Below are 82,712 nucleotides of genomic sequence, written 5' to 3' on the forward strand. Positions count from 1 at the left end.
CAATGGATAGCCAGCCGCTCAGGCGACGCGCTTTTTGGTTACTTTTTGTCGCTCGGACAAAAAGTGACCCGCCCAGGAGGGCGGAACCAAGCGGTTCAACAGCAACAACATGTCACCAACAACGCGAGCCCTCAATCAGAGACAACAAGAGCCCTCGGGGTCAGACGCTCGCGCCTGTTCGTACGTTACGGTTGGTTGCTCGGCTCCTCTTTTAGCCAGGCGCAGCCATGCTCCGGTCGAAGTGCTGCCGTTTTGCGCTAACCAGCTTTCCCATTCGATCTGGCTGATAAACGTTAGAGGGAATTCAGTCATGTCACTATGCCGAACGGTTGAGTTCAAAGCGGGGGGCTTCGTCCGGAGTCTAGCAGCGTTTGCTTTGGCGTCGGCTTGTCCCGACGTTCGGGAAGCTGAGCAGACGGCGCTGTCTTGAGGGCCGCCTGCGGTAGCTCCCGGCGGCGTGGCCGGGAGCGCTTATGAAGCGCTGACCGTACTGGATTCCGCCACGCCGAGGGCAATGTGCCTCAGATCGTCATCGGTAATCGCGGCCTTCGTATCCGCCAGTCGCTTGAAGCGGGCGAAGGCAGCGGACAGCCCTTCGTCGTCTTGAAAATGCATCCCGAGTTCCTGAAGCCGGTGCTTGAAGGCATTCCGGCCGGAAAGCTTGCCGAGCACGAGCGCGCCCTGGTCCCATCCAACATCTTCCGGCCGCATGATTTCATAGGTCTCACGGGCTTTCAGGATGCCATCCTGGTGGATGCCTGACGCATGTGCGAAGGCATTGGCACCGACCACCGCCTTGTTCGCCGGAACGCTGAACCCCGTGGCCTCGGCAACGGCCCTGGAGGCAGCGACCAGATGCATGGTGTTCACGCCAACGTCAAGTCCGAACAGGTCACGCCTGGTCTTTACCGCCATGACGACCTCTTCCAGGGACGCGTTGCCTGCGCGTTCGCCAAGCCCGTTGATAGTGCACTCGATCTGCCGGGCGCCTCCGTACCTGACGGCCGCCAGCGAATTGGCAACCGCCAGGCCGAGGTCATTGTGGCAATGCACCGACCATATGGCCTTGTCGGAGTTGGGAATGCGCTCGCGAAGCATCCGCAGTCCCTCGGCAAATTCGACGGGCATGGCATAGCCAACGGTATCGGGGACGTTGATCGTGGTCGCCCCTTCCTTGATGACCCCTTCGATCACGCGACAGAGGAAATCGGGGTCCGATCGACTCCCATCCTCGGGGCTGAATTCCACGTCGTCCGTAAACTGGCGCGCGAAGCGGACGGCAGTGCACGCCCGCAGATACACCTCCTCCGGGGTCATGCGCAGCTTCTTCTCCATGTGCAACGCCGACGTGGCGATAAAGGTGTGGATGCGGGATCTTCTCGCGCTCCTCAACGCATTGGCGGCTCGCTCGATATCGCGCTCATTGGCACGGGCGAGCGAGCAAATCACGCTGCCCTTCACTTGCCGGGAAATCTCCCGGATGGCGTCATGGTCCCCTTCCGAGCTGGCTGCAAAGCCAGCTTCGATGACATCGACGTTCAGGACATCGAGATGTTCCGCGACCGCGATCTTCTGCCTGACGGTCATTGCCGCGCCAGGCGACTGTTCGCCATCGCGCAGGGTGGTATCAAGGATGACGAGCTTGTCGCTGGCGCTGGTCGAACTGCGGGGCTTCGGGAATTCGTTCATCGGCTTCCTCCTGGTCGACGTGACGCTCAGTTCAGCCCGATGCCACGCGACAACACCTCGTGCGCCCAGGTCACCGCCGCGCGCGCCGGCGCCTGGCCGGTCGACTCCACGCGTTGCGCCAGCCTGAGCACCCGTTCGCGGATGCCTGCCACTTCGTCGCGCAGGGCCGAGTCGTCGACACCGCCGAGGTATTCCCGGGCGCAACTCACGATGCCGCCGGCATTGATGAGGAAGTCGGGCGCATAGAAGATCCCGCGCTGGTACAGAGTGTCGCCTTCGGCGAGCGAAGCGAGTTGATTGTTTGCCCCGCCGGCGATGACCCGGAAGCGGCAGCTTTCGGCCACGGCCGGGGTGATGACGGCACCCAGCGCGCAAGGCGCGAATACATCGGCGTCGACGGCCGTGATGGCTTCCGGCGATACGACGCGGGCGCCAAACTGCTGTTGCGCCTGCGTCGTGCGGCCGGCGTCGATATCGGCCACGGTCAGGGTGGCGCCCGCTTCATGGAGACGGCGGCAAAGCTCCCAGCCCACCGAACCCAGTCCCTGGACGGCCACGGACAAGCCGGCGAGCGACTTGCGGTCCAGGCGATACAGCGCCGCCGCCTCGATACCGACGAACACGCCGTATGCCGTCCACGGCGAGGGATTGCCGCCGAAGCCGCCGTCGCGCGGCATGCCGCTGACGTAGCGGGTCTCGGCCTGGACGGCACGCATGTCGTCCACCGTCGTGCCGACGTCCTCGGCCGTGATATAGCTGCCTTGCAGCGACTCGACCATGCGGCCGAAGGCGCGGAAGAGTTGCTGGCGGTCGGTCTGCGCCGGGGAACGCAGGATCACCGCCTTGCCGCCACCGAACGGCAGCCCGGCGAGGGCGTTCTTGTAGGCCATGCCCTGTGACAGGCGCAGCGCATCGGACAGCGCGTCGGCTTCGGCGGGATAGGCCCAGTACCGGCAGCCGCCGAAGGCGGGGCCCAGTCTGGTGTTGTAGATGGCGATGATGGCCTGCAGGCCGGATTCCGGATCGGTGGCGAGCGTAACGCGCTCGTGGGACAGGCCTTCGCCGGTGCCGAAAAGGCGGACAGCGGCCGCCGCGTGGGTACGGTCGTTCAACTTCTTCTCCATGACGTGGGGAATGCAAAGCTGTAGCTCTGCCTTCCTTGACACACCGCCTGGGTTGCAGTGCGGTGCGGCGTTGATGGGGCGTGGAGCCCCAATCCCGTTCGGCGGCGGGCGATCTTGTCGCGCCGGCGCCGGGTTGGCATCTTACCCAGTTTCTCGGTGCAGGCGGGGCTGGGGTTTTCGCTTACTCCAAGGTCGGCTTGCTCTTACGGCTGGCACCGCGTGCTACCTGGTGCCACCGTGCAGCACCGCGTTGCGGCGCGCGTACAGGAAGTAGATCGACAGGCCGATCCCCAGCCAAATGAGGAAGGCGATCCAGGTCAGCGCTTGAAGGTGCGCCATCAGGAACAGGCAGAAGCCCACCGATAGCAGCGGAACCACCGGCACGCCGGGACAGCGGAAAGCTCTCGGCAGCTCGGGACGGGTCCGGCGCAGCACCAGCACCGCGATCGAGATCAGCGTGAAGGCGGAGAGCGTGCCGATATTGATCAACTCGGCCAGCACATTGAGCGGCACCAATGCGGCGATCATCGCGAATACGATGCCGACGCTCCAGGTAGCAAAATACGGCGTGGCATGCACCGGGTGCACGGAAGACAGCCGCTCGGGCAGCAGGCCGTCGCGCGACATCGCAAAGATCACGCGGGTCTGGCCATAGGTCATCACCAGGATCACCGTGGTCATGCCCAGGATCGCGCCCAGGTCGACAAAGCCCGCCACCCAGTTCTGGCCCGCGAACTGCAGCGCCAGCGAGACCGGGTGGTCCACGCCGGCAAACTTCGCGAACGGCACGATGCCGGTCATGATGGCGGCCACCACCACATACAGCACCGTGCACACCGCCAGCGAACCGATAATGCCGATCGGCAGGTCGCGGCGCGGGTTGCGCACCTCTTCCGCGGCCGAGGTCACCGCGTCGAAACCGATAAAGGCAAAGAACACCAGCGCCGCCGCATTGAAGATGCCGGCAAAGCCGAATGGCGCGAACGGCTGCCAGTTGGCCGGCTGCACATGCCACACGCCCACCGCGATAAACAGCAGCACCACGCCGATCTTGACCGCCACCATCAGGTTGTTGATGCGCGTGGATTCGCGCACGCCGTATGACACCACCCAGGTGATGGCCAGCATGATCAGGCACGCCGGCAGGTTCAGCATGGTCTTCACCCCCGGCACGGACCCTGGCGCCGCGCTCAGCGCCGCCGGCAGCTTCAGCCCGAAGCCGGCCATCAGCGACTGGAAGTAGCCCGACCATCCCACCGACACGGCGGACGTGGCCAGCCCGTATTCGAGCAGCAGGTCCCAGCCGATCATCCACGCGACGATCTCGCCCAGAGTCGCGTAGCTATAGGTATAGATCGATCCGGACACCGGGATGGCGGAGGCGAACTCGGCATAGCACAGCGCGGCGAAGCCGCAGGCCAGCGCCGCGATGACGAAAGACACGGTCAGCGCCGGGCCGGCGGTCAAAGCGCCGGTGCCGGTCAGCACGAAGATGCCGGTGCCGATGATGGCGCCGATGCCCATCATCACCAGGTCCACCGGACCCAGCACCTTCTTCAGGCTGCCAACGTGTCTGTCCACCAGCATGGCGTCAATGTCTTTGGTTCGGAACAAGCTCATATAGGTGTCTCCTGCATGTGCTGCCGAGCGATCGCACGGGTCCGCGCCGGGGATGGCGACGAGTCATGCGGGCGCGAAGGCATCCGGGCAGCGTGCTGCCGGGGTCGACGGCACGGCTTGCCGGCACGCAGGTCGCGCCCCGGTCCCGGTATTTGTTGGAATTACCCGGACCGCCCAGGCCACGGGGACAGACGTCAAACCGAATCAACGCGGCGCGCACGGCCCTCCGATTCCTTGCACGCCGCTAATGTCAAACACGCCGGTCTCAATCGACGTGATGAACCCATCCGAACGGGTCGGCGATCTTGCCGCGCTGGATGCCGGTCAACAACGAACGGAGGCGTTGCGTAACTTCGCCTTCCCCACCATTGCCGATCGTGAACTCCCCACCAGCGTGACGTACCTGCCCGATGGCGGTGACGACCGCGGCCGTGCCACAGGCAAAGGTTTCCTTAACCCAGCCACTGGCTGCATCTGTGCGCCACGTCTCGAAGTCGTATGGTGCTTCATTGACCGGAATACCCTCGTGCCTGGCCAGTTCGATGATCGAAGCGCGCGTAATGCCCGGCAGGATTGTCCCTGTTAATGGAGGCGTGCGCAGAGAGCCGTCATCCATCACGAAAAAAACATTCATGCCCCCGAGCTCCTCGATCCAGCGGTGCTCCGCAGCGTCAAGGAACACCACCTGGTCGCAGCCATTGGCCGAGCCCTCGGTCTGCGCGATCAGGCTGGCTGCGTAGTTGCCGCCGCACTTGGCCGCCCCGGTGCCGCCTGGGGCCGCTCGGGTGTAGCGATCCGAAACCCATACGGTCACCGCCGACTTGCCGGCCTTGAAATACGGGCCGACCGGGCAAGCAATCACGCAAAATACAAATTCGGCCGACGCGCGCACGCCGAGAAAATTCTCCGAGGCGAACATGAATGGACGCAGGTAGAGGCTTCCATCGCCACCTGGAATCCAGGCGCGGTCAATATCGACGAGCGCTTCCACGGCTCGCAGAAATGTGGCCTCGGGCAGGTCGGCCATCGACATGCGGGCAGCAGAGGCGCGAAAACGCCTTGCGTTCTCCTGTGGTCGGAACAGCGAGATCTTGCCGTCCTCGCCACGGTATGCCTTCATGCCCTCGAAGATCTCCTGCGCGTAGTGCAGTACTGCGCAGGCGGGATCGATTTGGAAAGGACGGCGTGCCTCGACCTTGGCGTCATGCCAGCCGCGACCGTCGGTCCAACGGATCGTGACCATGTGATCGGTGAAAATGCGACCGAACGTCGGATTTGCCAACTTGGCAGCGATCTCATCGGCGGGGGTGGGCCCGGGGTGAGGCTCTAGAACGAACTGCAGTTGATTTTCCGTACTCATTTTTCAGTGTTCCGAGGATGTTGGGCCATATGGCTCTGGCCGCCGCGGTAGTGTCGTCGGGGCGGGTGCCTTACAAGGGTGGAGTGCTACTTGCCAAAGAGCGGCGCGCCTTCGCAAACCCCACCACCGCCAAGCCGGACGCGCTCGATCCTGGCACAGGAAACTGTTCTGCTGCGGCCGGAGTCAGGCAGCAGCACTCAGCGCGCCTCTGCGAAATGAGGCCAGCCACGCCGGCCGTCTTCTGCATATTGACCTCCTTCACATGGCCGAAACTGCGAGTATCGTCTGGTAGTGAAGCCAGTGCGACAGCAGTGTCAAGTTTGCCGTCGCTCAGGGACTGCGCAAGCTCCTCCACCGTGGCGAGATACTCGGCAATCAGTTGCCGCTCTGCACGCCGTTCGGTAGGCCTGCCTAATATATCGAAGGCGGTGTGGCGCAAGCCCTTCAGCCGCGCCAGCAGACGGCCGTCATGGAGCCCGCCCAGCGGCGAGCTCCGCTACCCGGAATAAAGCCGGCGGTATTCGATCCCGCGGCCCGGTCGCGGGCCTATTGCCGCAGTGGCAGTCGCACCAGCGCCTGGGTGCCGCTCATGTAGACGCGGCCTGTTTTGAGGGTGTCCTTGTCGTCCAGGCTGGCCGCGGCCAGGGATCGCGCAGGTTAGTCGATAGTGGGGTATTCACGATGTCTGTCTCCGCATGCTTCTTTTGTCCGGAGAAGTGTAGGAAGCGCCCACGCTATCGTAAAATCAAAAATTCCAATACCTGATATCCACAAAACAAATAGCGGAGGGATGGGGGCATATGGGCGCGGTCGAACGTTAGCTCAACCCATCGGCCACTATTGCTGCGTGAGCATCAGGTTCAGGTTCTGCACCGCAGCACCGGATGCGCCTTTGCCAAGATTATCGAAAACCGCGGACAGCAGGACGTGCCCGTGTTCCATGTTAGGAAATACGCTTAAGCGCATGTCGTTCGTACCGTTCAGTACCTGCGGATCCAGGTGCTTTAAGACGCTCGATTCGTGCAGCGGCATGACACATACGTGGGCCGCCTCGGCATAGTGGCGTGCGAGGCATGCGTGTAACGTGGCGCCATCCACGTCGGGTGCCAGCAGCCGCAACTCCAAGGGAACCGTCAGCACGATGCCCTGGCGGAACGCCCCAATCGCGGGGACAAAGATGGGACGCTGCGCGAGCCCGGCGTGCTGCTGGATCTCCGGGGTGTGCTTGTGCGCGAGTTCCAGACCATATACCTGGTATGAAGGCGCGTTGATGGCACCCCGCCCCTCATGTTCCTCCACGCCGGCACGCCCGCGTCCGGAGTAGCCGGACACCGCATGAATGCTGATAGGGTAGTTGCCTGGTATGAGCCCAGCCTGCAACAGGGGACGCAGCAAGCCAATTGCACCGGTCGGATAGCAACCGGGATTGGTGACCCGACGTGCGTTCGCAATGCGCTCAGCCTGTCCCAGCGTCATTTCCGGAAAGCCGTATGTCCAGTCCGGCTGTGTGCGGTGGGCGGAACTTGCGTCGATGACTCTGACGGCAGGATTAACAATGGCGTCCACTGCCTCGCGCGCGGCGGCATCAGGCAAGCAGAGGATGGCGATGTCGCAGGCGTTGATGGCTTCTGCGCGACGCCGCGGATCTTTGCGTTCCGCAGCGGCAAGCGTGAACAGTCTAAGGTCGGTCCGGTTGCGCAGCCGTTCGTGGATATGCAACCCGGTAGTGCCTTGGTCGCCGTCGATGAAAACAACGGGAGAGCTCATACGTGGAAGACTCCAGTGACTGTGGGCTGAAACAAGTAGAACGAGCCCATATGTTCCATGGATCGCTAGAATAGAGAAAGTTGAATTTCATAACGTTATTATTCAGCTTTTCTGAATCTGGACATCGACATGCGAGAGATCAGCCTGGACCGCTTGCGCACTCTGGTCGCCATTACCGACCGTGGCTCATTTGCCGATGCGGCGCGTGCATTGCACCTGGCGCCGCCAACGGTCAGCCTCCACATTGCTGAACTCGAAGACCGCATTGGGGCTCCACTCCTGTCACGGAAGCGCGGGCATGTAAGGCCGTCGGCGATAGGAGAGGTGCTGGTGGAGCGCGCGCGTCGACTGCTGGCCGATGCGGAGCAGGCGTTAGACGATATTCAACGCCAGGTGCAGGGGCTCGAAGGGCGCGCGCGGCTCGGTGCGTCGACTGGCGTGATCGCGCACCTCTTGCCGCAAGCGCTTGAGGTGCTGCGCCAGCACCATCCCGCTATCGACATTCAGATTGCAGTACTCACTTCGCATGAAACGCTGTCCCGCCTGGCGGATGGAACGCTGGATGTGGGGCTGGTCGCACTGCCTCAGCCCCCCGTGGCTGGACTCGTGATAAAGCCTTGGCGCCGCGACCCCGTGATGGCCTTTGTGCCGGCGCATTGGCGGTGTCCGGCCCGCGTCACGCCTGAATGGCTCGCCGCACAACCTCTCATTCTCAATGACGCGACCACGCGTCTCTCGCGTCTGACTGCGGAGTGGTTCGCGGCTGGGGGGCAGCATCCCGCGCCGCGCATTCAGCTCAACTACAACGACGCGATCAAGAGCCTGGTAGCGGCAGGTTACGGCGCAGCGCTGTTGCCCCATGAGGCCACTACGCCATTACTCGACGGGCGCATTGTCATGCGTCCGCTGCGCCCGGCGTTGTGGCGTCGGCTCGGCATTGCATATCGTGCGGGGTACGTTGAGCGTTCCACGCAACACGTACTTGATGTATTGTGGGATCTGCGATTGAGGTAGGAGTTGCCATTTGAGGAGAGCTCATGTTCGACCACGTCAAATTCGGAGTCAGCGACTATGCAGCGAGCAAAGCGTTCTTCCTCAAGGCACTCGAACCGCTCGGCGTAGCTGTTGTCTCGGAGGGGCCGCCGACGTATGGTGTCGAGCTTAGCCCGAAGGGTAAGGCTTCATTGTGCCTATTCCAAACCGAGGAGAAACCGGCGCATCTTCACTTGGCGTTCACGGCCGAGAATCGCCAGCAGGTCGAAGCTTTCTATCGCGCGGCTCTGGAGGCGGGTGGCAAAGACAATGGTGCGCCTGGTCTGCGCCCGCACTACCACGCGAATTACTATGCAGCTTTCGTCATTGGTCCGGACGGGCACAACATCGAAGTGGTTTGCCACGAGCCCTGAGCCTGACGTTATGTATCCCAGCAGAACCTGCGGGATAAGTTGGACTGCGATGGGGCAGAATCAACCCAATATTGGCAGCTTTCGCCGCGAGCCGCCGAAGCGACCGTCACTTTTTCAGCGCGGCGACGCCAGCCTTCGGTACTGTTGATAATGACGGATCGCCCGATGCGTGTCGCCAAGGGATTCATGGAGGCGCGCGGCATTATAGTGGGCGTCGGCAAAGTCCGGCGCCAGTCGGATACATGCGTGGTACTCAGACAGCGCCGCCTCTACATGGCGCTCGTCCTCAAGCGCCACCGCAAGGTTGAAATGCAGCAGCGGTGCCGCAGGCGAGTACTCGAGACCTTGCCGATATAGCGCTATGGCCTCCATGTAGCTGTCCCGGTCGCAAAGCATGCATCCCAGGTTAAGGTAGGCATCGACCAGCGTGGGATCCGCGGCAATGGCGCTGCGATATGCGCGTTCTGCTTCGCCGGGTTCGTCGCGCTCCAGGTCCTGCGCGATTTCAAACAGCTCGTAACCGCTCAGATTGCGGCTCGCTTTGGCAAGCGGGTCGAGCATGACGATCGCTCCACCGGGCTTGTCCGGATCAAAGTCCATGATCCGCTGGCCGCTTTCGATCTGCCACTGCCCGTGCGCATCGGCGACGGTCACTGCCCCGCCGACAGCCTTGATGCGCATGCCTGTTGCCGGTTTGTCGGCACCGAAGCGCTCCAGCCTTTTCAGCGAGCGAATGACCTCCCGGGTTGGCACATTGGCGGCACGCAGGGATTGAGCCGTGCGAAAAAGGACCAGATCCTGGAATGAAAAGAGATATTCGTTCCTGGCGCCGCGGCCAGGCACAATCAGGCCCGCCGCCAGCATGGCGTTAATCACGGATCGGGAAATGCCGACAACCGTCTGCACTTCCTGAAAGGTGTAGGCATGCATGTGCGGCTACTTTTTCGCTGCGCGCTTGGGTATTGCCGCCACGGTGGCGGTGCGCTTGGCGCTCTTGCGCGGCGTCGCCTCGACAGCCGCCGCTGTCTTGGCCGCGGCCGCGGGTTGGCGCTTGCCTGTGCCGAGGCTCTTCTTCAGCGCATCCATCAGATCGATCACCTGTCCGGTCGAGGTAACCTCGGTTGGCTCCGGCGAGACGATATGCTTGCCCGCGATCTTGGCATCGATCGCGGCCAGTACGCGCTGCTTTTCTTCGTCACGATACTGGCTGGCATCGTACTCCTCTTCAGACGCCTGTTCGATTAACTGGATGGCGAGCTTCAGCTCCGCGTCGGACACTGCCACGTCCTCGACATGCAACTCTTCGATCGAGCGCACTTCGTCGGCAAAGAGGAGTTGCTGGAAAACGAGACCACCCTCTGCCGGCCGGATCTGCACCATGTGGGATTTGCCCTTCGAGGCCCATTTCGCAATGGCGCATTTGCCGGTCTTCTCCATTGCAGCCCGCAACAGGCTGTAAGGCTTGCCGCCACGCTTGTCGGGCGCAATGTAATAGGCTTTGTCGTAGTAGATGGGATCCACGTGTTGCTCGGGCACGAAGGCAACGATCTCCACAATGTGGCTGGCGCCCTCTTCCAGCGCTTTGAGTTCGTCGGGCGTAAAGACAACAAAGCGGTCTTTCTCGAACTCGTAGCCTTTCACCATCTCCGAGCGGTCCACAACTTGCTGCGTTTGCTCGGATATGTACTGTTGCTTCACCCGCGAGCCGTCTTTCGTCAGCATGTTGAAGCGGACCGCGGAAGAGCTTTCGGTGGCGGTGTAGAGCTTCACCGGAATCGACACCAGGCCGAAGGAAAGGGATAGCGAGGCAAGTGATCGCGCAGCCATAATGCTCTCCACGTCGCTGGACGAAGGGTGTTTCAATGCGTCAGCTTAGACGCTCGATCGCTTCAGTCAAATCCTGGGGAGTCGACCAGAAGTCACTCCACGGATCCGTGGTCTGGAAACTGAGGTGTTCACGGGCGTTTCGCACATTCCACTGATCTGCGCTCTTGAGCTGCAGCAGTTGCTCCCATGATACCGGCATCGATACCCCCATGCCGGGCCGCGCCCGCGCGGAGAATGCGGCCGCCGTCGTATGGCCCATGCCATTGCGCAGATAGTCCACGAAAATCTTGCCGATACGATTGCCGGCCCCCGACTTGGCGACGAACCGTTGCGGAATGGCCCTGGCGAGATGACGAACGGCGGCCCGTGAGAAGTCCTTGACCGTGTCGTAGTCCAGTTCGGGTGCCAGGGGCACGACAACGTGCAGGCCCTTGCCCCCGCTGGTCTTGAGCCAGGCCCGCAATCCCAGTTCACTCAACAAGGTCTGCACCAGCAGCGCGGCCTCCTGGATGTGCTGCCACGGTACGCCCTCTCCGGGATCCAGATCGAACACCACCCGATCCGGATACTCCAGGCGATCCACCGTCGAATTCCACGTGTGAAACTCGACCACGTTCAGTTGCGCCGCGGCAATGATGGCTTCGGGGGTGTCCACACTGAGCAAGGCGCCATGGCCGGGCCGAAGCGATGCCGGATGCCTGGTGAGCCCCGGCAGCGCAGTCGCTTCGACATGCTTCTGGAAAAAGAGCTCGCCGGCAATGCCGTCCGGCGCGCGCAGCAGCGCAACCGGGCGCGCCGCCAGATGTGGCAGCATCCAGTCAGCCACGCTCTCGTAGTACCGCACAAGATCAACCTTCTTGATGCCGCTCGATGGATCGATCAATCGATCCGGATGGGTGACCTTGACACCGCCGTGCCGCCCCGAGGTATCGACCGGCGCAACGTCTTCCCTGCGAATCTCGCTTGCCGGCGTCTCACTGCGCAAGCCCTTGAACGAGGCCGCGCGGACCTGCCCATCGGGCGTCCACTCGGCAAACTCCACGTCCGCAACCAGCGTGGGCCTGACCCAGTGCGGAGCGGCGGGCTTGCCGCGTCCCCAGCGGCTACGCTTGAGTTGCGCTGCCGGGATGGCAGGGGCATCGGTCTGCAACTTCGCCAGCCTGGCCCGCAGCGCGGCGGCCGTCTTGCTGTCCCAGCCCGTGCCGACGTTGCCGACATGGCGCAGTTCGCCCTGGTCGTACACGGCCAGCAGCAGGCCGCCGACTTCTTCAGGTGCCCCCTCGCGATCCGAGTAGCCCCAGATCACGAATTCCTGTCGCAGCCTGCACTTCGCCTTGAGCCAGTTCGGGCTGCGCGTCGAGGTGTACGCGGAATCCGCCCGCTTCAGGATCAGGCCTTCCAGCCCGAGTTTGCATGCCGCCTCGAAAACCTGCGCCGCCGGGGCCTCGAAGCTTTCGCTGAAGCGCACCCGCTCTGACTTGCCTTCGATGAGTCGGCTCAGGTGGGCACGCCGCGCGCCAAGCGGCACACGGCGTAAATCGCGCCCCTCCCAGTAAGGAATGTCAAAGGCAAAGTAGACGACCGCGTCGCTGTTGCGGCCGTCCATCGCATTTTGCAAGGCGTTGAAGTCCGGCAAGCCATCACGCAACACCACGATCTCGCCGTCGAGCCAACCTTCCGAGATATCCAGCTTCTCGAGCTCCCGTGCAAGGCTCTGGAGCCTGCGGGTCCAGTCGTGACCGCCGCGCGTGATGAGATGCACTTTGGCGTCGACGATTTTGGCGAGCATCCGGTATCCGTCGAACTTCGTTTCGATGATCCAGCCCTCGCCAGTCGGCAGCGTCGAGGTTGGCGTCGCCAGTTGCGGCGAAAGGCGGGCCGGCGTTGGCGCTGGCACTGCGCCGCTCAAATCCGGCTCGCTGCCTGCCGATTGCCCCTTGACTGCGGCCGAGGGCTCCAGCGGCCCCAGCGGATGCGTCATGACGCTGTCCGGAAAGGCGGTGATGACATCGAACTCGGCCAGTGGCCGGGCCCATTCGTCACGCTTCTTGAACAGCATCCATTGGTCGCTGTCGTCGCCCGGCTTGGAAATGCGCACCAGCTCCCATCGGCCCGCCAGCTTCTGGCCATGCAAGCGAAATTCCAGCTTGCCGGCTGCCATGCCGTCATGGGGTTCGCCAATGGGCTCCCACGTCCCGTTGTCCCAGACGATGACCGAACCCGCGCCATATTGCTTTGGCGGGATCGTGCCCTCGAAGGTGGCATATTCGACGGGATGGTCCTCAACGTGGATAGCGATCCGCTTCTCTGCGGGGTCGAAGCTTGGGCCTTTTGGAACGGCCCAGCTCAACAGCACGCCATCGAGCTCAAGCCGGAAGTCATAGTGCAGGCGCCGGGCCCAGTGCTTTTGCACCACGAAGCGAAGCGGTTTTGCAGTCTTGCGGCGCGTCCGGCTGCGTGCGGACGGCTCCGTGGTGGTTTGGAAATCCCGCTTGCTGCGGTATCGGTCGAGGGCGTCTGATGCCATCTGTTCAGCATAGCGCTCTGAATCGGGCCTGCCCAAAGGCCTTGCCCATCTTTGCGGCCGGAAAGTCATTTCTGTAGAGATATCTACATCATTGAAATGGCAGCGATGGGCTTCTAACATGCGACCATGACTGCTTTCATTGACTCCTGGGCGCTGCTGATTGTCAGCCTGCCAACGTCTGGCGCCACCGCACGCATGCGAATCTGGCGCACAACCAAGACACTTGGCTGCGCCGCGCTGCGAGATGGCGCCTACATGTTGCCGGCGGGCGACGAACAGATAGCCGAACTGCGCGAGCTGGTGGATGTCACCCAGCAGCAGGACGGCGAGGCGTGGCTGCTGACCGTTTGCTCCCGGAACCAGGCCGAATCAGCCACCTTCCGTGCCCTGTTTGACCGCAGCGCCGACTACGCAGAACTTCAGACCACGTTGTCCGAGGCTCGTAAGACGCTGTCCGACCTGAATGGTGTCGACCTCAACCGCCTGCTGCGTCGACACGCGCGGACGTACGAAGCAATACGCAAGATCGACTTCTTTCCCAATGATGCATCGAGCCGCGCCGAAGCCCAGTGGACGGATTTCGTTCGCGCGATTGAAACCCTCCAGTCGCCAGACGAACCCCAGGCGCTCGCGCGAACGATCGCGCGTCGCGACCCGGCACGGTATCAGGGACGGCTCTGGGCCACGCGCCGCCATCTATGGGTGGACCGGCTGGCAAGCGCCTGGCTGATCCGGCGCTTCATTGATCCGCACGCCCGCTTTCTCTGGCTGAAGACTCCCGCCGATTGCCCGGACGAAGCACTGGGCTTTGATTTCGACGGCGCGACCTTCACGCATGTGGGCGACCGTGTTTCCTTTGAAGTGCTGATGGCAAGCTTCGGCCTCGAATCAAACCGCGGGCTTGGCCGCCTCGGCGCCATGGTCCATGCGCTGGATATCGGGGGCATTTCGGTACCGGAAGCCAGCGGCTTTGAAGCCATGCTGGCCGGCGCCAGAGCGCGCCTGGCAAATGATGACGCCCTGCTGGCAGAAATCGGCACGGTACTGGATTCGCTTTACACGTACTTCTCGGCAAACAAAGAGCCCTGACTCCAACTTTCTCTCAAAGAACTTTTATGCGTCGCATGCAACAAGCCGGCACGGCAGCGCCGGAAGTCTCTGACCGGCCAGCCTACACGCTCTGGCAACTCGTGCTCTATTTTCTCGGCCTGGGCACCTTCGGCTTTGGCGGGCCGGTCGCCCTGGCCGGCTACATGCATCGCGACCTGGTGGAACGCCGGGGTTGGATCAGCGATGGCGACTACAAGGAGGGCATTGCGCTGGCGCAGCTGGCGCCAGGGCCAATGGCCGCGCAACTGGCAATCTACCTTGGCTACGTCCACTATCGCGTCCTTGGTGCCACGCTGATCGGACTGGCTTTCGTGCTGCCGTCGTTCCTGATGGTGCTGGCGCTGGGCTGGGCCTATGTCCGTTTTGGCGGGCTGACGTGGATGCAGTCAGTGTTCTACGGCGTGGGCGCCGCCGTCATCGGCATCATTGCCATCAGCGCGTACAAGCTGACGACAAAGAGCGTAGGCAAGGACAAGCTGCTGTGGGCGATCTATCTGGTGCTGGCCGCCGTGACGATCATCACCGAATCGGAGATAGCCTTGCTGTTCCTGGCCGCCGGCGTGCTGGCCTGGTTCTGGCGCGCCCCGCCACAGTGGCTGCGCCAGGGCGGCGCCAACGCGCTGGCCGCCACGCAGTTGCCAGCCGCCAGCGGGCTGCTCGGTACGCTGGACTGGCCGCTGCTGGCGCAGATCGGCGTGTTCTTTGCCAAGGCGGGCGCCTTTGTGTTCGGCTCGGGGCTGGCCATCGTGCCCTTTCTCTACGGCGGCGTGGTGACGGATCACCAATGGCTCAACGACAAGCAGTTCGTCGATGCGGTAGCCGTGGCGATGATCACGCCGGGCCCCGTGGTGATCACGGTCGGCTTCATCGGCTACCTGGTGGCGGGGTTGCCCGGCGCCTGCGTGGCGGCGTTGGCCACGTTCCTGCCTTGCTACCTGCTCACGGTATTGCCGGCGCCGTACTTCAAGAAATATGGCAAGCTGCCCGCCATCCTCGCCTTTGTCGAAGGCGTCACGGCGGCAGCCGTGGGGGCCATCACCGGCGCGGTGATCGTGCTGGCGAAGCGATCGATCGTCGATGTTCCCACCATCCTGCTGGCCCTGGCCACGGTGGCGCTGCTGGTGAAATTCAAGAAGCTGCCTGAGCCGGTCATCATCGCCGGCGCGGCGCTGATCGGGCTTGCGGTGTATCCGATGCTGCGCCACTGAGGCGCACGGCAGGCCCCGATGCACGACCACCATGTCGGGACCGCCAGCAGCAGCTGGCTCGCCCGCGTCGCGTTGCCGGCCGGCGTGCATGCTGACGCCTTGCCGCTGCTGGCGGGCCGCGCGTTGCGTGGCTTTTGCGACGGCTTCATTGCGGTATTGCTGCCGGCTTACCTGCTTGCACTGGGCTTCGATGCGTTGGCAGTGGGCCTGATCAGCAGCGCCACCCTGGTCGGCTCGGCCATCGCGACGATCCTTGTCGGCGCCATCGGCCATCGCTACACGCCGCGCCGGTTGCTGATGCTGGCAGCCGCACTGATGGTCGCAACCGGGCTGGGCTTCGCCGGACTCTCCTCCCTGTGGCCGCTATTGCTCGTTGCCCTGGTCGGCACCCTCAACCCCAGTTCCGGGGATGTCAGCCTGTTTTTGCCGCTGGAGCATGCACGCCTGGCGGACCTCGCCACGCCAGCGGCCCGTACCGCCCTGTTCGCCCGCTACAGCCTCACCGGGGCGCTCGCCGCCGGCCTGGGCGCATTGGCGGCGGCATTGCCTGGCTGGCTGGTTGCGCATGCGGGCCTTTCATCTCTTGCCGCCATGCGCGCCATGTTTCTGCTGTATGCCCTGACCGGTGTCGCGCTCTGGTTGCTCTATATGCGCTTGCCGGCTCCGCCTCCGCATGTGTCGACAGTGACCACGCCGCTCGGTGCTTCGCGCCGTATCGTGCTCCGCCTTGCGCTGTTGTTCAGCGTCGATGCCTTCGCCGGCGGCCTGGTCGTGAATTCGCTGCTGTCATTGTGGCTGATACAGCGATTTGGGCTCTCGCCCGGCGCGGCCGGCGTGTTTTTCTTCTGGTCGGGTCTGCTGACCGCGGGTTCGCAGCTTGCCGCGGTACCGCTGGCCCGCAAGGTCGGATTGCTGAACACGATGGTGTTCACGCATATCCCAGCCAGCGTGTGCCTGATCGCAGCCGCCCTCTCTCCCGCCCTCGCCCCAGCACTGGCGTTGCTGCTGGTGCGCAGTGCACTGTCGCAGATGGACGTGCCGACGCGGACCGCCTACGTGATGGCCGTGGTCACGCCGGCGGAACGCCCCGCCGCAGCGAGCCTGACGGCGGTACCACGGAGCCTGGCCTCGGCAGCAGGCCCCACCATCGCCGGCGCGCTGCTGGCGGTCGGTTGGTCCGGCGCGCCGCTGCTCGCCTGCGGCTTGCTGAAAATCGCTTATGACCTGGCGCTGTACCGGGCGTTCCGCCGCGTGGAGCCGCTGGACTGAGCGCAGCGCCGGCATGTTCAGCGGGCGCGTCGCCACCGGGCACGGCACTGCTCACAAGCGGCCAGGACAGCAAAAACTTGCCTACCCTTAGTGGATGCCAATAAAGCTGTGGGAGAACCGGATATGGCTGCCACAAAGTCGCCGCGCCGGCGGGCAAAGCGCCGCGCCAACACCGGCGCCAGGAAGGTGCGGCGCTGGTCGCAGGATGTCGCAGAGCACAGCAACGCGCTCGACCTCGAACCGCATCTCTTCGCCTCGGACAACCCCGAGGAGATCGCCGCCTCGCTCAAGCGTTCGGCCACGAGCAGCCGGCGCCGGAAGGGCACGGCTTTCCAGTCGGCGATGTCGATGCTCAACTTCTACATCAATCGCGCTGGCCGTACGCTGCCCAGGGACCGTCGCGCCACGCTCGAGCGGGCCAAGGGCAAGCTGCGCCAAGCGTTCGGGCGGCCACCATAAATACGGGCCACCCGCTGCCGGCCGGCTTGCGCTATTGCAATGACGAGCCAATGCTTGTTCCTATGTCACCTTCGCGGAGCAACATCATGGATACAAGAAGCGAACTGCAAGCCACCGTGGACGCCCTGACGCAAGCGGGCAAAGGCCTGCTGGCCGCCGACGAGAGCGGACCGACGATCGCCAAGCGGTTCGAGCGCATCGGCGTGGAATCGAGCGAGGAAAACCGCCGGGCGTGGCGCAACCTGCTCTTGTCGACACCCGGTCTTGGTGAATTCATCAGCGGCGTGATCCTGTACGAGGAAACGCTGGGCCAGCGAGCCGACGATGGCACCCCGCTGCCGGAACTGGCTGCGCGCCAGGGCATCGTGCCCGGCATCAAGGTGGACAAGGGCAAGCTCGCGCTCGCCCTCGCTCCTGGCGACGAGGTCACCGAGGGCCTCGACGGGCTGGCCAAGCGGCTGGCCGGTTATCGCCAGCAGGGCGCGCGCTTTGCCAAGTGGCGCGCGGTGTACAACGTCTCGGACAAGCTGCCCGGCCGGGCTGCCATCCAGGCCAATGCGGAAGCGCTGGCACGCTATGCCGCAATCTGCCAGGAGACGGGCGTGGTGCCGATCGTGGAGCCCGAGGTGCTGATGGATGGCGCGCACTCCATGGCGCGTTGCGCCGAAGTCACCGAGGCCGTGCTGCACGCAGTCTTTCACGCCTTGCACCGGCACGCGGTGGTACTGGAACACATGCTGCTGAAACCCAGCATGGTGCTCCCCGGCAAGGAGGCCGGGCACGCGCCGCCGACCGAAGTTGCCATGCAAACGGTGCAGGTGCTCAGGCGCACGGTGCCGGCCGCGGTGCCGGGCATCTTCTTCCTGTCCGGCGGCCAGACGCCCACCGAGGCCACAGTCAATCTCGATGCCATGAACCGGCTCGGTCCGTTGCCCTGGCGGCTGAGCTTCTCCTACGGGCGCGCCTTGCAGGAGCCGCCCCTGCTGGCCTGGCGCGGCGACGCCGCGAACGCGGCGCAAGCGCAACGGTCGCTGCTGCAGCGCTCACGGCTGAATGGCATGGCGTGCCTGGGGCAGTATGAAGCGGCGTTGGAAAAGGCGGCGGATTAGGGTGTCGCTGAGCACTGAACAGCGGAGGAACGTGCGGACCGACTCCATCGCCTTGAGGACAGCTTTCAGCCCCGCCGTGCCGCCTCGATCGCGGCGATGTCGATCTTCTTCATCGTCATCATCGCGTCGAATGCGCGCTTGGCTGCCGCGCGATCGGGGTCGGCGATCGCCGCGGTGAGCGCGCGCGGGGTGATCTGCCAGGACAATCCCCACCGGTCCTTGCACCAGCCGCACTCGCTTTCCTGGCCGCCATTGCTGACGATGGCGTTCCACAAGCGGTCGGTTTCGGCCTGGTCGTCGGTCGCGATCTGAAAAGAGAAGGCCTCGTTGTGCTTGAAATGCGGGCCGCCGTTCAGGCCCAGGCAGGGAATGCCGACGACGGTGAACTCGACCGTCAGGATGTCGCCCTGCTTGCCGTCGGGATAGTCGCCCGGTGCGCGGAAGACGGTGCCGACAGCGCTGTCGGGGAATGTTTCGGCATAGAAGTTTGCGGCGTCAAGGGCGCCGCCGTCGTACCACAAGCAGATCGTGTTCTTGCTGGCCATTTTTTTGTCTCCTGAGGAGTTAGAGGGCCGAAAGCCGGCCCCCACGCAGCGACAAATGTAGATAGTCCGACGACGAAGCCCAAGCAAAATTGCGATTCCTTTGCTCGCCACGTCCGACAGAGTTGGGAAAACTGGAGCCGACCGGCGGTGCAATGCCTTGAATCGCTCAATGCATCAGCGCCCTCCCTCTCCCGCGCAGTGGGAGAGGGGTGGGGGTGAGGGCCGGAGCCTCAACGAAGTAACGCGCGTCGGTATGCCAGCGCCTGCCCTCACCCCCGCCCCTCTCCCGCAGGCGGGAGAGGGAAGAAACCGGCAGCATGCAGGCCTTGTCAGTAGAGCCCTGGCTTGCGTGCAAACCCTTCACATATCCCTGCTATGCCGATGCGCGCCGCCAAACAGCCTCGCACCCAGCACCACGCCGATACCAAGCGCCACGCCGAGTGCACGAATCGGATTGGCGTGGACCATCGTTTCAGCGCGCTCCCGCCCTGTTTCCCACTCGTTCTTGACGCGTCCGGTAACGCGCCTGGCGACGTCCGCCGATCTGGCTGCCAGCTCCGCGGCGGCATTGCTCGACTTTGCTGCCTGCTCCAGGAATTCGGCCTTGGCCTGCTCAAGGCTCTCGCCGGAAAGTGAAGGAAGACGATCCATCAGCCTGTCGAGTGCGCGCGCCAGGTCCTGCGAGGCCTCGGTCTTTGTCAGCGATGAAGCACGCTCTGACCGCGAATTGCTGGACATGTACTCCCGTTCGCCGAAGGTGGACTCCTGCTGCGGGCTCGTTCCCATGCCGCTCGGGTACGTGCTTCTCGTTTCCGTCTGTTCCATGGTGCTCCTCCGTAAGGAAAAACTCGCGCGAAAGGGCCGCCCTTGCGCGCTGAGCAACGCAAGGTGCAGCTTTCATGCCCGGCAGCGCCGGCTGGGCTGATGATCCTGCAAGCCGTCAGGGGCGAACGCCGGTAGCGAGCTCACGGCGATTTCAGTCCTTGCTGCTTTACAAAATCGGTAGATTTGCGCGCCGGGATTGCTTCCGTCCCCTGGCGCGCGGCATCCAGGAACAACGCGCTGGCCTGCCACGGAGGTAATTCAGCCGTCATACGGCCGACACCATCGCCGCGGCCGCCTTGCCGATATGCTCCGCCAGCCGGCTGGCCACCGGCTGCCGGCTATGACGCGCGCGCTCCACCAGCCCCACCTCGCGATAGAACGTATCGTCGCCAAGCGACAGTGCGGCAACGGTTGACGGCCGTTCGCCGCCGCCGGGCATGCGGGGCAGCAGCGCCACACCCAACCCGCGCGCCACCAGTTGCACGGCTCCCTCCAGTTCATCGAGCTCAATGGCTTCCCGTGGCGTAATCCGCTGCTTGCGCAGGAACTGGTCAACCTGCCGGCCGCCGAAAGACGCCCGGTCATAGCGGATAAACGGCGCCGTGGCGATCACCTCGCGCCAGTCCGCGCCGGCCAGCAAGGACGTTGTGGGGATCTACGAGGCGACTAAAAAGGTCAGGGGCCCTGGATAGCGACCGAGAGGAAACTTCGGAGTACGACCTCTACCAAGGTCTGGCCAATAACGCCTCTGGTAAGCGCGCCACCGCCATCGGGGAGCAGGCGGTGAAGGCGGCGGCGAAGGCCCCAAGAGGCGCCGGTGCCAGCAGTTCGAAGGGTTCACTCAACAGCGCTCGCCACTCCAGTTCGGCGGGCAGCGCATAGGGCGGGCGGATCATCACGGCGATATCGATCTCGCCGGCATCGACCTGGCCGAGCAGGCTTAGCGAGACGCCCGGCACATGCGCACGCGGCAGCCGGGCAGTTCGGCCCGGAACCCGGCAATGGCATCGGGCAGGAAGGTCGCTTGCGCGGAGGCAATAGCGCCGATGCGGACCATGCCCGAGCCCTGGATATCAAGGCCCTGGTGGCCGATCCGTTCGTACAGCACGATCAGCTCTTCGGCCAGCGCCAGCGTTTCGCGGCCGGCGCTGTTCAGGCGCGCCGAGCGGCCGGTACGGTCGAACAGCGCGAAACCCAGTTCCGATTCCAGCCGCTGGATCTGCGCACTGACCGCCGACTGGGTCAGGCCAATGCGCGCGCCGGCATTGGCAAAGGTGCCGTGGCGAGCGACGGCGATAAAGGTGCGCAGTTCTCGCAACATGGCGATTCATCAATTTCCGTGGAGGTAATGGCAAAAATATATCGCTTTTTATTGTGGTTCGTCATGCATAGACTGTGGCTCCGGGCCCGAGGCGGGCCTCCCCCACAACCTCCATTGCCAGAAAGTCTCCACACCATGAGCGCATCCACTGCCGTCCTGCCCCCGTTCCACCTGGCCTTCCCCGTGCACAGCATCGCCAGTGCGCGCGCGTTCTACGGCGACCTGCTGGGCTGTCCCGAAGGCCGCAGCACGGATGACTGGGTCGATTTCAACTTCTATGGCCACCAGATCGTCGCCCACCTGGCGCCGGAAGAATGCGGCCACAGCAAGACCAGTGCGGTAGACGGCGATGCCGTGCCGGTGCGCCACTTCGGCGTGGTGCTGCCGATGCCCGACTGGCAGGCGGCTGCCGACAAGCTGAAGGCCGCGGGCCTGCAGTTCATCATCGAACCGCATATCCGCTTCAAGGGCGAGGTGGGCGAGCAGGCCACCATGTTCTTCCTGGACCCGTCGGGCAATGCGTTGGAACTGAAGGCGTTCGCCAATATCGCGTTGCTGTTCGCCAAGTAAATCAGTCTGGCGGCCGCCCGCCGCCTTAGCTCGCCGCCTGATCGGCCAGCGCAATCGCTTCGATCTCGATCATCGCGTCCGGCGAGTACAGGGCCGACACCTCGACAATGGTGTCGGCCGGATACGGCGCCGCGAACCACTTGCGGCGCAGCTCGACAATCTTGCCGAAGTGCGCCATCGAGGTCAGGAAGATGGTCACCTTCACCACGCGGCCGAGTGACGAGCCGCCCGCCTGCAGCGCACGCTCGAGGTTGCTGAACGCCTGCTGCGCCTGCGCATCGAAATCCCCCCGCCCGACGATGGCGCCATCGTCGCCGACTGCCGCCTGGCCGGACACGAATAAGAAGCCGCCGGCCCGGATGGCTTGCGACAGCAAGTACGGCGCGTAGGGGTCGGGATGGGTGTGGACTTGTTCGAGTCGCATGGGCTGCTCCTGTGCATGGTTTAGTAGAATTCATCCGACGGCTGGCAATGCCATCGGCGTGAGCGCAGTATGTGAGCGCCTACAGCCGCGAACAAATGGTCATTTCTCAGTCGACGGATGAGTTGGTGTCATCTATGGAGCCCCCATGCGCAAACTTCCCCCGCTGAGCGCGCTGCGCGCCTTCGAGGCCGCCGCCCGGCGCGCCAGCTTCAAGCACGCCGCCGATGAACTCAGCGTGACGCCGACGGCGGTCAGCCACCAGATCCGCTTGCTGGAAGAACTACTGGGCGTGAAGCTGTTCGAGCGCCAGACCCGGAAGGTCCGGCTGACGGCAGCCGGGCACCTGCTGTTCCCGGCGATCCGTGACGGCCTCGATGGGATGGAACGCGCGGTGCTGTCGGTGCGGCGCGCCAGGCAGGCGAATGTCGCGACGCTGACCTCGACGGTCGCCTTCATGGCCAGGCGGCTTGCACCGCGAGCCGGGCAGTTCCGCGCAGCGCATCCCGACTGGACGCTGCGCCTGGATGCCTCGGATCAGATCGTCGACCTTGACAGCGACGCGGACGCTGCCATCCGCTACGGCACCGGCAACTATCCCGGGCTGGTGGTCGAGCCCTTGTTCCGCGACCGCTTCGCGCCGGTCTGCAGTCCCAGCCTGAAGCTGCGCTCGGCCGCGGACCTGAAGCGCGCCACGCTGATCCACTTCGAATGGGGACCCGGCGCGCGGGATGACGAGCGCGCGCTGGTGTGGCGGCAATGGCTGGCGCCTGCGGGCATCGAGGTGCCGGACCCTGAGGCGGGGCTGGCCTTTACTGAAGAGATTCACGCGGTGCAGGCCACCGTTGCCGGGCAAGGGGTGGGATTGCTTAGCCTGACGCTGGTGGCGGAAGAGCTTGCCTCGGGCGTGCTGGTCCAGCCCTTTCCGCTTGCACTCGAAAGCTTCCGGTATGACCTGGTCTATAGCCCGCGCGCCGCGGACCGGCCGGCGACACGGCTATTGAGCGAGTGGGTGAAGGCGACGTTTCCTGGATCGGATGGCCGGTAGCGCTCAACCGAGCGTTGGCCACGCCTTCTCATGCAATGCGATAGCGCTGAATGACCTGCTGATCCGGGTCGATGCCGAGGCCGGGCCCATTGGGGACTGCCACCATGCCGTCTTTCGGCGTCATGGCGTCGCCAAGGAGGCTGGCTTCCATATCGAAGTAGCGCCATTCGATCATGGTGGCCCCATCGCCCAGGGCAGCCGTGGCATGAATGCTGGCCAGCAGGCCAGGGCCGTCGTAAAACGTGTGCACCATCATCTGGGTGTTGTGCGCATCGGCCAGTGCAAATACCTTGCGCAGCGCGCTGATACCGCCCATCTTCGACGGGCTCGGTTGGAGGAAATCGACGGCGCCTGCTTCGAGCAGGTGGTGGAAATCTGTCAGCGTGGAGGCGTTCTCTCCGGCGGCGATCGGTATGCCGCACCGTTGACGCAGCGCCGCCAGTCCCGCGTAATTCTCTGGTGGCCAGAGGGGTTCTTCCAGCCATCTCAGCGACAACGGCGCCAGTTCTCGCGCCATGTCGATCGCCTCGCGCAGGGTCCACGGACAGTTCACGTCTAGCGTGATCTCGATATCGGCACCCGCGGCGTCGCGGGCGGCCCGGATTACCCCGGGATCGACTTCGTGCAGCTTCAGGCTCCGGTAGCCGTCTTCGAGGGCGCGATTGACGTTGGCAGCGATCGCCTCGCGGTCCGCATACCGTATCAGGCTGGCGTACGCAGGCAGGCGCTCCCTGCGCGCGCCGCCCAGGAGCCGGTGAACCGGCTGGCCGGCTGCCTTGCCGCAGATGTCCCACAGGGCGATATCGATGGCCGACAGCCCATAGCGGATTGCGCCACTGCGTCCGAAGACATGGAAACGCTGCTCCAGTTCGAGGATGAGTGCTTCGATCCGCGTCGCGTCCTTGCCCACGCAGGCGGGGGCCAGCATCTGCTCAATCGCGGCCTTGACTATGGGGACGCCGATAAAACCGAAGGTCTCCCCCCAGCCGACCAGGCCGTCGTCGGTCGTTACCTTGACCAGCAGCGAGTCGGCGGCCTGCATTCCGGCGCCGCCCCAGACCCCGGCGGCGGACACACCGCCGACTGAAAACGGCACGCGTAGCACGATGGGTTCGATGGCGGCGATCTTCATGAGTGGTCCTTTGCGCTTGCTCCGCTCTGCGCTGGTGCGCGAGATGCCGGGCCAGTGCCTGGGCGTCTATGGCGGCCGCGGGCGTGATGAGGCAGGCGCGTGTATGGCATGCACGGGTGCGTCGAGTATAGGCGGTGGGAGTATCGACGTGGTGGCCTGGTTCACGCGACGATCGCATGCCTGAGCAGGTTCGCCAGGCAGCGTTCCACCGCGAATGCGCCGCTATCGATCTCCGTAGCGGCTTCGCGACGTATTTTTTTCACGGAAGCGCGGATGTGATGCAGCATGTCGGCAGCGGTGGGCTGCCTCGGTGCAGCAGCGCTGTCAGGGGCGGTCTGCCAACACATCGTTCAACCGGGATACGGCAGTCGCGAGACGTCCAACGCCAACTTCGATGTCCTCGATCGACGGCGTTGCGAAGGAAAGCCGCAGCGTCGCGTGCATCGCGTTGCCTGTGTAGAAAGCCTTCCCAGGAACGAACAGCACTTTCTCGTCGATGGCGTGCCTGAGCAGCGCTGCCGAGTCCGTTCCCTGCGGCAGCGACGCCCGGACGAACATGCCGCCCTCAGGCGCGGAGAACGCCAGGGCGCCACCAAGCTGCTTGTCGAGTGCCTCGACCATGGCGTCGCGCTTGACCCGGTAGGCCGAAACGATCCGGCCGATCTGCGCATCGAGATAACCGGACCGCAGATACAAGGCCATGGCTGCCTGGATCCACGGTGGCGTGCACAGGTCCGAAGCCTGCTTGGCGATCACCGCGCGGCGAATCACGTCGGGATGCGCCGCCATCCAGCCTATCCGCAGGCCAGGCGCAACCGTCTTCGAAAGGCTGCCGAGATAAATGATCCGGTCCCGCAATGCGTCATCCCCGCCGCTGAGCGCTGCGGCGTCATCAGCTCGACCTGCACGTCATGCGCCTTCTGCACGGCGTAGTTCTCGCGCAGGATGGCCTCGCCGGCCGGCGTCGCCAGGTACATATCCCCCGGCTCGACCAGCCCGATATCGGGCGCGTCGTCGCCCACGCGCAGCAGTTCCCCGATATTGCGCAGGAACCAGCAGAAACGAACGGAAAATCGGCCGGGGGTGCGTGGCAGGTTCGTCAACGGATATCTGTTGGATGCCCGGTGTCCGTTGGACCAATGAAGAATAAAACTCGCGCGATTGGCCCAACAAGCGTTAATTGCTCACAACATTGTGCGCGGCATGCAGATGTAAGGCGCCAGCCAACGGCCGAGGCATTACCATATGTGTGCACCATGAATCTCTTCCTGGTGACAACCCGCCATTGCGCTCTCAAAATGCTGCACCGCCTGCCGACGGCCGCCCGAGGATCGTGCGTCGACAAAGCGCCCCGCCCCCACAGACGAAACCGGAAGTTGTTGAATCATGAGAAAGGACATCCCCAACCTTGCCGCGCTGCAAGCGTTCGAAGCGTCGGCCCGGCTTGGCAGCTTTACCCGCGCCGCCGATGAACTGGCGTTGACGCAAAGCGCGGTCGGGCGGCAAGTCGCCGCGCTCGAACAGCGCCTGGGGGTGCCGCTGTTCTCACGGGTTCGCAAGCGGCTGGTGCTGACGGATGTCGGCCGGGAGTATGCGGGCCGGATCAGGCGCCATCTCGATCAGATCCAACGCGACACGCTTGAGCTGAGTGCCGGCCGGGACATGGGCTATATCCTCGAAATCGCGGTGGTGCCCACCTTCGCGACCCAATGGCTGATCCCTCGTCTGGCGGATTTCGCGCGGCTGCATCCTGGCATTACGGTGAACCTGTCGTCGCGAACCTCGATGTTCTCCTTCCAGGAATGCCCTTACGACGCCGCGATTTACTTCGGTGATCAGTTCTGGCCGGACACGGCAGGGGTATTCCTGTTCAGGGAAGGGCCGATGGTGCCCGTCTGCAGCCCGGACTTCGCCCGGCAACACGACCTGACCTGCCAGCAGGGATTTGCCACCGTACGGCACCTGCACCTGAATACCCGGGCCAACGCCTGGCGTGACTGGTATGCCGCGCAAGGCTGGCAATACACGATCAATGCGTCACGGGGCCCTCGCTACGAACTTCACACCATGGCGACGGTTGCCGCGATCTCGGGCATCGCCGTTGCGCTGGTTCCGCAAATCCTGATCGAACAAGAGCTGAAGAAAGGGCAGCTCGTGATTCCGGTCGACCGCAGCCTGGACGTGCGTCAGGGGTATTACTTCGCTTATCCCAATGCGGCGAAACAATCGGAAGCGCTGGAGGTGTTCAAGGGCTGGATGCTCTCGCTTTCTCCGATGGAAGATCGCACGTAAAGGTTCTGCTAAGGGTCAGGCGTACCTGAGGCTCGCTGCGTCGTCGGCGAGCGCAATCGCTTCGATCTCGATCATCGCGTCCGGCGAGTACAACGCCGAGACCTCGACCATGGTTTCGGCCGGATATGGGGCGGAGAACCACTTGCGGCGCAGCTCGACCATCTTGTCAACGTACGCCATCGAGGTCAGGAAGACGGTGACCTTCACCACACGGCCCAGTGACGAGCCGCCTGCTTGCAGCGCGCGCTCGAGGTTGCTGAACGCCTGCTGCGCCTGCGCATCGAAATCGCCCCGGCCGACGATGCCGCCATCGTCGCCGACTGCCGCCTGGCCGGACACAAACAGGAAGCCGCCGGCCCGGATGGCTTGCGACAGCAAATACGGTGCGTAGGGATCGGGGTCGGTGTGGACTTGTTCGTGTCGCATGTCTTGCTCCTGTGGATGGTTAGTGGAATGCATCCGACGACTGGCGATGCCATCGGCTAGCGCAAGTGTCCAAGCTCGCGTAGCCACGCACAAATGGTCATTTCTCAGCCGATGCATGAGTTCAGGTCATCCAGGGGGCGAATGCGCATATTGAACTCTCGCCGATCGCAGCGGACTGCATCGTGGAACAACTACTTGGCAAAAGCCGTCTTGGCGCGCAGAACTGTCGTATTTGGCCGTCAATCCCTTGCCAAGCGAAACCGCGTTGCAGTACTTTGTTCTGCAAACAGAACTCGCCTCCGAGCGGAAGGCGGGACGCCCTGGCAAACACAAGGAGACACCCCAATGAGCATGCCTGCTGTCCAGTTCCATTTCGACTTTGGCAGTCCCAATGCCTACTTCTCGCACAAAGTCATTCCCGCCATCGAACAACGCACCGGTGCCCGCTTTGAATACGTGCCGATCCTGCTGGGCGGCCTGTTCCGGCTGACCGGCAATCGCTCGCCCGCGGAAGCGTTCGCGGGCATCAGGAACAAGCCGGAATACGGCAAGCTGGAGATCAGGCGCTTCGTTGAAAAACACGGGCTGCACGCGTATCAACACAACCCGCATTTCCCGGTCAATACGCTGCAGATCATGCGCGGCGCCGTCGCGGCAAAGCTCGAGGGCGGTTTCGAGTCGTATGTCGAAACGGTGTTCGCCGCGATGTGGGAGCAGGAAAAGAAAATGGACGATCCGGCGATCATCGAACAGGTGCTGCGCGATGCCGGCCCCGACGGGGCGCGCATCCTGGAACGGATGAGCGACCCGCTCGTCAAGGAAACGCTGTTCAAGAATACGCAGCAGTCATTCGATCGTGGCGCATTCGGCTCTCCCACCTTCTTCGTCAATGACGAAATCTACTTCGGGAAAGACAGCCTGCGCGATGTCGAAGAGGAAATCGAGCGCGTCAAGGCAAGCTGACGTTGCGCGGCCGGCAGTGCATCGCATCGATACTGCCGGCCACAACGGCAAGCTCAGGCGCCGTCCTAGTTGTACTTGCGCCTCTTCATTGACAGAGTCCGCTCGTTTTTTTAAACCGCGAAGAGCCGCCTGAATCAGAAAGTGGTGCCCGATCGCACCACCGTCCCGGCGGCGATCAGAAGGGATGGGTTACCACGCTTCGATCCACGGGCGCAGGTCGAGCTCATGCGTCCAGGCGTCGCGTGGCTGCTGGTGCAGCATCCAGTAGGCATCCGCGATATGTTCCGGGTTGAGAATGCCTTCGCGGTCCTTCAGCGCGTAGCGTTCCGGGAAGTTCTCGCGGATGAATTCGGTATCGATGGCGCCGTCGATGATGGGATGCGCGACATGGATGCCCTGCGGCCCGAGTTCCTTGGCCATCGACTGCGCCAGCGCCCGCAGGCCGTGCTTGGCCCCGGCGAACGCCGAAAATCCGGCGCGCCCGCGCAGGCTGGCGGTCGCGCCGGTAAAGAAGATCGAGCCGCGGCCGCGCGGCAGCATCACGCGGGCGGCCTCGCGCCCCATCAGGAAGCCGGCAAAGCAGGCCATTTCCCATACCTTGTAGTACACGCGAGCGGTGGTATCGACGATATCGAAGCGGACATTGGCGCCGATATTGAAAATGGCGACCTCGATCGGCGCGATACTGGTTTCAATCTCCCGCACCAGCGCTGTCATTTCCTCCTCTTTGCGAGCGTCCGAACCGAAAGCATGAGCGACGCCGCCTTCGGCTTCGATCTGGGCGACCAGCGGGGCCAGCTTTTCGGCATTGCGGCGCGTGACGCAGGCGATATACCCCTCGCGCGCAAAACGCCGGGCGATGGCGCCGCCGGTTGCATCCCCGGCGCCGATCACGAGTACGGCTTTCCTGTCGGTCATGGCTGTCTCCTTTTAGCGATATTTTTTCGGAACAATGTGCTGCATTGCGGTTCATCATGGAAGAACAGCGGGCAGAGTCAACGAGAATTTTCTCGCTTATGTGCAGATTTGGGCGACATTGCGACCCGCATAACGGAATGATAGACTGCATTGCAGTTTAAAAACAAGGAGACACGCCGGATGAACGACCAAGCCACGCCGCCATGGCGCTATCGCCGCATCCATCAGGTCATCGCCCCATGGGTCGACCGCATCCCTGACGCCCCGGCACTCCGGGATCGCGCCCACATACTGACCTATGCCGAACTCGACGTGGCGGTCCGCGCCGCCGCCACGCAGCTTCGCCAGCTTGGCGTCGAGCCGGGCGACCGGCTGCTGCTCGTGGCAGAAAATTGTGCAGCGCTTGCGGTACTGGTGCTGGCCGCGAGCCAATGCGATGCCTGGGCCGTGGTGGTCAACGCCCGCTTGTCGGCGCGCGAAATCGATACGTTTATCGAGCATTCCGGCGCGCGCCGCACCTTGTATGCCGCGCAGGTGTCCAAGGATGCGAAGGCGCACGCCGCGCGCGCGGGGGCAACGATTTGCGCCTGGTCCCATATCGGAGAGCTGGCCGTGGGGCCGTTGAACCCCGACGCCCGCGCTGAGCCGGTCAGCGACGATCCGCAGGAACAGGTTGCCGCGATGATCTACACCTCCGGCACCTCCGGACAGCCCAAGGGGGTCATGCTGACGCATGCCAGCCTGCTGCATATGGCGGACCTCTCCAGCCAGCTACGCCGCCTGGGTCCCGCCGACACCGTCTATGGGGTCTTGCCAATGGCCCATGTGGTCGGGCTGTCGTCGCAACTGATCGGGTCGCTGGCCTGCGGCTGCTGCCTGCAGCTCGAAGAACGGTTCTCGCCCGAGGCGCTATGTGCCGTGCTGCAGGCGCGCAGGCTTTCCATACTGATCGGCGTGCCGGCGATGTATGCGCGGCTGCTGGACTGGTGTGCCCGCACTGGCACGTCCGTGGCGGATCACGGCCTGCGCATTCTGGGCACGGCGGGATCCCCCCTCACACCGGAGCTGAAGCAGGCCGTTGAAGCCGCGTTTGGCATGCCGCTGCAGAACGGCTACGGGCTCACGGAGATGTCGCCGACGGTGGCGCAGACACGGCTGGAGTCCCCGCGCGACGATTGCTCGGTCGGCCATCCGGTCCCGGGCGTGGAAATCCGAATCGTCGATCTTGCCGGCGGTGGCGATGTCAGCCCCGGCGAGGCCGGCGAATTGTGGGTCCGGGGCCCGAACCTGATGAAAGGCTATTACCGTGCCGAAGAGTTGACGCGCGCGGCCATCAATGCCGATGGTTGGTTCAATACCGGCGACATGGCGCGCCAGGGCGCCGACGGATCGCTCCATATCGTCGGACGGACCAAGGAGTTGATTATCTGTTCCGGCTTCAACGTTTATCCCGTCGAAGTCGAACAGGTACTAAACAGCCATCCGGCCATCGTGCAGTCGGCCGTGGTCGGGCGCCAGGTGGAGGGGAACGAGGAAGTGGTGGCTTTCGTGGAACTGGCTGCCGGCATCCCGCCGGAGCGTGACGCGCTGATTGCCTATCTGCGTGCCCGGCTGTCCCCGTACAAGATGCCGTCGGAGATTCGCGCCATGACACAACTGCCCGCGGCACCGACCGGAAAATTGCTCAAGCATGAAATCAAGCAGCTGGCCGCACGGCAGGCGGACGAACGGCAAATCGTTCTGTAGAAGACGAAAAAGGCAGGCAGCGGCGGCTGTGCTAATTTGTCCGGCTTGACCGGAATCCACCAGAGCAAAACGCGAGCGATACCTGGCATGACGGCCGCATCGCTCCCGGAGGCACAGACAGCATGGCAACAAGGAAAGACACCGAAGACAAGATCGCGTCCGTGAGCGAGTCCGAGATTGAGGATATCGCCGCGGATGAAAACCAGGACCGGCATTTCGTCACAGCGCTGGCGCGGGGACTTGAAGTGCTGAGCTGCTTTCGCAGCGGCGACAGTTTCCTGGCCAACCACGAGATTGCCGAACGCTGCGGCCTGCCCAAATCCACCGTTACCCGGCTGACCTACACGCTGACGAAGCTCGGTTACCTGCATCTTGTTCCCGATAGCGGCAAGTACCGCCTCGGTACCGCTACCGCCGCGCTGGGCAGTTCGATGCTGGTCAATCTCGACGTGCGCCAGGCGGCCCGGCCGTTTTTGCAGAGGCTTGCCGCCGAAAGCGGGGCCGTGGTCGCGCTGGCCACGCGCGACCGGCTTTCGATGCTCTACCTGGAATGCTGCCGCAGCACGTCGATCGTGACGCTGAGCCTGGACGTCGGCTCGCGCATTCCGCTGGGCACGACAGCGGCGGGCCGGGCATTGCTGGCGGCCCTGCCGGCGAGCGAGCGCGCCGACCTGATGGAGCGGATCCGCGACCTCGACGAAGCCAACTGGCCAGCCATCGAGCATGGCATCCTGCAGGCCGTCGAGGAATATCGCGGCACCCGCTGCGTCACCGCGGCGGGGAGTTGGGTCAAGGAGGTGCATGGCATCGCCACGCCGATATGGCCCGGCCGTGGCCTGCCGCCAATGGCGATCAGCGTGGCCGGTGCCGCGGGTTATTTTCCGGTGGCTCGGCTGCATGAAGAAATTCGTCCTAGGCTGCTCGAGACGGTTCGGGAAATCGAGCGCAGCCTGGGCCAGGCAGTCAGTGAGCCGCGTGCGCAACGGGCTGCGATGCGGTCTTCGCAATGAGCGGATGGCGCGGTGTCGCCTGGCCCGGCGAAAACAGGCTGTGGTAGCGTTGAGCCTTCCGACTTCACGCTGCCATGACCAACCTCGACGCCGACGCCCTGAAGCGGCTGGTTACCGTCACCATGCCGTTCGGGAAACACAAGGGCACGGTGATTGCCGACCTGCCTGGCAATTACCTGAACTGGTTTGCCCGCGAAGGCTTTCCGCCCGGACAGATCGGCGCGCTGCTGGCGCTGATGCACGAACTCGACCATAACGGGCTGGCCCATCTGCTCAAGCCATTGCGCGGACGGACATAGCACCGGATTCGCCAAATCCGCCGGAATCCGCGCAATCCCGGCTACCATTGCGCGCTTTCCCTAAAGGCGGTACGTCCCGAGGCCGTAGCATCTGCGGCGACCATCCGCTTCCAGTTCGTGCAATCCCTCGCCAGCCTCAATATGAAGAAGCTCACCCTGCTCTGCGCCGCTTTGTTGGCCTCCATTTCCGCCCACGCCGCCTCCCCTGCGTCGCAGCCAGAAGCGCCGGGCAACACCGCGGCACCGCTGGGACTGGAACTGGGCAAGGCCAGGTGCTCGCGCCTGGCGCCGCCCCAGAACCACGCCAGAACCGGCAAGTCCGAATGGGCCGGCGGCGACACGGTGGAACTCAAACACCTGGAGCGCTTCCAACTGCCCGGCCTCAGCCGCGTGACCCTGAACTGCGACGCGCAGGACACCGTGGCGCTGGTCACGATAACGTTCGACCGGTCGGTGATGGACGAGGTGCGCAAGAAGCTCGACGCCCGCTATGAAGCCAGGCGAAAGACCGAGGCCAATGCCGAGAACGGCTACGCAGAATGGGTGGCGGCCAATGGCAGCCTGGAGTTGCTCTACGGGCGCGACAGCAAGCACTTCACGGTGGCGTACTGGGCCAGGAATGCCAAGGCAAAGTATTTTGCGTATAGCGGAGCTGGCGGGCAGAAGCCGGCTGCGGTAACGCCGGCGGCGCAGCCTCAGGCGGCGCCGCTGTAGTGGGCCCACGCGGCACCGGTCACTGCTTCCAATTTCGGAAGCGTCTGACTTCAAGCGTAATCGCATGTCCCTTCATGGCGAGCAGCGCCGGGATCGAACAGACTGTTCGGCGTGCAAGACTAAACTGGCCGCGCGCAGGCTGGAAACGGTCTGGTTCGCGCCTTACGCCTTCACAGCCGCCGCGGTCCACGCGCGCACTTACCCCGCCTCGCCGTCGATGGCAAGGCTGGTAAATCACCGTTGCAAAATCGAACAGAATGTCAGAGGCCTCGGCGCTACAGTGACTGTTCACATGCCTGTAGGCGTTCTAGGAGGTACACGAATGAAGCAACATCTGGCGAAATCCCTGTTGATGGCTGGCGCAATGATCGCGTCCTACCCGCTGTTCGCGCAGCAGGCCCAGCCCATTCAGCCGACCCAGCCGATGACTCAGCCGATGCAATCCACCCAGCCGATGCAGTCGGCACAGCCGGTGCAATCCACCCAACCCATGCAGGCCATGCCTGGCGCAGCGCCGACGGCCCAGGGCACGATGCCGGCCGCACGCGACCCGTATGCGCAAGCTGGCGTACCGCCCGCGCAGCCGGGCATGGCGCCCGCACCCGCCGACCCGACGCTGTCCCGCAGCGCCGATCCGTCGCTGGACCCGGCCAACACGACGCTGCCTCCCGATGCGCTCGGCACGCGCCTGGGCCAACGCAGCGCCTTCCTCGACGGCGCCTGAGCGGCCGTCAGCTTTCCCGCGCGCTGTCTGATCACGACGGCTACGCCGGAGCGCAACGCCCGGCGGTAGCCGGACAGCGCGGTGCGCTGGTCCGCGCGTAGCGGACCGCGCCGACGGCGCCTCCGCGGCGGCTCGAGGGCCTGCGCCGCGCGCGAACAGTACAATGGCGGACGCCTTTGCGATTTGCCTTACCGAATTGCCTTTCCCGCCACCTGACCGTCCCGGCCCCCTCCTCGCCCATGTCCAACCTCATCGTCCACGGTGGCACGCCCCTGCGCGGCCGCATCATTCCCTCGGCCAACAAGAACGCGGTGCTGCCGGTGCTGTGCGCCACGCTGCTGACCGACCAGCCGCTGCGCCTGCATGCCGTGCCGGACATTACGGATGTCCGCAAAATCCTCGATATTTTCCGCACGCTGGGCAGTGACGTTCACCTGGACGACGCGACCGGCACGCTGGACCTGCACCATCGCGACACTGCGTTCGACCCCGCCGCGCACCGTCTGCCCGAGGAAATGCGCTCGTCGATCATGCTGGTGCCGCCGCTGCTGGCCCGGTTCGGCGTGGCGCGGCTCGAAGACAACGTCAAGGGCTGCACCCTGGGCGTGCGCGAGATCGATCCGCACGTCGACATCTTCCGCTCGTTCGGCGGCGAGGTGGAGCGCGCCAGCGGCTCGCTGCTGGTGCGCAGCAGCGAGCCGCTGAAGCCGACCCACCACTGGCTCGACTATGCCTCGGTGACCACCACAGAGAACTTCGTGCTATGCGCGGCCGCGGCGCAAGGCGAATCGACGCTGACCAACGCCGCCTCCGAGCCGCACGTGCAGGAGTTCTGCCGCTTCATGGCGATGATGGGCGCCGACATCGACGGCATCGGCACGTCGCGCCTGACGGTGCGCGGCGGCGCGCGGCTGCGCGGTGGCGAGTTCACTTTCGAGGAAGATTTTCACGAGATCACCACCTTCCTTGCGCTCGGCGCAATCACCGGCGGCGACGTGGTAGTGCGCAACAGCACGCCCGGCAACTTCCCGCTGATCGACCGCACCTTCGCCAAGTTCGGCGTGCAGGTGGTGCACGAAGACGGCTGGTCGCGCGCGCTGCGGCCCGGTCCGCTGAAGGTGCAGACGCCCTTCACCAGCAATGTGCTGACCAAGGTCGAGGCAGCGCCGTGGCCGTACTTCCCGGTCGACCTGCTGCCGATCTTCATCGCACTGGGCGTGCGCGCGCAGGGCAATGCGATGTTCTGGAACAAGATCTACGACGGCGCGCTCGGCTGGACCGGCGAGCTGTCGAAGTTCGGCGCCCATGTGTTCTCGTCCGACCCGCACCGGCTGATCACCTTCGGCGGCAATCCGCTGACGCCGGCGGTGGTCGAAAGCCCCTACATCATCCGGGTCGCGATCGCGCTGTTCATGGTGGCCGCCAGCATCGATGGCCGCTCCGAGATCCGCAACGCCACGCCGATCCGGCGCGCGCATCCGCGATTTGTGGAGAACCTGCGCAGCCTGGGGGTGCAGGTGGAGTGGACCAGCGAGGAATAAGCGGTCGCGCCGATTCTGCTGGTTGCGCGCTAGTACTGGTCCTGCCAGCACCGCTTGGCATAGCCCGGATGGATGACCGAGTTGGCCGCGAAGCGGCCGTGCGCCACCAGAATGGCGAACCGTGGCCAAGCTGACGCTGCAGGTGGCCGGCGTACCGGGCTGATGCCTATGGCGTGACGACGACGTTGCGGAATTGCTTGCGGGCGGCCGGCACATCCTTGCACACTCGCTCGCCGTACCGCAAGTCGCCGTCGTCACTGAGGATGCGGACAGCCGTCGTGCCCGGCAGCGCAAACAGGCCCTCGGGCTTCATGCCGGCGATGGCGTCCGTACCGAATGCCACGGGCGCATCCGTGCTGACGCCAGACCATCGGTACAGCGCAAACGTCCCATCGTCGGCCACCGGGCCGGCGGCGATCACGTATTCCTTGCCCACCCGCTCGATACCACGAATGCCTCGGCCCCCGAGGTCAATCAGGATCGGCGCGCGCGCGCGGCGGCCTTGCCCTTGATCACGGCAGGAGCGGCGGCACGCAGCCCGTGACCATCAAGAGCGTACCGGAAGGGGCTGCCGTCACGGTCACCAACCGTGCTGGCGAAAAGGTTCATAATGGCACCACCCCGGTAACGCTGACACTCAAGCGGGGTGCCGGTTACTTCAAGTCGGAAACGTATAAGCTCGAGGTCAAGAAGGAAGGTTACGAGCCGAAGCAATTGGACATCGTCAGCACAGTCAACGGCTGGTACATCGGGAACATTCTGTTTGGCGGCGTAATTGGCTTGCTGGCCGTTGACCCGGCTACAGGTGCTATGTATTCGTTCCCGGATTCCGTCAACGCGACGTTGAATGTTTCGGAGAAGACCGTCGCTGGTTCAGCGCAATCCTTGACGATCGTCTCGACGGAAAGCATGACGCCTGAAGCCATGAAGAATGCCCGCGAGGTCGTTGCGCCGAAGTAAATCGCTTCGCGCTGTTGTCCGGTAATGCCGGCCCAAGGTGGCCGGCATTTTTTGGAAATGGGGAGCGTCACCGGCGGGGCCTGCCGCACTGGGACATCAGTGCAGAAGCGCTCCGCCCGAATGCGCAGAGGCAGACTCGGATCGAAGGGCTGTTGGAGGTCGGAAAGAGCCGTTCGCTGGCGCGATGGCAAGGCGACCAAGGCAGCCGCATTACACTGCTACGAATGAGCTACCCTCCCCTGCAACCCCACCCCCAAAACCTCCTGACCTCTTATTTCTGGAGCGGCGACGCCATCCGCAGTCGGCGCGTAAGTGACATCGTGCTGTCAGGCACGGTCGACGTGCCAGAGCCGCCAGCGCGTCTGCTCGCGGATTGGGCCAGGGAGATATCGTCCCGCATGACCTTGGAACCCGGGGATGTTGAGGTGTTGCCTCTGGCACGAGCACGAGCACGCTGGCCGGACTACTCGCACTGCGTGCAGGCAGTGTCGGATTGGACAAGCACGCTTGGACTGCCCGGAGTACTTGCCTCCAGTGACGTCGCTCTCATGGCTTGCCGCGGCGCGAGGTATCACCATGACGGAGAGCAGTACGGCGGTGCGGCCTTCTGCAATCTCTTCCTGAGCGAGGACAAGGGGCAGGACGTACACTTTCCGTCGTTGGATCTTCGCATCCCCCTGACCCGAGGTTCGGTTCTTATATTCGATACCTGCCAGCCTCATGGGGTCATTCAACGCGGCAGCAGCGGTTTTGATGTGGCCGACTTCCCCCCCGACCAGGATTGCACGCAGCTATTCCTGACCTGGGAGCTTCCCATTGAGGATGTCCATGTCACGCAGATGCTCAATGTCGCCTTCGACATTGACCTTTCGACCTCGCCGGAGGTGCATGAGGAGCAAGTCCGGCTGAATGATGAAAGGGTCAGCGTGCGTCACGAGTCAGGTCGGTGGCACCGGGCTGACTAACGTATTCGGCACAACTTCTGGCCGGGCTCTCCATAACAAAGGAAAAAAGACCGGACCGCCCAGGTCCGGCCCTGCTCCCACAAATCCAGCCGCCGCCTACACCGTCGCCGCGGCCCGTTGCCGCGCCACCTCCGCCTGCGGCGCGTTCGCGGTATCCGCGTGCAGCGTGAAATCGAAGCGGATCATGGCAAACGGCTTATCCACGCCGGCCGCATCCATTGCAGCCTTGTCGCTGACGCGCGTGACCGGCGGCACAAGCCCTTCGCGCGTGGCGAACGCAAAGTCGTCCCACAGGTATGGGTCACCGTCGATGTTGATCTGCGTGGTCAGCTTGCGGTGCCGCGGTGCCGATACGAAGAAATGGATATGCGCGGGGCGGGTGCCGTGGCGGTCGAGCAGCTTGAGCAGGCGGTCGGTCGCGCCGTTGGGCGGCACGCTGTAGCCCACCGGCATGATGCTGCGGAAGCGGTAGCGCCCTTCACTGTCGGTCACGATGCTGCGGCGCAGGTTGAAGGCGCTTTGCGTCGGGTCGAAGTATGAGTAGTTCCCCATCGAGTTGGCGTGCCAGACTTCCACCACGGCATTCGCCAGCGGTTTGCCGGCGCTGTCCTTTACCTGCCCTTCCATCACCAGCAGTTCGCCCTCATCGGTACCGTCGTCGAGCCGCGCCTCGCCTTGTGCCACCGGTGCGCCGGCCACATAGAGCGGGCCTTCGATGGTGCGGGGCGTGCCGCCCGCGATGCCGGCCCTGGCCTCGGCCTCGTCCATGCGCAGGTCCAGGAAGTGGTCGAAGCCCAGCCCCGGCGCGATCAGCCCGAGCTCGCCCAGGCGCCCGGCTTCGGCCAGGTAGTTCAGGCCGGACCAGAACTCTTCCGGCTGGATGTCGAGGTCTTCGATCATGTAGAACATGTCGCGCACCATGCGATGCACGATGGCGGCGATACGCGGATTGGCGTGCTGGCCGGTGGATGCCTCGATGCGGTTCAGCACGGCGTCGATCTGGATCTTGTCCATGGTTGTCTCCTTGTGTGGGAAGGCTTCAGAGTGAGCGGAACAGCGGACTGCGGGTGGCCTGGCTGGCATCGGCTGCCGACAGGAACTTCTCGGTGAAGATGTCTTTCTCGAACAGGCGCCCCTGCATCAGCGCGGCAATGCACGATTCGATCATCGGCGGCGGACCGCACAGGTAGGCGCGCCAGCCGCGGAAGTCTTGGCCGAAATAACGCGTGGCGACTTCATGCACATAGCCGCGTTCTCCGGCCCATGCGCTTTGCTGTGGCTCGGCCGACAGCACGGGCAGGTAGGTGAAGTGGTCATACTGCGCGGCCAGTGCCGCGAAGGCGTCGCGGTAATAGAGTTCGTCGACGGTACGCGCGCCTTGTACCAACACGATCTGGCGGGTATCGCCCGCTTCCAGCAAATCCAGGATCATCGAGCGCGGACTGGACAATCCCGATCCGCCCGCCATGAACAGCACCGGCCGCGGATCGCTCTTGCGCACGAAGAAGCGGCCGAGCGGGCCGGAAAGCTGCAGACGCTCGCCGACGGCCAGTTGCTCATGCACATAGGTGGTCGCGCTGCCGCCCGGCACCAGCCGGATGTTCAGCTCGATCTCGTCCGCCGACGGCGCCGAGGCAATCGAGAACGCGCGCGGCGTGGCTTCGCGCCCGATCCAGACATTGACGTACTGCCCCGGCTGGAAGCGCAGCGCCTCGGCGCCTTCCACGCGCAGGAAGACGCCCTTGATGGTCGGCGTCAGCGCTTCGATGCGCGTCACCTCGGCGGTGAAGTCCATCAGCGGCAGGCATTGCGCGTCGGGCTCCGGTTCGATGTCGGCCTCGATCGTCAGGTCGGACATCGGCGTGGCGCAGCAGGCCAGGCATTTGGCCTCTTCACGCTCGAAGTCCATCAGGGCGAACGGCGACGCCTCGCCGTGCTCGATCTCGCCGTCCAGCGTCTGCACCTTGCAGGTCCCGCACAGCCCGTGGCCACACGCATGGGGCAGCCACACGCCGGCGCGCAGGCAGGCGTCGAGAACGGTCTGGCCTTCGGCGATGTCGATGGTCTGCCCGAGCGGTTCGATGGTCAGTTGGTAGCTCATGACAACCTCCTTGCAGCAGTGTTCAGTTGTACGACCCGGCGATACCGGTCAGCCCCGGTGTGCGCAGGCGCAGCAGCGACTTGTGGCCCAGGCCGTTGTCAGCAAGGCTGCGTTCTGGGTCGGGGGTGAACGGGGTATCGCCCCGCAGCCACTGGACCTGCATCCAGTCGATCCGCGCCCCCTCCGGATGCGCGCCCAGCAACGGCGCAATGACCTCGGCAAGCAATGCGCCGAACGGCATATCGGGCGGCAGCGGCAGCGTGAACGGGCTGCAGAACAGCCGATGCTGGTCCCAGCCGAAGTACACGAGCTGGTTGCCGTGAAAGTTCTCGACGCGGTCGCGGACTTCGCCCGCATAACCCGGTTCCAATGCGATGACTGGCATGTTCCTGTCTCCTTACGATGCGTTGCCGGTGTCGCCGGTGTTGCCGGTCCAGCGCTGCCAGTTCGCGCGATCGGGCGAATCGGCATAGTCGCCACGGTCTTCCGGCTTGAGGTGGTACCAGTCGAGGACTTCCGGCAGCTTGGCGCCGCCGCAGTTGCCCTGGAAGATCTGGTGGACCGGCAGCCATGCCTGCACGTACTTCTCGGGCTCGTCCTGGAAGATGTCGCGGCAGCCGTCCGAGCAGAAGTGGTAGTGCTCGCCGTCATGCTCGGCATGCCGGTAGCAGATCTGCGTCGGGTCGTCTGGCTCCGTGAATGCCATCGGGATCTGGCACACCTGGCACAGCATCGGCAGGCCGGGGTTGGTCCAGCGCTGGCCCGCCTGCTGTTGCTGCTTCCAGTAATCGAAACGCGGGCGGTAGTGCTGGTCGAAGCTGTCCGGATACTTCTGTGCCAGCCACTGCATTTCCGGCGCATCGGGCACCCAGGTGTGGATGGCGGCGGCGTGGTTGAAGTTGTAGAAGATCGACCAGGCGATATGCGACAGGTGGTCCTTTTCCTTCGCGGCCTGCTCGTGGTACTTCGGCATGCGGATGCCATAGCGCGCCAGATCGGCAAACAGCGCGCCGCCGTTCTGCTCGAAGTAGATCTCCCACGCTTCCTTCCAGCTCATCACGCGCTTGGGCAGCATGTAGTCCATCATCATCGCCACCAGCGTCAGCAGCCGGTAGCCGCGCCAGAACCACTTGTCGATCCACTTCTGGATGATGGGCCGGTTGGCGGGATCCTGTTCGAGCATGAACTTGACCACTTCCAGACCCAGCGTCATGTGGCGCGATTCGTCGGACTGTGCGGAGAAGCCGAACGTCACCGTCGCCATGTCGCCGTTGTAGGCGGCGCCCGACATGAACGGCATGAACAGAAGATTGGTCAGCACATATTCGAACGAGAACGAGATCGCCGTGATGAACTCGAACGGTCCCGCCGTCATCGCATCCTCGAAGTACGACTTCGGCACCGACAGGTACCAGAGCCGGTCATGCAGGTGGCGCCAGTCGGAAAAGCCATTGAAGAACTTGTTGTAGTGGCTGATCGTGTGGATCTGCGTCTGGCAGTGGCGCAGCTCGTCGATCGACTGCATCTGGCACGCCACGCGCGCACCGACGCCGCGCAGGTTGCGGCCAGCCAGCGCGAAACCGCGGTGTGCCGCGTATTCCAGCGGTGATACACCGGTCAGGAACAGCTTCAGCGCATTGACGTAGCGCGCATCGGTAACGTTGAGCTGGCCGTTGTTCTGCTGGAACGCATCAATGATCGCGTAGAGCTTGCGCTCCTTCTCCGACTGGAATTTCCAGTACGCGTCCATGGTCAGCCGGAACGGGTCTTCCCAGCCGTTCCAGTCGTGGATCACGATGCCTTCGAACTTGTCGTGCGGAAACACCTTGTCCATCGGCTGGTAAGTGGTGTCCCAGCCGAGGTCGCGGGTCAGGACAGCGTATTTCTCCTTGAGCGAAAGTTTCGGCTTGCTTGCGGGGCGCGTGGCGGTAGCGGTTGTCATGGCTTGTCTCCTGTGCATTCGGTTTGGCTTAGCGCCACGCCAGTACGAACTGGTCTTCGGTTTCGTCGATATTGCCGGCCAGCGAGATCAGGCCGAGCTGCAGTTCCTGCACGTCCCAGGGACGGCCGATGCGCTCTTCCACGCTGGCGCGGCGGATTTCCAGCCGTCCCGGCGCGTCGATCTTGACCATGGCCGGGTAGTGGTGGACGGTGGCGTGCGGGTTGTCGGCTTCAATGGCGTCGATCACAGGGCGCATGTCGTCGTTGGCCTGCAGGGCGATGAATACGATGGCGTCGCTCATGGTGTGCTCCGATATTGGCGTGCCAGGCCGATTCCGCCCAGGCGCTTGCCGAGGGCATCCACTGTCTTGGCAAGTTCGGCGTCGGCGTCGGCGCCGAACAGCTTGTGCGCCAGCGGACTCAGCGCGTGCGTGCAGCGGTCGAGCCAGCCGTAGGCAAACTCACCGATGACTGCCGCGTTCTGCGCGCTTTCCTGTGCGGCGGTTTTCACCGTGGCGTCGACCCAGCGCGCGGTTTCGGCATACCAGGCGCTCATGAAGTCGGTAACAAGCGAAAACGCCGGACTGGCCGATGACAGGCGTGCGTCGAACTGCTGGTAGACCAGCGGATAGAGCAGGCCGTCGAGCACCAGGTTTTGCGCGACGTGCAACTCGAACCAGTCGTCGCGCACCATCAGGTCTTCCACGGCATGGCGCAGCGGCTGCCAGGCCATGTCTTCCAGCCACGCGGTCTTGGCCTGGTCCACCGCTTCCTTGTCGCCGATCAGCAGGCCGATGCGCGTCAGGTACTGCGCAATCGCCAGCCGGTCCATCGTGTGGTACATCGCCGCCTGCGTGATGGCCGAGCCGAAGCCATAGCCGGTGATCGACGCATTGCTCATATTGGCCGCCCATTCGACATGGCGCAGCGGCACCACGCCGGTAGTCAGCAGTTCGCGCACCTCGGTCGGCAGCGTGCTCAGCAGGCCGCGCTTGTCGACGAACTCAACGTTCTTCTCCATCGTCTCCTGCTGGCGCGCACGGGCGTTGACGTAGCTGCCGTAGAAGAACTGGCGCGGGTCCTTGAGCGCGTACCAGTCCTGCATCGTCACGCGCGTGCGGCGCGCGTCGTAGAGCTCGTACTGCGGCTGCCACAGCGGCCGGTAGTGGAAGCTGGTGACCGGCTGCAGGTCGTACATCGCCTCCTGGTAGCGTGTGGCGGGCTTGTCAGCGCCGAGCCGGCGCGCGATATGCGCGAAGGTCTGCCGTATCGGCGTGACGCTGCCGTCGGTCCGGATATCGATTTGCATGGTGGGGTCTCCTGGTCTTGTAGGAATTCAAAGGCTGTTGGCGTGCTCGTCTCTGCCGAGCGCGGGCGCGGACGACGGGCATACGGCCGGCAGTTCGTCCGCCGACTGATCGATGCAGAACTGACGGAACTGCGCAGGCGGCATGACCAGCTCCACGAATATCTCCGGGTCGCCGATCGAGAACTCGAACGCGACCCAGCGCTCGTCACGCTCGGTCACGCGCACATAGCGCTGGTCCTGCCGGGGTCGTTGCGGCGTGGGGTGCCGGGGTGGTTCCATCTCTCGCTCCTGTTGCGGCGCACATCGGTGGTTGGGCGCGTCTTGCGTGGGAAGTCAGGTGCGGGATCTATAGCGAGCGGCGTGCCATGCGGGGCAAACCGTTACCGGACAAGCCTTGGCGGGAAATCGGCAGGCCTTGCGGGCGCCAGCCTGCTTGATGATTTGATGAGGTGATTCAAGCCGATTTGATCAAATGATCAAATCCCCGGACGCTGCGCTGCAGCATCGGTGCAGCGGCGCCTGATGCCCTTATCCGGGGTTGCGGATTGCCGTGCTAGGCTACGCGCATAAACGAGGCGCAAAGCCCGCGGAATCTGGAGGAACAGCATGACAACGCCCCCAAAGCAGCAGCAAGAGCCGTTTGACCTGGCCTCGCTGCTGACGATCGACGCCAAGGCCGCACAGATCCGCCTGGGCGAATCGCGCATGGTGCTGATGCACACGGAAGCGCTGAGCTACCTGCGCAAGGAAATCCTCGATACGCTGGGCGTGGAGCGCGGCAAGGGCCTGTTGATCCGCATGGGCTATGCGCAAGGCATGCGCGATGCGGAAATGGTCAAGCGCGAGCGCAGTGAAGAGCTGGCCCGTTCGCCTAACGACGCCTTCCTGTGGGGGCCGCAACTCCATATGCTCGAAGGCGTGACCCGCGTAGACCCGGTGCGTCTGGAAATCGACCGCGCCACCGGGCACTTCTACGGCGAATTCCTCTGGCAGGATTCCTGGGAGGGCGAGGCGCCGGTGATGGAGGCATTGCCGCGCGAGGAAGCCGGATGCTGGGTGCAGCTGGGCTACGCCTCAGGCTACAGCAGCACGTTCATGGACCGCCTGGTCATCTACAAGGAAACCGAATGCCAGCGGCGCGGGGACGATCTGTGCCGCATCGTCGGCAAGCCCGCCGAAGTGTGGAATGACCCCGAGTACCTGAAGTACTTCGAGCCCGACTCCGTCATCAGCGATCTGCTCACGTTGCAGCACGAGGTCAGCACGCTGCGCGAGACGCTGTGCGGCGCCAACCAGGGCAACCTGATCGGCCAGTCGCCGGCGTTTCGCGAGGCGTTCAACCTGCTGTCGGCCGCGGCCGACAGCCACATTACTGTGTTGCTGACCGGCGAGACCGGCGCCGGCAAAGAGATGTTCGCCCGCTGGCTCCATGACCACGGCCCGCGCAGCGAGCAGCCGTTTATCGCGGTCAATTGCGCGGCGATCCCGCACGAGCTGATCGAATCGGAGCTGTTCGGCGTGGAGAAAGGCGCTTACACCGGCGCGCAGCAGACACGCCCGGGCCGTTTCGAGCGCGCCCACGGCGGCACGCTGTTTCTGGACGAGGTCGGCGACCTGCCGCTGGCCGCGCAGGTCAAGCTGCTGCGCGTGCTGCAGAACAACGAGATCGAACGGCTCGGCGGCGTGACGCCACGCAAGGTCAATGTGCGGCTGATCGCGGCAACCAACGTCAACCTGGCGCAGGCGATCAGGCAGGGACAGTTTCGGGCCGACCTGTTCTACCGCATCAGCACCTATCCGGTCCCGATCCCGGCACTGCGCGAGCGCAAGGAAGACATTGCCGAGCTGGCGCAGGCATTTATCCAGCGCTTCAACGCGCTGTACCAGAAGCAGGTGCGCGGGCTGACCTCGCGGGCGCGCGATGCACTGATCCAGTATCCGTGGCCAGGCAACATTCGCGAACTCGAGAACATGATCGAGCGTGGCGTGCTGCTGGCGCCCGCCACCGGGATCATCGACGTGGCGCACCTGTTCGCCAGCCAGCAGGCCGCGGGGTGTCCGGAGCCGAGCGAAGATGCCGACGCACTGATCGAGAAACTGCTCAACCAGCAGGTCTCGCTGCCGCAGATCGAGGCAAAGCTGATGGAGCTGGCGATCGCCACCACGCGCGGCAATCTGTCTTCGGCGGCGCGGATGCTGGGGATTACACGGCCACAGCTTGCCTATCGCCTGAAGAAATAGCGCGATGGCAATGCGCGCCGGTTGCGGCGGAGTCGCGACGCGGCGTGGTTGCGTCCGCAGGCGGCAGCTATTCGCTGCGTGGCTTCCCCGTTGATCCCCGCACGATCAACTGCGGCGTCAGTTCCACCGTCACCGCGTCCGACCCCGGCTTGTCGATCTTGCGCAGCAGCAGCCGCGCCGCTTCCTCGCCCATCTCGTGCACCGCGATCCGCACCGTGGTCAGCGGCGGCGTCAGCGCGTCGACAAAGGGCATGTCGTTGTGGCCGACGACGGAAACGTCGTCAGGACAGCGCAGGCCCTGCTCGCGCAGGTAGTCGTAGCAGCCCATCGCCACCAGGTCATTGCCGGCGGCGATGGCGGTCACCTCCGGGAAGGCGTCAAAGAGCTGCGCGCAGGCGCTGCGGCCGGCTTCGCGCGAATAGCTGGCGGCTTCCACGACCTGCCATTCGCCGCGCCGCAGCCGGTGGCGCCTGACCGCCTGCATAAAGCCCTCGCGGCGCAGGAAGCCGGTGGACAGCGACGCCGGGCCGGCGATATGGCCGATGCGGCGATGACCCAGCGCAAACAAGTGGTCGACCGTCAGCCGCATGGCCAGCAGGTTGTCGCTGACCACGCACGAGACCCGGCCGGTGCCTTCGCCGCGGTTGACCGTGACCACGGGGATATGCTGCTTCAGGCAGTAGTCGAGGATGGGATCGTCGCGTTCGGCCGTGGCGAGTACCAGCCCTTCGACCTGCCTGCCCAGCATCTGGTCGATCACAAAGCGCTGGCGGCTCTTGTCGGTACCGGCGTTGACGACGATCGGCACATAGCCTTGCTGCGCCAGCACGGATTCGATCCCCGCGAGGATCGGCGGGAACACGGGGTTGGCAATATCCGGCAGCACCACGCCGACCAGCCCGGAGCGCTGGGTGCGCAACCCGGCCGCGATGCGGTTGGGGCGGAAGCCGCGCGCCTCGGCTACCTCCAGGATGCGGGCCGCCACCTCTTCCGCCACCAGGTGCCGCGTGGCCGGGTTCATCACTCGCGAGACGGTCGAGTAATGCACGTCGATCTCGGCAGCCAGGTCTTTGAGGGTGAGGCGCTTGCGCTCGGGCATGGCGGCAGGGGTAGCGGCGGATCGCCGTGAAGGACAGGAATGCGCCATTTTAAGCCAGCCGCTCTCTTGCGCCGCCGCGGCCCTGCCATCCGCGCCGGCACGCCGTGCCAACGCCTGCCGCTATTGCCCCGGCGTGGCTCCGGATTGCCTGACCACCGGTGCCAGCTTGCCGATCTCCGACTGGATATAGGCGGCGAATTCCTGCGGCGACGAGCGCCTGGGCTCGGCGCCCTGCGCGGCCAGGCGCTCGCGCACGTCGGGCGCGGCCAGGGCCTTGCCGATCTCGGCATTGAGCGCATCGACAATCTCCTTCGGCGTGCCCGCGGGCGCCAGGATGCCGAACCACGAGTCGAACGCGTAGCCGGGGTACCCAGACTCCGCCACCGTCGGAATATCCGGCAACGCGCTGGCCCGCCTGGCGGTGGTGACCGCCAGCGCGCGCAGCTTGCCCTGCCTGACGAAAGGCATTGCCGATACCGTGGGCGCGAACATCATGTCGCCGCGGCCGGCCATCACGTCAGTCAGCGCTTCGCCCGTCCCCTTGTACGGGATATGGACGATGTCGATGCCCGCCTGGATCCTGAACATCTCGCCGCTCAGGTGGGTGGAGCTGCCGGAGCCGGCCGAGTCGAAGTTGAGCGCACCCGGCGTCGCCTTGGCGGCCGCCACCACGTCGCGCACCGACTTGTACTTGCTGGCGGCGTTGACCACCAGCACGTTGGGCACCGTCGCCACCATCGAGACCGGCGTGAAGTCCTTTACCGTGTCATAGGCGAGCCTGGGGTACAGCGTGGCATTGATGGCATGGCCTACCGACACCAGGATCAGCGTGTAGCCGTCCGGCGCCGCCTTGGCCACGCCGGTGGCGCCGACCGTGCCGCCCGCGCCGGGCCGGTTGTCGACGATCACCTGGTAGGTGCCGCCCTCGCCCATCTTGGTGCCGATGATGCGCGCCAGGATATCGGTGGCGCTGCCCGCCGAGAACGGCACCACCAGCCGGATCGGCTTGGTCGGGTACTGCGGTTGCGCGTTGGCGACGGGTGCGGCCGCCAGCATCAACGAAGACGTCAGGAACAGCACGGTGCGTTGGATGGATCGGATCATTCTTTGTCTCCTCACTGCCGGAACGAGCGCGGGTGCCGCGCTCAGAAGAAATGCCGCATGCCGAGCGCAACGGTCTGCGGGTCGGCGCCGGCGCTGACGCCAAGCTCATTGATGGCGAAGTCGTAGACCGCATTGCGCTTGTTGTTGATGCGGCTGTAGTACGCGAACAGCGCGGTGCGTTTGGACAGCGGATAGTCGTAGCCGACCGTCACCTGCGTGGCGCCCGTCTCCCCGCCGCTGCGGAAGAAGCCCACGGTTTCCGTGGCATCGCCGGCGCCATTGCCGGCCAGCGCAAAGCCGATGCGCACGCTGCCCGGTCCCAGCTTCTGCACCAGCGACGCGTAATAGCCGTTGCGCGTCAGGTCGCCGGTCGCGGTGCGGTAATGCAGCCGTTCATAGAGCAGCGCGACGGTGGTGCTCGGGAACTTGTACGAGACGCCCGCCTTCATCGCATCGTCGTTGCGGCCGGCGGCCTGGTAGTGCTGATGGACTTCATAGGCGAGCGCGATATTGAGCGGGCCGTTGTCGTAAGCGGCGGAGAACGAATACAGCCCCGGATTGCGCGGTACGCTGGTCTTCTCCTCGTTGACGCCCCACGCGGCCGCGCCGCTGAACCCCGCCAGCGACGGCGTCTTGTAGACGAGCAGGTTCTTCTGCCGGCGGTCGAAGGAGCTGGTGTCCTGCACGTTGTCCGAGCTCGACGCCGAGCCATTGCCGATCAGCGCCATATAGCCCGCGGTGGTCGGGTAGTACGGGTCGTACGCCAGCGTCGATTCGGTATAGGGGGTCTGCCAGTGCCCCATGAACAGCGTGCCGGCCTTCCCCTGCAGCCCGATGCGCGAGTTGCGGCCCGCGACCTGGCCCTGGCCGGTGTCGAGCGAAAGATTGCTTTCGATCTGCCAGATCGCCTTCAGGCTGCCGCCCAGCGCCTCTTCGCCGCGCATGCCGAACACCGAGCGGTTGTTGGTCAGCCGGCCGGTGCCGCCGAGCTGCGTGCCGTCGGTGGCGGTGTTGGCGCGGGAGTATTCCAGCGCCGTATTGAGGCGCCCGTACAGCGTCACTGAAGACTGCGCGGCCGCCTCGCCGGCCCAGCCGGCGGCGGCCGTGGCCAGCAGCAGCGCGCTGCTTCGCCTTGAAACGGATGTCATTTTGTCTCCCCTGTCTGTTGTGGTGGTCTTGTTGTGGAATGGGCCAGCGGCGATTCCTCGCGGTATTGCAATCGTTTGCAAACCCGGCCCGAAAAATCAGCCCCTGGGGTACGGCATCGCCAGCAACAACAGCGCCGGACGATTGGACGGGTTGGATACCTGCCGCGCCTCGCCCGGCGCGAGCCGCACCGAATCGAACTGGCCCAGCGTCACGGCATCTTCCGGCGTGCGGATGCAGACCTCGCCTTCGAGCACGACATAGTGCTTTTCCACGGCCGAGGCATCCATCGACGTATGGCCGCCCGGCAGCAGCACCGACACCCCCAGCCACAAGGCGTCCGAGGGTCCGGCTTCATGCCCCTGCAGCCGCAGGCAATGCATGCCTTCGTGGTTGGCCGGGAAGTAGGCCGGCGCCTGTGCAAAGCGGGTCGTGTTCATGGCTTGAGCACCACGCGTTCGGTTGCTCCCTGCAGCACGGCGCGATAGGCGTCCTTGGCGTGCGCGAGCGGATAGATATGATTGGCCAGCACGGGAAAGGGCCGCAGCTCGCCGGTGGCGAACATCGGCGCGAGCTGGTCGAGGATGCGCGCGCAGGCGCCGCTGTCGAGGGCCAGCGTATCGATGCCCACGTAGGTATGCTGGCCGCGGTAGAACGCGAAGATGTCGAACGGCACCGGCTTCTCGATGGTCGAGATCAGGATCTGCGTCGCGCCGACTGCCATCGCCTGGTTGGCCTGCTCGAAGTACGGGCTGCCGACGGTGTTGTAGACGATATCGGCACCATGGCCATCGGTCTCGTCGCGCACCACGGCGGCGATCGATTCACGGCTGGCATCGATCATGCGCACCTCGCCGCTGGCATGGCCGCGGTAGTTTTCCGCGGTGCGCTCGACGGCAAAGACGCGCGCACCCAACGCCGTGGCGATCTGGATGGTGGCCTGCCCGACCTTGCCGTTGCCGCCGCACACCAGCACCGTGCTGCCGGCCCGCGGCATGCCCGCACGGCGCAGGCCTTCGTAGGCGGTGATAAAGGGCACGCCCACGGCGCCGGCTTCCAGCAGCGACAGCGACGCCGGCTTGGCCCGCACCGACGCGGCGTCGATGCGCAGGTACTTGCCATGGGTGCCGTCGCGGCGGATGCCCAGCTCACCGCCGCTGCCCCATACCTGCAGGCCCAGCAGGCTCGACGGGCCATCGATCACCAGCCCGGCATAGTCGCGGCCCGGCGTGCGCGGCCAGATCGCGTGCGGCATCAGGCCGAGGGTTGCCTTGACGTCGCTCGGGTTGACCCCGGCACTGGCGACTTCAATGATGCATTGGTCCGCGGCCGCATCCGGGCGCGGCACGCCGAGCAGCTCGAGCTGCAGGGCATCGATATCGGGGGCTTTCTGGCTGACGCGGATGGTGTTCATGGTGTTTTCCATTGGGATGTCTCGATGTGGGTGGGCTGGCATGGGCCCGGGCTGCATTCAGCTTTCACGCAGGCCGAGCGTGCGGCGCGCATCGGCCGGCGAGGCGATCTCGCCGCCGAGCGACCTGACGATATCGCGCGCCTTGGCCACCAGTGCGGCATTGCTCGGCGCGAGCACGCCCTTTTCCAGGTAGATGTTGTCTTCCAGCCCGACGCGCACATGGCCGCCGGCAAGCCACGCCTGCGCCACGATCGGGAACTCGGCGCGGCCGATGCCGAAGGCCGACCAGTGCGCGCCGGCGGGCAGCATGTTGCGGGCATAGAAGATGGTTTCCGGCGTGGGCGCGAAGCCGTACTTGACGCCCAGCACGAAGGTCCACAGGCCGGGGCCATCCAGCACGCCCTCGCGAATCAGGTCGAGCGCCATGTTGAGGTCGCCTGAATCGAAGATTTCCAGCTCGGGCATCACGCCGGCGGCACGGATTGCCGCAGCCATCTTCCGCACGTTGGCGGGCGTATTGATCACCACGTCGCCGCCGGAATTCATGGTGTTCAGGTCGAGCGAGCACACGTCGGGGCGCAGTGCGGTGATATGTTCGACCCGTTTGGACGGATGCAGCAGCGTGGTGCCGGGCGCCGCCACGCGCGGCTCGTCCTCGCTCGGCACGAAGCGGCCGCCGGGACCGGTGGTGAGATTGATGATCAGCGCGCGGTTGCGCTGGCGGATGCGGTCGATGACATCGGCGTAGTAGTCGAGCGACATCGACGGGCGGCCCGTTTCAGGGTCGCGCACGTGAATATGGGCGGCGGCAGCGCCGGCCTCTGCTGCTTCCAGCGCGGCGTCGGCGATCTGCGCCGGCGTGACCGGCAGGCCGGGATGCTGGTCGGGGGTGACGATATTGCCGGTCACCGCGCAGGTGATGATGGTCTTGCGTGCGTGCATGAGCGAAGGGTGGTGATGGAAAGTGAGGACCGTGGCTTATCCGAGCTGGCGGCCGCCGTCGACGACGATGGTGGTGCCCGTGGCAAAGCGCAGCGAGGTGGCGCACGCGGCGATGGCATCGGCCACGTCCTGCGCCGTGCCGATGCGCCGGAGCGGCGTCGAGGTTGCGGCGCGCTCGTTGAAGCTGCTGTCGCGCCCGGGAACGAACGCGGTATCGACCACGCCCGGCGAAACGTTCAGCACGCGGATCTGCGGCGCCAGCGCGCGCCCCAGCGACATCGCCATGACATCCAGCCCGGCCTTGGCGGCGCAGTACGCGACGTTGCTGCCTTGCCCGGTGCGGCCGGCGATGGAGCCGACATTGACCACCAGCCCGTCGCCATTGGCGCGCAGGTGCGGGGCGAAAGCGCGGATCGCCGCGAACTGGCCGCGCCAGTTGACCGCGAACAGTTCGTCGATCAGCGCATCGTCAAGCGCATCGAGATCCGCGTGCGGGATCGCAAGCGTGAAGCCGGCGGTGTTGACCAGGATATCGACGCGCCCATAGTGGTGGCTGGCCTCGTCGGCCAGCGCGCGCAGCGAGGCGCTGTCGCCGACCTCGGCCACCGCGGCCAGATGGTTGCCGGCCGGCAATGCCGCCGCGGCGCTGGCAGCCTTGTCTGCATCACGCCCGGTCAGCACGATGCTGGCGCCAAGACGGGCCAGCGTTTCACCGGCGGCAAAACCGATGCCGCCGGTGCCGCCGAGGATCACGGCAACCTTGCCGGAAAGAGAAATTGCGCTCATGGTTTTCGATGTCGGATTGCGTAGGGATGGCGTGGGGATTGCGTGGAAGGAGATCGTTTGAGCCGTCAGTCGATCGGCGGCTTCGGGAAGGTCTGCTGGCCCGGCTCCAGCGTGAAATCGAACTGCAGCGTGTAGAACGGCGCCGGCACGTCGCCCCAGTCGCTGCGGCCGTGGTCGTGCAGCCGCAGGTTGCCGACCAGTAGCCGGTGCACGCCGAACGTGACATCGGATTCGAGCTGTTCCGGCTCGTCGGCGAACACCTGGGTCACGAGCGTGCGGTAGCCCGGCGCCGCGACGATGAAGTGGATATGCGCCGGCCGGTACGGATGGCGCTGTTGCGCGGCCAGCAGCGTGCCCACCGGTCCGTCGGTCGGCACCGGATAGCCGGCCGGGCGCACCGTGCGGAAGTGGTAGTTGCCCTGCACATCGGTGTGGAAGCAGCCGCGCAGGTTGCGGTCTGGCTGGCTCGGATCCTGGTTGTCGTACAGGCCCACCGGCGATGCCTGCCAGATCTCGACCAGCGCGCCGGGCAAGGGCGTGCCGTCGGTGGCGCGCACGGTGCCGCTGACCAGCAGCGGCAGGCCCGGGGCGTCGTCCTGCACCACGCAGTCGCCGCAGGCATAGCGCGGCGCGTTGGCGCGATAGAACGGGCCAAGCAGCGCACCGGGCGTGCGGCCGTCCCGGGTGCTGTTGTTCATCACGGTCACGAGCGTCGACAGCCCCAGCACGTCGGCGGCCAGCACCACTTCGTTGTGGCTGGCATGCGTGGCGTGGCCAAGGCTGGCCAGGAATTCCAGCGCGAACTCGAACTCGGCATCGCTTAGCCGCACCTCGCGCAGGAAGTCATGCAGGTGCCGCACCAGCGCGCCCATGACGGCACGCAGGCGGGGGTCGGCAGTGTTCGCCATGGCGGCTTCGACGATGCGGGTGACCGAGTGCTCATCCTCGATCAGTACCGGACGCGCGGCTGCGGATGCTGGTTGTCGCTCAAGGGAAGTTTCCATGTTTCGGGCCTTATTGCAAACGTTTGCAGAACGCTTTGCATTATCGGCGCTGCAAACGTTTGGTCAAGCGGGATTTGCCGACCGACGCGGCCAGCCCGGTCCCTCCATCGGGCTAAAGCGCAATCAAAACAAGCAGATAGGAATGTGGTTCGGGAGAAACCCCTAGGCGCCGGTCAGACACCGAAATGTATGGGATCAAGCTCTCAGCGCGCGCGGCCGGGCCCCTTGACGTCATCGGGCGGCAACTCACTCTCCCTCCCACCGCAGCGCCCCCAGGCAAGCCACCAGCGACGCCACCATATCGTCCTCCACCGCCTGCCGCCGCCACATCACGCCCACCGGCGGCAGGTCCCAGCTCAGCGCATGCGGCAACGCCGCCGCACCCTTGGCATCGACCAGTTCACTCGCCACCGCTCGGGGCACGATGGTCGTTGCCGCCGGATGCTTGCGCATCAGCGTGGCCATCGTCTTGATCGAATACGTCTCGACGATCGGCGTCGGCTGGGCCACGCCTGCCACCGCAAAGATGGTGTTGATGGTGCGCCGGATCGGCGTATTGGGCGGCGGCAGGATCCAGTCGCGCTGCGCCAGCCGGTGCCAGTCGAGCGCACCGCGCGCCAGCCGTGCGGCGGCCGCGGTGGGCACCACCAGTGCCGGTTCTTCGCGATACAAGGGCTGCTGCGCGATGTCCGCGCCGGGCGCGTAGAACGTGCGCGCCACCACGCAATCCAGTTCATGCTCGCGCAGTGCGCCGACCAGTTCGTCGGTGGTGCCTTCGCGCACCAGCACCGACACGCGCGGCGTCTGCGTCAGGCCGAAGGTGCAGGCCGCATCCAGCACGGCGCGGCTGATGTACGGGATCACGCCGATGCGCAGCCGGCCCAACAGCCCGGACTCGATCGCCGCCAGTTCGCGCCCCAGCGCATCGGCATCGGCCAGCGTCAGCCTTGCATGCGCCAGCACCGCGCGGCCGGTCGGCGTCGGCTCCAGCCCGCGCCGGGTGCGCGTGAACAGCGGCACCATGAAGATGTCCTCGATCTCGCGCAGAGTCTTGGTGATGGCCGGCTGCGACAGGTTGAGCTCCGCCGCCACCCGCGACACCGAGCGCTGGCGTTCCAGCGCCAGCAGCAGCGGCAGGTGCCTGAGGCGCAGCCGGGACACGAGGTTATGGACCAGCTTGTCGGGGGCAATGGACATGGGGCTTATCCGGGGAATCTGCTATTACCAGATGGTAATACCACAATAACTATTCAGGCACTGCTGGTTATTCGCCACTCCTATACTGGCCTGCATTACAGGAGCTGCAAGCCATGTTCACCACCCGTCCCGAGATCGTTGGCACCTTTGGCGTCGCCGCCTCCACGCACTGGCTGGCCACGCAGACCGCCATGGGCGTGCTGGAGCGCGGCGGCAATGCGTTCGACGCCGCGGTCGCCGCCGGCTTCGTGCTGCAGGTGGTGGAGCCGCACCTGAACGGCCCCGGCGGCGAAGTGCCGATCGTCTACTGGAGCGAGCGCGAGCGCGCGATGCGCACCGTCTGCGGCCAGGGCCCTGCCCCGGCGCTGGCGGATCCGGCCGCGCTGCGCGCCATGGGGCTGGACCTGGTACCCGGCATCGGCCTGATCCCGGCCACGGTGCCGGGCGCATTCGGCGCTTGGCTGACGATGCTGCGCGAGCATGGCACGTGGTCGCTGGCCGACGTGCTGGCGCCCGCCATCGGCTATGCGCGCGACGGCTTCCCGCTGGTGCCGCGCATCTCGCGCGCGATCCTGGCGGTGCAGGCGCTGTTTCGCGACGAATGGCACAGCTCGGCCGATACGTGGCTGCCCGACGGCAAGGTGCCGCGCCCCGGCCGCCTGCACACGCTGCCGGCGCTGGCCGCCACCTACACCCGCATCGTCGAAGAAGCCCAGCGCCACAGCGATACCCGCACCGGGCAGATCGATGCCGCCATGGACTGCTGGTACCGCGGCTTCGTCGCGCAGGAGATCGACGCCTACTGCCGCAACACGCCGGTGCGCGACACCACCGGCGACAGGCACACCGGTCTGCTGCGTTATGACGACATGGCCGGCTGGACGCCGCAGACCGAGGCTCCCGCCACGCTGGACTTCGGCCGCTACACGGTGGCCAAGTGCGGCATCTGGAGCCAGGGACCGGTGTTCCTGCAGCAGCTCGGCATGCTGCGCCACGCGGGGCTCGCGCAGCATGCGCCCGACTCGCCGGAGTTCGTGCACATCATTGCCGAGGCCACCAAGCTGGCCATGGCCGACCGGCTGGCGTGGTATGGCGATCCGCGTTTCATGCAAAGCCCGCTGAAAGCGCTGCTGGACGACGGCTACCTGGCCGCTCGCGCGCAGCGCATCGGCGCGCGCGCGGCGCTGTCGCTCGAGGCCGGCACGCTGGACGGCATCGCCCCGCGCCTGCCCGACCTCGGCGCCGCGGACCGCACGCTGCAACGCGCGGACGTGCGCTTCGGCGTCGGCGAGCCGACCTTTGCCGAGTTGCCGCCGGTGGCCGAATGGGCCGAGCGCGAGATTTTCGTGGGCGATACCTGCCATATCGATGTGATCGACCGCCACGGCAATATGGTCGCGGCAACGCCCTCGGGCGGCTGGCTGTCGTCGAGCCCGACCATCCCGTCGCTGGGTTTTGCGCTCAACACGCGCCTGCAGATGACGTGGCTGGAGCCCGGCCTGCCCAATAGCCTCGCGCCGGGCAAGCGGCCGTGCACCACGCTGTCACCGTCGCTGGCGCTGCGCGACGGCGAGCCTTACATGGTGTTCGGCACGCCGGGCGGCGACCAGCAGGACCAGTGGTCGCTGGCCTTTTTCCTGCGCCATGCGGTGCACGGCATGAACCTGCAGGAGGCCATCGACGCGCCGGCCTGGCATATCGACCACTTTCCGGCATCGTTCTGGCCGCGCCAGACCGTGCTCAACCGCATCAGCATCGAATCGCGCTTTCCTGAGGCCACGCTGGCAGCGCTGCGCGAGCGCGGGCATGCCGTGCGCGTGGGCGACCCATGGTCCGAAGGCCGCATGTCGGCCTGTTCGCGCGAGTTCGATGCGCGCGGGCGGCTGGTGCTGCGCGCCGGGGCCAATCCGCGCGGCATGCAGGGCTATGCGGTCGGGCGCTGAGGACTGACCGGACGATTTCGCAAAATCAAGGCGGGCCGGGCGTCCGCCACGCAAGAGGAGGAAAACCAAATGCGCTTGATCACCAAAACCCTGCTGGGCGGCATGGCCGCGCTGGCGATGTGCTTTACCGGCCCGGGGGGCGCGGCGCATGCAGCCGATGCCTGGCCGCAGAAGCCGATCACGCTGATCGTGCCGTGGGCGGCCGGCGGCTCGACCGATATCCTGGCGCGCGTGCTGTCCGAGCACCTGACCCGCTCGCTCGGCCAGCCGGTGATCGTCGACAACAAGCCCGGCGCCTCCGGCAATATCGGCTCGGCCATGGTCGCGCGTGCCAAGCCCGATGGCTACACGCTGCTGGTCGGCTCGATGAGCACGCACGCGATGAACCCCGCGCTGATGGCCAATATGCCGTTCCGCGGCGTGGAAGACTTCACGCCGCTGGGGCTGCTGGCCTACGTGACAAACACAATGGTGGTGAACCCGTCGGTGCCGGCGCAGAACGTCAAGGAACTGATCGCCTACGCCAAGGCCAACCCCGGCAAGCTTGCCTATGCCAGCGCGGGCCCCGGCTCGACCAACCACCTGAGCGCGGTGCTGTTCGAGAAAATGGCCGGCATCCAGATGCTGCACGTGCCGTACAAGGGCGGCGCGCCGGCCGTGGTCGACACCGTGGCAGGCCAGACCCAGTTGCTGTTCTCCGCCGGCACGCAAACCCTGCCGCACGTCAAGGGCGGCAAGCTGCGGCTGCTCGCGGTGACCGAGAGCAAACGCTCTGCGCTGCTGCCCAATGTGCCGACCGTGGCCGAGACCCTGTCCGGCTATGAACTGGCGGTCTGGTACGGCGCCTTCGGTCCCAGGGACATGCCCGCCGACCTGACCGCACGCCTGAATCGCGAGATCAACGCGGTGATGTCGCTGCCCGAAGTCAAGGCCAAGATGAACGCCATCGGCGTGGAAACCGCCACGTCGACGCCGCAGCAGTTCGGCACCATCCTGCGCCGTGACGCAGACCGTTATGGCAAGCTGATCCGTGAACTTGGCATCAAGGGGGAATGACGTGGGGGCAGTGCTGGATAACGCCGAATTGCTGGTGGCGCAGGTCAATGCTCTGTGCGATGGGCTGCAGCGGGCGCAAGACCCCGGCGCCGCCTTCGAGGCGATCGGCGCGGCAACCTTGCGCATGCTCGGGCCCGGTCTGCTGACGATCAACGCCTGGCATGCGCAGCAGTCGCAGATCGAACGCTTGTGGTCTTCCGATACGGCCGCGTATCCGGTCGGCGGACGGAAGTCCAAGGGAGACAGCGCGTGGCGGCGTCAGCTGCTGGAGCGCGCCGAGGTCTTTGTCGGCGAAGGCGATGCCGCGCTCGCGGCGGTGTTTGACGATGTGCAGGTGATTCGCGATCTCGGCTGCAGCGCGGTGGTCAATGTGCCGCTGTGCCACCAGGGGCGGGTGATCGGCACGTTCAACTTCCTGGCGGACCGGGCGGTGTGGTCAGCGGCGGAACTGGCGGCGTTGCGGGTGCTGGCGGCGCTGGCGGGGGCTGCGGTATGGGAGTTGCTTGAGGCGCGAAGGTGATCCTGCAGGGGCATCATATGCCGCCGCGCCGTTGGGACCGGAGCATCGCGGCCTTACGCCATTTGCCACGAACCAGGACCACAAATCAAAACTGCTCCAACGTCTCCTTCAAAACCCCCGCCCGCAACATACCCGCCGCCTCCAGATTGCGCGCATCCAGGCTAGCCATCAGGTCCGCATAAACGATCACCGGCGGCGCAATGCCAGCAACCCCGGCATTGCCCATCGATGCCGGCCAGAACGCCTCAAGAATCTCGACCGCCCCGTCCGGCTGCGCCCGCAAGCCATACGTCTGCACCGCGTGCTGAACGACCCTGCCCTTGTGCTCGGCATCGACATACAACGTCTGCGTCTGCGCCCGCGGAAACCCCGTCATCCTCTCTGCCGCGACCTCCCCGCTCCAGTAAGCGTTGTCGAAATCGGCTTGCGCAGCGGTACGCCACCAGTCTGGCTGCGCCGCTGCATAACGGCCGATCTGCAGGCGGGGCCGCAGCATGGCGGGATAGTTGGCGACCCATTCCTCCAGCAGCCGATCGGGCGCAGTCAGTTGCCGCTGCCTGGTGGTCGCATCGTCCAGCAATAATCCCCGCGCCGCCAGTTCCTTGAAGACAGCACCGACCGACCCCAGCGCAATGCCACTGGCTTGCGCGATCTCGCGATAGGTCGCCTGCAGCAGCGATGGCCGGCTGAGCAGCGCCAGGATCATGCGCAGGGCGGTGGGATTGCCCGTGCCTCGCCCCCTGGCCGGCAACAGGGTGGTATCGGGCCGTGCCCCGCTGACATAGACATAGAGCCCTTCTGCGTCCAGATATGCGTTGCCCGCTGTATCGATAAACTGCAGCCCGATATTGCGGCAATGCTCGGCGAGGTAAGGACTGAGATAGGTGGTGATCAGCAGGCAGGCATTGCGTCCCTCGAACCGGGAGCGAACCAGTGTCAATGCCGCGGTGCTCGCGATCGTGGGTTTCCAGACCGCGGCGTAGCGTTGGACGAGGGCGCCACGCGCCACCACGAGCTCCAGCTCGTCCGCGTCGTCACTGGCCGATTCGACGTCACCGTCCACGCCCGCCGCGCGTTGAAGCGCCTTAAGGGCCATAGCGGCAGCATTTCCGGTCGCCTGGGTGTTCATAGCTCCGCCCCGTTCACGGTTTATGAACAGATCATAGGGCTGAACAGAACGCCAGCCGTATAGGGATTTTCGCCCAAGCACCGTTGCGTAGCGGCTTCCAAGGCACGCCAGGCGGGTCAAGCTGCCCACGCTACTGCCGTCCGCTGCCCCGGGGCGTGTAAACTGCTGGATTTTTCGACCCGGCAGCATGTTGCAAGTCTCCCGGCGCACAGGTTTCAGCGGCCCGACGCTCGTCCGGCTGTTGTCCCGCCTGACCGACGCCGATGCCCCCGTACCCGGCATTTCGCTCGCGGACCAGATCAGCCAATGGCTGGGCTGGGCGGACGCGATCGCCCTGTCGGCGGCGCTGAACGGCAATCCGCCGGCGGCTGCCGCGGGAGTGCGTGCGGCCGGCACCGAGGAAAGCGATTGCGCCCGTGTGCGGCAGGCGCTGACCACCGCCATCGCGGAAGACACGGCATCCGCCAGCCGCCGGCGCGGGCCGGCCCGGCCGTCGGCGCTGCCGGAGCCAGTCAATGCGCAGGTTGATTACGCGGTCTATCGCCAGCGCTACGTGACGCTGCAACAAACCATGGAGACCGCCATCGCCACGCTGCGCGGCCGCCTGCGCATCGCGCTGTCGGGCCGCGCGCCCGGCATGGCAAAGCTCGCCATGGTCGATACCGTGATGGAACGCGTGCTGGCCGCGCGCGAGCAAAGCCTGCTGGGAACGGTGCCGGCGAAGCTGGAAGCGCATTTCCAGCGCCTGCGCCAGGCCGAGGCGGCGGCGCTGGCCGACGCCCAGGCTGCCGGGCAATCCGCGCCCACATCGCCCGGTGCGTGGCTGGGCGTGTTCCGCAAGGATATGCAGAGCGTATTGCTCGCCGAGCTGGAGATCCGCTTCCAGCCCATTGAAGGATTGCTCGCGGCGCTCCGTGACAGCTAATCAGGACATCATGACCCGATACCTTATCCATATTGTTGCCTTCCTGGCAGGCCTGGCCGTCGTTGGCTGGGTCGGCGCCGGCTACGCGGGCTCGAATGCCCTGGCGCTGGTCGTCACGCTGCTGATCGGCGGCTTCTACCTGGCCGGCGCGTTCGAGCTGCAACGCTATCGCCAGGCCACCTCGACGCTGGCCCAGGCGCTTGCCGGGATGTCCGAAGCCCCGGCCGACCTGCGCAACTGGCTGGTGCGCCTGCATCCCGGCCTGCGCGACGCCGTGCGCCTGCGCATCGAAGGCGAACGCGTTGGCTTGCCGGGGCCCGCGTTGGCGCCGTACCTGGTCGGCCTGCTGGTCCTGCTGGGCATGCTGGGCACCTTCCTCGGCATGGTCTCGACGCTGCGTGGCACCGGCATCGCCCTGGAAAGCGCGACCGACCTGCATGCGATCCGCGCCTCGCTGGCGGCACCGGTGAAGGGACTGGGCTTTGCGTTCGGCACCTCGGTCGCCGGCGTGGCCACCTCGGCCATGCTGGGGCTGTTGTCGGCGCTGTGCCGGCGTGAGCGGATCGAAGCCGCGCAGGCGCTGGACGCACGCATCGCGACCACACTGCGCCCGTACTCGCGCGGCCACCAGCGCGAGGAAGCGTTCCGCCTGCTGCAGCGCCAGGCCGACGTGATGCCCGCGCTGGTCGACCGGCTGCAGGCGATGATGGCCGCGATGGAACAGCAGAGCCAGGGCCTGACCGAGCGCCTGGCCGCGAGCCAGGACGCCTTTCATGGCAAGACCGAAGCGGTGTACACCCGCCTGGCATCGTCGGTGGAGCAATCGCTGAAGGACAGCGTTGCCGACAGCGCGCGCGCCGCCAGCACCGCGATCCAGCCGGCGGTGGAGGCCACCATGGCCGGACTGGCGCGCGAAACCGCCGCGATGCGCGACGCCGTCGCGCAGGCCGTGGAGAAGCACCTCGACGGGCTGTCAACGCGCTTTGCCGCCACGACGGCCAGCGTGGCCGACACCTGGCACCAGGCTCTGGCCGGACATCAACGCACCAGCGAAGCCCTGGCGCAAGACCTGCGCACGTCGCTGGACGGCTTCGCCCGCACCTTTGAGCAACGCTCGGCCGGGCTGCTGGAGAACGTCGCCACGCGCATGGACACGGCCACCGCCACTGCGTCCGAAGCCTGGACGCAAGCGCTGTCCCGGCATGAACGCGCCAGCGAGAAGCTGGCCGCGGACAACCAGCAAGCGCTGGCCACGGCGGCATCGGCATTCGAACAGCACGCCGCTGCGCTGGTCAGCACGGTGGGCCAGTCGCATGCCGGCCTGCACGCGGAACTCGCCTCGCGCGACGACCAGCGTCTGGCGGCGTGGGCCGACACGCTCGGCACCCTGACCGCGGCGCTGCGCAAGGAATGGGAGCAGGCGAGCGCGCATACCGTAAGCCGCCAGCAGGAGATCAGCGAGGTGCTGGCGCAGACCGCGCGCGAGATCTCGGCGCAATCCCAGGCGCACGCCAGCAAGACGATTGCCGAAATCGACCGCCTCGTGCAAGCCGCGGCCGAAGCGCCGAAGGCCGCCGCGGCGATGCAGGCCGAGCTGGCCGCGAAGGACGAGCAACGCCTGGCGGCATGGACCGCATCGCTGGGCGCCATGGCCGCCGCGCTGCGCCAGGAATGGGAGCAGGCCGGCGCCGCCACGGCGAGCCGCCAGCAGCAGATCTGCGAAGCGCTGGCGCAGACCGCGCGCGACATCTCGACCCAGTCCGAAGCGCAAGCCCGCAACACCCTCGCCGAAATCGACCGCCTGGTAGAAGCCGCTGCAGAAGCGCCCAAGGCTGCGGCCGCGTTGCAAGCCGACCTCGCCGGCAAGGACGAACAGCGCCTGGCCGCCTGGACCGAATCGCTCGGCGCCATGGCCGCCGCGCTGCGCCAGCAATGGGAACAGGCGACCACGCACACCGCCGAGCGCCAGCAGCAGATCTGCGAAACCCTCGCGCAGACCGCCCGCGACATCTCGACCCAGTCCGAAGCGCAGGCCCGCAGCACCATCGCCGAGGTGTCGCGCCTGGTGCAAGCCGCTACGGAAGCGCCCAAGGCGGCCGCCGAAGTCATTGCCGAACTGCGCCAGAAGCTCACCGACGGCATGGCCCGCGACAACGCGATGCTGGAAGAACGCAGCCGCATGCTGGAAACGCTGGGCACGCTGCTCGATGCCGTGAACCACGCCTCGACCCAGCAGCGCACCGCGGTCGACACGCTGGTCGGCACCACGGCGGACCTGCTTGACCGTGTCGGCACCCGTTTTACCGACAAGGTCGAGGCCGAGACCGGCAAGCTTGCGGACGTCGCGGCGCAGGTCACCGGCAGCGCGGTCGAGGTGGCGAGCCTGGGCGAAGCGCTCGGCGTGGCGGTGCAGCTGTTCAGCGAATCGAACGCCCAACTGACGGAGCAGCTCCAGCGCATCGAAGCCGCGCTCGACAAGTCGATGACGCGCAGCGATGAGCAGCTTGCCTACTACGTCGCACAGGCGCGCGAAGTGGTCGATCTCAGCATGCTGTCGCAGAAGCAGATCCTGGAAGACCTGCAGCAGCTCGGCGGCCAGCGCGCACCTCGCGCCGAGGCGGCATGAGGGACGATTTCGACGCCGGCGTAGAGCCGACCGTACCGGCATGGGCCGTCTTCGGCGACCTGATGTCGGTGCTGCTCGGCGCCTTCGTGCTGATCCTGGTGGGCGTGATCGGCTTCCAGCTCGAGCTGTCGGCCAAACTGGAAGAGGAAGTCCGGCAGCGCCAGGAAGAGATGCAGCGCCGCGAGACGCTGGAAAAAGCGCTGGCCGGGCCGCTGGCCGCCGGCCGCGTCACGCTGGTGAACGGCCGCATCGGCATCAGCGGCAGCGTGCTGTTTGCGCTCAACTCCGACCAGCTCCAGCCCGAAGGCCGCGAACTGCTGAAGAGCCTGGCGCAGCCCCTGTCCGCCTACCTGCGCGCGCGCGACGAGATCCTGATGGTCAGCGGCTTTACCGACGACCAGCAGGTGCGCGAAGGCAACCGCCGCTTTGCCGACAACTGGGAACTGTCCGCGCAGCGCGCATTGACCGTGACGCGCGCGCTGGTCGATGCAGGCATCCCGCCCTCGTCGGTGTTCTCGGCCGCGTTCGGTTCGCAGCAGCCGGTGACGCCCAACGCCGACGCCGTGAGCCGCGCGAAGAACCGGCGCGTGGAAATCTCGCCGGTCCCGCGGGTGACCATGGGAACGGAGAAACCGCGTGGCTGAGGCCCCTGAGGCCACTGAGGCCCCTGAGGCCCCTGAGGCCCCTGAGGCCCCTGAGGCCCCTGAGACCCTTGACGCCCGCGCGCTGCTCGACGCGTGGCGCGCGAGCGGCGCCGACCGCGTCGATCCCGTGCGGTTTCGCTTTATCGAGGCACTGGCGCGGCGGGCGGCCAGTCATGATGGCGCTGCGCGCCAGAGGCTGGACGGCAGGCTCGGCGAACTGGTGGATGCGTATGCGAAGGCGGTCGAAAGCGCTGCCGTTGTGACCAGCGATGGCAGCAGCGCGACGCAAGCAGGCAAACCCGCAGCAGGCATGCTGGCCGGGCTGGTCCATTACATCGGCACCCATGCGCACCGCGCCGATGGCGCCGCAGCTGCGAAAGCGACACCACGCCTCACACCTGCCGAGCCCGAACTGATCGACTACTTCCGCAACACGTGGACCCGCGTCAGCGTCCGCCAGCAGTTGCGCCAGTCGCAGGAACGGGTGCCGGAGAATGCGGGCCCGCTCAACTCCAACCACCTGGTGCATCGCTCGCTGTCGCTGATGCGCGAGATGTCGCCGGGATATCTCGAGCATTTCCTGTCGTACGTCGATGCGATGTCGTGGCTGGAGCAGTTCAACGGCGGCACAGCGACGCCGGAGAAGGAGGCGCCGCGCGCTGGCGCTGCGCGCAAGGCTGTGCGCGGCAAGCCCCGCAAGTAGGCGCACGCAGCGATCAGCGTTCGATCGCAAACCCGTACAAGGTCACCGCATTGCTCCAGCGCAGCGCCTCGGATAATTTGTCGCGCTGGGCTGACCCCATGCCTGCCGATAGCGCATCAGGCCAGCCAGACAACTCCGCGCACTCCACCGCCCGGGCTGGCCCTTCGTGATTGGTCCACGGCCAGTCGCTACCCCACAGCAGCCTGTCTGCACCCACCACATCGAGCCACTTCCGCGCCAGCAGCCGCCAGCCCTGCGGCGCCACCAGCCGGTATGGCGCGCTGAACTTGACCCATACCTGCCGGTGCTTGCCCACCGCCGCGGCCACATCGAAAACCGGATCGTCGATACCCGCGGCGCCCGGCCTGCCGAAATGGTCCAGCACGACCGGCACCGCGCTATCGCCTGATGCAGCGTCGAGCTGCGCCAGCACCGTGGCGCCGTCGCCATTGTCGGTATGGAGCTCGACGTGCCAGCCCAGCACCGCAATCCGCGCAAACAGCGCGCGCCACGGCGCCGTGGCAATGCGCCGCCAGCCCGGATCGCGGTACAGGTTCAGCCGGATGCCGCGCACGCCGGCGTCATGCAGCTCGCGCAGCGCTTCATCCGAAACGCCCGGCTCCACCACCGCGACGCCGCGCAGGCGCGCCGGCATCGTGCGCAAGGCGCCCAGCAGCGCGGCATTGTCGGTGCCGAGGAAGCTGGTCTGCACCACCACGCCGTAGGGGTCGCCTCGCGTAGCGACCCGCGCATGCCAGTCGCGCAGCTCCGCCGCATATTGCGGCCGGTAGCGCGCGCCGGGCGTTGCCGGTCCGGCATCGAAAACATGGAAGTGGCAGTCCACCACCGGCAAGGGGCTTTGACTCATGTTGTCTGCCTGTCTGTGTGCCACGGGTAATCCCGGATATGGCTTCCGGATTCCCGTCAGTATTCTAGTCCTCTAGAGGACATGAGCATCAATTTAGCACGGCTACCTATGCCAAACAACCCGCCAGACAACGACCTGCATCCCCTGACAACCAGCGCCGCCGGACTGAGCCGCTATGGCCAGATCGCGGCGCAGCTGCAGGCAAAGATCGTCTCGGGCGAGTGGCCACCGGGCGAGGCCATTCCCGCTGAAGGCGCGCTGGCCAGGGACTTCGGCATCGCGCTGGGCACCATCCGCCAGGCGATTGCGGTGCTGGTGCAGGATGGCTTGCTCGAGCGCGTGCAGGGCAAGGGCACCTTTGTGCGCAAGGGGCTGACCGGGGCGAGCCTGATGCGCTTCTTCCGCTTCGGCGCCACGGGTGCGGATGCGCCCATCCCCCGCTCGGAAATCCTGTCGTGCCGGTCCGTGCGGCTGGACAAGGCGATGGCCGAGCGCTTCGAACTGCCCGCGGGCGCACGCGGACTGGCGATTTCGCGCCGCCGCTGGCTCGACGACAAACCCCGGCTGCTGGAGTCGATCTGGCTGCCGCTGCCGCGCTGCGAGGCGCTGCAGCAGATTCCCGTGGCGCAATGGGGCGACCTGCTCTATCCGCTGCTGGGCCGCGCCTGCGGCATCACCGTGCACCGCGCGGTCGACGAGGTGTCCTTCCGCACGCTGGACGCTGAGGAAGCCGCGCTGCTCGAACTGCCCGACGCGCATCCGTGCGCGCTGGTGACACGCCGCGCCTTCGACCTGCGCGGCACCTGCATCGAATACCGGCTGACCCGGGGCGATGCCTTTGCCTTTCGCTATACCGCGGACATCCGGTAACCAGTCCGCCCCCGAGGAGACCGATTCATGCATACGTTCAAGGCGATGGCCGCGGCCATCGGCGCCGCCGGCATCCTGCTGCAACCCGCGCTGGCGCAGGCGACGGACACTGCCGCGTCCTGGCCGGCGCGCCCCATCACCATCGTGGTCACCTATCCGCCGGGTGGCGGCGCTGACCTGATGGCGCGGCTGGTCGCGCCCGGGCTTGGGCGCGAGCTGGGCCAGTCGGTGGTGGTGGAAAACCGTCCGGGTGCCGGCGGGCAGATCGGTGCGGCCTATGTCGCCAAGGCGGCACCGGACGGCTATACGCTGATGGTCGATGCCTCCTCCTATGCCGTAAATCCGAGCCTCTATCCGAAGCTGCCCTACGACCCGGGCAAGGCCTTCAAGCCTGTCGGCGTGCTGGCGCGCTATCCCAACGTGCTGGTGGCAACGCCGACCTTCCCCGCGAGCAAGGTCGGCGACGTGCTCGCCATGGCGAAGCAGAAGCCGGGCTCGGTCGCCTTCGCTTCCTCCGGCAACGGCTCAGCGCAGCATCTCGCAGGCGTGCTGTTCGAGCAGCGCGCGGGGGTCGACCTGCTGCACGTGCCCTACAAGGGCGGCGGCCCGGCCATGACCGATGTGATCGCCGGCCAGGTGCCGCTGTTCTTTGCCAACGTCGCGTCGAGCCTGCAACACATCAAGGCCGGCAAGCTCAAGCCGCTGGCGGTGACCAGCCACAGCCGCACCAGCGCGCTGCCGGGCGTGCCGACGATGCAGGAGGCCGGCGTGGCGGGCTACGAGGTCTACGAATGGAATGCGGCGTTCCTGCCAGCGGCCACGCCCGAGCCGATCGCCGGCAAGCTGGCCGATGCCCTGCAGAAAGTCATGAACAGTCCGGAGATCAGGCAGCGCGTGCTCGAGCTGGGTGGCGAGGTCGTGGCCGCGCCGCCGGTGCAGGCGCGGCAGTTCATCGACGGACAAACGAAGCTATGGGCCAAGGTCATCAAGGACGGCAACGTCAAGCCCGAATAACATCCCGCTGCCTTCCCACGCCATCACGACCCGAAATTTACGGAGACTCAACATGACCGACATCGACCTCATCCGCCGCCATTTACTGAAGGCCACCGCCGCACTGGGCGCCTGCGCGCTGGCGCCATCGCTCGCACGTGCCCAGGCCTGGCCCGCCAAGCCGATCCGGCTGGTGGTGCCGTTCGCACCGGGCGGCAGCTCGGAAATCGTCGCGCGCTCCACCGCCGCGGAGCTGACCAAGCTGCTCGGCGTCTCGGTGTTTGTCGAGAACAAGCCGGGCGCCGCCGGCAATATCGCGATGGGCGAAGTCGCGCGCGCCGACGACAACCACACGCTGATCCTCGGCCATATCGGCACGCTGGCGGTCAACCCGTTCATTTTCCCGAAGCTGCCGTACGATCCCATCAAGGACTTCCGTCCGATCTCGCTGCTGTCCAAGGTGCCGAGCCTGTACGTGGTCCATCCCGACGTGCCGGCCAAGAACCTGAAGGAATTCGTGGCGCTGGCCAAGAGCAAGCCCGGCAAGCTGAACTACGGCTCGGCCGGCAACGGCAGCGCGGGCCACCTCGCCTTTGAATACCTGAAGGCCGCGAGCGGCACCTTCATTACCCACGTGCCCTACCGCGGCAGCGGTCCGCAGATCACCGACCTGCTGTCGGGCCGGCTGGATGCCGCAGCAGTGGGCGCGCCGGCGATCATCCAGTTCATCAAGGCGGGCAAGGTGCGCTGCATCGCCACCGGGACTACCCAGCGCATCCCGCAACTGCCTGACGTGCCTACCGTGGCGGAGCAGGGTTATGCCAATTTCGAGATGACGCAGTGGTATGGGCTGCTCGCGCCCGCGTCGCTGCCGCAGGCTGCCGCGGACAAGCTGACGGACGCCACGATCAAGGCGGTGAAGAGCCCGACGTCGGTCGAGCGGCTCAGCGGCGACGCGGCCATCGTGGTCGGCAATACGCCCGCTGAGTTCGCGAAGTTTATCGCGCAGGAACAGCAACGGTGGAAGCCGATCATTGCGCGGGCGGGGATCAAGCCGGATTGATTTCGCCGGTACAAGCCGCCGGACGGCGGCTTCAGAGCGCTCAACAGGCTTGCTTGCTGCCGGTTTGCTCCCCTCTCCCGCTTGCGTTCACCAGGGGTGGCGGCTTGCGTTCAACGCACTCGTGCACCAACGCTGCACTACTGCGCCGACAGGGCCGAACGCTGCTCACAGGAAGCCGGTCGAGAACCACGGCACTAACGTCAACAACAACAACGCGATAAACAGCGCCGCCATATGCGGCCAGACGCGCGGCATCGCCACGTCGGGCGACACGCGCCCGATCGCGCAAGCCGCATAGAACCCAACACCAAAAGGCGGCGCGAACAAGCCAAGGCCCATCGCAAAGATCACCACCATCGCGTAGTGCACCTCGTGTACACCAACCAGCTTCGCAATCGGGAACAGCAACGGCCCGAACAGCACGATCGCAGGAATGCCTTCGAGCAGGCTCCCCAGGATGACAAACGCGAGCGCGGAAACCAGCAGGAAGCCAATCTTGCCGCCCGGCACGGCGGACATGATGCCGACCAGGTCATCCGCAAAGCCCGACTGCGTCAGCGCCCACGCCATGGTGGTCGCGCACCCGACGATCAGCAGGATCGCCCCCGACAGCGCCGCCGTGTCGAGCAGCATCGGGTAGATCCGGCGCCAGTCGAACTGGCGATAGATGACCACGCCTGCCAGCACGGTATAGAAGATGCCGATGGTCGATACCTCGGTTGCCGTGGCCATGCCCTCCACCACCGCGCTGCGGATGATGACCGGCAGCGCCAGGGCGGGCAATGCGACCAGCAGCGACCTGAGGATTTCCCGCCGCGGCGGACGGGCGGCGCTGCTCATGTCTTCCTTGCGCGTCTGCCACCAGACCACCAGGGACATCATCACCAGCCCCACCACAGCCGGCATCAGGCCGCCGATAAACAGCGACGTGATCGAGACCCCGGTCACCGACCCGACGGTGATCAGCACAATGCTCGGCGGAATGGTCTCTGACATGGCCCCCGACGCCGACAGCAAGCCGATGAGGTCGCCATCCCTGGCGCCGCGCTTCTTCATCTCCGGGAACAGCGCCGGCGCCACCGCGGCCATATCGGCGGCCTTGGCGCCCGAGATGCCGGAGACGATATACATCGCGCCCAGCAGCACGTACTGCAGCCCGCCGCGCACGTGACCGATCAGCGTGACCAGGAAGCTGATCATCGCCCGCGCCAGCCCGGTCATCTCGATCAGGGCGCCGAGGAAGACAAATAGCGGCACCGCCAGCAGGATCAGGTGCGACATGCCCTCCTGCATGCGGTTGGGGATGATGGACAGCGGCGTGGTGGTGGACAGCGCCAGGTATGACAGGGTCGCCAGACCGAAGGCAAAGGCGATGGGCACGCCGATGACCACGCAGGTGACGAGCATCAGCAGGAAGAAGATCACCAGGTTGGCGTTGCCGAGATCCATCAACGTCGGTGACAGCAGCCACAACATGGCAGCGCCAGCGGCCACCACCAGGCCGCTGATGACGATCTGGCGCCAGCCCGATCGCTCCAGCAGCCGCACCAGCGCGGTCACCAGCATCAGCACCGTGCCGGCGAATACCGCGGCGGCGCGATAGCCTTCGCTGATCTCCAGCGTCGGCGTGGTGACCTCGATGTGCTCGGCCAGGTGTTCCCACGCCGGCCAAACCAGCAGCATGAGGAACGTCACCACCAACCACATGCCGAAGGCATCGAGCCAGGCGCGCCGCGCAGCCGACAGGTCCTTGATGAACGTGGTCAGCTGCATATGCGCGCTGCGGTGCAGCGCAATGATGGCACCGAGCATCGCCAGCCAGAGAAACAGGATGCTGGCGAGTTCGTCGGTCCACGGGATCGGTGCATGCAGTGCGTAGCGAGCAAAGGCGCCGCCGCCAAGGATCAGGATCTCGGCCACTACGATCAGCGCAGCGGGCAGCTCCACCACGCTCGCCATGATCCGGCCCCACAGCGCGGAAGCCGCGTAGGGGATATATGGCGGATGGACAACGGATTTGGCGGTGTGCTCCATCGCGGTCTCCTGTTTTGGCATTGTTGTGTGGCAAGGGCTGTCGCGTACGGCGGCGCGGCCAACGTACCGCTAACCGGTCCCCTCTCCCGCATGCGGGAGAGGGCTAGGGAGAGGGCCGGGCGTTGCGGACCAACGCGCCATGTCGCGAGGCAAGCGCCTGCCCTCTCCCCCGGTCCCTCTCCCGCGCGCGGGAGAGGGGAGCAAACACTCGCAGGACCAACGCCTTCTGCCGCCACTCAAGCCAGCGGCCCGGCGTACCGCTCCAACCTGGCCCAGGCTTCCTCCCCATATTTCTTCTTCCATTCCTGATAAAAACCCGCACTCTGCAGCAGCTTGCGGAACGGTTCAGGGTCGGGCCGGTTGAACGTGATGCCAAGCCGGGCCAGCTCGGCCTGCGCATCGGTGTTCAAACGTGCGATATCCTCGCGCTGATTCAGCGCCGCAGCGGTAAGGTTCGCGGTGAGCGACCCCTGCACTTCGGCTGGCAGCGCCTTGAACTTCCGGGCATTGCCGAAGATAAAGTGGCCGTCCCAGGTGTGCGCGGTCAGCGAGCAGAACTTCTGCACTTCATAGAGCTTGGCGCTGCGGATCAGCGCCAGCGGATTTTCCTGGCCATCGACCACTTTCGTCTGCAGCGCCGAATACAGCTCGCCGAACGGAATCGCGGTCGGTGATGCGCCCAGCGCCTTGAACATCGAGATCCACAGCGGAATTCCCGGCACGCGCAGCTTGAATCCCTTCAGGTCCTCAGGCTTGTTGACCGGCCGGATCGCCGAAGTGATGTTGCGATAGCCGTTGTCCAGGCACTTGTCGAAGACGTGCAGGTTGGCCTTGTCCAGTGCCGTACGCACGTAGTTGCCGAGGTCGCCGTCCATCGCGGCCCAGACCGTGGCGTAGTCCTTGAAGGCAAAGGCGACGCCGTTGATGCCGGCTACCGGCACCAGCGTCTGCAAATTGGTGCCAGCCGTCGACATGAAATCGATCGCACCGGCACGGACCTGCGAGATCATGTCCGGCTCGCTGCCGAGCTGGCTGGTGGGATACACCTGCAGCTCCACCTTGCCGCCGGTATCCTTGCCGATCGCCTCCGCGGCCTCCTTGATGCGCAGCGTGCCCGGATGGTCGGCGGGGAAGGCCGTGCCGTACTTCAGCTTGATGGGGCGGGCCTGGGCAAATGCCCGGTGTCCAGGCAGTGCCAGCGCGAGGCCCCCGGCGGCGAGCGTTCCGAACTGGCGGCGGGTAAGCAAGGCCATGGTGTGGTTGACTCCTTTGGACAGGTAAGTTGGCTTACAGGGACAGCAGCGCGGCCGCGCCGCGTTCGCGCAAGACCGTCAGATGGCAGGCAAGGCGTTGCGCGAACGGTTGCGGCCACGGTTCGTTGCCAAAAACCGGGGCATGGTCGAGCGCGTGCCGGACGGCCTGCAGATCGCTGGCTGCGGCGCGCAGCCGTGCGCAGAGCGCGGCTGCCCCGGCATCGCCGATGACAAGGGGCTGGCCGCTGTCGCTCAAGCCGCTGCGCAGGTAATGCAGCCAGGCGGCAAGCGCGCGCTCCAGGCATGGGCGCTCGATACCGGCGCTGACGCTCTCGCGCAGCGCGGGCAGCCAGCGCACCGGCACCTTCTGCGTGCCGTCCATCGCGATCTGCGCGGTACGGTGTTCGAGCGCGGCATTGCGGAAGCGGCGCAGCAACGCATGACAGTAGCGGCCAACGTCGTAGCCGGGCGGTGGCTCGACGGTGGCGCGCAGGTCCTCCATCACACCCCGTGCAAAGGCGCCGACTACGGGATCGGCCATCGCCGCGGCCACGCTGTCGAACCCGCCAAGCTGCCCGGCATAGGCGATGGCCGAATGCGTGCCGTTGAGCAGCCGCAGCTTCATTGCCTGGAAGGGACGCACATCGCCGGTCAGCAGCGCACCGCCCGCTTCCCAGGCCGGCCTGGGACCGGCGAAACGGTCCTCGATGACCCATTGCGTGAACGGCTCGCAGACGATGGCCGCTTCGTCACGCAGCCCGAGGCGCCGCTGCACCCAGCTGAGCGAAGTGGGGGTGGCGGCCGGCACGATCCGGTCCACCATCGAGTTAGGCAGCGCCACCTCGTCGCGGATGCGGCGGGCCAGCGCCGGATCCAGTAGCTGCGCGTACTGCACCAGAAGCTTGCGCAGGGTGTCGCCATTGCCGGCCATGTTGTCGCAGCAGACGATGCTGAGCGGCGCCCCGGCAGGCCGTCGGCGGATGCCCGCGGCCAGCACGCCCAGCGTGCTTCTTGGCGTGTCGGGATGCGCCAGGTCGTGCCGGATGTCGGCGTCGCCGGTATCGAGATCCGAGGTCGACGGATGCTGGCTGTAGCCTTTTTCTGTCACCGTGCAGGTGACCACCGGAATGCCAGGATCGGCCAGCGCGCCGATCACCTGCGCCAGGGCATGCGGTGCGTACAGGGCCTGCACCAGGGCGCCCACGATGCGCGTCGTGGCCGCCGCGCCTTCGCGCTCGGTCACCGAGTACAGGCGATCCTGGGCCTCCAGCACACGGGCCATGCGCGGCTCCCTGAGGCTGACGCCGACGATGCCCCAGCGGGCATCGCCGTTGCAGATCGCCGCCTCGGTGTACAGCGCCTGGTGCGCGCGATGGAAAGCACCCAGACCGATATGAACGATGCCGCGCGCCAATCCGCGGCGGTCGTAGCCGGGCAGGCGCACGCCATCGCCGGCGCCGCAAAGGGTGCGCTGCGCCAGCCTCATGTCGGGTGCCTCGATCTTCCTGTTTGCCGCATAGCGCGTGCACGATGTGCTGTCTCCATGCCGCGAAAAGTAGCATGGCGGAATGGTGTGATATCCGCCGCCATTTCGCTAATCAATTGCAGCAACAGCTCTATTTCGTTGCAGAATCGACCGCGCTCCGTGCCGACTACCACGGTGTAATCTGCATTGCATCCCACCGATGCCGGAAGCAGAGCATGCGCGTCTCACCTGTCTCACTTGTCCGACGAAGTCTCGGCCAGGCCATTGCTGAAATCACCGTTCTCACAGCGCTCTCCGGCCGCGCCAGCGCGGCCTCGCACACGCAGGCGCCCGCAAGCGGCTTTGCCGACGGATCCGGACGGAGCACGCGTTGAAGATCGAGCAGATACAAACCATCGTCACCTGTCCCGGGCGCAACTTCGTGACGGTCAAGGTGATCACGGACCAGGGCGTGTATGGCCTTGGCGACGCCACGCTCAACGGCCGCGAGCTGGCCGTCAGCGCCTACCTCGACGAGCACGTGATCCCCTGCCTGGTCGGGCGCGACCCGCGCAATATCGAGGACATCTGGCAGTACCTCTATCGCGGCGCCTACTGGCGGCGCGGGCCGGTCACGATGACCGCGATCGCGGCCATCGACATGGCGCTGTGGGACATCAAGGGCAAGCTGGCGGGGATGCCGGTGTACCAGTTGCTGGGCGGCCGGAGCCGCCACGGGCTGATGGTCTACGGCCATGCCAATGGCCGCGACCATGCCGAAGCGGTCGATGCCGTGCACCGGCATATCGAGCAGGGCTACAAGGCCATCCGCGTCCAGTCCGGGGTGCCGGGGCTGTCCAAGGTGTACGGCGTGGGCGCGCAGCAAGGTCACTACGAACCCGCGCAGAAGGGTCTGCCGCCGGAAGAGCCGTGGGATACCTCGCTCTACCTGCGCCACACGCCAGAACTGTTCCGCAAGGTACGCGAGGCGGTCGGCATGGAGCCGCATCTGCTGCACGATGCGCATCACCGGCTGACGCCGATCGAAGCGGCCCGGCTCGGCAAGGACCTCGAGCCCCACAGCCTGTTCTGGCTCGAGGACGCCACCCCCGCGGAGAACCAGCAGGCCTTCCGCCTGATCCGCGAACACACCACCACGCCACTGGCGGTGGGCGAGATTTTCAACGCCATCTGGGACTGCAAGGACCTGATCAGCCACCAGCTGATCGACTATATCCGCGCCACCATCGTCCACGCCGGCGGCATCACGCACGTGCGCCGCATCGCGGATTTCGCGGCGATGTACCAGGTGCGCACGGGCTTTCACGGGGCCACCGACCTGTCGCCGGTGTGCATGGCCGCAGCAGTCAACTTCGGGCTGTGGGCGCCGAACTTCGGCATCCAGGAACTGATGCCGCATAGCGCCGTGACGGACGAAGTCTTCCCGCACAACTACCGCTTCGAAAACGGCTACCTGGTCATGGATGAAGTGCCAGGCCTGGGCGTCGATATCGACGAAACCCTGGCCGCGCGCTACCCGTACGAGCGCGCTTATTTGCCGGTGGCGCGCCTGCGCGACGGCGCGATGTGGAACTGGTAAGCCTCCGCCCAGGCCATTCAAAAACAAGGGGAAACAGCGTGCTGAGCGTCGTCGTCGACCAACCCCGAAGCATGGCCGTATGCGAACGGCCCACTCCCGACCCTGCCCCCGGCGAAGTGCGCGTGCGCGTGCGCTACGCCGGCATCTGCGGCTCGGACCTGCACATCTTCCACGGGCAGAATCCTTTCGTGGCCTATCCGCGCATCATCGGCCATGAGTTTGTCGGCCGCATCGATTGCGTGGGCGACGGGGTCGACGCATCGCGTATCGGCCAGCGCGTGGTGGTGGATCCGGTGGTGAGCTGCGGCGCCTGCCATGCATGCCGGATCGGCCGGCAGAACGTCTGCAGCCAGCTCCGCGTGATCGGCGTGCACCGTGACGGCGGTTTCAGCCAGTACGCATGCGTGCCGGCCAACAATGCGTACGCGGTGCCGGATAGCCTGGCGGACACCAGCGCCTCGGTGATCGAGCCGTTTGCCGTGGCAGCCAACGCCACGCAGCGCACCGGTGTGATGGCCGAAGACGTGGCGCTGATCTACGGCGCCGGGCCGGTCGGGCTCAACCTGTTGCAGGTGCTCAAGCGCGTCTACGGGGTGCGCACCTTTATCACCGACCACGTCGACGAACGCCTTGCGCTGGCGCGCGGCTGCGGCGCAGCAGAGGACGAGGTGATCAACACCTTGCGCGAGCCGCTCGGGCAGGCCCTCGCCGCGCGGGGCATCGTGGGCGGACCGACCCTGATCTACGACGCGGTGTGCCACCCGTCGATCCTGGAAGAGGCGGTGCGCATTGCCGCGCCGGCGGGCCGTATCGGCATACTGGGCTTCTCAGCCACGCCCTCGGCGATCCCGCAGCAGGAGCTGACCAGGAAGGAACTGACGCTGTCCGCATCGCGGCTGAACTGCGCCATGTTCCCCACCGTGATCGACTGGATTGCGCGCGGGCTGGTGAATCCCGGCCATATCGTCACGCACAAGTTCGATTTCCGCGAAGTCGCCGCCGCTTTCGATATGGCCGAACGCCATCCGCAACTGAGCTGCAAGGTGCTGCTGGATTTCGGCGCGAATTGCTGACCAAACCTGCGAAATTCGATAGCGCGGCCATCGGTGAGGCGCTGGTCGAATTCCACCGGGCAGCGGACCGCTGCATGCAGCATTTACAACCGGCTGAACGAGTGCCCCACACTGCATGGCCGAGCAAGATGGTCCGATTCATGCATGGCCCTGTTGCCCGAATCCCACTCAGGAGGCCACCATGAGCATTTTCAAAGACATCCTCAACAAGCTGCTGGGCAAGTCAAAGCCGACGGCGACGACCACCGGGACCACCGCCACCACCGGTACCACGACCGGCACACCGGCGGCGCCGGGCACCGCAGCACCGTCTGGCCCTGGCGCCGCAGCGCCGGCAGGGGGCGCCACGCCAGGCAGCACGGGCGCAGCGGCTGGGACAACCGCCACGCCGCTGTCGGGCGTAGACGTCGAAGCGATCATGGATCGCCTGGTCAAGGAAAGCGGGCAGACGCTGAACTGGCGCACGTCCATCGTGGATGCGATGAAGGCGCTGGGGATCGACAGCAGCCTGGAGCACCGCAAGGAGCTGGCGCGCGAGCTGCATTACAGCGGGGATATGGAAGACTCGGCAGCGATGAACACCTGGCTGCACAAGCGCCTGATGCAAGAGCTCGCCGCGAACGGCGGCAAGTTGCCGAAGGAATTGTCCTGACCTGTGGCGCTGGCCCGGCCGAACGCTTCGGCGGGGCCAGCGCGATGGCTGTCGTCAGCCGGCGATGCCGGCCCAGCGCAGGTGCTTGTCCCAGTCCGCGTCGCTGATCACGCCGGACACAGCCTGCCGTTGGCCGTCTGCACGATAGAAGTACGTGCGCGGCATCTCGCCCATCCAGTCGGGATCGACCGCATAGCGCAGCCGCTCCTGCGGCTCATGCCCGAATACCCATGCATTGCGCGTCAGACTGGCGCGCCTGAGTCGCTGTTGCACCTGCGGCAGCGCGTCCGGGCTGTCCGTCGCCAGCGTGACGAAGCGCAGCTCGGGATGGCGCGCGCGCAGCTTGCCGATGGCGTCAAAATTGCGCTTGCAATAGACGCAATCGAGCGACCATACCAGCAGCACGAAGGGCTTCCCTTTCTGGCTCGCCGCCAGTTGCGCGGCGCTGGCGGATTCGAAGACCGCGACGCGATCGGGCGCAGCGCCGGGTTTCTGGCTGGCCGCATGGGCGGCGGTCAGGCCCATCAGGGCAAACGCTGCGGCGGCGAGCAGCCTGCGGCGGATCGGCTTCATGCGCCCTCCTTTGCCAGCGGGAAGACCTGGAAGCCTTCGGCCTCGGTGCGCCACAGCACGTAGGCGCGGCCGGCATGCTGCAGCAGGTGCGGTTGGTCGGAATCGCGTTCGGTGCGTGCGAGCTGCCGCGTCTGCCAGGTCTTGCCGCCGTCCTGCGACAGCATCGCGGTCAGGCGCGTCAGCTGGCCGTCGAATGCCTTCCATGCGACCACGATGTCATTGTTGTCGAGCGCGACGATATCGGCGTGCTGCGCACGCGGGTCGTCCAGCGGGCGCTGCGCCTGCAGCCTGCCGTCCTTCCAGCGGCCGACCGACACCGTCGGCTTGCCTTCGCGCATATTGAACCAGACCATATGCACGGTGCCGTCCGGCGCCACCGATGCTCCCGGGCCGTGATGCGGGCATGCGTCGATGCGCCAGTCGTCGAAGGTGGCGCGCTGCATCGGCGTGGCCTTGCCATCGGATCCCAGCAGTGCCAGCGCATGATCGCGCGCATTGGGCGGGAACACGTGGCGCCACAGCGCCAGCATCTTGCCGTCGGGCGTGGGCGACAGCGCGATGCGGCAGCATTCGCACGACTGGTCGGCGATCTTGTAGTCGCCCTGGAAGCTCTTGCCGTGGTCGGCCGATACTGCGTAATAGATCGCGGCGCCGGCGTAAGGCTGCTTGCGCGCTGTTGCCGCGGCGACATCGCGCTTGTCGATCCAGCTCACGAAGACGCGGCCGGACGGGTCCACCGCGATGGCATCGAAGCGATGCGCGATCTGGTCGCGATTGGCATGTACCGTCAGCGGCGCGGCAAACGACTTGCCGCCGTCGGTGGAGCGCGCAAAGCGGATAAAGCCGGTCCACGGCTTGGGCCGCGGCTGGGTCCAGGTGACGTAGACCTCGCCATCGCGGCCGGCCGCGACCTTGGGGCGGCTCTCATGATCGGCGGCGACGGGCTCGGGCGTGCTGTTGACATGCTGCGCGGGACCGAAGCTGCGACCGTAATCGGTCGACGAACGCACCGCCACATGGGGGCCGTCCTTGTAGGCGATCCACAGCTTGCCGTTGCTGTCGAAGGCAGCGCCGGTGCCAAGTTCAGCCATCTTTGCCGCCCTGGCCTGGCCACCGTGGCCGCCGTGGCCGCCGTGATTGCCGTGCGTTTGCGCGTTGCCCGCCAGCGCGGTACTGGCCAGCAGCCCGGCCACGATACAACGAAAGCCGGTGCGCATGCCGGTCATGGTGATGGTCTTGTTCACACTTAAAAGGAGAGCTTGGCCTCGGCGTAGAACGTCCGGCCCGGATATGGGTGGTAGACGTAGTAGCGCTGGTCGGTCAGGTTGTCGATGCCAAGCCCGAGGCGCACGTTCTTCGCCGGCCGGTACGTCACCTTGACGTCGAAGGTCAGGAAGGTGCTGGTGCCGCCGAAGGTGTCGGGGTTGACGTCGGAATTGTCGAGCGTATTGTACTGCCGCCCCGAATAGGTCATTGCCAGCGTGCCGGCCCAGGCCGGCGTGATGCGATAGGTGCCGACCACATTGGCGCGCCACTTCGGGATCCGGTAGAAATACTTGCCCACCGAGGCCGGGTTGTTGGCGTTCTCCAGCGTCTTCGAATGGTTGTACGCGCCGCTGGCCGACAGGTCGAAGCCGCTGACCAGCACATCGCGCGCGTCGTACGCCAGCTCGATGCCGCGCGTGCGCACGCGGTCCACGTTCTGGAAGCTGGTGACGGTCGGGAACACGGTGGTGTTGGTCTGGCTGACCAGCGCCTCGCGGATATCGTCCTCGTACACCGAGACGCGGAAGTACGAACCGTCCACCGTGCGCTCGAAGGTCAGGTCCTTCGAGAACGAGCGTTCCGGCCGCAGGTCGGGATCGTTGTTGATCAGCGTGGTGCCGGTGATGCGGCCCTGGAACAGCTCGCTGACGGTCGGGTAGCGATAGGCCTGGCCCAGCGAGAGCCGGCCCAGCCAGTCCTGCCCGATCGCCTTCTCCAGCGCGAGCTTGGGCGACCAGTTGGATTCGCTGCGCACCGGGTAGCCGATGTTGGCGCCAGGCTGGTTGCGGCTGCCGTCATAGGCGCGCCAGTGTTCGTAGCGCACGCCTGGGACCAGCTTCCAGTCGGGCGCGAAGTACCAGGCATCCTGCGCATACAGCGCCTGGGTCTCGGTCTTGCCGGCAAAGGCGTTGCTGAAGCTGGTGATGGTGGCCGCCTGCCAGTCCGAGGTGTTGTAGGTGGTGTTGGTCAGCTGGTAGTTGTCGTAGTGGTAGCCGAACGTGACCCAGTGCCCGCGCTGCAGTGTTTGCGGGCGATAGTCGGCCTTCAGGTCGAGCGTGCGCCAGCCGGTGCCGTCGCCATAGGTCACGGTGCCTGGTCCGCTGCCGGCGGTGCTGGCGGTGCGGCTCACGTCCTTGCTGACATCGAACAATGACGCGACGCCGGAGACGTTCCAGCCGGTCTCGTTGCGCGTGCGCAGCGACAGGCCGTACAGCCAGCGCGCGTCTTCGCCGTTGCCCGGCGCAAAGGCGTTGGCGGGGATGCTGTACTGGTAGCCGCCGATATTGACCAGGCCGCTGGAGACCACGTTGCCGTTGGCATCGCGCAGGTAGCTGCCGGTCGTGCCGGAACGGTCCTGCTGCCAGTAGGCGGCGGTGAACTGCGCCTGCAGCGTATTGGTGATGTCATAGCCGAGCTTGAGCTTGAGCTGGTCCTGCACGGTGTGCGTGACGCCCTCGCTGTTGACGCCCATCACCACGCGGTCGGCGCCGGTCTGGTCCCGGTCGAAAAAGGCGCCCGTGACCGGCGTGGCGGCGGAGGTGGCAGGCCGGGTCGAACGCGCCGCGGTGTAGAAGCTCAGCGGGTGGCTCTTGCTGTCCTGCCGGTCCACGCTGACCAGCCATGAGAACGGGCCGACGCGGTCGCCCACGTAGGCGTTGGCATGCACGCCGTTGAAGTTGTCGTGCGTGCCGTACTGGCTGAAGCGCTGCGTGAACCACTGCACGCTGGCATCGCCTTCGAACTTCTCCGGCGTGCGCGTAGAGATCAGCACCGTCGCGCCCAGCGAATTGCCCGGATACAGCGCCGAATACGGGCCGTACAGCACATCCACGCGCTCGATCTCGGCGGCATTGACCAGCGACCAGCGCGGCGGAAAGCCGAAATCCGAGCCCAGCAGGTTGGACAGCAGCAGGCCGTCCGCATAGACCAACCCCCGCGCCGACTGGCGCGAGCTGGTGCTGCGCACCGAGATGATCGAATTCATATCGCCGATAAAACGCTTGCGCACGGCGAGGTTGGGCGCGTATTTGAGCGCGTCTTCGGTGTTCACCACATTGAAGTCCGCCATGCGCCGGCTGCTGATGCCGTAGGCGGGCGACGGCGTGTTCGGGGGCGTGGCAGGGGTTTCGCTGCGTTCCGTCTTGGCCGAAACCACGACTTCCTGCAGCGGCTCGGGGGCGGCTACCTGCGCGCCGGCGATGCCCGGGCCCATCAGCGCGGCCGATGCGGCCAGGGCGATCCGATTTTTCTTCACGGGAAAACCTTGTTTGTCGTCTTCTTTGGCTCGGCCGCCTCGCGCGCGCTGTATCTGGCGCTTCCTCCCGGGAGCGAGCGCTGACATTCTAGGTCGCGGGCGGGGCTGCTGCGATGCGACATAGCGACGCGGTCATGGAACCGCAGGGAAAGTGCGCGCCTGCGCATTCCGCACCGCCGGTCGTCGCATTGCGCCACTCAGGTAAACCCGTATATCCAAGGGCAAGCCTTGTCTCTACATTGCCCCGGTTGGCGTCAAGCCACTGTGATGCTGGGAGAGACTGACCCGCGGCCGCCGCCGCGATCAGCGCCGAAGGAGCAACCGCCCCGGAAACTCTCAGGCAAAAGGACCGGCATCACAAGTCAGTGCACTCTGAAGAATGCCGGCGTCATCGTCCGCCGGCATACCGAAGGAGCAAGCGCGCATCGCCCCTGGCGAGGTGTCGTGAATCTCTCAGGTCCGGAACAGAGGGGGCGTCCGCTACGCATGTCGCGTACGGGCTCCCACCATCGACGTTCCTGGAACCTGCCAGATCATGAAGACAATCGCCGTCATCGGCGGTGGCATCACCGGTGTCACCACTGCCTACGCGCTCGCCCGGCGCGGATTCTCCGTCACGCTGTTCGAACGCCATCGCTATGCCGCGATGGAAACCTCGTTCGCCAACGGCGGCCAGCTTTCCGCCTCCAATGCCGAGGTCTGGACCCACTGGTCCACCATCGTCAAGGGCCTGAAGTGGATGCTGCGCAGCGACGCCCCGCTGCTGGTCAATCCCAGCCCGAGCTGGCACAAGCTGACGTGGTTCGCCGAGTTCATCGCCTCCATCCCCCACTACCGCCGCAACACCATCGAGACCGCGCGGCTCGCCATCGCGGCGCGCGAGCACCTGTTTTCATGGGCAGCGCAGGAAGGGATCGATTTCGACCTGAAGCAGGAAGGGATCCTGCATATCTACCGCGACAAGGCCGGCTTCAAGCATGCCGGCCGCGTCTCCGCGCTGCTGGCGCAGGGCGGGCTGGAGCGGCGCGCGGTGACGCCGGACGAAATGCGCGCGATCGAGCCGACGCTGGCCGGCTCTTACTACGGCGGGTACTTCACCGAGAGCGACTCCACCGGCGATATCCACAAATTCACCAGCGGCCTGGCCGCGGCCATCGACCGGCTAGGCGTGCGCTGTCTCTATGGCCAGGACGTGCGTGCGGTGAAGACCGATGGCAAGCGCGCCAGCGTGACCGTGCAGCAACGCGGCGAGACCGCTACCTCCACGTTCGACGGCGCCGTGATCTGCGCCGGGACTGCCAGCCGCGCGCTCGCCGCGGGGTTGGGGGATCGCGTCAACATCTATCCGGTCAAGGGCTATTCGATCACGGTCAACCTGACGGATGAAACCAGCCGCGCGTCGGCGCCGACGGTGAGCCTGCTCGATGACGAAACCAAGCTCGTCACCAGCCGCCTTGGCGACGACCGCTTCCGCGTGGCCGGCACCGCCGAGTTCAACGGCTACAACCGCGACATCCGCGCCGACCGCATCCGGCCGCTGGTGGAGTGGGTGCAGCAGTGCTTCCCTGGCGTCAGCACGCGCAGCGTGGTGCCGTGGGCGGGGCTGCGGCCGATGATGCCGGATATGCTGCCGCGCGTCGGGCGGGGGCGTGCGCCGTGCGTGTTCTACAACACGGGGCATGGGCATTTGGGGTGGACGTTGTCGGCGGTGACGGCGGATATGGTGGCTGGGGTGGTGGAGCGGCAGCTGGGGGCAAAGCCGGCCGTCGCAACAGGGGCGGCGCTGGCGTTGGCGAAGGCCTGAGCTGGCGCAGCTGCGCAGCCCTCCGCACCAGCGCTGAACGCGAGCCACCAACCCTGGTGAAGGCACCCCTTTCCCGCGCGCGGGAGGGGTGGGGGTGAGGACTGGAGCGTCGACGAAGTGAAGCGCGTCGGTATGCCAGCGCCTGCCCTCTCCCCCCAGCGGCGTGGACGGCTGAGGGCCTCATCCAGGACTTCGCCCAAGACTCCCCACCATCCCCTTGCGGAACGTCAGCACACAAACGATGAAGATAACCCCCGTCACCATCGACACCGATTCCCCGAGCCCGTTGAACCAGCCCACGCCCGACACCGTCGCAAGATAACTGCCCAGCTCGCCAAGCTTGTTCTCCAGCGCAATCACGACAAAGGCGCCAACGATCGGCCCCGACAGCGTACCCAGCCCACCCAGCAAGGTCATCAGGATCACCATCCCCGACATCGACCAATGCACGTCGCTCAGCGTCTCGAAGCCCAGCACCAGCGCCTTGACCGATCCGGCCAGCCCCGACAGCGCCGCCGACAGCACGAAGGCGGTCAGCTTGAAGCGGTCGACGTCATAGCCCAGCGAGATCGCGCGCGGCTCGTTCTCCTTGATCGCCTTCAGGATCTGGCCGAACGGCGAATGCACCGTGCGCACGATCAGCGCGAAGGCCGCGACGATGATCACCAGCGCCACGTAATACAGCGTCAGGTCGTCGGACAGCGGCACGATGCCGAACAGCTTGCCGCGCGGGATGCCCTGCAGCCCGTCCTCGCCGCCGGTGAACGGCGCCTGCAGGCAGATAAAGAACAGCATCTGCGCCAGCGCCAGCGTGATCATCGAGAAGTAGATGCCTTGGCGGCGGATCGCCAGCGAGCCCACTACATAGCCGGTCAGCGCGCCGGTGGCGGTGCCCAGGATCAGCCCGATCTCGGGCGTCACGCCCCAGACCTTCATCGCATGGCCGGCGGCATAGCCGGCGCCGCCGAAGAAAGCCGCATGGCCGAACGACAGCAGCCCCGTATAGCCGATCAGCAGGTTGAACGCGCACGCGAACAGCGCGAAGCACAGCACCTTGAGCACGAACACCGGATAGGCGCCGGCCAGCGGCGCCGCCAGCAGGCACACTAACAACAAGCCATACAACGCCCCCCTCGGCAAACGGCGCGCCGCTTGCTGCTGCATGCCGATCGCAGCGATAGTTTGTCCGCTCATCACTTCTCCTTTCCGAACAGCCCTGCCGGGCGCAACAGCAGCACGATCACCATGGTCACGAAGACCACGGTCGACGATGCCTCGGGATAGAACACCTTGGTCAGTCCTTCGATCACACCCAGCCCCAGGCCGGTCAGGATCGCACCCATGATCGAGCCCATGCCACCGATCACCACCACGGCGAATACGATGATGATCAGGTTCTGCCCCATCAGCGGCGACACCTGCATCACCGGTGCGGCCAGCACGCCCGCCAACGCGGCCAGCGCGACGCCGAAGCCGTAGGTCAGCGTCACCATCGCCGGCACGTTGACGCCGAAGGCTTCCACCACCTTGGCGTTCTCGGTGCCGGCGCGCAGGTACGCCCCCAGCCGGGTCTTCTCGATCACGTACCACGTCGAAGCACAGACCAGCAACGACGCTGCGACGACCCATACGCGGTAGTTGGGCAAGTGCATGAAGCCGAGATCCGTGGCGCCCTGCAGCGCTTCGGGCGCGGCGTACGGCAGCCCCGATACGCCATAGACCGAACGGAACACACCCTCGATCACCAGCGTGATGCCCAGCGTGAGCAGCAGGCCGTAGATATGGTCGAGCTTGTAGATCCAGCGCAGCATGGTCTTCTCGATCAGCACGCCGAGGCCGGCAACCACCACTGGCGACAGCAGCAACATCACCCAGTAGCTGAGCCCCGCATAGGCCATGCCGGCCCAGGCGAGAACCGCGCCCAGCATGAACAGTGCCCCGTGCGCGAAGTTGATGACGTTGAGCAGGCCGAAGATGACCGCCAGGCCCAGGCTCAGCATGGCGTAGAACGCGCCGTTGACCAGCCCCAGCAATAGCTGCGACAGCAGCGCCGGCAGCGGGATTTCAAACAGGTTCATAGGGACTCCTCATACGCCCAGCAGTTCGTGCAGCACCGGCATCCTGGCCTCCAGCTCACTGGCGGCAAAGCGCTCGACGATGCTGCCGTGCTCCATCACGTAGAAGCGGTCGGCCAGCGGCGCGGCGAAGCGGAAGTTCTG

The 82,712-nt window shown here is 65.6% G+C and carries 78 protein-coding genes, 5 pseudogenes and 2 riboswitches; of the genes and pseudogenes, 34 read left to right on the forward strand and 49 right to left on the reverse strand.

What is annotated here, in order from left to right; translation table 11 throughout:
* Positions 1-171 precede the first annotated feature (171 nt).
* The 8 genes and pseudogenes from AB1I47_RS15585 to argC form a co-directional block, all read right to left on the reverse strand.
* Positions 172-312: pseudogene (locus AB1I47_RS15585) on the reverse strand (YdeI/OmpD-associated family protein); the annotation flags it as partial.
* A gap of 174 nt (positions 313-486) precedes the next feature.
* Positions 487-1,689: pseudogene (locus tag AB1I47_RS15590) on the reverse strand (2-isopropylmalate synthase); the annotation flags it as partial.
* A gap of 26 nt (positions 1,690-1,715) precedes the next feature.
* The gene (locus AB1I47_RS15595) at positions 1,716-2,813 is read right to left on the reverse strand and encodes a Leu/Phe/Val dehydrogenase (protein ID WP_354684649.1); all 1,098 of its coding nucleotides are present in this window, start codon (positions 2,811-2,813) and stop codon (positions 1,716-1,718) included.
* Between the two features lie 222 nt (positions 2,814-3,035).
* A complete protein-coding gene (locus AB1I47_RS15600) occupies positions 3,036-4,433 on the reverse strand; it encodes a branched-chain amino acid transporter BcaP (RefSeq protein WP_354684650.1) in 1,398 nt (465 codons plus the stop codon).
* A gap of 265 nt (positions 4,434-4,698) precedes the next feature.
* A complete protein-coding gene (locus AB1I47_RS15605; RefSeq protein ID WP_354684651.1) occupies positions 4,699-5,793 on the reverse strand; it encodes a branched-chain amino acid aminotransferase in 1,095 nt (364 codons plus the stop codon).
* Positions 5,794-5,863: 70 nt separating this feature from the next.
* Positions 5,864-6,232, reverse strand: coding sequence for a DUF6537 domain-containing protein (locus AB1I47_RS15610; RefSeq protein WP_407935850.1), 369 nt, complete (start codon positions 6,230-6,232; stop codon positions 5,864-5,866).
* A 33-nt stretch (positions 6,233-6,265) separates the two neighbouring features.
* Positions 6,266-6,473, reverse strand: a pseudogene (locus AB1I47_RS33840) (hypothetical protein); the annotation flags it as partial.
* A 157-nt stretch (positions 6,474-6,630) separates the two neighbouring features.
* Positions 6,631-7,560 (reverse strand): N-acetyl-gamma-glutamyl-phosphate reductase, encoded by a 930-nt coding sequence (gene argC, locus AB1I47_RS15615; protein ID WP_354684652.1) that lies wholly within the window; start codon positions 7,558-7,560, stop codon positions 6,631-6,633.
* A gap of 129 nt (positions 7,561-7,689) precedes the next feature.
* Here argC and AB1I47_RS15620 point away from each other — a divergent pair, with 129 nt between their 5' ends.
* Both AB1I47_RS15620 and AB1I47_RS15625 read left to right on the forward strand, forming a co-directional pair.
* Positions 7,690-8,574 carry a LysR family transcriptional regulator gene (locus AB1I47_RS15620; protein WP_354684653.1) on the forward strand — a complete coding sequence of 295 codons (885 nt, stop codon included), beginning with the start codon at positions 7,690-7,692 and terminating at the stop codon, positions 8,572-8,574.
* A 23-nt stretch (positions 8,575-8,597) separates the two neighbouring features.
* Positions 8,598-8,966: a VOC family protein gene (locus tag AB1I47_RS15625; RefSeq protein ID WP_354684654.1), complete on the forward strand. Its 369-nt coding sequence runs from the start codon at positions 8,598-8,600 to the stop codon at positions 8,964-8,966.
* 114 nt (positions 8,967-9,080) lie between these two features.
* Here AB1I47_RS15625 and AB1I47_RS15630 read toward each other — a convergent pair whose 3' ends face one another.
* The 3 genes from AB1I47_RS15630 to ligD are packed head-to-tail and all read right to left on the reverse strand — an operon-like array spanning position 9,081 to position 13,320.
* Positions 9,081-9,896 (reverse strand): tetratricopeptide repeat protein, encoded by an 816-nt coding sequence (locus tag AB1I47_RS15630; protein ID WP_354684655.1) that lies wholly within the window; start codon positions 9,894-9,896, stop codon positions 9,081-9,083.
* A gap of 6 nt (positions 9,897-9,902) precedes the next feature.
* Positions 9,903-10,793, reverse strand: a complete 891-nt coding sequence (gene ku / locus AB1I47_RS15635) for a non-homologous end joining protein Ku (protein ID WP_354684656.1) — start codon at positions 10,791-10,793, stop codon at positions 9,903-9,905.
* A 40-nt stretch (positions 10,794-10,833) separates the two neighbouring features.
* Entirely contained in the window at positions 10,834-13,320 is a 2,487-nt protein-coding gene (ligD, locus tag AB1I47_RS15640) for a DNA ligase D (RefSeq protein ID WP_354684657.1), read from the reverse strand.
* A 126-nt stretch (positions 13,321-13,446) separates the two neighbouring features.
* On the opposite strand from ligD, the gene AB1I47_RS15645 reads away from it, so the two are divergent.
* From AB1I47_RS15645 to AB1I47_RS15665, 5 genes are all read left to right on the forward strand, one after another.
* The gene (locus AB1I47_RS15645) at positions 13,447-14,409 is read left to right on the forward strand and encodes a chromate resistance protein ChrB domain-containing protein (RefSeq protein ID WP_354684658.1); all 963 of its coding nucleotides are present in this window, start codon (positions 13,447-13,449) and stop codon (positions 14,407-14,409) included.
* Positions 14,410-14,444: 35 nt separating this feature from the next.
* On the forward strand, positions 14,445-15,638 hold the full coding sequence (locus AB1I47_RS15650) for a chromate transporter (RefSeq protein WP_354684719.1): 1,194 nt from the start codon (positions 14,445-14,447) through the stop codon (positions 15,636-15,638).
* Between the two features lie 18 nt (positions 15,639-15,656).
* Positions 15,657-16,907, forward strand: coding sequence for an MFS transporter (locus tag AB1I47_RS15655; RefSeq protein ID WP_354684659.1), 1,251 nt, complete (start codon positions 15,657-15,659; stop codon positions 16,905-16,907).
* Positions 16,908-17,030: 123 nt separating this feature from the next.
* The gene (locus AB1I47_RS15660; RefSeq protein ID WP_354684660.1) at positions 17,031-17,366 is read left to right on the forward strand and encodes a DUF3175 domain-containing protein; all 336 of its coding nucleotides are present in this window, start codon (positions 17,031-17,033) and stop codon (positions 17,364-17,366) included.
* 86 nt (positions 17,367-17,452) lie between these two features.
* Positions 17,453-18,475, forward strand: a complete 1,023-nt coding sequence (locus tag AB1I47_RS15665) for a class I fructose-bisphosphate aldolase (protein WP_354684661.1) — start codon at positions 17,453-17,455, stop codon at positions 18,473-18,475.
* 65 nt (positions 18,476-18,540) lie between these two features.
* Here the strand turns inward: AB1I47_RS15665 and AB1I47_RS15670 are convergent, their stop codons facing one another.
* From AB1I47_RS15670 to AB1I47_RS33845, 3 genes and pseudogenes are all read right to left on the reverse strand, one after another.
* A complete protein-coding gene (locus tag AB1I47_RS15670) occupies positions 18,541-19,020 on the reverse strand; it encodes a VOC family protein (RefSeq protein WP_354684662.1) in 480 nt (159 codons plus the stop codon).
* A gap of 360 nt (positions 19,021-19,380) precedes the next feature.
* Positions 19,381-19,845: a hypothetical protein gene (locus tag AB1I47_RS15675; RefSeq protein ID WP_354684663.1), complete on the reverse strand. Its 465-nt coding sequence runs from the start codon at positions 19,843-19,845 to the stop codon at positions 19,381-19,383.
* Positions 19,846-20,110: 265 nt separating this feature from the next.
* A pseudogene (locus AB1I47_RS33845) lies at positions 20,111-21,166 on the reverse strand (LysR family transcriptional regulator).
* 135 nt (positions 21,167-21,301) lie between these two features.
* Between AB1I47_RS33845 and AB1I47_RS15690 the strand changes: the two are divergent.
* Entirely contained in the window at positions 21,302-21,736 is a 435-nt protein-coding gene (locus tag AB1I47_RS15690) for a VOC family protein (RefSeq protein ID WP_354684664.1), read from the forward strand.
* Between the two features lie 25 nt (positions 21,737-21,761).
* Here AB1I47_RS15690 and AB1I47_RS15695 read toward each other — a convergent pair whose 3' ends face one another.
* Positions 21,762-22,160: a RidA family protein gene (locus tag AB1I47_RS15695; protein WP_354684665.1), complete on the reverse strand. Its 399-nt coding sequence runs from the start codon at positions 22,158-22,160 to the stop codon at positions 21,762-21,764.
* 145 nt (positions 22,161-22,305) lie between these two features.
* Here AB1I47_RS15695 and AB1I47_RS15700 point away from each other — a divergent pair, with 145 nt between their 5' ends.
* Positions 22,306-23,205, forward strand: a complete 900-nt coding sequence (locus AB1I47_RS15700; protein WP_354684666.1) for a LysR substrate-binding domain-containing protein — start codon at positions 22,306-22,308, stop codon at positions 23,203-23,205.
* Positions 23,206-23,233: 28 nt separating this feature from the next.
* Here AB1I47_RS15700 and AB1I47_RS15705 read toward each other — a convergent pair whose 3' ends face one another.
* The 4 genes from AB1I47_RS15705 to AB1I47_RS33850 form a co-directional block, all read right to left on the reverse strand.
* Positions 23,234-24,337: a mandelate racemase/muconate lactonizing enzyme family protein gene (locus AB1I47_RS15705; protein ID WP_354684667.1), complete on the reverse strand. Its 1,104-nt coding sequence runs from the start codon at positions 24,335-24,337 to the stop codon at positions 23,234-23,236.
* Between the two features lie 161 nt (positions 24,338-24,498).
* Positions 24,499-24,624: a hypothetical protein gene (locus AB1I47_RS15710; RefSeq protein ID WP_354684668.1), complete on the reverse strand. Its 126-nt coding sequence runs from the start codon at positions 24,622-24,624 to the stop codon at positions 24,499-24,501.
* A 37-nt stretch (positions 24,625-24,661) separates the two neighbouring features.
* Positions 24,662-25,195, reverse strand: a complete 534-nt coding sequence (locus AB1I47_RS15715; protein WP_354684669.1) for a PLP-dependent aminotransferase family protein — start codon at positions 25,193-25,195, stop codon at positions 24,662-24,664.
* Complete coding sequence (locus AB1I47_RS33850) at positions 25,132-25,440, reverse strand: hypothetical protein (protein WP_407935848.1); 309 nt, start codon at positions 25,438-25,440, stop codon at positions 25,132-25,134. The genes AB1I47_RS15715 and AB1I47_RS33850 overlap by 64 nt, the downstream gene beginning before the upstream one ends.
* 283 nt (positions 25,441-25,723) lie before the next feature.
* Here AB1I47_RS33850 and AB1I47_RS15725 point away from each other — a divergent pair, with 283 nt between their 5' ends.
* Positions 25,724-26,629 (forward strand): LysR substrate-binding domain-containing protein, encoded by a 906-nt coding sequence (locus AB1I47_RS15725; protein ID WP_354684670.1) that lies wholly within the window; start codon positions 25,724-25,726, stop codon positions 26,627-26,629.
* A 15-nt stretch (positions 26,630-26,644) separates the two neighbouring features.
* On the opposite strand, the gene AB1I47_RS15730 is transcribed toward AB1I47_RS15725, so the two are convergent.
* Complete coding sequence (locus AB1I47_RS15730) at positions 26,645-27,055, reverse strand: RidA family protein (RefSeq protein WP_354684671.1); 411 nt, start codon at positions 27,053-27,055, stop codon at positions 26,645-26,647.
* 345 nt (positions 27,056-27,400) lie between these two features.
* Between AB1I47_RS15730 and AB1I47_RS15735 the strand changes: the two genes are divergently transcribed.
* Positions 27,401-28,018, forward strand: a complete 618-nt coding sequence (locus AB1I47_RS15735) for a 2-hydroxychromene-2-carboxylate isomerase (protein WP_354684720.1) — start codon at positions 27,401-27,403, stop codon at positions 28,016-28,018.
* 189 nt (positions 28,019-28,207) lie between these two features.
* Here the strand turns inward: AB1I47_RS15735 and AB1I47_RS15740 are convergent, their stop codons facing one another.
* Entirely contained in the window at positions 28,208-28,936 is a 729-nt protein-coding gene (locus tag AB1I47_RS15740; RefSeq protein WP_354684672.1) for an SDR family oxidoreductase, read from the reverse strand.
* Between the two features lie 180 nt (positions 28,937-29,116).
* Between AB1I47_RS15740 and AB1I47_RS15745 the strand changes: the two genes are divergently transcribed.
* The 6 genes from AB1I47_RS15745 (at position 29,117) to AB1I47_RS15770 (ending at position 34,970) form a co-directional block, all read left to right on the forward strand.
* Entirely contained in the window at positions 29,117-30,682 is a 1,566-nt protein-coding gene (locus AB1I47_RS15745; protein WP_354684673.1) for a class I adenylate-forming enzyme family protein, read from the forward strand.
* A 122-nt stretch (positions 30,683-30,804) separates the two neighbouring features.
* A complete protein-coding gene (locus AB1I47_RS15750; RefSeq protein WP_354684674.1) occupies positions 30,805-31,692 on the forward strand; it encodes an IclR family transcriptional regulator in 888 nt (295 codons plus the stop codon).
* A 74-nt stretch (positions 31,693-31,766) separates the two neighbouring features.
* Entirely contained in the window at positions 31,767-31,991 is a 225-nt protein-coding gene (locus tag AB1I47_RS15755; protein WP_354684675.1) for a DUF3820 family protein, read from the forward strand.
* 141 nt (positions 31,992-32,132) lie between these two features.
* On the forward strand, positions 32,133-32,705 hold the full coding sequence (locus AB1I47_RS15760; protein WP_354684676.1) for a hypothetical protein: 573 nt from the start codon (positions 32,133-32,135) through the stop codon (positions 32,703-32,705).
* A gap of 322 nt (positions 32,706-33,027) precedes the next feature.
* A complete protein-coding gene (locus AB1I47_RS15765) occupies positions 33,028-33,429 on the forward strand; it encodes a hypothetical protein (RefSeq protein ID WP_354684677.1) in 402 nt (133 codons plus the stop codon).
* Positions 33,430-33,668: 239 nt separating this feature from the next.
* Positions 33,669-34,970, forward strand: coding sequence for a UDP-N-acetylglucosamine 1-carboxyvinyltransferase (locus AB1I47_RS15770; protein WP_354684678.1), 1,302 nt, complete (start codon positions 33,669-33,671; stop codon positions 34,968-34,970).
* Positions 34,971-35,136: 166 nt separating this feature from the next.
* Here AB1I47_RS15770 and AB1I47_RS15775 read toward each other — a convergent pair whose 3' ends face one another.
* Entirely contained in the window at positions 35,137-35,451 is a 315-nt protein-coding gene (locus AB1I47_RS15775; protein ID WP_354684721.1) for a DUF3616 domain-containing protein, read from the reverse strand.
* Positions 35,452-35,510: 59 nt separating this feature from the next.
* On the opposite strand from AB1I47_RS15775, the gene AB1I47_RS15780 reads away from it, so the two are divergent.
* Both AB1I47_RS15780 and AB1I47_RS15785 read left to right on the forward strand, forming a co-directional pair.
* Positions 35,511-35,930 carry a PEGA domain-containing protein gene (locus AB1I47_RS15780; RefSeq protein WP_354684679.1) on the forward strand — a complete coding sequence of 140 codons (420 nt, stop codon included), beginning with the start codon at positions 35,511-35,513 and terminating at the stop codon, positions 35,928-35,930.
* Positions 35,931-36,154: 224 nt separating this feature from the next.
* On the forward strand, positions 36,155-36,895 hold the full coding sequence (locus AB1I47_RS15785; RefSeq protein WP_354684680.1) for a hypothetical protein: 741 nt from the start codon (positions 36,155-36,157) through the stop codon (positions 36,893-36,895).
* A gap of 96 nt (positions 36,896-36,991) precedes the next feature.
* Here the strand turns inward: AB1I47_RS15785 and catA are convergent, their stop codons facing one another.
* The 7 genes from catA to AB1I47_RS15820 are packed head-to-tail and all read right to left on the reverse strand — an operon-like array spanning position 36,992 to position 42,525.
* Complete coding sequence (gene catA, locus AB1I47_RS15790; protein ID WP_354684681.1) at positions 36,992-37,909, reverse strand: catechol 1,2-dioxygenase; 918 nt, start codon at positions 37,907-37,909, stop codon at positions 36,992-36,994.
* A 25-nt stretch (positions 37,910-37,934) separates the two neighbouring features.
* Positions 37,935-38,996, reverse strand: coding sequence for an NADH:ubiquinone reductase (Na(+)-transporting) subunit F (locus AB1I47_RS15795; RefSeq protein ID WP_354684682.1), 1,062 nt, complete (start codon positions 38,994-38,996; stop codon positions 37,935-37,937).
* 22 nt (positions 38,997-39,018) lie between these two features.
* Entirely contained in the window at positions 39,019-39,381 is a 363-nt protein-coding gene (locus tag AB1I47_RS15800; RefSeq protein WP_354684683.1) for a phenol hydroxylase subunit P4, read from the reverse strand.
* Between the two features lie 12 nt (positions 39,382-39,393).
* Complete coding sequence (locus tag AB1I47_RS15805; RefSeq protein ID WP_354684684.1) at positions 39,394-40,938, reverse strand: aromatic/alkene/methane monooxygenase hydroxylase/oxygenase subunit alpha; 1,545 nt, start codon at positions 40,936-40,938, stop codon at positions 39,394-39,396.
* A 28-nt stretch (positions 40,939-40,966) separates the two neighbouring features.
* Positions 40,967-41,239: an MmoB/DmpM family protein gene (locus tag AB1I47_RS15810; protein ID WP_354684685.1), complete on the reverse strand. Its 273-nt coding sequence runs from the start codon at positions 41,237-41,239 to the stop codon at positions 40,967-40,969.
* A complete protein-coding gene (locus tag AB1I47_RS15815) occupies positions 41,236-42,246 on the reverse strand; it encodes an aromatic/alkene monooxygenase hydroxylase subunit beta (protein WP_354684686.1) in 1,011 nt (336 codons plus the stop codon). Before AB1I47_RS15815 ends, AB1I47_RS15810 begins: the two co-directional genes overlap by 4 nt.
* 27 nt (positions 42,247-42,273) lie before the next feature.
* Complete coding sequence (locus tag AB1I47_RS15820; RefSeq protein WP_354684687.1) at positions 42,274-42,525, reverse strand: phenol hydroxylase subunit; 252 nt, start codon at positions 42,523-42,525, stop codon at positions 42,274-42,276.
* Between the two features lie 327 nt (positions 42,526-42,852).
* Between AB1I47_RS15820 and AB1I47_RS15825 the strand changes: the two genes are divergently transcribed.
* Positions 42,853-44,487 (forward strand): sigma 54-interacting transcriptional regulator, encoded by a 1,635-nt coding sequence (locus AB1I47_RS15825; protein ID WP_354684688.1) that lies wholly within the window; start codon positions 42,853-42,855, stop codon positions 44,485-44,487.
* Positions 44,488-44,554: 67 nt separating this feature from the next.
* On the opposite strand, the gene AB1I47_RS15830 is transcribed toward AB1I47_RS15825, so the two are convergent.
* The 9 genes from AB1I47_RS15830 to AB1I47_RS15870 all read right to left on the reverse strand — a co-directional run bounded on the left by AB1I47_RS15830 (position 44,555) and on the right by AB1I47_RS15870 (position 53,179).
* On the reverse strand, positions 44,555-45,586 hold the full coding sequence (locus tag AB1I47_RS15830; protein ID WP_354684689.1) for a LacI family DNA-binding transcriptional regulator: 1,032 nt from the start codon (positions 45,584-45,586) through the stop codon (positions 44,555-44,557).
* A 120-nt stretch (positions 45,587-45,706) separates the two neighbouring features.
* Positions 45,707-46,690 carry a tripartite tricarboxylate transporter substrate binding protein gene (locus AB1I47_RS15835; RefSeq protein WP_354684690.1) on the reverse strand — a complete coding sequence of 328 codons (984 nt, stop codon included), beginning with the start codon at positions 46,688-46,690 and terminating at the stop codon, positions 45,707-45,709.
* 41 nt (positions 46,691-46,731) lie between these two features.
* Complete coding sequence (locus AB1I47_RS15840) at positions 46,732-47,838, reverse strand: porin (RefSeq protein ID WP_354684691.1); 1,107 nt, start codon at positions 47,836-47,838, stop codon at positions 46,732-46,734.
* A gap of 96 nt (positions 47,839-47,934) precedes the next feature.
* Positions 47,935-48,276: a cupin domain-containing protein gene (locus AB1I47_RS15845; protein ID WP_354684692.1), complete on the reverse strand. Its 342-nt coding sequence runs from the start codon at positions 48,274-48,276 to the stop codon at positions 47,935-47,937.
* Positions 48,273-49,250, reverse strand: coding sequence for a quinone oxidoreductase family protein (locus AB1I47_RS15850; RefSeq protein ID WP_354684693.1), 978 nt, complete (start codon positions 49,248-49,250; stop codon positions 48,273-48,275). Before AB1I47_RS15850 ends, AB1I47_RS15845 begins: the two co-directional genes overlap by 4 nt.
* A gap of 57 nt (positions 49,251-49,307) precedes the next feature.
* Positions 49,308-50,192 carry a beta-keto acid cleavage family enzyme gene (locus AB1I47_RS15855; RefSeq protein ID WP_354684694.1) on the reverse strand — a complete coding sequence of 295 codons (885 nt, stop codon included), beginning with the start codon at positions 50,190-50,192 and terminating at the stop codon, positions 49,308-49,310.
* Positions 50,193-50,228: 36 nt separating this feature from the next.
* Positions 50,229-50,978, reverse strand: a complete 750-nt coding sequence (locus AB1I47_RS15860; RefSeq protein ID WP_354684695.1) for an SDR family NAD(P)-dependent oxidoreductase — start codon at positions 50,976-50,978, stop codon at positions 50,229-50,231.
* 65 nt (positions 50,979-51,043) lie between these two features.
* On the reverse strand, positions 51,044-51,982 hold the full coding sequence (locus AB1I47_RS15865) for a dioxygenase family protein (RefSeq protein ID WP_354684696.1): 939 nt from the start codon (positions 51,980-51,982) through the stop codon (positions 51,044-51,046).
* Positions 51,983-52,228: 246 nt separating this feature from the next.
* The gene (locus tag AB1I47_RS15870) at positions 52,229-53,179 is read right to left on the reverse strand and encodes a LysR family transcriptional regulator (RefSeq protein WP_354684697.1); all 951 of its coding nucleotides are present in this window, start codon (positions 53,177-53,179) and stop codon (positions 52,229-52,231) included.
* Positions 53,180-53,292: 113 nt separating this feature from the next.
* Here AB1I47_RS15870 and AB1I47_RS15875 point away from each other — a divergent pair, with 113 nt between their 5' ends.
* From AB1I47_RS15875 to AB1I47_RS15885, 3 genes are all read left to right on the forward strand, one after another.
* A complete protein-coding gene (locus tag AB1I47_RS15875) occupies positions 53,293-55,122 on the forward strand; it encodes a gamma-glutamyltransferase family protein (RefSeq protein ID WP_354684698.1) in 1,830 nt (609 codons plus the stop codon).
* A 69-nt stretch (positions 55,123-55,191) separates the two neighbouring features.
* Positions 55,192-56,178 carry a Bug family tripartite tricarboxylate transporter substrate binding protein gene (locus AB1I47_RS15880; protein ID WP_354684699.1) on the forward strand — a complete coding sequence of 329 codons (987 nt, stop codon included), beginning with the start codon at positions 55,192-55,194 and terminating at the stop codon, positions 56,176-56,178.
* 10 nt (positions 56,179-56,188) lie between these two features.
* On the forward strand, positions 56,189-56,698 hold the full coding sequence (locus tag AB1I47_RS15885) for a GAF domain-containing protein (protein WP_354684700.1): 510 nt from the start codon (positions 56,189-56,191) through the stop codon (positions 56,696-56,698).
* A gap of 85 nt (positions 56,699-56,783) precedes the next feature.
* Here AB1I47_RS15885 and AB1I47_RS15890 read toward each other — a convergent pair whose 3' ends face one another.
* Positions 56,784-57,827, reverse strand: coding sequence for a type IV toxin-antitoxin system AbiEi family antitoxin (locus AB1I47_RS15890; protein ID WP_354684701.1), 1,044 nt, complete (start codon positions 57,825-57,827; stop codon positions 56,784-56,786).
* A gap of 187 nt (positions 57,828-58,014) precedes the next feature.
* Here AB1I47_RS15890 and AB1I47_RS15895 point away from each other — a divergent pair, with 187 nt between their 5' ends.
* The 4 genes from AB1I47_RS15895 to AB1I47_RS15910 all read left to right on the forward strand — a co-directional run bounded on the left by AB1I47_RS15895 (position 58,015) and on the right by AB1I47_RS15910 (position 62,725).
* A complete protein-coding gene (locus AB1I47_RS15895) occupies positions 58,015-58,752 on the forward strand; it encodes a DUF3348 domain-containing protein (RefSeq protein ID WP_354684702.1) in 738 nt (245 codons plus the stop codon).
* A gap of 10 nt (positions 58,753-58,762) precedes the next feature.
* A complete protein-coding gene (locus tag AB1I47_RS15900; protein WP_354684703.1) occupies positions 58,763-61,378 on the forward strand; it encodes a DUF802 domain-containing protein in 2,616 nt (871 codons plus the stop codon).
* Entirely contained in the window at positions 61,375-62,022 is a 648-nt protein-coding gene (locus AB1I47_RS15905; RefSeq protein ID WP_354684704.1) for an OmpA family protein, read from the forward strand. Before AB1I47_RS15900 ends, AB1I47_RS15905 begins: the two co-directional genes overlap by 4 nt.
* A gap of 82 nt (positions 62,023-62,104) precedes the next feature.
* A complete protein-coding gene (locus AB1I47_RS15910; protein ID WP_354684722.1) occupies positions 62,105-62,725 on the forward strand; it encodes a DUF2894 domain-containing protein in 621 nt (206 codons plus the stop codon).
* A gap of 13 nt (positions 62,726-62,738) precedes the next feature.
* Here the strand turns inward: AB1I47_RS15910 and AB1I47_RS15915 are convergent, their stop codons facing one another.
* Positions 62,739-63,593 (reverse strand): amidohydrolase family protein, encoded by an 855-nt coding sequence (locus AB1I47_RS15915; RefSeq protein WP_354684705.1) that lies wholly within the window; start codon positions 63,591-63,593, stop codon positions 62,739-62,741.
* A 108-nt stretch (positions 63,594-63,701) separates the two neighbouring features.
* Here AB1I47_RS15915 and AB1I47_RS15920 point away from each other — a divergent pair, with 108 nt between their 5' ends.
* Genes AB1I47_RS15920 through AB1I47_RS15930 form a run of 3 tightly spaced genes read left to right on the forward strand, consistent with a single transcriptional unit; the run spans position 63,702 to position 66,519 of the window.
* Positions 63,702-64,463, forward strand: a complete 762-nt coding sequence (locus tag AB1I47_RS15920) for a GntR family transcriptional regulator (protein WP_354684706.1) — start codon at positions 63,702-63,704, stop codon at positions 64,461-64,463.
* Positions 64,464-64,490: 27 nt separating this feature from the next.
* Positions 64,491-65,477 (forward strand): tripartite tricarboxylate transporter substrate binding protein, encoded by a 987-nt coding sequence (locus tag AB1I47_RS15925; protein ID WP_407935849.1) that lies wholly within the window; start codon positions 64,491-64,493, stop codon positions 65,475-65,477.
* A 52-nt stretch (positions 65,478-65,529) separates the two neighbouring features.
* The gene (locus AB1I47_RS15930; RefSeq protein ID WP_354684707.1) at positions 65,530-66,519 is read left to right on the forward strand and encodes a Bug family tripartite tricarboxylate transporter substrate binding protein; all 990 of its coding nucleotides are present in this window, start codon (positions 65,530-65,532) and stop codon (positions 66,517-66,519) included.
* Between the two features lie 165 nt (positions 66,520-66,684).
* On the opposite strand, the gene AB1I47_RS15935 is transcribed toward AB1I47_RS15930, so the two are convergent.
* The 3 genes from AB1I47_RS15935 to AB1I47_RS15945 all read right to left on the reverse strand — a co-directional run bounded on the left by AB1I47_RS15935 (position 66,685) and on the right by AB1I47_RS15945 (position 71,292).
* Positions 66,685-68,553: a TRAP transporter large permease gene (locus AB1I47_RS15935; protein WP_354684708.1), complete on the reverse strand. Its 1,869-nt coding sequence runs from the start codon at positions 68,551-68,553 to the stop codon at positions 66,685-66,687.
* 236 nt (positions 68,554-68,789) lie between these two features.
* Entirely contained in the window at positions 68,790-69,806 is a 1,017-nt protein-coding gene (locus tag AB1I47_RS15940; protein WP_354684709.1) for a TRAP transporter substrate-binding protein, read from the reverse strand.
* A gap of 34 nt (positions 69,807-69,840) precedes the next feature.
* On the reverse strand, positions 69,841-71,292 hold the full coding sequence (locus AB1I47_RS15945; RefSeq protein WP_354684710.1) for a mannitol dehydrogenase family protein: 1,452 nt from the start codon (positions 71,290-71,292) through the stop codon (positions 69,841-69,843).
* 370 nt (positions 71,293-71,662) lie between these two features.
* On the opposite strand from AB1I47_RS15945, the gene manD reads away from it, so the two are divergent.
* The 3 genes from manD (at position 71,663) to AB1I47_RS15960 (ending at position 74,596) form a co-directional block, all read left to right on the forward strand.
* On the forward strand, positions 71,663-72,871 hold the full coding sequence (gene manD / locus AB1I47_RS15950; RefSeq protein ID WP_354684711.1) for a D-mannonate dehydratase ManD: 1,209 nt from the start codon (positions 71,663-71,665) through the stop codon (positions 72,869-72,871).
* A gap of 38 nt (positions 72,872-72,909) precedes the next feature.
* Positions 72,910-73,944 carry a Zn-dependent oxidoreductase gene (locus AB1I47_RS15955; protein ID WP_354684712.1) on the forward strand — a complete coding sequence of 345 codons (1,035 nt, stop codon included), beginning with the start codon at positions 72,910-72,912 and terminating at the stop codon, positions 73,942-73,944.
* A 181-nt stretch (positions 73,945-74,125) separates the two neighbouring features.
* Positions 74,126-74,596 (forward strand): DUF3597 domain-containing protein, encoded by a 471-nt coding sequence (locus AB1I47_RS15960; RefSeq protein WP_354684713.1) that lies wholly within the window; start codon positions 74,126-74,128, stop codon positions 74,594-74,596.
* A gap of 54 nt (positions 74,597-74,650) precedes the next feature.
* Here the strand turns inward: AB1I47_RS15960 and AB1I47_RS15965 are convergent, their stop codons facing one another.
* The 3 genes from AB1I47_RS15965 to AB1I47_RS15975 are packed head-to-tail and all read right to left on the reverse strand — an operon-like array spanning position 74,651 to position 78,647.
* Complete coding sequence (locus AB1I47_RS15965; protein ID WP_354684714.1) at positions 74,651-75,169, reverse strand: TlpA family protein disulfide reductase; 519 nt, start codon at positions 75,167-75,169, stop codon at positions 74,651-74,653.
* On the reverse strand, positions 75,166-76,413 hold the full coding sequence (locus AB1I47_RS15970) for a sialidase family protein (RefSeq protein WP_354684715.1): 1,248 nt from the start codon (positions 76,411-76,413) through the stop codon (positions 75,166-75,168). The genes AB1I47_RS15965 and AB1I47_RS15970 overlap by 4 nt, the downstream gene beginning before the upstream one ends.
* A gap of 2 nt (positions 76,414-76,415) precedes the next feature.
* Entirely contained in the window at positions 76,416-78,647 is a 2,232-nt protein-coding gene (locus tag AB1I47_RS15975) for a TonB-dependent receptor (RefSeq protein WP_407935851.1), read from the reverse strand.
* Between the two features lie 303 nt (positions 78,648-78,950).
* Positions 78,951-79,051: riboswitch (glycine riboswitch) on the forward strand.
* A riboswitch (glycine riboswitch) is annotated at positions 79,052-79,167 on the forward strand.
* Between the two features lie 57 nt (positions 79,168-79,224).
* Here AB1I47_RS15975 and AB1I47_RS15980 point away from each other — a divergent pair.
* Positions 79,225-80,493 carry a D-amino acid dehydrogenase gene (locus AB1I47_RS15980; RefSeq protein WP_354684717.1) on the forward strand — a complete coding sequence of 423 codons (1,269 nt, stop codon included), beginning with the start codon at positions 79,225-79,227 and terminating at the stop codon, positions 80,491-80,493.
* A gap of 180 nt (positions 80,494-80,673) precedes the next feature.
* Here the strand turns inward: AB1I47_RS15980 and AB1I47_RS15985 are convergent, their stop codons facing one another.
* From AB1I47_RS15985 to AB1I47_RS15995, 3 genes and pseudogenes are all read right to left on the reverse strand, one after another.
* Entirely contained in the window at positions 80,674-81,657 is a 984-nt protein-coding gene (locus AB1I47_RS15985) for a branched-chain amino acid ABC transporter permease (RefSeq protein ID WP_354684724.1), read from the reverse strand.
* 29 nt (positions 81,658-81,686) lie between these two features.
* Positions 81,687-82,571 carry a branched-chain amino acid ABC transporter permease gene (locus AB1I47_RS15990; protein ID WP_354684718.1) on the reverse strand — a complete coding sequence of 295 codons (885 nt, stop codon included), beginning with the start codon at positions 82,569-82,571 and terminating at the stop codon, positions 81,687-81,689.
* Positions 82,572-82,580: 9 nt separating this feature from the next.
* Positions 82,581-82,712 (reverse strand): annotated as a pseudogene (locus AB1I47_RS15995) (ABC transporter ATP-binding protein); the annotation flags it as partial.

The organism is Cupriavidus necator (assembly GCF_040578825.1).
Classification (GTDB): domain Bacteria; phylum Pseudomonadota; class Gammaproteobacteria; order Burkholderiales; family Burkholderiaceae; genus Cupriavidus; species Cupriavidus necator_E.

Bases quoted from the DNA above. Each gene is read 5' to 3' on its own strand.
- AB1I47_RS15935 (WP_354684708.1), bottom strand. From the start codon at position 68,553: ATGGAGCACACCGCCAAATCCGTTGTCCATCCGCCATATATCCCCTAC.
- AB1I47_RS15620 (WP_354684653.1), top strand. From the start codon at position 7,690: ATGCGAGAGATCAGCCTGGACCGCTTGCGCACTCTGGTCGCCATTACC.
- AB1I47_RS15940 (WP_354684709.1), bottom strand. From the start codon at position 69,806: ATGGCCTTGCTTACCCGCCGCCAGTTCGGAACGCTCGCCGCCGGGGGC.
- AB1I47_RS15795 (WP_354684682.1), bottom strand. From the start codon at position 38,996: ATGAGCTACCAACTGACCATCGAACCGCTCGGGCAGACCATCGACATC.
- AB1I47_RS15630 (WP_354684655.1), bottom strand. From the start codon at position 9,896: ATGCATGCCTACACCTTTCAGGAAGTGCAGACGGTTGTCGGCATTTCC.
- AB1I47_RS15690 (WP_354684664.1), top strand. From the start codon at position 21,302: ATGAGCGCATCCACTGCCGTCCTGCCCCCGTTCCACCTGGCCTTCCCC.
- AB1I47_RS15925 (WP_407935849.1), top strand. From the start codon at position 64,491: ATGCATACGTTCAAGGCGATGGCCGCGGCCATCGGCGCCGCCGGCATC.
- AB1I47_RS15835 (WP_354684690.1), bottom strand. From the start codon at position 46,690: ATGATCCGATCCATCCAACGCACCGTGCTGTTCCTGACGTCTTCGTTG.
- AB1I47_RS15660 (WP_354684660.1), top strand. From the start codon at position 17,031: ATGGCTGCCACAAAGTCGCCGCGCCGGCGGGCAAAGCGCCGCGCCAAC.
- AB1I47_RS15870 (WP_354684697.1), bottom strand. From the start codon at position 53,179: ATGTCCATTGCCCCCGACAAGCTGGTCCATAACCTCGTGTCCCGGCTG.
- AB1I47_RS15600 (WP_354684650.1), bottom strand. From the start codon at position 4,433: ATGAGCTTGTTCCGAACCAAAGACATTGACGCCATGCTGGTGGACAGA.
- AB1I47_RS15865 (WP_354684696.1), bottom strand. From the start codon at position 51,982: ATGGAAACTTCCCTTGAGCGACAACCAGCATCCGCAGCCGCGCGTCCG.
- AB1I47_RS15905 (WP_354684704.1), top strand. From the start codon at position 61,375: ATGAGGGACGATTTCGACGCCGGCGTAGAGCCGACCGTACCGGCATGG.
- AB1I47_RS15985 (WP_354684724.1), bottom strand. From the start codon at position 81,657: ATGCAGCAGCAAGCGGCGCGCCGTTTGCCGAGGGGGGCGTTGTATGGC.
- AB1I47_RS15695 (WP_354684665.1), bottom strand. From the start codon at position 22,160: ATGCGACTCGAACAAGTCCACACCCATCCCGACCCCTACGCGCCGTAC.
- AB1I47_RS15895 (WP_354684702.1), top strand. From the start codon at position 58,015: ATGTTGCAAGTCTCCCGGCGCACAGGTTTCAGCGGCCCGACGCTCGTC.
- AB1I47_RS15975 (WP_407935851.1), bottom strand. From the start codon at position 78,647: ATGGGCCCGGGCATCGCCGGCGCGCAGGTAGCCGCCCCCGAGCCGCTG.
- AB1I47_RS15855 (WP_354684694.1), bottom strand. From the start codon at position 50,192: ATGCACGCACGCAAGACCATCATCACCTGCGCGGTGACCGGCAATATC.
- AB1I47_RS15800 (WP_354684683.1), bottom strand. From the start codon at position 39,381: ATGCCAGTCATCGCATTGGAACCGGGTTATGCGGGCGAAGTCCGCGAC.
- AB1I47_RS15655 (WP_354684659.1), top strand. From the start codon at position 15,657: ATGCACGACCACCATGTCGGGACCGCCAGCAGCAGCTGGCTCGCCCGC.
- AB1I47_RS15980 (WP_354684717.1), top strand. From the start codon at position 79,225: ATGAAGACAATCGCCGTCATCGGCGGTGGCATCACCGGTGTCACCACT.
- AB1I47_RS15945 (WP_354684710.1), bottom strand. From the start codon at position 71,292: ATGAGGCTGGCGCAGCGCACCCTTTGCGGCGCCGGCGATGGCGTGCGC.
- AB1I47_RS15850 (WP_354684693.1), bottom strand. From the start codon at position 49,250: ATGAACACCATCCGCGTCAGCCAGAAAGCCCCCGATATCGATGCCCTG.
- AB1I47_RS15820 (WP_354684687.1), bottom strand. From the start codon at position 42,525: ATGGAACCACCCCGGCACCCCACGCCGCAACGACCCCGGCAGGACCAG.
- AB1I47_RS15785 (WP_354684680.1), top strand. From the start codon at position 36,155: ATGAGCTACCCTCCCCTGCAACCCCACCCCCAAAACCTCCTGACCTCT.
- AB1I47_RS15915 (WP_354684705.1), bottom strand. From the start codon at position 63,593: ATGAGTCAAAGCCCCTTGCCGGTGGTGGACTGCCACTTCCATGTTTTC.
- argC (WP_354684652.1), bottom strand. From the start codon at position 7,560: ATGAGCTCTCCCGTTGTTTTCATCGACGGCGACCAAGGCACTACCGGG.
- AB1I47_RS15650 (WP_354684719.1), top strand. From the start codon at position 14,445: ATGCAACAAGCCGGCACGGCAGCGCCGGAAGTCTCTGACCGGCCAGCC.
- AB1I47_RS15920 (WP_354684706.1), top strand. From the start codon at position 63,702: ATGCCAAACAACCCGCCAGACAACGACCTGCATCCCCTGACAACCAGC.
- AB1I47_RS15675 (WP_354684663.1), bottom strand. From the start codon at position 19,845: ATGGAACAGACGGAAACGAGAAGCACGTACCCGAGCGGCATGGGAACG.
- AB1I47_RS15805 (WP_354684684.1), bottom strand. From the start codon at position 40,938: ATGACAACCGCTACCGCCACGCGCCCCGCAAGCAAGCCGAAACTTTCG.
- AB1I47_RS15815 (WP_354684686.1), bottom strand. From the start codon at position 42,246: ATGCAAATCGATATCCGGACCGACGGCAGCGTCACGCCGATACGGCAG.
- AB1I47_RS15880 (WP_354684699.1), top strand. From the start codon at position 55,192: ATGCGCTTGATCACCAAAACCCTGCTGGGCGGCATGGCCGCGCTGGCG.
- ligD (WP_354684657.1), bottom strand. From the start codon at position 13,320: ATGGCATCAGACGCCCTCGACCGATACCGCAGCAAGCGGGATTTCCAA.
- AB1I47_RS15735 (WP_354684720.1), top strand. From the start codon at position 27,401: ATGAGCATGCCTGCTGTCCAGTTCCATTTCGACTTTGGCAGTCCCAAT.
- AB1I47_RS15765 (WP_354684677.1), top strand. From the start codon at position 33,028: ATGAAGCAACATCTGGCGAAATCCCTGTTGATGGCTGGCGCAATGATC.
- AB1I47_RS15990 (WP_354684718.1), bottom strand. From the start codon at position 82,571: ATGAACCTGTTTGAAATCCCGCTGCCGGCGCTGCTGTCGCAGCTATTG.
- AB1I47_RS15875 (WP_354684698.1), top strand. From the start codon at position 53,293: ATGTTCACCACCCGTCCCGAGATCGTTGGCACCTTTGGCGTCGCCGCC.
- AB1I47_RS15670 (WP_354684662.1), bottom strand. From the start codon at position 19,020: ATGGCCAGCAAGAACACGATCTGCTTGTGGTACGACGGCGGCGCCCTT.
- AB1I47_RS15725 (WP_354684670.1), top strand. From the start codon at position 25,724: ATGAGAAAGGACATCCCCAACCTTGCCGCGCTGCAAGCGTTCGAAGCG.
- AB1I47_RS15890 (WP_354684701.1), bottom strand. From the start codon at position 57,827: ATGAACACCCAGGCGACCGGAAATGCTGCCGCTATGGCCCTTAAGGCG.
- AB1I47_RS15840 (WP_354684691.1), bottom strand. From the start codon at position 47,838: ATGACATCCGTTTCAAGGCGAAGCAGCGCGCTGCTGCTGGCCACGGCC.
- AB1I47_RS15770 (WP_354684678.1), top strand. From the start codon at position 33,669: ATGTCCAACCTCATCGTCCACGGTGGCACGCCCCTGCGCGGCCGCATC.
- ku (WP_354684656.1), bottom strand. From the start codon at position 10,793: ATGGCTGCGCGATCACTTGCCTCGCTATCCCTTTCCTTCGGCCTGGTG.
- AB1I47_RS15595 (WP_354684649.1), bottom strand. From the start codon at position 2,813: ATGGAGAAGAAGTTGAACGACCGTACCCACGCGGCGGCCGCTGTCCGC.
- AB1I47_RS15645 (WP_354684658.1), top strand. From the start codon at position 13,447: ATGACTGCTTTCATTGACTCCTGGGCGCTGCTGATTGTCAGCCTGCCA.
- AB1I47_RS15755 (WP_354684675.1), top strand. From the start codon at position 31,767: ATGACCAACCTCGACGCCGACGCCCTGAAGCGGCTGGTTACCGTCACC.
- AB1I47_RS15960 (WP_354684713.1), top strand. From the start codon at position 74,126: ATGAGCATTTTCAAAGACATCCTCAACAAGCTGCTGGGCAAGTCAAAG.
- AB1I47_RS15700 (WP_354684666.1), top strand. From the start codon at position 22,306: ATGCGCAAACTTCCCCCGCTGAGCGCGCTGCGCGCCTTCGAGGCCGCC.
- catA (WP_354684681.1), bottom strand. From the start codon at position 37,909: ATGGACAAGATCCAGATCGACGCCGTGCTGAACCGCATCGAGGCATCC.
- AB1I47_RS15965 (WP_354684714.1), bottom strand. From the start codon at position 75,169: ATGAAGCCGATCCGCCGCAGGCTGCTCGCCGCCGCAGCGTTTGCCCTG.
- AB1I47_RS15605 (WP_354684651.1), bottom strand. From the start codon at position 5,793: ATGAGTACGGAAAATCAACTGCAGTTCGTTCTAGAGCCTCACCCCGGG.
- AB1I47_RS15930 (WP_354684707.1), top strand. From the start codon at position 65,530: ATGACCGACATCGACCTCATCCGCCGCCATTTACTGAAGGCCACCGCC.
- AB1I47_RS15900 (WP_354684703.1), top strand. From the start codon at position 58,763: ATGACCCGATACCTTATCCATATTGTTGCCTTCCTGGCAGGCCTGGCC.
- AB1I47_RS15845 (WP_354684692.1), bottom strand. From the start codon at position 48,276: ATGAACACGACCCGCTTTGCACAGGCGCCGGCCTACTTCCCGGCCAAC.
- AB1I47_RS15830 (WP_354684689.1), bottom strand. From the start codon at position 45,586: ATGCCCGAGCGCAAGCGCCTCACCCTCAAAGACCTGGCTGCCGAGATC.
- AB1I47_RS15825 (WP_354684688.1), top strand. From the start codon at position 42,853: ATGACAACGCCCCCAAAGCAGCAGCAAGAGCCGTTTGACCTGGCCTCG.
- AB1I47_RS15760 (WP_354684676.1), top strand. From the start codon at position 32,133: ATGAAGAAGCTCACCCTGCTCTGCGCCGCTTTGTTGGCCTCCATTTCC.
- AB1I47_RS15745 (WP_354684673.1), top strand. From the start codon at position 29,117: ATGAACGACCAAGCCACGCCGCCATGGCGCTATCGCCGCATCCATCAG.
- AB1I47_RS15705 (WP_354684667.1), bottom strand. From the start codon at position 24,337: ATGAAGATCGCCGCCATCGAACCCATCGTGCTACGCGTGCCGTTTTCA.
- AB1I47_RS15625 (WP_354684654.1), top strand. From the start codon at position 8,598: ATGTTCGACCACGTCAAATTCGGAGTCAGCGACTATGCAGCGAGCAAA.
- AB1I47_RS15665 (WP_354684661.1), top strand. From the start codon at position 17,453: ATGGATACAAGAAGCGAACTGCAAGCCACCGTGGACGCCCTGACGCAA.
- AB1I47_RS15810 (WP_354684685.1), bottom strand. From the start codon at position 41,239: ATGAGCGACGCCATCGTATTCATCGCCCTGCAGGCCAACGACGACATG.
- AB1I47_RS15860 (WP_354684695.1), bottom strand. From the start codon at position 50,978: ATGAGCGCAATTTCTCTTTCCGGCAAGGTTGCCGTGATCCTCGGCGGC.
- AB1I47_RS15730 (WP_354684671.1), bottom strand. From the start codon at position 27,055: ATGCGACACGAACAAGTCCACACCGACCCCGATCCCTACGCACCGTAT.
- AB1I47_RS15740 (WP_354684672.1), bottom strand. From the start codon at position 28,936: ATGACCGACAGGAAAGCCGTACTCGTGATCGGCGCCGGGGATGCAACC.
- AB1I47_RS15750 (WP_354684674.1), top strand. From the start codon at position 30,805: ATGGCAACAAGGAAAGACACCGAAGACAAGATCGCGTCCGTGAGCGAG.
- AB1I47_RS15710 (WP_354684668.1), bottom strand. From the start codon at position 24,624: ATGCTGCATCACATCCGCGCTTCCGTGAAAAAAATACGTCGCGAAGCC.